Annotated in this window: 103 protein-coding genes and 4 pseudogenes (2 of these 107 only partly in view); 38 read left to right on the top strand and 69 right to left on the bottom strand. The window is 36.1% G+C overall.

The features are described 5' to 3' along the window. On the top strand, positions 1-542 hold the final stretch of the coding sequence (locus tag I8T81_RS08680; RefSeq protein ID WP_198072618.1) for a spinster family MFS transporter. The gene continues 808 nt to the left of window position 1, outside the view; the window shows 542 of its 1350 coding nt (coding positions 809-1350); its start codon lies off the left edge, out of view; the stop codon is at positions 540-542. A gap of 109 nt (positions 543-651) precedes the next feature. After that, positions 652-1908, top strand: a complete 1257-nt coding sequence (locus I8T81_RS08675; protein ID WP_198072617.1) for an OprD family outer membrane porin — start codon at positions 652-654, stop codon at positions 1906-1908. A gap of 33 nt (positions 1909-1941) precedes the next feature. On the opposite strand, the gene I8T81_RS08670 is transcribed toward I8T81_RS08675, so the two are convergent. The 4 genes from I8T81_RS08670 to I8T81_RS08655 are packed head-to-tail and all read right to left on the bottom strand — an operon-like array spanning position 1942 to position 5779. After that, entirely contained in the window at positions 1942-2685 is a 744-nt protein-coding gene (locus I8T81_RS08670; RefSeq protein WP_001140457.1) for an SDR family oxidoreductase, read from the bottom strand. A gap of 15 nt (positions 2686-2700) precedes the next feature. Continuing rightward, positions 2701-3399, bottom strand: a complete 699-nt coding sequence (locus I8T81_RS08665) for a histidine phosphatase family protein (protein ID WP_198072616.1) — start codon at positions 3397-3399, stop codon at positions 2701-2703. Beyond that, complete coding sequence (locus I8T81_RS08660) at positions 3396-4517, bottom strand: phosphotransferase family protein (RefSeq protein ID WP_198072615.1); 1122 nt, start codon at positions 4515-4517, stop codon at positions 3396-3398. Before I8T81_RS08660 ends, I8T81_RS08665 begins: the two co-directional genes overlap by 4 nt. Before the next feature lie 17 nt (positions 4518-4534). Beyond that, positions 4535-5779, bottom strand: a complete 1245-nt coding sequence (locus tag I8T81_RS08655) for an acyl-CoA dehydrogenase family protein (RefSeq protein ID WP_198072614.1) — start codon at positions 5777-5779, stop codon at positions 4535-4537. 88 nt (positions 5780-5867) lie between these two features. On the opposite strand from I8T81_RS08655, the gene I8T81_RS08650 reads away from it, so the two are divergent. Both I8T81_RS08650 and pcaU read left to right on the top strand, forming a co-directional pair. Next, positions 5868-6788 carry a LysR family transcriptional regulator gene (locus I8T81_RS08650; protein ID WP_198072613.1) on the top strand — a complete coding sequence of 307 codons (921 nt, stop codon included), beginning with the start codon at positions 5868-5870 and terminating at the stop codon, positions 6786-6788. A gap of 42 nt (positions 6789-6830) precedes the next feature. After that, complete coding sequence (gene pcaU / locus I8T81_RS08645) at positions 6831-7643, top strand: IclR family transcriptional regulator PcaU (protein WP_198072612.1); 813 nt, start codon at positions 6831-6833, stop codon at positions 7641-7643. A gap of 96 nt (positions 7644-7739) precedes the next feature. Here pcaU and I8T81_RS08640 read toward each other — a convergent pair. Further along, positions 7740-8078: pseudogene (locus tag I8T81_RS08640) on the bottom strand (MBL fold metallo-hydrolase); the annotation flags it as partial. Positions 8079-8415: 337 nt separating this feature from the next. Here I8T81_RS08640 and I8T81_RS18905 point away from each other — a divergent pair. After that, a pseudogene (locus tag I8T81_RS18905) lies at positions 8416-8978 on the top strand (hypothetical protein); the annotation flags it as partial. Between the two features lie 197 nt (positions 8979-9175). Here I8T81_RS18905 and I8T81_RS08635 read toward each other — a convergent pair. Next, on the bottom strand, positions 9176-10429 hold the full coding sequence (locus I8T81_RS08635) for a Zn-dependent hydrolase (RefSeq protein WP_198072611.1): 1254 nt from the start codon (positions 10427-10429) through the stop codon (positions 9176-9178). Between the two features lie 124 nt (positions 10430-10553). Here I8T81_RS08635 and I8T81_RS08630 point away from each other — a divergent pair, with 124 nt between their 5' ends. Continuing rightward, positions 10554-11021 carry an Lrp/AsnC family transcriptional regulator gene (locus I8T81_RS08630; protein ID WP_198072610.1) on the top strand — a complete coding sequence of 156 codons (468 nt, stop codon included), beginning with the start codon at positions 10554-10556 and terminating at the stop codon, positions 11019-11021. A gap of 43 nt (positions 11022-11064) precedes the next feature. Here the strand turns inward: I8T81_RS08630 and I8T81_RS08625 are convergent, their stop codons facing one another. From I8T81_RS08625 to I8T81_RS08610, 4 genes are all read right to left on the bottom strand, one after another. After that, positions 11065-12345: an SLC5/6 family protein gene (locus I8T81_RS08625; protein ID WP_198072609.1), complete on the bottom strand. Its 1281-nt coding sequence runs from the start codon at positions 12343-12345 to the stop codon at positions 11065-11067. Positions 12346-12573: 228 nt separating this feature from the next. Next, positions 12574-13737 carry a M20 aminoacylase family protein gene (locus I8T81_RS08620; protein ID WP_198072608.1) on the bottom strand — a complete coding sequence of 388 codons (1164 nt, stop codon included), beginning with the start codon at positions 13735-13737 and terminating at the stop codon, positions 12574-12576. Positions 13738-13791: 54 nt separating this feature from the next. After that, complete coding sequence (gene dpaL / locus I8T81_RS08615; protein ID WP_198072607.1) at positions 13792-14973, bottom strand: diaminopropionate ammonia-lyase; 1182 nt, start codon at positions 14971-14973, stop codon at positions 13792-13794. 45 nt (positions 14974-15018) lie between these two features. Then, positions 15019-15405 carry a RidA family protein gene (locus tag I8T81_RS08610; protein ID WP_198072606.1) on the bottom strand — a complete coding sequence of 129 codons (387 nt, stop codon included), beginning with the start codon at positions 15403-15405 and terminating at the stop codon, positions 15019-15021. A gap of 1352 nt (positions 15406-16757) precedes the next feature. On the opposite strand from I8T81_RS08610, the gene I8T81_RS08605 reads away from it, so the two are divergent. The 11 genes from I8T81_RS08605 (at position 16758) to I8T81_RS08555 (ending at position 27237) form a co-directional block, all read left to right on the top strand. Continuing rightward, entirely contained in the window at positions 16758-17015 is a 258-nt protein-coding gene (locus I8T81_RS08605) for a DUF2798 domain-containing protein (protein ID WP_198072605.1), read from the top strand. A 17-nt stretch (positions 17016-17032) separates the two neighbouring features. Continuing rightward, positions 17033-17542, top strand: a complete 510-nt coding sequence (locus I8T81_RS08600) for a DUF2938 domain-containing protein (protein ID WP_198072604.1) — start codon at positions 17033-17035, stop codon at positions 17540-17542. A 9-nt stretch (positions 17543-17551) separates the two neighbouring features. Then, on the top strand, positions 17552-18217 hold the full coding sequence (locus tag I8T81_RS08595) for a cupin domain-containing protein (RefSeq protein WP_198072603.1): 666 nt from the start codon (positions 17552-17554) through the stop codon (positions 18215-18217). Next, positions 18218-19315, top strand: coding sequence for a flavin monoamine oxidase family protein (locus I8T81_RS08590; RefSeq protein ID WP_198072602.1), 1098 nt, complete (start codon positions 18218-18220; stop codon positions 19313-19315). Positions 19316-19326: 11 nt separating this feature from the next. Further along, the gene (locus I8T81_RS08585) at positions 19327-20340 is read left to right on the top strand and encodes a zinc-binding dehydrogenase (protein WP_198072601.1); all 1014 of its coding nucleotides are present in this window, start codon (positions 19327-19329) and stop codon (positions 20338-20340) included. Between the two features lie 59 nt (positions 20341-20399). Continuing rightward, positions 20400-21593 (top strand): MFS transporter, encoded by a 1194-nt coding sequence (locus tag I8T81_RS08580; protein ID WP_198072600.1) that lies wholly within the window; start codon positions 20400-20402, stop codon positions 21591-21593. Between the two features lie 121 nt (positions 21594-21714). After that, a complete protein-coding gene (locus I8T81_RS08575) occupies positions 21715-22662 on the top strand; it encodes a LysR family transcriptional regulator (RefSeq protein WP_198072599.1) in 948 nt (315 codons plus the stop codon). A gap of 199 nt (positions 22663-22861) precedes the next feature. Beyond that, on the top strand, positions 22862-24118 hold the full coding sequence (locus tag I8T81_RS08570; protein ID WP_198072598.1) for a MalY/PatB family protein: 1257 nt from the start codon (positions 22862-22864) through the stop codon (positions 24116-24118). Between the two features lie 122 nt (positions 24119-24240). Then, positions 24241-25533: an SLC5/6 family protein gene (locus I8T81_RS08565; protein WP_198072597.1), complete on the top strand. Its 1293-nt coding sequence runs from the start codon at positions 24241-24243 to the stop codon at positions 25531-25533. A gap of 16 nt (positions 25534-25549) precedes the next feature. Next, positions 25550-25939 carry a Rid family detoxifying hydrolase gene (locus I8T81_RS08560; RefSeq protein ID WP_198072596.1) on the top strand — a complete coding sequence of 130 codons (390 nt, stop codon included), beginning with the start codon at positions 25550-25552 and terminating at the stop codon, positions 25937-25939. Between the two features lie 113 nt (positions 25940-26052). Further along, on the top strand, positions 26053-27237 hold the full coding sequence (locus I8T81_RS08555) for an aminotransferase-like domain-containing protein (protein WP_198072595.1): 1185 nt from the start codon (positions 26053-26055) through the stop codon (positions 27235-27237). 36 nt (positions 27238-27273) lie between these two features. Here I8T81_RS08555 and I8T81_RS08550 read toward each other — a convergent pair whose 3' ends face one another. After that, positions 27274-28185, bottom strand: coding sequence for a LysR substrate-binding domain-containing protein (locus I8T81_RS08550; RefSeq protein ID WP_198072752.1), 912 nt, complete (start codon positions 28183-28185; stop codon positions 27274-27276). A gap of 107 nt (positions 28186-28292) precedes the next feature. Between I8T81_RS08550 and I8T81_RS08545 the strand changes: the two genes are divergently transcribed. Continuing rightward, positions 28293-29468 carry a YbfB/YjiJ family MFS transporter gene (locus I8T81_RS08545; protein WP_198072594.1) on the top strand — a complete coding sequence of 392 codons (1176 nt, stop codon included), beginning with the start codon at positions 28293-28295 and terminating at the stop codon, positions 29466-29468. Positions 29469-29518: 50 nt separating this feature from the next. On the opposite strand, the gene I8T81_RS08540 is transcribed toward I8T81_RS08545, so the two are convergent. The 10 genes from I8T81_RS08540 to dapA form a co-directional block, all read right to left on the bottom strand. Then, complete coding sequence (locus tag I8T81_RS08540; protein WP_198072593.1) at positions 29519-29989, bottom strand: PaaI family thioesterase; 471 nt, start codon at positions 29987-29989, stop codon at positions 29519-29521. A 105-nt stretch (positions 29990-30094) separates the two neighbouring features. Beyond that, a complete protein-coding gene (locus I8T81_RS08535; RefSeq protein ID WP_198072592.1) occupies positions 30095-31021 on the bottom strand; it encodes a LysR substrate-binding domain-containing protein in 927 nt (308 codons plus the stop codon). A gap of 217 nt (positions 31022-31238) precedes the next feature. Continuing rightward, the gene (locus tag I8T81_RS08530) at positions 31239-34691 is read right to left on the bottom strand and encodes a pyruvate carboxylase (protein ID WP_320158903.1); all 3453 of its coding nucleotides are present in this window, start codon (positions 34689-34691) and stop codon (positions 31239-31241) included. A 41-nt stretch (positions 34692-34732) separates the two neighbouring features. Then, positions 34733-35902: a hypothetical protein gene (locus tag I8T81_RS08525; RefSeq protein ID WP_198072591.1), complete on the bottom strand. Its 1170-nt coding sequence runs from the start codon at positions 35900-35902 to the stop codon at positions 34733-34735. Between the two features lie 102 nt (positions 35903-36004). Next, complete coding sequence (locus tag I8T81_RS08520) at positions 36005-37519, bottom strand: alanine/glycine:cation symporter family protein (protein ID WP_198072590.1); 1515 nt, start codon at positions 37517-37519, stop codon at positions 36005-36007. 618 nt (positions 37520-38137) lie between these two features. Next, on the bottom strand, positions 38138-38851 hold the full coding sequence (locus I8T81_RS08515) for a GntR family transcriptional regulator (RefSeq protein WP_198072589.1): 714 nt from the start codon (positions 38849-38851) through the stop codon (positions 38138-38140). A gap of 35 nt (positions 38852-38886) precedes the next feature. Then, a complete protein-coding gene (locus I8T81_RS08510; protein ID WP_198072588.1) occupies positions 38887-39909 on the bottom strand; it encodes a proline racemase family protein in 1023 nt (340 codons plus the stop codon). Between the two features lie 12 nt (positions 39910-39921). Beyond that, a complete protein-coding gene (locus tag I8T81_RS08505) occupies positions 39922-41400 on the bottom strand; it encodes an aldehyde dehydrogenase family protein (RefSeq protein ID WP_198072587.1) in 1479 nt (492 codons plus the stop codon). Between the two features lie 27 nt (positions 41401-41427). Further along, entirely contained in the window at positions 41428-42684 is a 1257-nt protein-coding gene (locus tag I8T81_RS08500; RefSeq protein ID WP_198072586.1) for an NAD(P)/FAD-dependent oxidoreductase, read from the bottom strand. A 122-nt stretch (positions 42685-42806) separates the two neighbouring features. Beyond that, the gene (gene dapA / locus I8T81_RS08495) at positions 42807-43682 is read right to left on the bottom strand and encodes a 4-hydroxy-tetrahydrodipicolinate synthase (RefSeq protein ID WP_198072585.1); all 876 of its coding nucleotides are present in this window, start codon (positions 43680-43682) and stop codon (positions 42807-42809) included. A 624-nt stretch (positions 43683-44306) separates the two neighbouring features. Between dapA and I8T81_RS08490 the strand changes: the two genes are divergently transcribed. The 6 genes from I8T81_RS08490 to I8T81_RS08465 all read left to right on the top strand — a co-directional run bounded on the left by I8T81_RS08490 (position 44307) and on the right by I8T81_RS08465 (position 50523). Further along, a complete protein-coding gene (locus tag I8T81_RS08490; RefSeq protein ID WP_198072584.1) occupies positions 44307-45641 on the top strand; it encodes an aspartate aminotransferase family protein in 1335 nt (444 codons plus the stop codon). Between the two features lie 16 nt (positions 45642-45657). Next, entirely contained in the window at positions 45658-47160 is a 1503-nt protein-coding gene (locus tag I8T81_RS08485) for a CoA-acylating methylmalonate-semialdehyde dehydrogenase (protein ID WP_198072583.1), read from the top strand. 98 nt (positions 47161-47258) lie between these two features. Further along, a complete protein-coding gene (locus I8T81_RS08480) occupies positions 47259-48038 on the top strand; it encodes a helix-turn-helix domain-containing protein (protein ID WP_198072582.1) in 780 nt (259 codons plus the stop codon). A gap of 99 nt (positions 48039-48137) precedes the next feature. Continuing rightward, on the top strand, positions 48138-48896 hold the full coding sequence (locus I8T81_RS08475) for an SDR family NAD(P)-dependent oxidoreductase (protein ID WP_198072581.1): 759 nt from the start codon (positions 48138-48140) through the stop codon (positions 48894-48896). A 108-nt stretch (positions 48897-49004) separates the two neighbouring features. Further along, the gene (locus tag I8T81_RS08470; protein WP_174741306.1) at positions 49005-49760 is read left to right on the top strand and encodes an SDR family NAD(P)-dependent oxidoreductase; all 756 of its coding nucleotides are present in this window, start codon (positions 49005-49007) and stop codon (positions 49758-49760) included. Between the two features lie 10 nt (positions 49761-49770). Then, on the top strand, positions 49771-50523 hold the full coding sequence (locus I8T81_RS08465; RefSeq protein ID WP_198072580.1) for an SDR family NAD(P)-dependent oxidoreductase: 753 nt from the start codon (positions 49771-49773) through the stop codon (positions 50521-50523). Positions 50524-50576: 53 nt separating this feature from the next. Here the strand turns inward: I8T81_RS08465 and I8T81_RS08460 are convergent, their stop codons facing one another. Both I8T81_RS08460 and I8T81_RS08455 read right to left on the bottom strand, forming a co-directional pair. Next, positions 50577-51782 (bottom strand): MFS transporter, encoded by a 1206-nt coding sequence (locus I8T81_RS08460; protein ID WP_000729619.1) that lies wholly within the window; start codon positions 51780-51782, stop codon positions 50577-50579. 71 nt (positions 51783-51853) lie between these two features. Beyond that, positions 51854-52558 carry an SDR family oxidoreductase gene (locus I8T81_RS08455; protein ID WP_198072579.1) on the bottom strand — a complete coding sequence of 235 codons (705 nt, stop codon included), beginning with the start codon at positions 52556-52558 and terminating at the stop codon, positions 51854-51856. A 120-nt stretch (positions 52559-52678) separates the two neighbouring features. Here I8T81_RS08455 and gcvA point away from each other — a divergent pair, with 120 nt between their 5' ends. Together gcvA and I8T81_RS08445 are read left to right on the top strand one after the other, a co-directional pair. Continuing rightward, a complete protein-coding gene (gene gcvA, locus I8T81_RS08450; protein ID WP_198072578.1) occupies positions 52679-53563 on the top strand; it encodes a transcriptional regulator GcvA in 885 nt (294 codons plus the stop codon). A 145-nt stretch (positions 53564-53708) separates the two neighbouring features. Further along, positions 53709-54617, top strand: a complete 909-nt coding sequence (locus tag I8T81_RS08445; protein WP_198072577.1) for a LysR family transcriptional regulator — start codon at positions 53709-53711, stop codon at positions 54615-54617. Positions 54618-54790: 173 nt separating this feature from the next. Here I8T81_RS08445 and I8T81_RS08440 read toward each other — a convergent pair whose 3' ends face one another. Next, positions 54791-55015 carry a PrpF domain-containing protein gene (locus tag I8T81_RS08440; protein ID WP_265091525.1) on the bottom strand — a complete coding sequence of 75 codons (225 nt, stop codon included), beginning with the start codon at positions 55013-55015 and terminating at the stop codon, positions 54791-54793. 245 nt (positions 55016-55260) lie between these two features. After that, positions 55261-55473, bottom strand: coding sequence for a helix-turn-helix domain-containing protein (locus tag I8T81_RS08435; protein WP_198072576.1), 213 nt, complete (start codon positions 55471-55473; stop codon positions 55261-55263). Between the two features lie 549 nt (positions 55474-56022). On the opposite strand from I8T81_RS08435, the gene I8T81_RS08430 reads away from it, so the two are divergent. Together I8T81_RS08430 and I8T81_RS08425 are read left to right on the top strand one after the other, a co-directional pair. Next, positions 56023-57471, top strand: coding sequence for an SIR2 family protein (locus tag I8T81_RS08430; RefSeq protein WP_198072575.1), 1449 nt, complete (start codon positions 56023-56025; stop codon positions 57469-57471). 14 nt (positions 57472-57485) lie between these two features. Next, positions 57486-57983, top strand: a complete 498-nt coding sequence (locus I8T81_RS08425; protein ID WP_198072574.1) for a TIR domain-containing protein — start codon at positions 57486-57488, stop codon at positions 57981-57983. Positions 57984-58112: 129 nt separating this feature from the next. Here I8T81_RS08425 and I8T81_RS08420 read toward each other — a convergent pair whose 3' ends face one another. From I8T81_RS08420 to I8T81_RS08405, 4 genes are all read right to left on the bottom strand, one after another. Next, on the bottom strand, positions 58113-58895 hold the full coding sequence (locus tag I8T81_RS08420) for a hypothetical protein (RefSeq protein WP_198072573.1): 783 nt from the start codon (positions 58893-58895) through the stop codon (positions 58113-58115). A gap of 20 nt (positions 58896-58915) precedes the next feature. Continuing rightward, positions 58916-59515: an SLOG domain-containing protein gene (locus tag I8T81_RS08415; RefSeq protein ID WP_198072572.1), complete on the bottom strand. Its 600-nt coding sequence runs from the start codon at positions 59513-59515 to the stop codon at positions 58916-58918. 6 nt (positions 59516-59521) lie between these two features. Further along, positions 59522-60700: a toll/interleukin-1 receptor domain-containing protein gene (locus I8T81_RS08410; protein WP_198072571.1), complete on the bottom strand. Its 1179-nt coding sequence runs from the start codon at positions 60698-60700 to the stop codon at positions 59522-59524. Positions 60701-60817: 117 nt separating this feature from the next. After that, positions 60818-61321, bottom strand: a complete 504-nt coding sequence (locus I8T81_RS08405) for a toll/interleukin-1 receptor domain-containing protein (RefSeq protein WP_198072570.1) — start codon at positions 61319-61321, stop codon at positions 60818-60820. A 691-nt stretch (positions 61322-62012) separates the two neighbouring features. Here I8T81_RS08405 and I8T81_RS08400 point away from each other — a divergent pair. Continuing rightward, positions 62013-62492 (top strand): hypothetical protein, encoded by a 480-nt coding sequence (locus I8T81_RS08400; protein WP_198072569.1) that lies wholly within the window; start codon positions 62013-62015, stop codon positions 62490-62492. Positions 62493-62695: 203 nt separating this feature from the next. Here I8T81_RS08400 and I8T81_RS08395 read toward each other — a convergent pair whose 3' ends face one another. The 25 genes and pseudogenes from I8T81_RS08395 to I8T81_RS08275 all read right to left on the bottom strand — a co-directional run bounded on the left by I8T81_RS08395 (position 62696) and on the right by I8T81_RS08275 (position 90531). Continuing rightward, positions 62696-62866 (bottom strand): hypothetical protein, encoded by a 171-nt coding sequence (locus I8T81_RS08395; RefSeq protein WP_227602157.1) that lies wholly within the window; start codon positions 62864-62866, stop codon positions 62696-62698. Between the two features lie 380 nt (positions 62867-63246). Then, positions 63247-64259: pseudogene (locus I8T81_RS08390) on the bottom strand (integrase core domain-containing protein). Between the two features lie 206 nt (positions 64260-64465). Next, complete coding sequence (gene gmtX / locus I8T81_RS08385; protein WP_198072568.1) at positions 64466-65131, bottom strand: gamma-mobile-trio protein GmtX; 666 nt, start codon at positions 65129-65131, stop codon at positions 64466-64468. 7 nt (positions 65132-65138) lie between these two features. Beyond that, positions 65139-69881 carry a gamma-mobile-trio integrase GmtZ gene (gene gmtZ, locus I8T81_RS08380; RefSeq protein ID WP_198072567.1) on the bottom strand — a complete coding sequence of 1581 codons (4743 nt, stop codon included), beginning with the start codon at positions 69879-69881 and terminating at the stop codon, positions 65139-65141. Positions 69882-69889: 8 nt separating this feature from the next. Then, on the bottom strand, positions 69890-71251 hold the full coding sequence (gmtY, locus tag I8T81_RS08375; protein WP_198072566.1) for a gamma-mobile-trio recombinase GmtY: 1362 nt from the start codon (positions 71249-71251) through the stop codon (positions 69890-69892). 136 nt (positions 71252-71387) lie between these two features. Then, a pseudogene (locus I8T81_RS08370) lies at positions 71388-71918 on the bottom strand (MBL fold metallo-hydrolase); the annotation flags it as partial. Between the two features lie 4 nt (positions 71919-71922). Beyond that, the gene (locus tag I8T81_RS08365) at positions 71923-72336 is read right to left on the bottom strand and encodes a DUF6691 family protein (protein WP_039252260.1); all 414 of its coding nucleotides are present in this window, start codon (positions 72334-72336) and stop codon (positions 71923-71925) included. Between the two features lie 4 nt (positions 72337-72340). Further along, the gene (locus I8T81_RS08360; RefSeq protein WP_151742522.1) at positions 72341-72754 is read right to left on the bottom strand and encodes a YeeE/YedE family protein; all 414 of its coding nucleotides are present in this window, start codon (positions 72752-72754) and stop codon (positions 72341-72343) included. A gap of 133 nt (positions 72755-72887) precedes the next feature. After that, a complete protein-coding gene (locus tag I8T81_RS08355; RefSeq protein ID WP_004701369.1) occupies positions 72888-73355 on the bottom strand; it encodes a DUF6438 domain-containing protein in 468 nt (155 codons plus the stop codon). Positions 73356-73984: 629 nt separating this feature from the next. Next, the gene (locus I8T81_RS08350) at positions 73985-76414 is read right to left on the bottom strand and encodes a glucose/quinate/shikimate family membrane-bound PQQ-dependent dehydrogenase (RefSeq protein WP_198072565.1); all 2430 of its coding nucleotides are present in this window, start codon (positions 76412-76414) and stop codon (positions 73985-73987) included. Between the two features lie 82 nt (positions 76415-76496). Beyond that, a complete protein-coding gene (locus I8T81_RS08345; RefSeq protein WP_198072564.1) occupies positions 76497-77816 on the bottom strand; it encodes a carbohydrate porin in 1320 nt (439 codons plus the stop codon). Positions 77817-77872: 56 nt separating this feature from the next. Further along, positions 77873-79324 carry a NosD domain-containing protein gene (locus tag I8T81_RS08340; RefSeq protein ID WP_198072563.1) on the bottom strand — a complete coding sequence of 484 codons (1452 nt, stop codon included), beginning with the start codon at positions 79322-79324 and terminating at the stop codon, positions 77873-77875. A 19-nt stretch (positions 79325-79343) separates the two neighbouring features. Then, positions 79344-80171, bottom strand: coding sequence for a type I 3-dehydroquinate dehydratase (gene aroD, locus I8T81_RS08335; RefSeq protein ID WP_081400429.1), 828 nt, complete (start codon positions 80169-80171; stop codon positions 79344-79346). Between the two features lie 69 nt (positions 80172-80240). Beyond that, positions 80241-80870: a protocatechuate 3,4-dioxygenase subunit alpha gene (gene pcaG, locus I8T81_RS08330; RefSeq protein WP_019458800.1), complete on the bottom strand. Its 630-nt coding sequence runs from the start codon at positions 80868-80870 to the stop codon at positions 80241-80243. A gap of 14 nt (positions 80871-80884) precedes the next feature. Then, entirely contained in the window at positions 80885-81610 is a 726-nt protein-coding gene (pcaH, locus tag I8T81_RS08325; protein ID WP_000077913.1) for a protocatechuate 3,4-dioxygenase subunit beta, read from the bottom strand. 10 nt (positions 81611-81620) lie between these two features. Continuing rightward, positions 81621-82034, bottom strand: coding sequence for a 4-carboxymuconolactone decarboxylase (pcaC, locus tag I8T81_RS08320; RefSeq protein ID WP_004701356.1), 414 nt, complete (start codon positions 82032-82034; stop codon positions 81621-81623). Between the two features lie 15 nt (positions 82035-82049). Continuing rightward, positions 82050-83405: an MFS transporter gene (locus I8T81_RS08315; protein WP_019458798.1), complete on the bottom strand. Its 1356-nt coding sequence runs from the start codon at positions 83403-83405 to the stop codon at positions 82050-82052. A 42-nt stretch (positions 83406-83447) separates the two neighbouring features. Continuing rightward, the gene (gene pcaD / locus I8T81_RS08310; RefSeq protein WP_198072562.1) at positions 83448-84233 is read right to left on the bottom strand and encodes a 3-oxoadipate enol-lactonase; all 786 of its coding nucleotides are present in this window, start codon (positions 84231-84233) and stop codon (positions 83448-83450) included. Then, the gene (gene pcaB / locus I8T81_RS08305; protein ID WP_198072561.1) at positions 84230-85585 is read right to left on the bottom strand and encodes a 3-carboxy-cis,cis-muconate cycloisomerase; all 1356 of its coding nucleotides are present in this window, start codon (positions 85583-85585) and stop codon (positions 84230-84232) included. The genes pcaD and pcaB overlap by 4 nt, the downstream gene beginning before the upstream one ends. A 2-nt stretch (positions 85586-85587) precedes the next feature. After that, entirely contained in the window at positions 85588-86799 is a 1212-nt protein-coding gene (gene pcaF, locus I8T81_RS08300) for a 3-oxoadipyl-CoA thiolase (protein WP_198072560.1), read from the bottom strand. A 12-nt stretch (positions 86800-86811) separates the two neighbouring features. After that, the gene (locus tag I8T81_RS08295; RefSeq protein WP_004792017.1) at positions 86812-87465 is read right to left on the bottom strand and encodes a 3-oxoacid CoA-transferase subunit B; all 654 of its coding nucleotides are present in this window, start codon (positions 87463-87465) and stop codon (positions 86812-86814) included. 18 nt (positions 87466-87483) lie between these two features. Beyond that, a complete protein-coding gene (locus I8T81_RS08290; RefSeq protein WP_198072559.1) occupies positions 87484-88155 on the bottom strand; it encodes a 3-oxoacid CoA-transferase subunit A in 672 nt (223 codons plus the stop codon). A gap of 344 nt (positions 88156-88499) precedes the next feature. Next, positions 88500-89216, bottom strand: coding sequence for a 2-C-methyl-D-erythritol 4-phosphate cytidylyltransferase (ispD, locus tag I8T81_RS08285; RefSeq protein ID WP_198072558.1), 717 nt, complete (start codon positions 89214-89216; stop codon positions 88500-88502). Next, a complete protein-coding gene (gene ftsB, locus I8T81_RS08280) occupies positions 89182-89571 on the bottom strand; it encodes a cell division protein FtsB (protein WP_004701341.1) in 390 nt (129 codons plus the stop codon). The genes ispD and ftsB overlap by 35 nt, the downstream gene beginning before the upstream one ends. A 231-nt stretch (positions 89572-89802) precedes the next feature. Next, positions 89803-90531 (bottom strand): sulfite exporter TauE/SafE family protein, encoded by a 729-nt coding sequence (locus I8T81_RS08275; RefSeq protein WP_019458791.1) that lies wholly within the window; start codon positions 90529-90531, stop codon positions 89803-89805. A 211-nt stretch (positions 90532-90742) separates the two neighbouring features. Between I8T81_RS08275 and I8T81_RS08270 the strand changes: the two genes are divergently transcribed. Next, entirely contained in the window at positions 90743-91420 is a 678-nt protein-coding gene (locus I8T81_RS08270; protein ID WP_198072557.1) for a DUF421 domain-containing protein, read from the top strand. A 97-nt stretch (positions 91421-91517) separates the two neighbouring features. Here the strand turns inward: I8T81_RS08270 and eno are convergent, their stop codons facing one another. From eno to I8T81_RS08255, 3 genes are read right to left on the bottom strand one after another with little or no spacing between them, the layout of a single operon-like run. Further along, positions 91518-92807: a phosphopyruvate hydratase gene (gene eno, locus I8T81_RS08265; protein ID WP_004701335.1), complete on the bottom strand. Its 1290-nt coding sequence runs from the start codon at positions 92805-92807 to the stop codon at positions 91518-91520. A 45-nt stretch (positions 92808-92852) separates the two neighbouring features. After that, positions 92853-93710, bottom strand: a complete 858-nt coding sequence (gene kdsA / locus I8T81_RS08260; RefSeq protein ID WP_004701333.1) for a 3-deoxy-8-phosphooctulonate synthase — start codon at positions 93708-93710, stop codon at positions 92853-92855. Between the two features lie 29 nt (positions 93711-93739). Beyond that, on the bottom strand, positions 93740-95377 hold the full coding sequence (locus I8T81_RS08255) for a CTP synthase (RefSeq protein ID WP_004701331.1): 1638 nt from the start codon (positions 95375-95377) through the stop codon (positions 93740-93742). A 223-nt stretch (positions 95378-95600) separates the two neighbouring features. Between I8T81_RS08255 and I8T81_RS08250 the strand changes: the two genes are divergently transcribed. Then, entirely contained in the window at positions 95601-96089 is a 489-nt protein-coding gene (locus I8T81_RS08250) for a prolipoprotein diacylglyceryl transferase (RefSeq protein ID WP_004701329.1), read from the top strand. Positions 96090-96321: 232 nt separating this feature from the next. Further along, entirely contained in the window at positions 96322-97167 is an 846-nt protein-coding gene (locus tag I8T81_RS08245) for a metal-dependent hydrolase (RefSeq protein ID WP_198072556.1), read from the top strand. Between the two features lie 54 nt (positions 97168-97221). On the opposite strand, the gene I8T81_RS08240 is transcribed toward I8T81_RS08245, so the two are convergent. The 4 genes from I8T81_RS08240 to I8T81_RS08225 form a co-directional block, all read right to left on the bottom strand. Continuing rightward, positions 97222-98316 (bottom strand): YheT family hydrolase, encoded by a 1095-nt coding sequence (locus I8T81_RS08240; protein ID WP_077166051.1) that lies wholly within the window; start codon positions 98314-98316, stop codon positions 97222-97224. Positions 98317-98335: 19 nt separating this feature from the next. Next, a complete protein-coding gene (locus I8T81_RS08235; RefSeq protein WP_077166052.1) occupies positions 98336-99052 on the bottom strand; it encodes an SGNH/GDSL hydrolase family protein in 717 nt (238 codons plus the stop codon). A gap of 38 nt (positions 99053-99090) precedes the next feature. Then, entirely contained in the window at positions 99091-99498 is a 408-nt protein-coding gene (locus I8T81_RS08230; protein WP_100290111.1) for a nuclear transport factor 2 family protein, read from the bottom strand. 69 nt (positions 99499-99567) lie between these two features. Further along, on the bottom strand, positions 99568-101592 hold the full coding sequence (locus tag I8T81_RS08225) for an NADPH-dependent 2,4-dienoyl-CoA reductase (protein WP_019458783.1): 2025 nt from the start codon (positions 101590-101592) through the stop codon (positions 99568-99570). Positions 101593-101727: 135 nt separating this feature from the next. Between I8T81_RS08225 and I8T81_RS08220 the strand changes: the two genes are divergently transcribed. Both I8T81_RS08220 and I8T81_RS08215 read left to right on the top strand, forming a co-directional pair. Next, positions 101728-102288, top strand: coding sequence for a PadR family transcriptional regulator (locus I8T81_RS08220; protein ID WP_004701316.1), 561 nt, complete (start codon positions 101728-101730; stop codon positions 102286-102288). 2 nt (positions 102289-102290) lie between these two features. After that, a complete protein-coding gene (locus I8T81_RS08215; RefSeq protein ID WP_198072555.1) occupies positions 102291-103208 on the top strand; it encodes an alpha/beta fold hydrolase in 918 nt (305 codons plus the stop codon). A gap of 46 nt (positions 103209-103254) precedes the next feature. Here I8T81_RS08215 and I8T81_RS08210 read toward each other — a convergent pair whose 3' ends face one another. The 6 genes from I8T81_RS08210 to argC all read right to left on the bottom strand — a co-directional run bounded on the left by I8T81_RS08210 (position 103255) and on the right by argC (position 109700). Continuing rightward, entirely contained in the window at positions 103255-104310 is a 1056-nt protein-coding gene (locus I8T81_RS08210; protein ID WP_191011730.1) for a 3-deoxy-7-phosphoheptulonate synthase, read from the bottom strand. Between the two features lie 425 nt (positions 104311-104735). Then, a complete protein-coding gene (locus tag I8T81_RS08205) occupies positions 104736-105098 on the bottom strand; it encodes a YnfA family protein (RefSeq protein WP_004701312.1) in 363 nt (120 codons plus the stop codon). A gap of 3 nt (positions 105099-105101) precedes the next feature. After that, positions 105102-107378: an ATP-dependent Clp protease ATP-binding subunit ClpA gene (gene clpA / locus I8T81_RS08200; RefSeq protein WP_004701310.1), complete on the bottom strand. Its 2277-nt coding sequence runs from the start codon at positions 107376-107378 to the stop codon at positions 105102-105104. Positions 107379-107387: 9 nt separating this feature from the next. Then, positions 107388-107801, bottom strand: coding sequence for an ATP-dependent Clp protease adapter ClpS (gene clpS / locus I8T81_RS08195; protein ID WP_001260033.1), 414 nt, complete (start codon positions 107799-107801; stop codon positions 107388-107390). A gap of 9 nt (positions 107802-107810) precedes the next feature. After that, complete coding sequence (locus I8T81_RS08190) at positions 107811-108569, bottom strand: DUF6776 family protein (protein ID WP_077163309.1); 759 nt, start codon at positions 108567-108569, stop codon at positions 107811-107813. A gap of 75 nt (positions 108570-108644) precedes the next feature. Next, complete coding sequence (gene argC / locus I8T81_RS08185) at positions 108645-109700, bottom strand: N-acetyl-gamma-glutamyl-phosphate reductase (protein ID WP_134263042.1); 1056 nt, start codon at positions 109698-109700, stop codon at positions 108645-108647. 183 nt (positions 109701-109883) lie between these two features. Here argC and I8T81_RS08180 point away from each other — a divergent pair, with 183 nt between their 5' ends. Next, entirely contained in the window at positions 109884-111401 is a 1518-nt protein-coding gene (locus I8T81_RS08180) for a hypothetical protein (protein ID WP_077163311.1), read from the top strand. On the opposite strand, the gene I8T81_RS08175 is transcribed toward I8T81_RS08180, so the two are convergent. Together I8T81_RS08175 and rpiA are read right to left on the bottom strand one after the other, a co-directional pair. Continuing rightward, positions 111398-112078 carry a YgjP family zinc-dependent metalloprotease gene (locus tag I8T81_RS08175; RefSeq protein ID WP_077163312.1) on the bottom strand — a complete coding sequence of 227 codons (681 nt, stop codon included), beginning with the start codon at positions 112076-112078 and terminating at the stop codon, positions 111398-111400. The genes I8T81_RS08180 and I8T81_RS08175 overlap by 4 nt on opposite strands. Then, positions 112078-112749 (bottom strand): ribose-5-phosphate isomerase RpiA, encoded by a 672-nt coding sequence (gene rpiA / locus I8T81_RS08170; protein ID WP_004791976.1) that lies wholly within the window; start codon positions 112747-112749, stop codon positions 112078-112080. Before rpiA ends, I8T81_RS08175 begins: the two co-directional genes overlap by 1 nt. Positions 112750-112850: 101 nt before the next feature. Here rpiA and ilvA point away from each other — a divergent pair, with 101 nt between their 5' ends. The 3 genes from ilvA to I8T81_RS08155 all read left to right on the top strand — a co-directional run. After that, the gene (gene ilvA / locus I8T81_RS08165) at positions 112851-114398 is read left to right on the top strand and encodes a threonine ammonia-lyase, biosynthetic (RefSeq protein WP_171057802.1); all 1548 of its coding nucleotides are present in this window, start codon (positions 112851-112853) and stop codon (positions 114396-114398) included. A gap of 144 nt (positions 114399-114542) precedes the next feature. After that, entirely contained in the window at positions 114543-115193 is a 651-nt protein-coding gene (locus I8T81_RS08160; RefSeq protein WP_198072554.1) for a potassium channel family protein, read from the top strand. 18 nt (positions 115194-115211) lie between these two features. After that, a protein-coding gene (locus I8T81_RS08155; protein ID WP_198072553.1) for a TrkH family potassium uptake protein crosses the window boundary here: on the top strand, positions 115212-115343 show its beginning. It continues 1206 nt past the right edge of the window; the window shows 132 of its 1338 coding nt (coding positions 1-132); the start codon lies at positions 115212-115214; the stop codon falls past the right edge of the window.

Raw genomic sequence — 115343 nt, 5'->3', positions numbered from 1 at the left:
CATTTTATATTCGTAAGTTTCAACTTGCTCCGACAGAAACAGGTTACATGCTCGGTACCATTCTTTTAATTGCAAATACATTAGGGGTGTTTTGCGCAGGTTGGTTAAATGATTGGTTTATCAAAAAAGGACGCCAAGATGCTCCGATGATTACAGGTGTGATTGGTATTGTTGGTCTGATTATTCCAATTTCATTTTTTACCCAAACAGATCAGCTTTGGCTTTCAGTTAGCTTATTGATTCCTGCAATGTTCTTTGCATCTTTCCCTCTAGTAATTTCGGCAACAGCATTACAAATGTTAGCGCCCAACCAATTTAGAGCACGTCTTTCTGCCCTATTCCTTTTGGTGAGTAACTTAATTGGACTCGGTATCGGTACAACATTGGTGGCCATTATTACAGATAAAGTTTTTGGTAGTCCGTTAATGGTGGGTTCTTCTTTATCTATTGTCGGTGGTCTGTCATGTGTACTGGCTCTAATACTGCTTTTTAAAGGCTGCAAATTCTTTAGTGAAAGTATGAAGCTTGAAAAATTAAATTAATAAATCTCACAAATTGCAAAAATGTACTCTCTAACCAAACGCTTAGAGAGTACCGAAATATTCAAAATTACGTAGTGCCGAGGACTGGCATACATCTGGGAAATGGATTATGGAATTATTTCACCGTTTTAAACCACACACTTTAACCGTTGCCACTTTATTACTGATGTGCAGCAACTCATGGGCCGCAAATCCAAACCAGCAAACTGAAGATGAATGGAAATTCACTTTAAAAAATGCCTATATCAACCGTGATTTTGATAATGATGCCTTAAAAGATACTGGCAGTTGGTCTCAGGCAGCGTCTTTATTTTATAAATCAAAAATGCATGACACCCCGTTAGTCATAGCTGACAAGCCAATCACAATTGGGGCCGATGCTTCTGTTCAATACGCCGTTCGCTTAAGTTCAGACAAACATGTCGCAGATACTGTTCTGCCTTTTAATAAAGAAACGCAATCTCAGGCTTCAGACTATTTAAAATACGGCGCGACTTTAAAGCTGGGCTATGACAAAACACTTTTAAGTGTCGGTGAACTCTGGCTAGATTTACCTGTAACGGCTGTCGATGCTAGTCGTCAGCTACTCACTTCATATTGGGGAACCAACTTAAAGTCACAACTTTCAGATCAGCTTTATGCCGAAATTGGACGAGTGGAAAAAGTGTCTCCACGAAACGAAGAAGACTTTAAAAAGTTTTCTTTCACATCCAATGGAATGACTAAAGAATCTGATGGTTTGAACTACATTGACCTGCGCTATCAATTTACGCCGTCTTTAAAGGGCGAATACTACTTCGGTAATTTAGAAGACCTCTACAACAAGCACTATGTAGGACTTGAGCATAATTGGAAACAACCTAACTTTGCGCTTACTTCTAAGTTTAAGTACTTCAATGCAAAAAATGACGGCAATACTTTTGATATCGATGCGCAGAATATTGGGGTACTAGAAACAGTTAAAGTAAAAAACCATACCTTTGGTTTGGGTTACCAACAAATTATTGGTGAATCGGCATACCCTTTACCGGATGGTTTCTTACCAGAAACCTATTTCATTAACTGGAACGCCACCGGATTCTTTAAAAAAGATGAAAAGTCTTATCATGTCATGTATGGCTATGACTTTAAAGATTATGTACCAGGCCTAAACGCGATGGTGAAATATGTTTATGGCCATGACTTTAAAGCAGCCAATGGTGAGAAAAATCATGAAACAGAATCGAATGTGATTTTAAACTATGCGTTTCAGCAACCCTTCTTAAAAGGCGTGGCTCTGCAATATATTCGTATTGATTACAATGTTAAGCACGGCAATGACTTTGGCGAAGACCGTTTTTTTGTTAATTACACCAAAAAGTTCTAATAAACATTACCCCCTAAATTTAGGGGGTATTTTTTATCCTAATTTATTAACTAATCTTAAAGGCAAAACCTTCATGGCAATACTCATTGGTAACCATGGCCACTGTGGTACATACGCTTTCACAGGTTGTTTTTCGATCGCTTTGACTAAAGCTTTACATCCTGTTTTGGCATCTACCTCAAAAGGTAGATGTTTAGCACCTTCATTCATTTCGGTACGGATGTAACCCGGGAAAATGGTTGAGACTTTAATTGGAGTATCTAGTAATTCAGCACGAATACCCTCGGCCAAGTGAGCAACTGCAGCTTTACTTGCCGCATAAGTCGATAAATGTTTTGGTAACCCGCGCATCGCACTCATAGACGACATGACCACCAAATGACCAGCGTTTTGCTCTCTAAAAATTTCAACTGCTGCCTCACACTGTGCTAAAGCAGAAATAAAGTTTGTTTCAGCTGTGGCTCTGTTAATTTCAAAATTACCTTTACCAATACGACGGCCATTTCCGACTCCCGCATTTACAATAATTCGGTCTAAATAGCCAAACTCTTGTTTAAAGGCGCGAAATACTTCAAAAACCTGATCATAATTGGTAACGTCCAGACTTTTTGCAATTACTTTAATACCATACTGATTTTCCAGTTCAGTTTTTAAAGTTTCTAATCTGTCTAAACGGCGTGCACAAATCGCTAAGTTATAGCCTTTGGCTGCAAATTCATGCGCCATACCTGCGCCCAATCCAGAACTTGCACCTGTAATTAAAATTGTCTTTGCCATGCTTTTATCCTTATTTTAAATCCATGTCAGTAAATCTGGACGCTCAGCTTTTATAAAATGATGTTCATTTAAACTTAAAACCTGAGCTTCATTTCCAACCAAACGTAAAGTCGTGAGGCTTGTATTAGCAATTGCCCAATTCAATGCAAAAGTTCGATTAGGACTGAGTTCAAGCAGTTTTCCAATTGCTACAGAAATCACACCACCCGAGGTAAAAACAATTGCATAGCGAGGTTTGGTTTTTGCTAACTCATCACAAAGTTGCTGCAATGCTGTTTCGACTCTTTCTTTAAAATGTGGCCAAGACTCATCATATTCATGATGAAAATCACCATCTGTCCATCGTCCAATTGCACCTTCAAATATTTTGGCAAGATATGCACGTGGGTTCTGTTCTTGTGCTAAATCAGCTTTTAAAAGTTCAGGCTGTTCAAAACGCGGTTCATAGCGTGCAAAAACTTGTTGATGGTTAAACTCATTCCATAAATTATTATGATGAATTACCGCATCTGGAAAGGATTCATTTAGTGTGAGCTTTGCAGTCTGCTCATGACGCTGCATAGTTCCAGCAACCACATAAGGTTGTTCTTTCAATATTTGCTTAAAATAACGACCTAACAAAGTCGCCTGAGCTTCACCATTTTCAGACAGCTCATCATAGTTACTTTTGCCAAACGAGGCCTGTCCGTGTCTTACCAGATAAATTGTGGTCATCTTCTTAAAATACCCTGTATTTTCTGCAGAGATTGCTGAGCAAATTCAGATTCTTGCAATTTTTGCTGTGCGATAAGTTTTAAAGCTCTGATATGTAGTGCATGAATCACGATCCAGAAATCTTTAAATGCAGGATTTCGGGTTTGTTTATGGTAATAACGGTAATATATTTGCTGGGCAATCACTGCTAAACGGAATACACCAAACACTTCATAAAAAGCCCAGTTTTGAGGCTCCAATCCTGTTTTTTGCAAATAATACTCAACGACTTCTTTACGAGAGAACATTCCCTTTAAGTGAGTCGGCTGACGGCGTGTCGACTTAAAAATCATATTGTCCGTAGACTCAACCCAATAGGCTAAGGCACTTCCCAAGTCCATTAATGGATCGCCTAAGGTCGCCATTTCCCAGTCCAGCACACCAATCACTTTAGTTGGATGCTCAGGGTCTAAAATCACATTATCAAATCGCCAATCATTATGAATAATGCAAGTCGTGGAGTCTTGAGGGATATTATCGTTTAGCCATTTTCGAACATATTTAAATGAAGGAACGTTGATTGTACGGACTTTTTCATAACGCTTATCCCAACCTTCAACTTGTCTACGGCAATATCCTGTTCCTTTGCCAAGTTCAGCTAAAGGCGTTTTCTCATAAGGAACTTGATGTAATTCAATCAACTTATCAATAACATTTATGCAAAGCTCATGAACATTTTCTTCATTAAAGCCAAGTTCAGGCGGTAATTTTGCACGAGGAATAATTCCTTCAATGCGTTCCATCACATAAAAATCACAGCCAATGACCGATTCATCCTGACAAAGTGCCACCATTTTAGGAAGCACAGGATAATAAGGTGCAAGATTTTTCTGCACCATATATTCACGGGCCATATCGTGGGCTGACTTCGCTTTTGTGCCTTTAGGAGGACGACGTAAAATTAAATCGGTATTTTCATACTTTAAACGATAAGTCCAATTTGAAGCACCACCTGTATATTGAGTAACGGCTGCCGAGCCGATCAACTCAACACCTTGTTTTTTTAACCAGTTTTCAACTGCCCCAATATCAAGTTCTTCACCTTCACGTACTTCACCGCCTATATCAATTACCGACATCTTCATTTCCTTTAAACTTATACTTTCTTATGACGACCGAAATAACCACGTTTGGCCAACTCTAATTTGGCAATCATGCCTTTATGTACTTCATCTGGTCCATCAGCTAAACGTAAACTACGTGCTTGAGCAAAGAAACCTGTTAATGGTGTATCTCTTGAAACGCCTGCACCGCCATGTAGCTGAATCGCCATGTCGACTACTTTTTCTAAAACACTCGGAGCCACTACTTTAATTGCAGATATTTGTGTTAAAGCAGCCATATTTCCTAAAGTATCCATTTTATAAGCAGCATACAAGGTTAAAAGTCTAGCTTGATCTATGGCTACCCTTGCATCAGCTACGCGTTCAAGGTTCCCACCAAGTTTTAAAATTTCTTTGCCAAACGCCGTTCTAGACATACCTCGATCAATCATAAGTTCTAGCGTTTTTTCAGCAGCTCCAATACAACGCATGCAATGGTGAATACGCCCTGGCCCTAAACGACCTTGTGCAATCTCAAAACCTTGGCCCGCTCCACCAATAAAGTTATCAAGTGGCACTCGAACATTATTAAAGTGAACTTCACCGTGTCCATGCGGTGCATCGTAGTCACCAAACACAGGTAACATACGCTGAATTTCAACACCCGCCGTATCAATTGGCACTAGTACCATAGAGTGTTGATGATGTCGGTCTTTGGTTTCATCTGGAGTATGTGCCATAAAAATAATGATTTTGGCATTTGGATCACCTAAACCAGACGACCACCACTTTTTACCATTTAAAACAATTTCATTACCGTCGATGAGTGCAGTGGCTTGCATATTGGTTGCATCGCTTGACGCGACATCTGGTTCAGTCATACAAAAAACTGAACGGATTTTTCCTTCCAATAAAGGTTCTAACCATTGCTTTTTTTGCTGCTCACTGCCATAGCGCCATAACAATTCCATATTTCCTGTGTCTGGTGCATTACAGTTAAAAACGGTAGGTGCCAATAAGCTACGGCCAGTTAATTCAGCTATGTGCGCATATTCTTGAACAGTTAACCCTGCACCTAGCTTTTCATCTGGTAAAAACATATTCCAAAGACCAGCTTGTTTAGCTTTAGATTTCAGAGTTTCTAAAAGCTCGGGCCACTGCCATTTTTTCCAGTTTCCATCTGGATTTAACTCGTGAACTTCTTCCCAAAATTTTGCTTCGACAGGTTCTATTTCTTCTAAAATAAATTTTTTAGTTCGCTCGGTAAAATCCTGAGCTTTTTTTGAGAGTTCAAACATTCTTTTTCCTTTACATCATTATCTGGTCTTTACATCAACATAACTTGAAACTTAATATGAATGAAATGATTTTATTAAATACCGTCACATGAATAATATTCATAACCTTCACGGTTTAGACTTAAGCTTTTTTCACCGAATTGATATCAATTTATATCCGCTATTTATCGCAATTTATGAGCAAAAAAGTATTTCAAATGCGGCAAGTAGTCTCAATATTACGCAATCGGCAGCAAGTCATGCTTTACAACGATTACGCCAGCAACTTGAAGATGATGTGTTTATACGAGTAGGCAATAAAATGTCTGCAACGCCTTTTGCCGAGCAGATTTACCCAACTGTGAAGCAAGCACTTTTAACGATTCAAAATATTAGCCAACAGAAACATGTCTTTGATCCAACCAGTTTAAAAAGCTTAAAAATCGCCGTTCATGACGAAATTGAGCCAATTATTCTTCCAAGGCTTGCTCAACATTTTCAAAATCTTAATTTAGATTTGCAGTTTGTCAGTATGAAGCTAGATCGAAAACATATTATGGCGGACTTGGCGACGCAGCAGCTCGATTTCGTGATTGACCTAGAACAATACTTGTCTCCTAAAATTACCTTTGATCATTTGGTCACAGACGAGTTCGTCATTTGTAGTCAATTTAAAGAAGTCGATTTATCTCTTTATATTAATGGACGACACATTGGTGTTTCATCACGCCGTACAGGTGCTTTACTTGAAGATATTTATTTAAACCAACACCAAAAAATCTCTAGAAATGTATTTATGCGCTGTCAAAACTACTCAACGGCGTTACAAGTTTTGGGAGCTCAAGCCGACGCAATATTGACCATGCCTCGTATGATTTTGCAGCATTTATCTTATAGTCCTAAAATTTGCTCACATTCTCTACCTTTTGAGATAACCAATATTAAAATGGGTATGTTTTGGCACGAAGATTTAAGGGATAATTTAAGACATCAATTTTTGCGACATGAAATTATTAAACTTTTTCAGTAAAGCAAATTGATCTACTAAGCTTCTATCGTACAAGGACCAGTAATGAGTAAAGATGAACGGATAATCCAGAATCAGGACAACAAAAAAACGATTCGTCATGAAGATTACATTGCTGGCATCGGTAAAGGCATGGCGATTTTAGATAGCTTTAGCAGCAATCAACATCGTTTAAACATTTCTATGGCGGCTGAAAAAACTGGACTCACCCGAGCGGCAGCAAGACGTCATTTATTAACTTTAGAATATTTAGGTTATCTTGAGTCAGATGGCCACTATTACTATTTAACTCCGAAAGTTCTTAAATTTTCAGGAGCTTATTTAGGTGCAGCTCGACTTCCAAAAGTGTCTCAGCCTTTATTAAATCTGTTAACTAACCAAACTTCTCTCATTTATTCAGTGATGGTGCTTGATGGTTATGAAGCCATTACCATTGCCCGTAGTGCCGCCCACCAACAAACCGACCGTGTAAATCCATATGGTTTACATTTGGGTAACCGCTTACCAGCTCATGCGACCTCGGCGGGTAAAATTTTACTGGCACATTTAAGCCAAGAAGAACAATTGGACTGGCTTCAAAAATATCCTCTTCAGCGTCTAACCAAATATACGCATGTCGAAAATGATAAATTTTTAGAGTTACTAAAAGAAATTCGAGAGCAAGATTGGTGTTATTCACGTGAAGAACACGAATTAGGTGTTCATGCGCTCGCCGTACCCATTTATGGACAAGACTTTAAAGTGGTTGCAGCTTTAAATATTGTTTCTCCAACTATGAAAACAACTGAAGAATATTTAATCCAACACATTTTGCCTTTATTGCAAGAGACTTCGCGGGATTTAAGACAAGTTCTTTAAATCTTACTTAGGCTATTTCATAAAGTGTCAATTTTATAACTAGCTTAGGCTATTCGGATAGATAAAAAAGATCCAGAATAACTGCTTAGGCTATTTTTAGAAGTAGTTGAAAGGTATTTTCAAATAACGGATGCCATTTGATTCTGGTTCCGGAAAGTTTCCACCGTTCATATTAATTTGAATGGAAGGCAGAATTAATTTTGGCATTGCCAAAGTAGCATCTCTTTCTTGACGCATTTTTATAAATGAGTCTTTGGAAACTCTTTGGTTTAAATGAATATTGCTTTGCTTTTGAGTTCTAATATCTGTTTGACAGACATATTCATTACGGCCTTCGGGTTTATAGTCATGGCATAAAAACATGCGCATGTTGTCAGGAAGTGTATAAAGCTTTTGTACCGAATCATAAAGTGCTGCCGCACTTCCTTTAGGAAACCATATTCCCTCCATAGTTTATACAAACAAACCATAACTATTTGTTTTTAAATTAAATAAAACTAATATTTTTATTGTAATATACAGTATCAATCTACAATTATGATAACTTGATCCAAGACTACCATCTTATTAAATATTTTCGATATTCAAAACATTGATAAACTCAAAAATTTTAATTAAATTGAATAGCCACAATATAATTTGAACTTTTACCTTATTGTTTATTGTTTATTGTTTATTGTTTATTGTTTATTGTTTATTGTTTATTGTTTATTGTTTATCAATACAGTTATTGGATCATTACAACCTATTTTAGTTTATTAGGATAATACATATTGATATTAAAGCTAACTTTAAAGTTATAGTAATCCTTCAGACAGAAGTTAAAGTTTCAAAAGGTGGTTATTATGATCGCTTTAGAATGAATCCTGATTTAGATGACGTTGCGAAAGATCACGCAGCTAGGAATATAGATTTTTTCCGTAGCATTCCTAAAAAATTAGTTGAATCAAGAGTTGGAAGAGCTGATTAACTCGATTCGTAAATGTTATTTTTATGTGCATCTATTAGCTTTACTCTTCAACACATAAATAGTCCGTGTGCATGGAGTGTATGGTTATCAACTCTCAAAATGGTTGGCTGAAATTAATGTAATAACTAATAAGAAAAAGTTGAAGCAACACTTTTAACTTACAACAAATTAGATATCAGCCTAACAACCGAAACTTTGTTATTAAAAGAGTTAATTCTGAATCACGCATGAGTAAAGCCATAATGTTGCATTTAGTCGATGGTGAATGGTATCAAACTTTAGTGCAAGGTAATATTCTATCTTTCGGTGAAAAACTTTTTCCATGTAAAGTGAAAGTGACACACCATGGAAGTTATTTTAGCCAGCACATAGTCCATTGTTAATTTTTAAATCGCTTTTCTGGTCATTTTACTGCTCTGGGGTCTTAAAAAATTGATTCTTTTAATATACCTAAAAAAACAGATACTTTAGATTTATAGTGCTGAATTAATGGGTCATACTTCTCATCGAGAATAGTAAGTAATATGATCTATACCCTTTTGAGATATAGATCATTGGATATTTAAACTAAATTTTGAATTACTTCTAGTAATACATTCGCACCATTTATAAGCTGATTTGGCTCTGTAAACTCGCGAGGATTATGGCTCACTCCCCCTTTACTTGGCACAAAGATCATAGCTGTAGGAGCAATTCTCGCAATCATTTGAGCATCATGACCCGCCCCAGAAGTCATACGGCGATAACTATAACCTAATTTTTTCGCCGAACTTTCTATTAGCTGAACAATTTGTTCATTAAAATGAACTGGCTCAAATCGAGCTAATTGCTTTTGTTCAACCTGAACACCTTCTTGTTCTTCCAATAATTTTAAAAAATTATTTAATTTATTCTCAGCATTTTTCAGCTTACTTTCATCTGGATCACGCAAATCAACCGTAAATTCAACCATTCTTGGTATGACATTAATTAAATTAGGATGAAACTTTACACTTCCAACGGTTGCCAAAGTTGTCTTGGCTTCTACAGCTAACTCTCTTAAAAATGTATTTACTGAAGCTGCTGCAAAACCTGCATCATGTCTCATTTGAGTTGGAGTAGTACCTGCATGATTTGCCTTTCCTTTAATAATAATCTGTTGCCAAGAAATTCCCTGTAAATTTTCTACAGCACCTATTTCTATATTTTCTTTTTCTAAGATCGGACCTTGTTCAATATGGAGTTCAATATATTCTTGGGGAACAATTGTTCCAACCTTTAAATGACCGGCATAGCCAATTCTAATTAATTCATCACCAAGACGTGTTCCATCCGTACCAATTACATTGAGCGCTTCCTGGACTGGCATTCCACCGGCATATACTAATGATCCCATCATATCTGGTTGGTATCGAACGCCCTCTTCATTCGTAAAAGCAGCAACAGTGATTGGACGTAATGGAAGAATTCCAGCTTCACGATAAGCCCTTACAATTGATAAACCAGCTAATACACCATAACAACCATCTAGTGCACCAGCATTTTGTACAGTATCTATGTGTGACCCTATCATTAGTACATTTTTATGACAATTTCCATTACTAGATGGTAAGGTCCCGAAAATATTACCGATCTCATCGATTTCTATCTTTAGAACAAGTTCGCTCATCCACTTAACAATTAAGTCACGGCCTTTTTTTTCGTCATCAGTTAAAGCAATACGTGTGCGACCACCAATTTCTGAATCAGCACCTATTTCACCTAATTCATTAATTTGTTTAATAAGAAGCTCACCATCAATTGAAAGTTTCTCTTGCAATGACTTAACATCTTCCATTTCAAAATATCCATAATATTTACCGATAATTGATATAATATTTCTTTAACTTGATTTTTTTTTGATAAAATATGGACTAATATGAAATTTTATTGCATATTCACCTAAATTAGCTGAGCAAATTATGTCACAAATTCAACTTGATCAATTTGATCTAAAAATCCTTAAGATTATTCAAGAAGATGCCCGAATTGCTCAAAAAGATTTAGGTGACCGAGTAAATTTATCTACAGCTGCAGTAAATAGACGATTAAAAAAATTAAGCGATGAGGGTGTAATTAAATCCTATACAGCCAACATTGAACCAGCTTTTATAGGTCTTCCCATTACTATTATTACTATGGTTGAAATTTTAAGTGAACAGCATGAACATTTGGATATTACAAGAAAGCTATTTTTAAACTGCGAATACATTCAACAATCATATTATGTCGCTGGTGAATGGGATTTTGTACTAATATTTCAAGTCAAAGACATGGATCAATACACTGATATTTCTGAAAAATTATTTATAAAAAATAATAATGTAAAACGCTTTAAAACCCTTGTCGCCATGAAAAAAGATAAAGCTTCTCTTTCAATTCCTATTTAAACAACAAAAAGGCAAGGTTTTAATTTACCTTGCCTTTTAAATATTAAACTAAACCATAAAAAATTGCAGATACAGTAATTACTCCAATCAGTGTAACAAAAATATTGCTAACTTTATTCCGATATGGTGCAAGTGAAGGAATTTTATGTATAGCATACATAGGTAGTAATAAAACTAATATTGCTCCAGTAGGTCCACTAATACTCACAATAATGTCAAGAATACTTGGATTCTTATAAGCAATAAACCAACAGCTAAGAATCATAAATATAAAGATAATTTTATCTACAGCGCCTTTACTGAGATTAATTTCCTTTCTTTGACATTGATCAGTAATAATATCTGTTAGTGTCTCATGCGCACCAATGTAATGTCCTAGAAAAGATTTCATAATTGCAATGAAAGCGATCAAAGGAGCAGCCCATGCGATCACAGGTGTGTCAAAATGATTAGCAAGATAAGAAAGAATCGAAATGTTTTGTTCTTTCGCAGATGCTAGGTCTTGTGGAGATAAACTTAATATACAACTATAGACAAAAAACATGACAACACACACCATCAAGATATAGCCATACCTCTGAATCTGTGCACATTTTTTATCCACCTCTATCTCACCATATGTTTTACGTTGCTTGACTACAAAAGGTGAAATAATCGGATAATGATTAAATGAAAGGACTAAAACTGGAAATGTCATCCATAACGTCATCCATATATTATTATGATTACTTGAAGTTAAAGTAAAATTTTCAAATATGGCAGTATTCCAGTGAGGAATTAGCCAAATAGCCATAAAAATTAATGAGATAATAAATGGGTAAACCAGTATACTCATTACCTTTACTGTAATATCTTGGCCAAAACGGACAATGAACAACAAAATACAAATTAATATAAATGACAATAAAGCACGTGGTGGTGCAACTAAATGCAATTGGTGAATTAAAAAAGATTCAACTGTATTTGTTACTGCTACTGCATACACTAATAGGATAGTATAAATAGCCCAAAAATAAATTAAATTAAAAATACGACTAGCTGTAGTTCCCCAATATTCTAAGATTACTCCAGTAATACCGCTCTCTGGTTTACTTGAGGATAAAATAAATCGAGCAAAAGCACGGTGGGCAAAAAAAGTAATTGGGTATGCTAAAAGTGTAGTAATTAACAATGGAATTAGACCACCAATTCCTGCATTAATTGGTAAGAATAAAACACCAGCTCCAATTGCTGTTCCAAACAACCCTAGCATCCATGTAGTATCTTGCGAATTCCATTTATTACTATCCAAAAATCCTTTCGTCTGATTTAAAATCTTTGACATAATTCTTGCCTCTGAAACTTATTTAGGTTTTCGAGGAATGGAAATGCCTTAGAATGCAGAATGGTTAAATATCTCATTATAAAAATTGAATATAGTTCCCCATGGAGTAAATTTATGAAATTTACTCCTCATTTATAATTCAATTTATTTAACGTTGTTCTGCATTAAATGGACATAACAGTTCCTTCTGTTAAATCATTAGAAATACACTTTTTGTATTTCTTCCTTTTATAAAGGCAAACGTGTTCTGATTATCTCAGCAAAATATTGGGCACCAACGCTTAATATATCGTCATTAATGTCGTAATTAGAGTTATGAAGAGGAATAAATCCCTTTCCTTCTTCTTCAACACCATTCCCAATAAAAGCGAAACAACCTGGTACTTTCTCTATAAATGCTCCAAAGTCTTCTGAAGCCATCATAGCTTGGACATTTGGATCTACTTTTGATTCACCCACAATATTAATTGCCGCGTTAACAGCAGTATTTACACAAGTTGCATGATTGACAGTTGGGGAAAATTCATGTGTATATTCGAATTCACATTCGGCGTCATGCATTTTGCAAATGCTTTCACAAATGGTACGCATTCTATTTTCTAACATTGCCTGTACATCTGGAGAGTAACTACGCGTATCTCCTGTAATAACAACATTGCTAGGAATTGCGTTACGAATACCATCGGTATGAATTTCTGTACAAGAAATCACGGCAGGAACACTTGGATCAAGGTTGCGTGAAATAATAGTCTGGAGAGCTAAGATAATCTCAGCTGCAATCACTAAAGGGTCTTTGCCCATATGAGGTCGAGCTGCATGTGTTCCTTTGCCTTTAATTTTAATAGTGAAATTATCTTCACTTGCCATAATTCCACCCACTCGTGTACAGATACTTCCCGCTGGTAAGCCTGGCCAATTATGGACACCATAAAATTCATCAATTGGAAAACGCTCTAATAACCCCTCACTCATCATAGCTTTCGCGCCACGTCCATGTTCTTCTGCGGGCTGAAAAACGAATCTAACCGTTCCATTAAAATTACGATTTTCAGTTAGTAATTTAGCAGCTCCTAACAACATGCTCATATGACCATCGTGACCACAAGCATGCATTTTTCCATGATTTTTAGAGCAATAAGATTTACCGGTAGTTTCAGTTATATTCAACGCATCCATATCAGCACGTAAACCAATAACAGTGGGATTATTCCCGACTGTTAAGCTCGCAATGATACCTGTTCCACCAATTCCAGTATGAACATCCAAACCCATGTTTTTTAGTTGTTGAGCAATATATTCCGCTGTAGTAATTTCTTCAAAACCCGTTTCAGGATTAGAGTGAAGTTCGTGTCTCCAACGGTGTAACTGTTCTTCAAAACTTATTAAACTCATCTAAATTCCTTATCTATCCAGACTATCTCTATATTTGATTAAATAACCTTGTAGCTAGTAGGGATAACATCCTTCCCATACCACTTTTCTATAAAGATCGGTATTTGTATCGCCTTCCGTACTAAAAATCAGTACAATTGATTCTTCATTTAAACCTAGACTTTCTTTTAAACATGCCTGATCTGGGCTGCTACTAAGTGCGTAAAGTAAACCTAGATTAATTGCACCAGATGGACCACTCGTTATTGGTTCATCACCATCTAACGGATTACCTAAAACTCTCATTCCAGTCGCAGCTATAGAATCTTCGACTTTGGCAAAAGCAAAAGTACAATCTTTTAAGATCGGCCATGTAATTGGATTGACCTCGCCACAAGCCAAACCAGCCATAATTGAATTTAAGTCGCCATCGACTGCAATAAGCTGTCCAGATTTATCTTGTGCAGATTGATAAACACAATCGGCAGTAACAGGTTCAGAAACAATGGCTTTAAAATTTTGGATACCAAGTGCATCAACCAAATATCCTAAAACTCCACCAGCCATCGCCCCGACACCTGCTTGAAGCATAATATGGGTAGGTACTAAATCTTTAAATTCATTGAGTTGCTCTACAGCCTCATCAGCCATAGTCATATAACCTTGAGAAATCCATGTCGGAATCGTCTCATAACCATCCCATGCCGTGTCCTGCACAAGAAGCCATCCTTTTTCATGGGCTGTCTTGTTAGCTAAACGAACTGTGTCATCATAATTTACATCTGTGACGATACAATCTGCACCTAACGCTTTGATTCTTTCTACACTGGTATTAGCAGCACCTTTAGGCATAAACACAACTGCTTTTTGCCCCATTTCTCTCGCAGCCCAAGCAACGCCTGTCCCATGATTTCCGGCTGTAGCGGTCGTAAATACAACGGGTTCTTTCAGCAAAGTTTTAATATTTTTTAAATCAAACTGATTCATGTCAATATTTAACTTTTCAGCAAGTAATTTAGCTAGCGCATATGAACCACCAAGAACTTTAAATGCATTTAAACCAAAGCGTCGTGATTCATCTTTAACTAAAATTTTTTTTAAGCCTAACTTTTTAGCTAAATATTCTAATGAGATTAAAGGTGTGGGTTGATAACCTTCTATTTTACGATGCAAATTACGAACTTTGCTGGCAATCTCCTTATTAAAAAGTGGGCTACTCTTTCCTGAATACAATTCGTTATTACTAATACTAAACATGCTCTATTTTGCTCTTTAAATCATGTGAAAAAATGGCCCATAACCCTATTCAGGTTTAAAAGCGATAACTTCAATTTCAACAAGTGCATCTTTAGGTAATCGAGCAGCTTCAACACATGAGCGTGCAGGTGGATTATTTGTTCCAAAAAACTCCAGATACACTTCATTGAACTCGGCAAAATCTTTCATATTTTCTAAAAAGCATGTTGTTTTTATTACATATTCAAGCGAAGAACCTTGAGCTTCTAATATGCTTTTAACATTTAGTAATGATTGATATGTTTGCTCGCGAATACCGCCTTCAGGAAATTGCATTGTTTCCGGAATTAGAGGTAACTGACCTGAGGTAAAGATTAAATTTTGAAATTTAATACCTTGTGAATATGGACCAATTGCTTCTGGTGCATTCTTCGTGCATATAATCTGTTTCATTTTAATCCTCATTGGACTACATCATAACTTTAAATATACGAACTAACTTACAATCATTTAATTCGCGATATTTAAAGTTATTATTAATGATGGTGAATATAACTGTAAATTTAAAATTCATTTTCCCTACAGCTTAAATCTAGCTATTGAAATAGCATTTCAAAAACATTTAGGCTTTATTTACTTAATTACTAGATATTTACATGATTCAATAATAACTAAATATCGAGTCAATAAAATAAAAACTATAAATATGGAAAATAAAATAATATATTTATGCATAATCTTAATATTCTAGTAATATTTATTACTAAGAAGTTATTTAAGAAATATACATAACAACACAACAACTTAATTATTTGTTGTAGACCTAGAATGTAATGAGTAATCAATAAAGTCAAAGAACTTGAATGAGATTTACTTAAATACATTTTTTTTATGTTTTTTGGGCCTTTTTAATGAATTAAATTTACTTTTAAACTCATTTAGAGGAATTAAATTTCTTATAGATTTATCAATTTCAACATATGACTATTGAGAAAATATTGATAGTAATTATAGTTCTGCTCCAATTTACCAATTGGGTTTTATAAAAATTAATAAAAAAAGTCAAAGAGATATGATAGAAAATTTATCTTCTGAACAAACGCACCAACGTTCATTGGGTTTATAACTCTTGCTTTACATGTTCAACAAAGCCATTTCTAATCATAACTTCTCGCAAATTTTTGGGGATAAATATCCTTCGATGAAATCAATTCACTACCCTATCTTGCGCCACCTGAGCATCCTACTTGGTTCAATTTATTAAGACATATGCATGACTCCTACCTCTTAAACTTCGCAATAATCAATAAAAAATTAGTTCCTAAATTATTTATAAATTCCGCTAAAAGCAACTAGACTCTGTGATAATACATCTTTAATTATTACTATATCTTCAACTATTTAGTGGAATAGCTGGGATAACGATCTATCAGGATATGACCATTCAGGAAAGACTTTTTCGAACTTTTATAAGCTTGAAAATATTGATGACTCAATCAATTAGTTTTCTCTAGACTTTAATTTTTTCTGAGATCCTTTCTACATTCTGCCATATATGAATAGTTCTTTTAAGGCATTTTATGAAAAGCATCCTCCAATAAAGATTTTCTTTCAACCCATAAAAGTTAATCTGATTTGTTAAGTAATAAAAAAAACTCAAAAATAAAATATATGAATGTTCTAAATTTCATTTGTTTTACTAACAAGGATCTCCCTTTATGATTTTCTTAACGATTACATTAAAAATTCATATATTTAATCAATCTGAAGTAGCTCCTGATATTCATATCTATCTGGTGGCTTAAATGAATAAACAAAATTCTTTCAGTATTCCCAAACTGCCTCCCAAAGCATTAAACATACTGATACCTTTTTTCTTAACTTTCATTATGAGTGGTGTCATATCAGTCATTAGCGTTATCAAAAGTATAGGAATAAATACAGCACTAATCGACATATGGTTACCGACTTGGCTGTATTCCTGGACGGTAGCATTTCCAACAGCTTTGATTGTATTACCTTTGGCTAAAAAATTTAGCCTGCTCTTTGTGAAGAAACCTTAGAACCAGAGTACCAAAAGATGTCTCCAATATCTGAAACAGTATACTTAATCTATAAAACTCTATTTGTTGGTATAAGTACTACATTCATCTTGGATTTATGGGCTTTACTCCTAAATAGGTTATTTCATATACCTATCACTAATTGGGCAATGGTTGGTCGATGGTTAGGTCATTTACCCTCTGGTCAATTTGTACAAAAAAGATTAGAAAATGCTCGTCCAATTACTCATGAAAAAGCTCTGGGTTGGTTAGCTCATTACATTATAGGCATGGGTTACGTTGTACTACTCATAAGTATTGAGGGAACGTATTGGTTTACGCAACCGACAATTCTTCCTCCTCTTTTAATCTCATGGATACTATTAATTGCACCCTTCTTTGTGATGATGCCTGGTATGGGAGCAGGAATAGCAGGATCAAATACTCCTCATCCAACAAAAACCAGATTTTTTAGTTTTATTGGACATTCTGTCTTTGGGCTAGGCATGTTTATCAGTGCGTTTCTTTCGAATATTCATATTAGTTGAGCAGTTACAATGTTAATTAATGCTGATTTCTCACAAATCTCTATTATCCGATCACAAGATTATCATTGGGTAAAATCTCCAGGTGGTGAGGTTGAACGAGTTATGCTTGACCGCATTGGTGATGAAATCGCCCGAGCAACAAGTTTAGTGCGATATGCTCCACAAACAACTTTTCCAGAACATCAACACCCCCAAGGTGAAGAAATTTTGGTGTTGTCAGGTACATTTACGGAAAACTCTCATCAAGATTATCCATCAGGTTGGTATTTACGTAATCCGCATGGTTCATTTCATACTTCTTCAAGCGGTCAAAATGGTGCATTAATTTTTGTTAAGTTAATGCAGATGCCTGCATCAGAAAAAGAACCCTTACGTATCAATACAAATGATCCTGAACAATGGAAAGTAATTAATAATCGTTTGATTTGTCCATTAGTTACCTCAATTTACGAGCATACTTATTTAGAAAGGCTACATATCAAGCAACTCTTTGAAGCTAAATCTGAAAAGGGATTCGAGATCCTAGTTATTAATGGTCAATTATGTCATGAACATCTGGTCTATGAAGCTGGTAGTTGGATACGACTCCCACCTAAAACTCATCTCAACTTCCATGCAGGTTTTGCTGGTGCCACACTATATATAAAAAAAGAGCATTTGGGAGGTGATCTTTAAATGATTAAATCCAAAATTATTATTATTGGCGGTGGCTTGAGCGGTTTATATGCTGCCTATTTATTGGAACAGGCAAACTTTGTTGATTATCTTTTATTAGAAGCAAGAGATCGTTTAGGAGGTCGCATCTTTAGCTCACATGGCTTTGATTTAGGAGCAACATGGATTTGGCCAGAAATGAACTCCCAATTAATACAATTGGTGAATGAATTAAATCTACCTTTTTTTGAACAAGATGAAAATGGTGATTTACTTATTGAGCAAAGCCGCGAAGCACCACTAATCCGTCTCCCCAATAATGCTCGGACTACTCCTTCAATTCGGCTTAAAGGTGGAATGAATCATCTTATTTATGCTTTAAAGCAAAAAATTCCAGCCAATAAAATCATCATGGGGCAAGAAGTTACTGATCTCATTTGCCACAAAAAACATGAGATTGAAGTGATCACTCAAGATCATACTGGGTTAAAAACTACTTATCAAACATACTCTATTTTATTAGCTATTCCACCACGTTTGGCTAGCCATAAAATAAAATTCACACCTGCACTCCCTTTATCCATTTCACAGCAATGGCAGGAAACTGCAACGTGGATGGCACCACATGCCAAATATATTGCGATTTACCCCGAACCATTTTGGAAGCAAGATGGTCTATCTGGTCAGGTTCGTAGCAATCTTGGACCTTTGGTTGAAATTCATGATGCATCCATACCCAATGATCAAGCTGCATTATTTGGCTTCTTAGGTATTCCATCCGTAACACGGCACAAAATTGATAAAAAAGATCTTTTTACTGATTGCCAAGCACAACTCGTTCGACTATTTGGAAATAAAGCCAAAAATCCACAACTAACGTTTCTTAAAGATTGGTCAACAGATTTATTCACGTCAACAAAAGCAGACTGGATGAACTCAACTTCAACATACTCTTTTTCACCAGATATCACATCTACTACTTCCCTCTGGGATGACCAAATAATCGGAATTGCAAGTGAATGGTCAAAACAGTATTCAGGCTACCTTGCTGGCGCAATAGATGCTGCAATTGTAGGTGTTTTGCATCATTTAAAAAACAATCGAAATATTTTCAAATAAGGATTAAAAAATTGAAGACAACATATAAAGCATTTCAAGTGAATCAAACTGGTTTACTTGAAATGGTTGAACGTAAAATTCCAGTACCACAAACAGGTGAAGTTTTACTCGCTCTAGAAGCCTGCGGCATTTGTGGTGCAGACATGATGACTGTAGAAAATAGTAATCCAAATTTCTTTCCACGTGTTCCTGGACATGAGGTTGTTGGTCGTATTATTGCTCTTGCAGATCATACTTTGGGCCCATGGAAAATTGGCCAACGTGTAGGAGTAGGTCGATTAGGTGGACATTGTAATCAATGTCCTGAATGTCGTCAGGGGTTATTTAATTTGTGCAATTACCAGCCTGTTATGGGTAGTACCCATGATGGGGGTTATGCAGAAATGATGATTGCCAAAGAAACTGGTTTAGTCGCCATTCCAGATGAGTTGAGTTCGGTTGATGCAGCTCCCTTACTTTGTGCAGGTATTGCAACCTTCAATGCACTAAAAAAATCAGGGGCACAGGCAGGTGATCTAGTCGCTATATTTGGTATTGGAGGGTTAGGTCATTTAGCTATTCAATATGCAAAAAAAATGGGATTTAGAGTTGTTGCTATTGGACGTGGGCAAGATATTGCTGAGCAATCAGTAAAATTAGGTGCACATATCTACATCAATACCGACCTAGAAAATTCTGTTGAAAGACTACAACAACTAGGTAAAGCACACGTTATTTTATCGACAATTACCAATGGTGAAATAACATCCAACTTATTTGCAGGCCTTGCTCCACATGGAAAATTAATGATTGTTGGCGTAGGTAAAGAGCCTCTCATCATCCCAGCCCCATCCTTAGTTGGAGGAGAACGTACAGTTCAAGGTGCAATCACAGGAACACCTTATGAAATAGAAAAGGCCCTTGATTTCAGTATATTAACTAACACACGTGCCATCATTGAAACTTACCCATTAGAACAAGCTCAAGAAGCCTATTTGAAAATGAAATCTGGTCAGGCCCAATTTCGAGTCGTTCTGACCATGTAGAAGAATGTCAAACAAACCCTCTTTCTTAATCTCAAAATTCAATACTTTACAGGCTTTCTATGCTTCAAAACACCATGCACCGCCAAGTGTTAATTTTGGCGAGCTCCCAATCCCTTTTCCAAACCGTTTCTGTCATGGTCATGACCATTGGCGGTTTGGCTGGGGCAAATATCGCAAATACCCCCACACTTGCAACACTACCCATCGCATCTATGTTTTTGGGTACAGCTTTAATGATGTTCCCAGCTTCAATGTTAATGGCACGTATAGGAAGACGTAGTGGTTTTCTTTGCGGTGCATTCTTAGGTGTGCTCGGTGGCATTATTGGATCAATCGGCATTTTTTATAGTTCACTTGTGCTTCTGGCTTTAGGTACACTATGTGTTGGGGCCTATCAATCCTTTGCCCAGTTTTATCGTTTTGCTGCCAGTGAGGTTGCAAATGATGCTTTCCGCTCACGGGCTATTTCTTGGGTTATGGCAGGTGGAATTGTTGCTGCACTGATTGGCCCGACTTTGGCTCGTTTTGGTGGGCCTTTATTCCAACATTTAGAATATATCGGTTCATTTTTAATTATTAGCATTATCTCATTTGTTGCGATGGGAGTTTTATCTAGCCTACACATTGCCGATACCGTTGAGCAAAAGTCTGACTTTACTGCTGGCCGTCCATGGCAACAGATTGTCTTTCAGCCTACCTATTTAGTTGCTCTGTTTGGTGCAGTAACAGGTTACGGCATCATGATTTTAGGTATGACTGCCACACCCATTGCCATGCGACATTCACACCATGAACTTGGATCGATTACGACAGTCATTCAACTACATGTGCTTGGTATGTTTCTACCATCATTCTTTACTGGAAATTTAATTGCTCGCTTTGGGGTGCTTAAAATCATGTTTGCAGGTCTTTTATTATTTGCCTGTTACATTGGGTTTGCCCTCTCAGGTATTCAGTTCGCCTCTTTTGCTGTCTCTTTAGTTTTATTAGGTGTGGGATGGAACTTCTTATTTATTGGCAGTACCTCTTTATTAACAGGAACTTATACCATAGCTGAAAAAGCCAAAGCACAGGCTATTAACGATATGACTGTTTTTATTGTCGGTTTAATCTGCTCTTTTAGTGCTGGTGCTTTACTCGACTTATTTGGCTGGAAAGCAATGAATATCGCGTTAATACCATGGTTAGTTTTAACAACTCTTTCACTCTTATGGCTACATTCAAAACAGGTTAAACAGCATACAACCATATAAGTAATGTAAAACACCTGACTCATTTCCAATAATTCACAAGCTTAATACATGATTAGTTGTATATTTATAGAAAATAAAACAACTAATCATCAGAAATACCATATACGACAAGGATGTTAATATGATGCTTAGTTCAGCTACCCTTACTCAAATTAATATTTTCGTAAAAATTGCAGAATCAGGAAGTTTATCCGCAGCGGCAAAAGAACTTCACCTCACTCCATCTGCAATAAGTAAAAACCTTTCTCAACTTGAAGAGCGATTAGGTGTACTTCTTATAAAAAGGACAACACGTAGTCTAGTCCTAACAGATATTGGTAAAGCCTTCCTCGAAAAATCTCATGCATTAATTATAGATGCAGAAGATACGATGAATGCTATTCGTCAATTTTCTTTACCAACAGGCTTATTACGTATTAGTTGCCCTGTTTCTTTTGGCTGTAGTCACATTGTTCCACTTATAAATAGTTATCGAAAAAAATATACTGATGTTCAATGTGATATTTTTCTTGATGATCATTGTATTAACTTAAATGAAGAAGATATTGATATTGCCTTTCGAATTACATCCAAATCAGATTGGGCATATGCAGCAAGAAAAATTGCCGATATTAACTGGATTTACTGTGCATCCCCAGAATATATAGCACAACAAAATACTAATCTGAATGATCCAAAAGATCTGAACCAATATGACTGCTTAATTAACCCATCAATGTTGATTGAAGGGGGATGGTCATTTAAGAAAAATGAAGAGCATCAAATTATAAATATTAAAAGTAAAATCGCTTCAAACTCTAGTATTCTTTTAAAAGAAGCAGCAATTGATCATCAAGGTATTGCATGTCTTCCTACTTATATTGCTTACTCAGATATTTGTAGTCACAATTTAGAGCTAGTTTTACCAGAATATAAATGTGGTAAAACTCACACCTTATATGCTATGTACTATCCATCAAAATTTAATAACCCTCTTATTCGTACTTTTATTGATTTTGCTTGTAAACATTTTGGAGATACTCCTTATTGGGACCAATCAATAATAGATAAAAAGATAGTTGATTTTTAATCATTTATAATCCATACGCATTGAAAAAAGAATTTCAACACCCTGACAGATACATTCATTATCTCAATATTTTATATTCTCTTATTTTTGACATTTCGGAAAAAGTGATTTTCCTATTTTTCGTTACTTCTACATCTGGATAAATGCAATATTGAATAAATCCGTAAGTCACGGATTTATTCAATAAGGAATATTATATATGTTTGATATTGACAAGGTTACTAACCAAGGCGATGAATTAGAAACTTATCAGACCGATCCATTTAATTTTGATGAAGTAATTGATCGAGTACATACTGGCTCATTGAAATGGGATTCAACAAATGATTTCTTAAAACCTGAGCACTCAATTCACAACCCTCTGCCAATGTGGGTTGCCGATATGGATTTTAAGGTTGCTCCTGTTATTCAAGAACACATTATAAGAAATGCTCAATTTGGCGTATATGGGTATGGTTATGTACCGGCAAGCTTCAGAGAGGCTGTGATCAACTGGCAGAAAAACAAATTTGGTTGGGAGCCTGAAGCTTCGTGGATGGTACAAACTCCAGGTGTAGTAAATGCCTTAAATATGGCTATTCAAGCTTATACACAACCTGGAGATTCTATCTTGATTCAATCTCCTGTGTATTTCCATTTTCATGCAGATATTGAAGCTAATGGACGTGTTGTTACCAATGCCCCGCTTAAACTAAGTAACAATCGCTATGTCTTTGATGCTAAAGCATTTGAAGCAGCAATTCGCCCAGATACTAAACTATTCATTCTATGTAATCCTCACAATCCAACTGGGAATGTTTGGAGCTATGAAGAACTTACTCTCATGGCAAATATCTGTCTAAAATATGGAATTATCATTATTTCAGATGAAGTTCATCAAGACCTCATTTTTAACCCAAATAAAAAGCATATTCCTCTGCCACTAATCAGCGATGCAATCGCAGATCAAACTATTGTTTGCACCGCACCAAGTAAGACTTTTAATTTAGCTGGACTCCAATGTTCAAATATTTTCATTCAAAATCAGGTTTTACGGGATCAATTTAAACAACAATGTGCAAAAGCTGGCAACAATATGGTCAACACATTTGGAGTAATAGCTTGTGAAGCAGCTTATCGCTATGGACAGCCATGGCTTGATGCATTATTGAAATATCTTAAAAAAAATCGAGACTATTTTAGTGAATCTATTCAAAACAGCGGCTTGCCATTAAAAGTCATAGAAAGTGATTCTTTGTATTTATTATGGATCGATTGTCGCGAACTTAATTTAACTGATGAGCAACTAATTGATCTATTCATAAAAGAAGCGCGTGTTTGGCTAGACCCTGGTATCAAATTCGGATTAGGTGGAAATGGCTTTATGCGTATTAATCTTGCTTGCCCATTATCTGTCATTAAGCACGCGACTAAAGAAATTATTAATACAGTAAATACATTTAAAACAAATACTTAAAACATTTCCAATTACACCTAACTCGCTCCTTTTCATGGATTAAGAAGGAGCAAAAATAATAGGCGGTTTATTCATAAAAAACTCTCTTCCAGTGAATAGGAAGTGATTACAAGGAAATAAAAATGGACTTAGTAAATAGCAATACACATGGCATCATTACTATCAAAAATAAATCTATTCCTTTTACTCGTTACGATATAGGTTGGGTAGTTTTATGCATAGGAATGGCGATTGGTTCAGGTATCGTATTTTTCCCAATCCAAGTTGGTATAAAAGGTGTATGGGTTTTTGCCCTATCGGTTATTGTTGGATATCCAGCAGTATACTATTTGCAGAAGCTTTTCATTCAAACGGTAGTAAGAAGTGATGAAAAAGATTCTTATATCAGTATTATAGCATCGTATTTAGGTGGTAGGTGGGGTATGGTACTTGGTGTCATCTATCTACTCACAATGATGAAATCCTTAGTTGAATATTCAATGGTACTTACCAATGATAGTGCATCATATTTACAAACATTTGGAGTTACTCAAGGTTTAATTTCAACGCATTGGTGGTGGGGCTTAACATTAATTAGCATTTTAGCTTTCATTGCTTCTAAAGGAGAAAAGTTACTTTTTAAAGTTTCTGGTGGAATGGTTATTATTAAAATGCTCATCATTATTAGTATAGCCTTCATTGCCATTCCCTCTTGGAATTTAAATAACATTTCATCAATCCCAGCTATGGGTCCATTACTTCTCGATAGCTTGCTTACCTTACCATTTGCGATATTTTCAATACTTTTTGTACAAATCCTAAACCCAATGAATTTAGCGTATAAACGTCGTGAAGAGAATGTAAATATTGCAACTTATAAAATTTTAAGAGTCCACAAAGTAACTTATACGATTTTAGTGATTGGGGTTTTGCTATATGTCTGCTCCATCACCTTGTCAATTAGTCAAACTGAAGCAATGAGTGCTTATAAACAAAATATTTCTGCATTGGCACTGGCTGCAAAAGTTTTACCCGGAAATACAATTAAAATTATGAGCTTAATTCTTAATGTATTTTCAATTGTTACAGCCTTCTTTGGGATTTTCCTTACAGTTCATGAAGCAGTATTTGGAATTATAAAACACCCCTTTAAAAAATATATTAAAGATAAATCTACTGCTGAGAAGACAATTTCATTAATAGCTATCTTTGTGATTATTCTTATATTGTGGCTATTCATTATGTCTAACATTTCTATCTTCAAAATATTTGTTTTTGGAGCTCCATCCTATGGGTTTATTAGCTGTCTCATTCCTGCATATCTCATACTCTCCCAAGAGAAACTAAAAGACTTACGTGGTCCTGTCACCTATTTTGTACTTATTATTGGCATATTAATGTGCCTAAGCCCATTCGTAACATTCCTTAAATACTAAATTGAGTAACACAGATATGAAGACTGTAACTGCAAAATATGCTCCCACTGCTATTGGACCTTATTCACAAGCAACAATAATAAACAATATATTATATTGCTCAGGTCAAATTCCTATTGATCCTACTACAGGTGAGATTCAAACGAAGGATATTAGTGGGCAAACTGAACAGGTTATTATGAATATACAAGCTATATTAGATGAAGTAGGTATTCATTTTGATTCTGTTTTCAAAACCACATGTTATCTAACTGATATGTGTAATTTCACTGAATTTAACAGAGTATATGAAAAATATTTTATTTCAAAACCTAGTCGATCTTGTATAGCAGTAAATGAACTACCAAGACAAGCATTAATTGAGATAGAAGTTACAGCTTATATTCCTCAGCAACCTTTATTATAAATAAATATTTATCTACCAATTCAGTAAATCATACTTGAGTTATTCGTAGAAATAAATCCGAATATTATTGCTCATGAATAGCTCATCCCACTCTTAAAAAGAGGAACTGCTTAATGTCTATAAATTTTTTGGCAGATCATGTTCAATCTCTAAAGTCTTCAGCAATACGAGAGTTATTACAACATAGCAAAATGCATGATGTTATATCTTTAGGTGGAGGTATTCCTAATCCTGAGTTATTTGATAATGAAGGACTGAATCTTGCGTTAGAGGCGGTTATGAACTCCCAATTTAATGAAGCATTTCAATATGGCTTGAGTGAAGGTTATCCTTTGTTACGTTATACAATCCGTGATTTATGCCAAGAACGAGGGATTTCATGTCAACCTGATGATATTTTAATTACCTCTGGATCTCAGCAGTCTCTTGATCTTTTAGCGCGTACCTTAATTAACCCTAAGGATAAAATTGTAGTTGAACGACCTACTTATTTAGCTGCTTTACAGGTCTTTGAATTAGCCCAAGCAGACATTCATTCTATAGAGACTGATCAAGATGGTATGAAAATAGATGAGTTAGAAGCTCTTTTAGCAACAACTACAATTAAAGCAATCTATATCGTTCCAACATTTAGTAATCCGAGTGGTGTAACATTAAGTGAAAAACGTAGAAAACGATTAGTAGAATTATCTAAAAAATATAATTTTTTAATATTCGAAGATGATCCTTATAGTGAAATTAATTTTACAGATCGCTACTTCAAAACCCTACACGAGTATTCCACAGAATTAGGATGTTCAGAAAACATCATACACACATCAACTTTTTCTAAAATTTTAGCACCAGGCTTAAGGATTGGTTGGTTAATTGCTCCTAAATGGATAAAACAACAAGTGATCAATTTAAAACAAGCTACCGACTTACATAGTAGTTCCTTCTCCCAAGTTCTAATTCACCAATATATTCAAACTGGGCGGCTAGAAAACCAAATTAATTTGATTCGTAAACACTATAAGCAAAAGTGTAATCTACTATGTGAAATATTGGATAAAGAAATGGGTGAACATTTAAGTTTTAATAAGCCTCTCGGAGGAATGTTCCTATGGTCATCTTTTAAATATGATTTCGATACAACGCGTTGGCTCAATAAAGCACTTAAACATGGTGTAGTCTATGTACCTGGGGAATTTTTTTACAATAAAACTCCAGATAAAAAAACACTACGTATATCTTATGTCACTGCAACTGAATCACAAATTGAAATAGCCGTTAAACGGCTTAAAAATGCTTTAATCTAAATAACTATAGATAAAGTATTGTAGTCAGTACTTTATCTAATTCTTTTCTTGAATCAACCATTCTTTAAATGCGATTAACTTAGATAACGTACAACATTCTTCGCGATAAACAATATAATAAGCTAACGGTGAAATACAGGTTATTTCAGGATAAAGACGAACTAATTTACCTTTTTTCAAATCGTCACAAGCTATCACGCTTCTGGCTAATGCAATACCGTGCCCATCTATGGCTAATTGGAGCACCCCAGCTGAATTGTTTATTTTAAAACCTGTTTGATTATATTCCCCCATAATATAATTCGATTTAAGCCATTTATCCCAAGTAATAAAACCAGAATCATTATCCATTGATAAACAATGTATTAAAGGAAGATCTAATAAATTTTTAATATCTTTTAATTGAGATTGATAATTCAGATAAAAACTAGGTGAACAAACAGGAAAAATTTCTTCTTCCATTAATTTTTCTGCAACTAGGCCAGACCAATGTCCCGTCCCATATCTAACTGCAATATCAATGCAGTGACTATTAAAATCAACTGGCTTTAAGTCAGTATCAAAATTAATTTCGATTTCAGGATGCACTTGCTGAAATCGATTAATCCGAGGTAATAGCCACTTACTCGCAAATGTTGGGCTAATAGCTACTGTTAACTTTTGCTCTGTATCAATTATTTTTACCTTATTGACTGCTTTACTTAGATAGTCAAATCCAATTTGAATATCAGGTAAAATTTGTTCTGCAAGAGCCGTTAATTCTAATCTCTTTTTACCACTTGATTGACGATAAAATAAGGTAACCCCTAATAATTCTTCTAATGTACGCACAGACTGACCAACTGCAGCAGAAGTAACATTTAATTCTTGAGCAGCGCCTGAAAAGCTTAGATGTCTAGCACTTGCTTCAAAAGCTTTCAGTGCATTTAAATGTTTAGGAATATCCATTGCATTAAAGATTTTCTTTAGAGAATACCAATTATATATCATTTGATTAATAACCCAAATATATAAAAAATATCTAAAATTTATAAAGAAATGGATATGAGCAGAGTATGCAATCATCTCGAATCAGACTAAGTGTTTTTCTTTGTCTTAGTATGTGCCTAGGTATCGGTATTTTAAGATTTTCATATACAGCTCTCTTACCCTCTACACGAGATGCATTCGGTTGGAGCCAAGATTTTGCGAGCATACTGAGTAGTGCAAACTTATTAGGTTATTTAATTGGTGCTTTTGGAGCAATGCGGCTACCACAAACAAAAATCATGAGTAATATTATTCAAGGTGCAGCTATTTTTGGGGTGATAAGTTTAATCAGTTGTTCTTTTTCAAATTTTGATGAATTATGGTATATCTTCTGGCGCATAATTTCAGGGGTTAGTGGGGGGTTATTGATGATCTTATCTCCAAGTGTTATTGCACAATGTGCCGCACCACAAGATCGCTTTAAAATAAATTTTATTGGCTTTAGTGGAATAGGTATAGGAGTTTTACTAGCAACTCTATTTTTACCTTATTTAGATCGCTTATCTATTCAAACTGCATGGCGCGTACTTAGTACTTTTGCATTTATAATATGTATTGCTCTGAGTTATTTATTACAATTTTTTAAACATCAATTATTTGAGAAAGTACAAATAGATGATAATTCCACAAAAATTGGGACTCCATTTTATAGCTTACTCATTGCATATAGTTCGAGTGCATTTGCATATATACCTCATTCATTGTTCTGGATTGATTATTTAAGCCATAAATTAAAAATAAATTTAATTCTAGTAAATATAAACTGGATTTTATATGGTACAGGAAGTGCACTAGGTGCTTATATCGCCTACCTTCTAGCACGTAAACTTGGAAATTTTATTACACTGAAAATTTTATATAGTTTTTATGTTATAGCTATTTTATTAGCTATATTTAGCTACAATCATATATTTGCTTTTTTATCTTCATTCCTAACTGGATTACTTAATCCAGCTGTTGTATTTTTAACCTCCTACACCATTCTACAATTATATGGACTTTCCTATAAAAAACTTTGGAGTGTAGCCACCTTAAGTTTTGCTTTAATCCAGTTAGTTGGCGGAATTTGTTTTAGTTTCTTACAAAAAATTGGGCTTGAATATAATCAACAATTTATACTCGCATCAATTGTCTTATTAATAGGTACCATACAATTAATATGGTTTACAAGTGTATCAAATACTAGAACTCTTTCTCGATAAAATTTATAGAAATATAAAACAAGCTACTTATAAATAGCTTGTTTTTATTCTTAATTCTCTTTTAATTGAATTGCTAACATCTCACCTGTGGCACATATTATGTCATTTGCTAATAAAGCAAGTTCAACCTTTACTTTTCTATTTTCTATAGAAATTAATTTTGCTGTTATTGTTAATTCACATTCTGTAGGTGTTGGTTTCTTGAAACTAACTGTTAAAGTCCCAGTTACAAATCTAACTAATGGTTCTGACCCATCAAATTTATTACCGATATTTAAACTTTTGAAGGCTGCAGCTGATGCAGCACCATGACAATCTAACAAAGATGCGATGAGCCCACCATAAAGGTGGTCTGGTACACCTCCAGTATAAATATTGGATGGCGTTATTTTAGCAACAGTAAAATTCATATCGTCACTCCAAAAACTTTTTAGCTGATGGCCATATTTATTATTACGACCACATCCAAAACAGTGACTATATTCCTCAGGATAGAGATCCTGAAATGCATTTCCTTGCATAATATGACCTATCGTTAACCAATTTTTAACTATGTTTAATTAATATAAATTTTTTAATATCACATCATATTAATATATAACATTAACTATTTAAACACTATCTCATTAAGTTAATTTACTAAATTTGTAACTTTCTTGAATTATCCAATCTTTAAAAGCTAAAATTCTAGGTAAATGAGAGAATTCATGGCGATAAACGATATAGTACGCTAATGGTGATTGATAACTAATATTTGGAAAAAGTCTGATTAATCTACCAGCATAGATATCATCCTGTGCCATTACACTCCGTGCTAATGCGATCCCATGACCATCTATAGTTGTTTGTAAAACAGCAGCAGAATTATTCATTTGTATATTACGTTTATTATGGAATGACTTAAATCCAGCTGCTTCTAACCATTTTTCCCATGTAGGGAATTTAGAATGAGCCTCCATCGATTGATCATGAATCAGAGTTTCTGTTAATAAATCTTCTAAATAAAATTTTGAATCTCGGTTCAGCAGAAAACTAGGTGAACATACTGGATAAACTTCTTCATCCATAATTTTGATTGCATCTAAATCATCCCAACTCCCCTCTCCATATCTTATCCCTATATCAATTTTATTTGATAAAAAATCTATAGTCTTAAGATTCATATCTAACCGCACATTTAAATCAGGCCATTTATTCTGAAATTGATCTATTCTTGGTAGTAACCATTTCGTAGCAAATGCAGGACTAACTGTAGCAGTTAAAACACCAGTAGAACTACCTAATTTTAGTTTTTCTAATCCAATAGCTAGTTTATCAAAACCAGCCTGTATATCTGATAATGCCATTTCCGCCACTTCAGTGGTAATTAATCTATTTTTTCCTTTTGATTGTCTATAAAATAAAGGAAAACCTAAATAATCTTCTAATGATCTTACTAATTGTCCTACTGCAGCCGGAGTAACATTTAATTCTAGAGCTGCTTCAGAAAAACTTTTATATCTAGCACTTGCTTCAAAAGCTTTTAGAGCATTTAAATAAATCGGTTTATTCATAAAGATAAAGATTTTCTTTTGATTAAGAACATACTATATATTATCTTAATTATTAAAAAGCCTTGTCTATAAATATATTTTTAATTAGTTTTTTCTTTCAATTTTATATAAAAAAGACAACTTGCAAAATGAAAAACAAGTTGTCTAAAATTAGAATTAGACCAATAATTTCAATTATTTATAAAATTTCATACATTAAGGATGAAATATTTTCACTTTAACTTAATATCAAAACCAAATCCATATTTCGAACTTGCTTACCTGCACTCATTAAGACTTCCTGAACCACACAGTCCTGATCAGCTTTAATGGCAAGTTCCATCTTCATCGCTTCAATGGTAAATAAGGTTTCACCTTTCTTGACCGACTGACCCAGTTTCACAGGTACTGTACTAATCATGCCCGGCATCGAAGCACCGATATGTTTCGGATTTGTCGGGTCTGCCTTCGGATGAGCCGTTACTTCTTTTTGGCTTGCCTGTTTAATCTGAACCAGACGCAACTGACCATTCAGCTCTACAAACAGATCAATCACGCCATCTTTGGCTTCTGAACGGCCCAGCAATTTTATTTCCAGTGTCTTACCGCGTTCAAGCTCAATTTCAACAGGACTTTGCTCTTTTAAACCATAAAAGAAGGCTGAAGATGGAATGCTTGATACCGTGCCATATTTCAGTTTGTGCTTCATAAAGTCGGTAAAGACTTTTGGATACATCAAATATGACGCCAGTTCCTGTTCGGTCAGTTGTTTACCGAACATATTTTCAAGCATTGCTTTTTCACCTGCCAAATCGACTGGTGGCATAACTGCTCCTGGGCGATCACTTAACGGGACTGCACCCTTTAACACCTTGTGCTGTAACTCTTTTGGAAAACCATGTGCTGGTGTGCCTAGCTCACCTTTAAATAGCGAAACTACCGATTCAGGGAAATCAATCTCAAGCTTCGGGTTTTCAATATCTTCTGAATTAAGGTTATTCGACACCATATATAAAGCCATATCACCCACCACTTTAGACGTTGGGGTAACTTTCACAATGTCGCCAAACAATAAGTTGACTTGTGCATAGGCATCGGAAACCTCAGACCAACGTTCTTCAATGCCTAAGGAGCGAGCCTGTTCACGTAAGTTGGTATATTGTCCACCCGGCATTTCATGATGATAAACATCGGCCGTACCCGCACGCATATCTGCCTCAAACGGTGCATAGATATGGCGTACACCTTCCCAGTAAGTAGAAAGCTGTTGCAGGTTGTTAGGGTTCAGTCCTGTATCACGATCGGTATTTTGTAAGGCTGCAACCACCGAGCCCATACTCGGTTGTGACGTTAGACCACTCATGGCATCCATGGCGGTATCAACTGCATCAACACCAGCATCGATGGCAGACAAAATGCTGGCCGCAGCAATACCGCTAGTATCATGGGTGTGAAAATGAATCGGCAATCCGGTTTCTTCTTTCAATGCCTTGATCAGCTCACGTGCTGCAGCTGGCTTACAAATACCGGCCATATCCTTAATGGCAAGGATATTAGCCCCTGCTTTTTGCAGTTGCTTTGCCATATCGACATAGTAGTTAAGGTTATATCTGCGGTTGTTATCGAAGATATCGCTGGTATAGCAGATTGCTGTTTCACACAGCATGCCAGACTCTCGAACTGCATCAATGGCAACCCGCATGTTATCGACTGCATTGAGCGAGTCAAATACACGGAACAGGTCGACCCCACCTTGTGCGGCCTGTGCAATAAATTGACGGACGACATTATCTGGATAGTTGGTATAACCCACTGCATTGGATGAGCGAAGCAGCATTTGAAATAGAATGTTTGGCACTGCTTCACGAAGTTGAGCAAGACGCTCCCATGGGTCTTCTTTTAAAAAACGCATCGACACATCAAAGGTTGCCCCGCCCCAACATTCCAGTGAAAACAGCTCACTGGCCATATGGGAATAATAAGGTGCAATCGCCAGCATATCTGCGCTACGCATTCGTGTTGCAAATAAGGACTGATGGGCATCACGCATGGTGGTATCAGTAACCAATACACGCTTTTGATCTAGCATCCAGTTTGAGAAACCCTCTGCACCCAATAATTTAAACTGATCTCGGGTGCCACTCGGAAGAGGCTGGTTTAAGTTAAATGTTGGTAACTGTGCCAGAGCTGGTACAGTTTCAGGAAGTAAACGCCCTTTGAGTTCGTTTTGTCCATTGACGGTAATGTCACCTAAAAACTCCAGTAATTTAGTCGCACGGTCCTGCTTAGGTTTAAGGTTAAATAATTCAGGCGTGGTATCAATAAATCGGGTGGTACAAGTACCTTGTGTAAATAAAGGATGGGTTACCACATTTTCAAGAAATGCCAGATTATTTGAGACACCACGAATACGAAACTCCTGTAACGCTCGCAACATACGGGCATTGGCTTCATCACCACTTGCACCGCGAACCGTGACTTTAGCCAGTAAAGAATCATAATATGGCGTAATGACAGCACCTGTATAGGCCGTGCCACTGTCTACCCGCACCCCAAAACCCGTTGCGCTACGAAATGCAGTGAGACGTCCATAGTCCGGCATAAAGCCATTTTTAGGATCTTCTGTGGTGAGTCGGCATTGCAATGCATGGCCTAATAATTTGATCTGCTCTTGTGGTGGAATAAAACTACTGCCATCTCCGACTGCAGCTCCCTCGGTCACCCGAATTTGTGCCTTAACAATATCAATGCCAGTAATTTCTTCAGTAACCGTATGTTCAACCTGAATGCGCGGGTTAACTTCAATAAAGTAAAAGTCCTCTGTTTCGGCATCCATTAAGAACTCAACCGTACCCGCATGGGTGTAATCTACCGCACGAGCCAGTCTTAAAGCAGCGTCACAGATTTTACTGCGCTGCGTTTCAGACAAATAAGGTGCGGGTGCACGCTCCACGACCTTCTGGTTACGTCGTTGTACAGTACAATCCCGTTCAAACAGATGCACGATATTGCCATGTGTATCACCCAAAATCTGTACTTCGACATGGCGGGCATGGCGAATCAGTTTCTCTAGATAGACTTCATCATTGCCAAATGCAGATTTGGCTTCACGACGTGCAACAGTAATTGCATCTTCGAGTTCATTTTCATTTTCAACCACACGCATGCCACGACCACCACCACCCCAGCTCGCTTTGAGCATGAGTGGATAACCCACTTCAGCGGCCAGTAACTGGCAGTCTTCAATACGTTCCGGTAGTGCCGATGTGGCAGGAACAACAGGCACACATGCAACCATTGCAACGTTACGTGCCATTACCTTGTTGCCTAACTGACGCATTACTTCCGGTTTTGGACCGATAAAACGAATTCCAGCTTTGCTACAGGCCTCGGCAAACTCAGGGTTTTCAGACAAGAAACCATAGCCCGGATGGATGGCATCTACCCCTGCCTCAAGTGCAATACGGATAATATCTTCAATATCCAGATAGGCCGCGATTGGTTTTTTGCCCGCGCCTACCCGATAAGCTTCATCCGACTTAAAACGATGCAGGGCAAATTTATCTTCTTCTGCATAAATTGCGACCGTGCGGATGCCCATTTCTGTGGCTGCACGCATAACTCGAATTGCGATTTCACCACGGTTGGCAATTAGTATTTTTTGAATAGGTTTAATCATCTCTTTAACCATCGAATTTATAAATCTTTCTGAAAATCTTTTTTTGATAACTTTTAGAAGTTATAGAAAAATAAAAGATTCAATAATCTACTCCACCCTTGATCATCCCCTTGGGCAAAAGAGTCTGCATTTCCACCTATAAACGGGTCATTTTTTCCGAGCATATATTCAGCAGCGACAGAAAAATGCCCTTTATCTGCCTGAACACCAAAAATATTTCGGGTAGAAGTTTTAAAATCTTTAGGGTCTTTACGCAAAGCACTGTATGTTGCATAGGGGGTTAGAGACCAACCGTAAAATACATCCTTAAAAACATAATTGATGTCTGCGGTATAGAAATCACCTTCATTCGCTAAGTTATAAGAACTATCAAATGAACCGATTACGGAATAATCACGACCTAAAACATCATGATTAGAAACCTTATTTTTGCCTGCAGTTAGCGTAATATTTGCATTCTTATAATTTATCTTACTAAACAGAGCCCAAGCATTTCGGTGACCAGTTTCAGAGCTATCTTTATTTTCAATGTCTGAATACCAATAAGACGATCCCACATTTAGGTTTAAATCTGGATACGCAGATAAAGGGACTTCTTGTTGAATCCGTACAATAAACATATTTTTTTCTTTTACATATGGATCACTGTCATTATCAGGCTCAACATAGTTAGCCGAATAACGGGAAGAATCTTTAGTATTACCCGTATAATTTCCCGCATCACGTGCAAAAAATGCTGCATCAAGTTTAGTAGTCGTAAAAGGTTTTGTTGAATAGCTGATTCCCAGATTATGTACATCCTCTAAACCAGCATTAATTAAAACACCACCATACCAACTCGTAGACCAGCCACGCCCAGGACCAAAAGGTATTTCCTGAACACCTAACGTAACTCTATTATTTTCATTGAACTTGTATCCTAAATTAGCATCAACAAGTGATGAAAAATCGCATAATTTATCGAATTGATAACAACGATATTCAAAGTTTCCAAATAAATTCTTAGCATCGTATTTAACAGCTATTTTTGCTGCATCAAACTTTAGTTTGTGCTCATTATCAGAATAGTCTTTATCCTGAATATTAGCTCGTAACCAACCGAAAACTGAGACTTCACCAGAATCACTATTTACATCCCCAAATTTTAATGTGTCTGCAAAAAGATGAGGTGAAAGTGTAGATAAAGCTCCGCCAAGAAGAAGATTGATTCTCCATTTTAACATTTCATATTTCCTTTAATATCAAGATTATTCTCTTCTTTAATTTCCTTTTTAAAGAAGAGAGATGGGTGCTTAGACTTATTCAAATCTACATAGGGGAAGCATTTAAGCTATTTTACGACTACTGTTTTTTTTTACAGAAACGGACTTTTCAATAGGAGATGTGATCAGTGAAGCTTTCTTTTGATCAGCATATTCTTCCCAATAAGTCGCATTTTTGATACCTACTTCTCTTGGGTCAAACACAGGATCTTTTCCAGCTTTGCGCTGTCTGTCGTAATCTTTTAATACTTTCAATAATGGTTTGCTTAACAAAATTAAAGCGATGAGATTGACATAGGCCATACTGCCGAAAGTGATATCACCAAGTGCCCACATTGTTTCAGTACTTGAAATACTGCCCATGAACAATGCGGTAAGACTAGCAATTTTAGCAATTGTCTTAAAAATTGGATATTTATTTTGACGATCAAAATAAGCAATACCGGACTCAGCAATATAGTAATAGGTCATTAATGTTGTGAAAGCAAAAACTAAAATTGCTAGAGAAATTAACCAAGCACCAGCGTCATGAAATACAGTTTGCAGTGCCATAGAGGTCCATTCAGCACCTGCTGCTACCCCTGGTACATGTTCTACTAGCGGTGACGTACTGCCAGGAGGTGTAACGTTATACATTCCGGTAATTAAGATCATTAACCCAGAGCTTGTTAAAATTAATGCGGTTTCAAAGAAAATAGAGAATGCTTGAATTAAGCCTTGTTTTACTGGATGTGAAGTCATCGCAGCAGCTGATGCAAAAGTAGACTCCCCCGCTCCCGCAGCGCTTGCAAAAACGGCACGACGTACGCCCCAATTCACAGCTTGACCAATAATTGCACCAAAAACTGCATCCATTCCAAATGCACTTTTTACAATTAAAGCAAAAGTTTCAGGGATCTGATCATAATGTGCACAGAGCAAAACCACTGTAGCTAAAACATACAAACCAGACATAGTCGGTACAATTTTTTCAGCTGCACGAGCAATACTTTTTACACCACCCCAAATAATTAATCCGATCCCAATAGTCACCACAATACCAGAGATATAGGGAGGGATATGGAATGTAGATTTAAATGTAGTTGCAATCGTATTCATTTGAATACCAGGCATCATAACCGTATAAGAAATAATTAATACGACTGCGGCTATAGCTGCAAAAGGCTTAAGTTTTAATCCACGATCAATATAGTAGTGGACACCACCATAATATTGATCGCCTTCTTTAAACTTATATAACTGAGCCACTGTGGATTCACTGAAAGCTAATGCGCCGGCAAGAAACCCCATTATAATCATCCAGAAAATTGCACCTGGACCGCCCATACCAACAGCTAAAGCTACCCCTGCAATATTTCCAACACCAATACGTCCAGCTAATGCCATAAATAGTGCTTGTCTTGGCGATATTCCCGAACTATCTTCTTTTTTCTCACGTATTACACGGAACATTTCGCGAAAGTACCGAAATTGAACACCTCGAGTAATAAACGTAAAATAAATGCCAACACCAAGCGCCAAATAAACTAGCGTATCGCTCCATAGATATCCAACTATGGTATGTATTAATTGTTCCATTCCCGTTACCTTATTCCATTTCCTTATACGAATTAAGCAGGGTTCAGTTTTTTTAAAGATGCAAGAACCCTACATAATGCATGTATATGTATATTTGAGCTATATGCCATAACTACTATTTAGTAGAACTAAAATGGCACAATCGAAAACTTCCTTATCTAGTCGCTATATCCTTCTTATTCGTTTTAGCTCCTGAAATACTCTTCTAGATTTAGGCCATGACAAAATAGTCTTAAGACTTTTGCAGTTGTACTTACTTGGTTTGAAAGTAGATTTTGTCTCATAATTATTCCCTTTATGACTAATCCAAGGTTCGTATCTCAAATTGATATGCGTACTTGAATGCATCAAATGCTTTTGAAATTTCACTATTAGATTCATCCCAATAGCTAACTTTCTATAAGTACAAACTTAGTTTTTCATCCATTTTAAGTTGTGTACAATATTGCATACATTAAAAATATAACGAACTTTATTACTTGTCAATGAAAAAAGATAAAAAATAAACAAATAAAAAAACCACTTAAGTTAATGTTTTTTAGACAAAAAAAGCCAATAAAGATCATCGAAAACAATCTTTATTGGCTTTAGTTATTAGATAGATTTGCTGAATATTTTTTAAGTTGCTACGCTTATCTGATCGATTAAGTTTTCTTTCATGTGTTCCATAAAACGATCCCTAAAAAGCAAGGTGTGGGCATGTGCCTCACTTTCAGCTTTATCCAGTTCTTTATTAGCTATCGCTTCTATTAGGCTTAAATGATCACTTTCCAAATTATCAAAACTAGTCGATTTAGCTAGATGATCAAAATGTAAATAGAATAGTCGTTGGCCCTCTTCTAATAGCCGCTCATAGTATTCAATTAAAAATGGATTTCGTCCTGCTTTAGCAATCTCAAGATGTAATTGCTTATTTTGTTCAAGCATTAGTTGATAGTTACCTTCTCTTGCTGCTTGCACATAAACAGTATCAATATCTTTAATTCTTTGTATATCATCATGCGTACAATTGGCTGCTGCCAAACGTGTTACAGCACGCTGTAAAAGATCTAAAGCACTAATATATTTTGAAAAATCTTGTAAATTAAACGGCCGAACAATTGTCGTTCTATTCGGCAATGTCATTGCCAAACCTTCAGCAACAAGACGTGCAAGCGCATCACGAACAGGCGAACGTGAAACCTCAAACCTCTCAGCAAGTGAAATTTCATCAAGTTGAGTATTCGGTCTTAGCTTTAAAGTTAAGATTTCTTCACGGAGTTGATCATAGACATACTTACCATTATGTCTCTTCTTTACCCCGTCTGTTTCTTTTTTTACTAAACTATTCATAGGCTAGGCCTTATCCAATTCTAACTTTAATTTAATTATATACCTTCTCCCCATGTATCACTTACCATAAAACCTTCTGATAATGGGTCTGTTGGGTCAATACCAAGTTGATGAATACCATATAGCCATGCACGGCCAGTAATATTAGGAATAATCGCAGATTTATCGCCAATTTGCACATTACTCGCATACTTCACTTTAAACTGTCCGCCAATAATTGATTGTGAAATTAATTCATCCCCTGGTTGGACAAGTCCACGTTTTGCTAAGGTAGCTAAATTAGCAGAGCTGCCTGTTCCGCAAGGAGAGCGATCTACACGACCAGGTGGTAAAGTTGTACACGTCTGAACTGTTTTTTCATCCAATTGATTTCTAAACATAACGTAAGCAATTTCATTAATATCAGAATAAATAGGATGTTGAACATTAAACTGTTGATTAATGAGTTTTCTAAGCTCGATACCTAGTGTTGCTAATTTACGAGCATTATCAGGTGAAATGGTTAAATTAACTTGATCAACATTAATAAGCGCATAGTAAACACCACCAAAAGCGATATCGAATTTGATTTTCCCGAATGGTTCGACATCTATTTCAGCATCTAACTGTTCTACAAATGCAGGCATCATTTCTAAGGTGACACTTTCACAGCGCCCATCTTTACACTGAGCTTTTGCAGTAACCAATCCGGCTGCTGTATCTAAAACAACATTTGTGACTGGTTCCTGCATTTTTACTATACCCATTTCAAGCAATGCAGTTGTCACACAAATACAATTACTACCAGACATTGGGTGAGTCTTATCTGCTTGAAAAATTGCAAAAGCAGCATCTGCGTTGGGAACTGTAGGAGGTAGCAATAAATTTACAGATATCTGTAAACATCCTCTAGGTTCTTGGATAACAAAGCGGCGTAAACTATCATCCACCTCGTTCAAGTAATTAACTTTTTCAACCATGCTCTTACCTGGGATATTTAATACCCCTCCAGTAATCACTTTTCCAACCTCACCTTCACAGTGAACATCTACAAGTTGAATCGTTTTTTCCCAACGCATATCATCACTTCCTTATTGGATATACCAAGCCCATGGTTCTTGACTGTCGTAACTCGTAATCTGTTTAACTTCTAGATAATTTTCAAGTCCCCAGACTCCTAATTCCCGACCAATACCACTTTGTTTATAACCGCCCCACGGAGCTTCGGTAAAAGTAGGTTGAGAACAATTAATCCAGATAATGCCAGCTCTTAGTTTTCGAGCCACACGATTACATCGCTCTAAATCCTTCGACATTACTGCACCAGCCAATCCAAATATAGAGTTATTAGCAGATTTGATTGCTTCTTCTTCAGTTTTAAATGAACGAATACTCACAACTGGACCAAAAATTTCTTCAGCCCACAATGGGTGATCTTCTGGAACATCAGCAAAAATGGTTGGTTCTATAAAATAACCTTTCGTAAGATCTTTAGGCGGTTTTCCACCACTTAAAAGAGTGATGTTATCTTCAATACCACACTGAATTGCATCCACAACATTTTGATATTGTTTTTGGTTAACGAGTGGACCAAGTTTCACGCCTTCATCAAAACCATTTCCGATTTTAATTTTTTGGCTCTCTTCTACTAATCTTTCCATAAGTTTTGGATAGATGCCCTCTTGTACCAAAACTCGAGATGTCGCTGAACAAACTTGTCCTTGGTTCCAGAAAATACCAAACATGATCCATTCAACGGCAGCTTCAATATCACTATCATCAAATACGATAAATGCAGATTTTCCACCAAGCTCTAAACTAATATTTTTAACATTTGAAGCCGCTGATAGCATAATTTGCTTACCTACCGGTACACTACCTGTAAATGCAACTTTATCAATATCAGGATGTTCTGTTAAATACGGACCAATTTCTCGTCCATATCCAGTCAAAATATTTAAAACACCTTTCGGTAAACCCACCTTTTCAGCAATACGCCCTAATTCAACAGCTGTAAGTGAGGTTGCTTCAGCAGGCTTAAGAATCATAGTACAACCTGCGGCCAATGCAGGTGCTACCTTCCATGCAGCCATTAATAGTGGGTAATTCCATGGAATAATTGCACATGCCACCCCTACTGGTTCTTTTGTTGCTACGCAACTAAAGCGATCATCACTCAGCTCTATTTTCTCTTCACTATTTTCATCCAGTGATTCAGCTAAATTTGCATAAAAATCGAAGCAACCTGCAGCATCACTGATATCCCACTCAGCTTCTGGGTAAGGTTTTCCATTATCTTTAACTTCTAAAGACGAAATTTCTTTTAAATTATCTCGAATTTCTTGAGCAATTGCTCTTAGATAATGCGCTCTCTCTTTACCTGATAACTTCGACCATGAACCATTATCAAATGCTTCTCGCGCTGCACGAACTGCAAGCTCGGCATCTTCCACCGAAGCACATGCAACATTAGCAATAACCTCTTCAGTACTTGGATCGATACTTTGGAAAGTATTTCCTTTTCGTGTCGGAGTCCATTTTCCATCGATATATAATTGATCGTAAGTCATATCTATTTATCCTTATTTGTTCAATAATTAAAATCTATTCGCTTTAAATGGTGTGAGATCCACTTTGGTAGGTTGCTGACATAGCATCTCTGTGACTAAACGTCCTGTAGTCGCACCTAAAGTTAACCCAAGCTGCCCATGACCAAAGGCTAAGGCAACATTTGGTAAACGTGAGCTCATATCAATAATTGGCTTTGTATCAGGCAAAAACGGTCTATAACCAACACCAAATTCCATTCCTTCGGTATTTAATTGAGGTAAAACTTTTTTAGCTTTATCCAAAATAATTTCAGCACGTTTCATATTTGGTTTTGCGCCAGCTGCAGCAAATTCAATCGTTCCACCAATTTGTAGACCTCTGCTCATTGGTGCAAAACAAAAGCCACCTGACGCATAGATAGTTGAATGCTTAATGTCGACTTCAGGTTTAGGCAAAACGACTTGATAACCCGCAATGCCTGCTAAAGGTGGATCTATACCGAGTTGTTTTGAAAATAGTTGTGAACCAACACCTGCAGCAACCACTGCATAGTCAACATCAATAATTTGGTGATTACTTAAAAGAACTTGGTGCAATCTATTATTTTCTTCACGTAATTCGACAACTTCTGCACGTATCCTTTCACCACCCTTTGCAATAAAACTTTCAGTGAGTGCAGCAATAAAACCTTTAGTATCCTTTACAGCGGTCCAATCATTAAATAACAAACCGTGTTTGAATTTACCTGTAAAAACAGGCTCTAAGTCTGAAATTTCTTTTTCATTTAGAATTTGATGTTTGAAACCAAAATTTTGTCTTAACTCTAAATATTTCTTCTCATGTTCAATATCATCAGCACTGTCAAAAAGCTCTAAAATAGGTCGTGTGCCTATTAAGTCTTTGTCTGGGCAGTCTTCCAACAATACTGCATAGTCTTCATAGACATGTTGAGTTAAAGAAGCCAAAGAGCTAGCAATCTCATTTATACGAGACTCTCTTGCACAATTTAAAAAACGTAAAAACCACGGAATAATGCTTGGAAAAGCGGATGGTCTTAATGCTAAAGGTCCCTGTTGATCTAGTAACCAACCAGGAATCTTCATTAAGATCCCTTTTTTTGAAAGTGGAATAATTTCACTCACAGCCATCTGTCCACAGCTCCACTTCGCGGTGCTTTCACCAGCTTCGGATGGGTCAACAACAGTGACTTTAAAACCTTTTTTTTGCAGATAAAGAGCGCAACAGATACCCACTATACCGCCACCAATTACAACAGTATTTTTCAAATTAGATTCTATAGACATTTTTACATTCCATTGATTAATTGAGGTTTTATATTGATGAGATATAATAAAAACCTATCCTACTCTTTTAAAAAAACTTTATTCAACCTATGAGCCTTTTGACTCATAGGCTTCAAATTTACTTACTTATCGATTGCATCAAATGCGCGTTTAAATTCAGCTTTTTCTTCTTCAGTTAAAGGTAATAATGGCATACGTGCATTACCGACTTTAAATCCAGCCAATTCACAACCATATTTAACTTTTTGAACGAATTTACCTGATTCCATAATTGCCATAACTGGGAATAATTGACGCATTACATCCTGAGCACCTTTAATATCACCAGCATTATATTTATCGATAATTTCAACGACTTTGTTTGGGAAACAATTAGCTGGACCACAGATCCAACTTGTTGCACCCCACAAGAAGAAATCCAATGCCTGATCATCTGAACCACATGAAAGCTGGTAGTTATCTTTATACTTTCCACCAATTTCAATAGCACGTAGTAAATTACCACTACTTTCTTTAATACCAATAACACGAGGATGGTCTTTAAAAGCTTCAAGTACTTCGTAACCAACTTCTACATTTGTACGAACAGGATAGTTATATAGAACAATATTAATTTGTGGAAAAGCATCTAAGATCGCATTGTAGTGAGCAATCAACTCTTCTTGAGATGGTAAAGCATAATAAGGAGGCGCAATTAAAAGGTTTGTATAACCAAGATCAACTGTTTGCTGAACCTGTTCTAAAACTTCACGTGTACATGAACCATTTGCACCAGCAATCAAAATACCTCGATCACCTACAGTTTCTTTTACTACTTTAAGAATTTGACGACGCTCTTCATTAGTCAGTGCGTAATACTCACCAGTAGAACCTAATGGTACGAAACCTTTAACACCTGCTTTTAATTGATATTCAATAATATCAACCAACGTTTTATAGTCGACTTGGTTATTTTCATCAAAAGGTGTTACTAGAGCAGGAAGAATACTTTGCAACATTTTAAATTTCTCCATAAAAATTTTTAAATCTGAATTTCCCTATCTCGTACAAAATTAAGAAAATAACTAATGTTATTTCAATAACTTAAAATTGAAGATTTAGTATTCAATTCCAGATTACCACATTGTGTACAATATTGCATACACAAACAATATCTGCAATTTTTTTAGATGTCAATCATTCATGAGAAAATTAATTTACCTATAAAAATAATAGATTTTTCAAAGATATATTTTTTAAGAAAAAAATTTTTTATATTTAACTCATCTTATTTTTAATAAAGATTTAAATTGTGAGATATCTTTTAAATAGAATTATTAGAAATAATTAAGATATTTAAGAGCCAAATAGATTTTTGTTTTAATTGGATATTTCTCTTTTCCAAACTAGATCTTGTCCGAATGTTAGAAATTTAAATAAAAAAATCTTTTTTGAACTGATTGACAGGATAATTTTTATCTCTTAATCTCATTGCATACAATATTGCATACATTTTAAATTCTGCATTTTAATGTATTGAATTTTAGTTATTTAGCTCGTCATGCTCATCAGATGAATAATAGAAATATTGGATTTGCTGAGTTAAAGCGATTACTTCGCTAACCATTTTCATAGGAACGATTATGGATATGTCCTCAATCAGTCATGTATCAACCATCGATAACGATGATGTTTACGCAATGGATCGCAAATACGTATTCCATTCTTGGTCAATCCAAGGCAATTTAAATCCTTTAGTTATTAAATCTGGAAAAGGATCGAAACTGTGGGATTTTGATGGTAATGAATATCTGGATTTTAGCAGCCAATTGGTGAATACAAATATTGGCCATCAACATCCAAAAGTAGTTGAAGCAATTGTTAAACAAGCTCAAGAATTAATGACAATTGCCCCTTCAACTGCAAACTTAGCAAGAAATGAAGCTGCAAAAAGAATTGTAGAATTAGCTCCTGAAGGCTTTAATAAAGTTTTCTTTACAAATGGTGGAGCAGATGCCAACGAAAATGCTATTCGTATGGCTCGACTATATACGGGTAAAACTAAAGTTTTATCTTCGTACCGCTCATATCATGGCAATACAGGTTCAGCAATTGTAGCAACCGGTGATGCTCGCCGTATTCCAAACGAGTATGCACGTGGTCACGTTCACTTTTTTAGCCCATATCTTTATAGATCAGAATTCCATGCATCAAGTGAAGTGGAAGAATGCGAGCGTGCTTTACAACATTTGAGAAGAATTATCGAAAGTGAAGGCCCATCAAGTATTGCTGCAATTTTACTTGAAAGCCTTCCAGGCACCGCTGGAATCTTAGTGCCACCTAAAAATTATATGCAAGGTGTTCGTGAACTCTGTAATGAATTTGGCATCATCATGATTTTTGATGAAGTCATGGCTGGCTTTGGCCGAACTGGCAAATGGTTTGCACTTGAACATTATGGCGTTATTCCAGATTTAATTACCTTTGCTAAAGGCGTAAATTCTGGATATGTGCCAGTAGGTGGAGTGATTATTTCTGAAAAAATTAGCCAGTACTTTGACAGCAATTTCTTCCCTGGAGGTTTGACTTACTCAGGTCATCCTTTAGCAATGGCATCTATTGTAGCGACTATCGATGCTATGAAAGAAGAAAAAGTTCTTGAAAATGTGGAATACATCAGTAATGAAGTTTTAGGACCTGGTCTTAAAAAGCTTGCTGAGAAGCACAATATTATTGGTGAAGTACGCGGTGCTGGTGTTTTCTGGGCAATTGAATTAGTTAGCAATCAAAAAACAAAAGAGCGCGTTTCAGCTCAGACTATGACTGAAATTAAGAATCTTTGTGCACAAAAAGGTCTTTTAACCTTCCTTGCAGATAACCGCATTCATGTTGTGCCTCCATGTATCGTTACTAAAGAAGAAGTTTTAGAAGCTTTAAAAATCTATGACGAAGTTTTAACAGAAATTGGTTGCCATTAATTTTAGGAGATAATAAATGAGCGAGTTGAACGTTGTTGGTCATTTGATCAATGGTAAAAAAATTCACGACACTCAAAGAACACAGGATGTTTTTAACCCATCAACAGGCAAAGTTTCTAAACAAGTTGCATTAGCTTCAAAAGAAACTGTAGAGGAAGCAATCGCTGCTGCTCAGGCCGCTTTTCCAGCCTGGAAAAATACGCCGCCCTTACGTCGTGCACGTATTATGTTTAAGTTTAAAGAGCTACTTGAACAAAATGCTGAAAAAATTGCTCACCTTATTGGTGAAGAGCATGGAAAAATTTTGCATGATGCAAAAGGTGAATTACAACGTGGTATAGAAGTTGTTGAGTATGCATGTGGTGCTCCTGAACTATTAAAAGGTGAATTCACTAAAAATGTAGGACCGAATATTGACTCTTGGAGCGATTTTCATCCTTTAGGTGTGGTAGCAGGCATTACTCCATTTAACTTCCCAACAATGGTGCCGTTATGGATGATTCCAATGGCTCTAGTTTGCGGTAATACATTTGTTTTAAAACCATCAGAACGTGATCCAAGCTCGACCATGTTTCTTGGGGAATTACTGTATCAAGCTGGTTTACCAGAAGGTGTTTTTAACATCGTTAATGGTGATAAAGAAGCTGTAGATGTTTTATTAAGTGATAGTCGTGTACAAGCTGTGAGTTTTGTAGGTTCAACCCCTATTGCTGAGTATATCTATAAGACTGCTGCTGCAAATGGAAAACGATGCCAAGCCTTAGGTGGTGCAAAAAACCATGCGATTGTTATGCCTGATGCTGATCTTGATAATGTTGTTAATTCATTACTTGGTGCTGCATTCGGTTCTTCAGGTGAGCGTTGTATGGCCTTATCTGTTGCTGTAACTGTAGGTAAAGAAATTGGTGATCAACTAATTGAAAATCTTTCTAAAGCTATTGGCTCTTTAAAGTACGGTGCATATTCAGAAAATAGTAACGATTTTGGCCCAGTTATTACTAAAGCCCATAAAGATAAAGTCGTTAGCCATATTACAAGTGCAGAACAGCAAGGTGCAAAAGTTGTCATTGATGGTCGTGGGGCAAAAGTTGCAGGTCACGAAGATGGTTTTTATGTGGGTGCAACCTTAATCGACGACGTTACGCCTGAAATGGACAGCTATAAAGCTGAGATTTTTGGCCCGGTATTACAAGTTATTCGAGTTGATACTATGGAAGAGGCTTTAGAACTCATTAATAAACACGAATATGGCAATGGTACATGTATCTATACTCGCGATGGTGAAGCTGCACGTTACTTCTGCGATAACGTACTTGTAGGTATGGTTGGTGTAAATATTCCTCTTCCTGTCCCAGTTGCTTATCACAGTTTTGGTGGGTGGAAACGCTCCCTATTTGGTGATCTTCATGTTTACGGTCCAGACGGTATTCGTTTCTATACTCGCCGTAAGACAATTACTCAACGTTGGCCATCTTCAAGTATTAGAGAAGGTGCTCAATTCTCAATGCCAACTCTGTAGTTGTTTATAAATATAGCGTTAGAATCAGCCCATTCTGATTTTAACGCTATTTATGTTTTCTAAAATACACAATATCTTACTTATATAGTTATATGTCTATGAACACTTATCTAAACGAACCTAATTTAAGTAATAATGATATAGAAAATATATTTATAAACTACAATGCTTTTGATTGTTCAGAATCAAAAAATGATTTTGGAATTTTCATCTATTATTATTCCAAAAAATCAAATGTCAGTATAGGTTCAACTCTAATTCAAGCCCCTCCCTCATATGGTGTCTGGATACCAAAAAAATATTTAAATGAAAGAATTACTATCAATTCTCAAGAATATTGTGTCATCAGTATCCCCAACGAACTCGCTAATACATTACCACTTGTTATAAGTACAGTGATTTGCAATTCCATAACAGATTCAATTTTGAGGCACTTTAAAGAGAAAACCATTTCATCGATAAGATCTGAAAAAGATAGGCACTTATATCAAGTATTGTTAGATCAAATTACAGATTCAGAATATTCAAATAGTTTTCTTCCTCTCACAAATCATCCAAAGCTCGCGATTATACTCAAATATATAAAGGACCACTCTTCTCAAAACATTAATATATCGACTTTAGCAAAACAATTTGAAGTAAATGAAAGAACCTTAAGTCGACAATGCAATCACGAGTTAGGAATGAGTCTCATAGAATGGAAACAACGATTAAAGATCCTAAATACAATTTCCTTATTAGATAAGAATTCATCAATCGATAGTATTGCTAGAAACTTAGGTTACTCTACAACCTCAGGATTTATAACCATGTTTAAACAGTGGACAGGATTAACACCTAATAAATATAAAAAAGAAATACTATCCAGATTTAACTAAATAAAATTTTATACTTCAATTTAAACAATAAGTTACACATTGAAGCATTCTGCTTAACTTTTAATTTTTACTACTTAATTTAACTTAAGGAAATCTAAAATGAAACTCCCTTTAGAAGGCCAGAATATATTAGTAACTGGTTCAGAAAACGGTATAGGTAGCTCAATTATTAAGAAATTATCAAGTGAGGGGGCTAAAGTTATTATTCAATTTGAAAAGGATAAAAATTCGGCTGAATCTCTACTCAAAGAAATTGATAATAAAGGCTGGACTATTCAAGCTGACTTATCCGCTCTAGATGGGCCATTTATACTATGGGAAAAGGCTCTTATAGCAGCAGGTCAAATACATGCGATAGTTAATAATGCCAGTATTCGAACTGAACTAAGTATAGATTCACCTCCTGAATCTTGGCAGGCAATATGGAGAAAAGAGTTTCAAATAAACTTCTTTGCTGCCGCAGATCTTTGTAAAGAAGCGATTGCCCATTTTAAATTAGCTGGTAAAGGTAGAATTATTAATATTACAAGCCGTGCAGGACAACGAGGTTATGTAGCAGAAGCTTTACCTTATGGTTGCAGTAAAGCAGCTTTGATTAATCTAACAAAATCTATCGCACGTTCTTTCGGAAACGACGGTATCACTGCTGTTGCGATTGCTCCAGGATGGGTTCAGTCTGAACTCGATGAAAACTCAATTTCGAGCAATGCACAGCAATCCGCCTTGGCTGAAATACCTATTGCTGAAATGGTAAAACCTGAAGAATTAGCAGAACTAGTTTCATTTGTTCTTAGACCTTCGCAACTTTCTTTAAATGGTTCAACTATAGATATTAATGGTGGTAGCTATATTCGTTAATTTTCTCTCAATTAAGAATTGACAAATTCAATCATCAAATATAAATTGTATACATATTTGTATGCAAAAAAACATAAAGTATTAAACAACCATTTAAAAGGAAATAAAATGGCTAGATTCATTGGTAAAACAGCTTTAGTAACGGGTGCTGGTGGTGGTATTGGCTCAGCAACTGCTCGTCGTTTAGCAGAAGAAGGTGCTACAGTTATCGTGGCAGATGCCGTATCTGAGACAGCAGAAAAAACTGTGAGTAATATTATTAAACAAGGCGGTAAAGCGGAAACTTTAGTATTTGATTTGACGAATGGGAATGCATGCCGTCAAGCGATTGCAGATGTAGAAGCTAAGTATGGGCATATAGATATATTAGTTAATAATGCTGGTGCAATGCGTCGTGGTGATTTACTGCATACAAGTGAAGCTGATTGGTTATTAAGTTTAGAAGTGAATGTGAATGCCCTCTTTCACTTATGCCAAGCAGTATTACCAAAAATGATTGCTGCTGGTGGTGGAGCAATTGTAAATACAGCTTCTCAATGGGGTTTAACACCTGCTCCAGGTCATATCGCTTACAATGTAAGTAAAGCAGCTGTAGTCGCTTTTACTAAGAGCTTAGCTCGTGATTATGCTCCTCATAAAGTTCGAGTAAATGCAGTTTGTCCTGGTGAAATACATACACCGATGCTTGAAAAAGGGATTGCAGAAAAAGGGAAAACAATTGCGGACTTAGATGCAATGGTTCCATTTGGGCGCATTGGCAAACCAGAAGAAGTTGCAGCGTTAATTGCTTTTTTAGCATCAAATGAAGCAGCATTTACTTGTGGTGCATGTGTAGAAATTACCGGTGCTCAAGCTGTAGCGTAAGGAAATACTAATGACAAATACTGCTCTAGATCTACAAAATAAAATTATTTTAGTTACAGGTAGTTCACGAGGTATAGGCTTGGCTACAGCAAAGCTTCTTCATAAGCGAGGAGCTAAAGTAATTATTCACGCACGTTCTTCGACATCTCATTTAGATGAACTATTAAATCAGTTAGATGAAAATGTTCGTTTAGTATTGGGCGACTTAAGTAGTATAAATGGTGCAGAGAATGTTTGGACCAAAGCCATTAGCTGCTTCGGGAATATAGATGTATTAGTTAATAATGCAGGAGCTTGGTTACCATCTGATATCAATTCTAGCCAAGCTTGGCGTGAGGGATGGGAAAGCAACATTGCTATTAATCTTGCAGCTCCTGCTGAATTATGCCGTTTAGCTTTATTACATTTTAAGGAAAGACATGGCGGCATTATTATCAATATTACCAGTCGTTCAGCGCATCGTGGTGATGATGCAGAGCATTTAGCTTATGGAGCAGCTAAAGGCGGCTTGCTTGCTTTGACAAAAGGTATTGCCAGAGGATATGGTCGTGACAATATTCTTGCTTATGCAATTGCACCAGGATGGGTTGCAACAGATTTAGCAGAGGGCGCAATTGAGCCTTCTGTATTAGAAAATCTGCCTTTGGGTGAAGTTACTCCTGCGAGTGATGTTGCTGAAATGGTAGCCTTTTTAGCTACTGGTCTTTCCCGTCATACGACTGGAGCAACGATCGATATTACAGGAGCAGATTACGTTCGCTAAAATTAAATTATTTGAGTATTGGGTCTTTTCCCCCAATACTCTTCTTCTAAAAATTAGATTATCTGTTGTTTAGTATCTTTAAGAAATAAAAAATATAGAAGAATTATCGATAATAAAGTTATACAACCCATTACTCCATAAAGATTTTGCACGGAAGTAATCGGGATTAATAGACCTGCAATTGGACCAATTAATAATAAAGCGATATCAAAAAAGGCTGTAAATACCCCTAAAGCTACACCTTTGTTTTGATCATTAAACTTTTTCATTGCTTCAACACCCATCGCTGGGAAGACCATAGAGAAACCTGTCCCGACAAGGAATGCTCCCGCATAAGCAATTATTCGGTCACCTGATTGCCAAATTGTTAAGAGGCCAATAGCTTCGACAAGAAATGCGCATAGAGCCACATTCTTACCGCCGAAAACTTGAATAGTATTAGAGAAAATAAATCTAACACCTACAAATCCAATACTGAATAAGCTCAAAGCCAGTGCTGCATTACTCCAACCCTTTTCCAAGAAAAATAAAGCGACAAAGGTAGAAAGTACACCGAAACCAAGAGTACCAACAGCCTGCCCTAAACCGAAAATCCAAACTTTAGAAAGTACTGATAAAATTGGTAGACTTACAGGTCGAACATTCCCAGTCCGTATTGCTGTCTTTCTATATGCAAGAAAAAATCCAACAATAGCTAAAATTATAGTCAAAATGGCAAAGCCGAATTGACCAAACTGCGCATTACAAAAGACTCCTAATGGGGCCCCAATTGCCATAGATAGATATGTTGCTGCGCCATTCCAAGAAATTACCCGTGAAGTTTCTGTAGGACCAGCCAGCTGCATTCCCCAAAGTGTTGCTCCAGTACTGCAGTAGCTTTCACTACTACCCAAAAATAGTCTTGAAATTGCGAGTAAGGAAATACTTACTAGTGGATATGAAACTAACGAAAGTGCTAAAAAAGCGAATACTCCACTTAATCCACAACAACTTAATCCTAAAAGAACTACATATCTGGAGCCCTTTCTATCGACAAGTTGACCAGCACTATGGCGAGTCAATAGCGTTGCTAAATATTGTAAACTGATAATTAAGCCAACCAAAAAAGGTGCAAAATTAAGGTCTTTTACAATAAATTTTGGTAAGACTGCTAATGGCAGCCCTACAGATAAATAAGCAAAAGCTGTAAAAATAACGACTGAAATGATTTTCCTTGTCACGTCTAAATTAGACTGTTTCCCTAGAGTCAATGCTGCCATCTTTTTTACTCACTTAAAAAGCCCCGTAAATTATTTTACGAGGCTTAACCAACTCATTTGATGAAACATATTTAGACAGAGTGAGTGATGCCTCCATCTACACGAATATTTTGTCCCGTAATGTAGGCAGCCCCTTGGGAAGCCAGGAAGCTGATGGTTGCAGCAATTTCTTCACTGGTACCATATCTTTGTAATGGTACAGATTTGCGGCGCTCTTCTGTTTCAGGAAGACTATCTATCCATCCAGGTAAAATATTATTCATTCGAATATTATTCGCTGCATATTTATCAGCGAAAATTTTAGTAAAGGATGCTAAGCCAGCACGAAAAACAGCTGATGTCGGAAACATATCGCTTGGTTCAAATGTCCATGCACTAGAAATATTAATAATTACACCTGAATTTTGCTTCTCCATAATTGGAGTCACTAAACGAGTTGCTCGAATGACATTCATGAGATAAGTATCTAGACCTAAATGCCATTGCTCATCTGTAATCTCTAAAATAGGAGCTCGAGGACCATGTCCCGCACTATTAACTAATACATCAACTCTTCCCCATTTTTGATAAGCTTGATCAACAAGGTTACCTATGTCTTGAGTTGATTGGTTTGTTCCCGTCACACCAATACCATTAAGCTCTTTGGCAATGTCTTCTCCTTTTCCAGAAGAAGAAAGAATACCTACATGATAGCCATCTTTATTTAATTGTCGTGCTGCAGCCGCTCCCATGCCACTACCACCCGCTATAATTAGCGCTACTTTTTCTACAGTCATATATGCTATCCTTTAAAAGTGCTAAAACCATGCACACCTTAATATTTTGAATAGAATATCATGGTGAACTCTTCAGCTGACTTTAACTTTTCTCTCCATTGAATGAAGAAAAACTACAGTATGAATCAAGCTAATCGTCTACCATCATTAAATGCACTTAAAGCTTTTGAGGCAGCAAGTAGACATTTAAATTTTAAACTCGCAGCAGAAGAATTAAATGTTACTCAAAGTGCGATTGCTCAACAAATTCGCAGTCTCGAAGAAGAGCTAAGTTCAAAATTATTCGAGAGACATTCTAAAGGCGTAACTTTAACTCCAAATGGTAGAAGCTACTCTCATAGCATTACTCAAGCTTTTAATTTGATTTTTGAAGCAACTCAGTCATTTCGTCATTCAAACAAACATATTACTATTAGCGTAACCCCAACATTTGCTTCTAAGTGGTTAATTCCTCGGCTCAACCAGTTTACTCAAACTCATCCCGATATTGATTTACAGATTTTAGCTACAGAAAGAATTTCACATTTTCAAAATGATGGAGTCGATTTAGCAATCCGTTATGGTAAACCACCCTTTGGTGCTGGTCTTCATACAGAGTTACTCTTACAAGATTCCTTTATCGCTGTAGCAAGCCCTCACTTAATCTCTTTAAAAGATCGGCCTTTAGAGTTAAATGATTTATATAAATATACATTGCTACATGATGCTAATAATCTTTGGCCCCACTTTTTAGATAAATTAGAAGTAAAAAAAACTAAAAACCTATTTAAAAATATCCGTTTTAATCAAACCTTATTGGCTATTGATGCCGCAGTTGCTGCACAAGGTATTACATTAAGTAATCCCATATTTGTCAGTTCGGACTTGGAAACTGGAAAGCTCATTAAAATTTTTAAGCAAGACTTAAAAATGGAAACTGGATTTTATTTAGTTACTCCTCGATATTCTATAAATGCTGAATCTATAGCTAAAGTTCGTAAATGGTTATTTGATCAATTCAATTGAAAATGAAATTTTTCCTTAAAAATTATTTAATTTATAGTTTTATTCTTAATAAGTACTTTCAAATTAAGTTTTTCTTTTAAAATTATTTCACAATCAACTATATATTTGATAAATTTAGTTTTATATTGTCCAAAAAACCACCAACATGAAGCTCAAACAATTACAGCAAATTAGCAATGCTGATATCAAGCTTTTAAAGATTTTTAAAACAGTTTGTGAATGTGGTAGCTTTACCTCTGCTGAAAGTATGTTGGGTATTGGCCGATCTGCTATTAGCTTACATGTAAGTGATTTAGAGCAAAGAGTGGGGTTCAGATTATGCCAACGAGGTAGATCTGGTTTTGCTCTAACAGAAGAAGGAAAAGAACTATTAGAGTATATTGAGATACTTTTAGTATCTATTGAAGATTTTCGCGTAAAAGTCAACCAAATCCATAATAAGCTCAAAGGTGAATTTAATATTGGCATTATCAATAACTTAGTTACAATGCCAAACTGTAATATAACTAATACATTAAGGCAGTTAAGTAATGAACATCCTGATGTAAAAATAAATATTAGTATGAGTACTCTTTCAGATATTGAGAGTAAAGTATTAGATGGTCGCCTTCATATTGGGGCTATTCCATTTGTTGCTTCCCTATCTGGACTCAATTACCTTGATCTATATGAAGAGAAATCTTATCTTTATTGTGGCGATAAACATCCTGTATTTTCTTCAACCACTTTATTATTAAAAGATGATTTGAAAAATTGGGATGCAGTCATCCCTAACTACAATATAACTGCAGAAGCTATTAATTTACATCAACTTCTTAACTGTAAGGCTACTGCTACAGATAGAGAAGGAATAGCATTTTTAATTTTGACAGGAAACTTCCTTGGATTTCTTCCAGTCCATTATGCTTCTAAATGGGTAGTAGAGCAGACAATGAAACCCGTATTGAATTCAGAAATTAGTTACAACACTAAAATTTGTTTAATTACTAAAAAGAGTAAAGCGAATAATATGATTCTTAATTACTTTTTAGACAAAATTAATATTAAACTTTGATAGCTATTATTAAAAAACATTGAATGAAACATTTTCATTTTCAGTCACCTCTGTATTTAAAATAATAATTGAGAAAAATTAGAAAATAAATAACCTAACATAAGTAAGCTTGTTCCTTAAAAGAAACAATAGATAAGTAGTAACCTAATTTTCATTGATTACTACTGATTTTATTATTTGCCTGTAACTTTAATATTTTGCCAAACACTTGATGGAATCATCACTAATCCATACATAATAGGTCTAGCAGTACGTATAAAACCATATTTAGTAAATTCATATTGTGAATTGCGCTCTAACAATACAGTAAAACGGCCCGAAGAATGTTCAATATCTAGACGTTGCTGAAGCTCATACGTTGTTACAGCAATATCGTTAGCAACAGTTCCCTTGATCAAGCATGCTGTTGCAACACTCGTAGCTCCAAAAAAACATAGGACGAATACGTAGTGCCAATAACCCTTTGCGTCCTTGAGCTTCCTGTACTGTAGCCACGCCATAAGTAGCTAGGTTTTTTATATCTTCAGGATCTGCTCACTTAATATTTCGAACAACTACTCCTTTTCTTCCTAAAAGACTCATGGGCTAATCGGAATGTCATGTGGGATTAATTCGACTATTTTCAAAATAGAACTATCTTGTATTAATCTTTCGGCAACAAAATTTGCGGTTCAACTTTAAGAATATACGCAATTTCATAGAGCTTAAGAACTGTGATATTGACTTCGCCACGTTCAATTCTTCCAAGATAACTACGATCAATATTACATAGTAATGCTAATTTTTCTTGAGTAATTTTCTGATCAACTCTACATATGCGAATTGCATGTCCAATTTTTTTTGCTAAATCGTTCATAAGTTCTATTCCGATAAAGAATAGAACTATTCATTTTTGAGGATTAAGTATCCACGGCTTATAATCCTCATTAGCTATATACTTATAAATATACTCCCATTAAAACAGCAATGATCTTAAATTCATTAGATATAACACACCAGACATAGTAATTTTCTATAGTATGTTTAGGCGTAATTGAATAAAAAGTAGTGTAATTTTCTCAGGTGTAAGAGCAAAAGGATGGTCGATTAGATCCATAGATCAATCTAACAGAATCAAATGACAGACATACTCTATTAAAAAATATTTAGAAGAATTTGGATATGTAAGAAAATAAGGTAAGTTAGCTTATTTATAATATACAGAAAAAGATAAATTTAGGTTTATTTACTATAAGTAAGAGAAAGTATAAAATACTAACATAAAAGTTTTAATATATTTTAGTGTATGTTCTTATCTCTTTTAGAGTAACCTTCAAAAGAATAAAATGTGCAATAAGACATCAGTAGGGATTGAAAAAAAAGAAAAACCTCAAATATTCCAAAAATTAATTATGTCGAGAAGCTAATGTTTGAACATGAACAAAAAATTATGATCGATCGTATTGTAAAAGAATTAGAAGAAAATAATTTTGCAATATTTGCAGGGGCTGGCCTATCTGCTCCAGCGGGATATGTAAATTGGAAAGAACTATTACGTCCATTATCTATTGAGTTAAACTTAGATATTGATAAAGAAACTGATTTAGTTTCCTTAGCTCAGTATTATGTTAATGAAAATCATGGTCGTAATAGATTAACTGAAAGATTAATTGATGAGGTTGGGGTAGCTCGTGATCCTACGCCAAATCACAAAATTTTAGCTAAATTGCCAATATCAACATATTGGACAACCAATTATGATGATTTAATTGAAAAAGCTTTAGATAATGAGGGAAAAATAGCGGATAAAAAATTTACTAAAAATCATTTATCTCAAACTAAAAAAGGACGATCTGCAGTTGTTTACAAAATGCATGGTGATGCTAGCTTACCGGATCAAGCAATTATTACTAAAGATCAATACGAATCCTACCCCCTACATTTTGCACCATTCGTAACAGCTCTATCAGGAGATTTGGTTTCAAAAACATTTTTATTTCTAGGTTTTAGTTTTAACGATCCAAATTTAGATTATATTCTTAGCAGAATAAGAATTCATTTTGAACAAAATCAAAGACAACATTATTGCATTTTTAGAAAAGTTAATCGTGCTGACTACAGTAATGATGAAGATTTCTCATATAATTTTTTGAAGCAACAGTTTGTTATTAAAGACCTTGCTCGTTTTAGTATCAAAGTTGTATTAATTGATTCGTGGAATGATCTCTCTCGTATATTAGAAGAAATTACAAAAAAATTTCGATGCAAAAATGTATTCTTGTCAGGGAGTGCCCATGAATTTAGTCCATGGGAGCAAGCCGAAACAGAATTGTTTCTATCCAAACTAGGGGAAGTTTTAATCCAAGAAGGTTTTAAAATTACATCAGGTTTAGGTCTGGGTATTGGTAATGCATTTATTAGTGGTGCAATTAAAGAAATCTATAATAGAAAATATACAAAAATTGATGACTATTTAACAATGAAGGTATTTCCTCAATTCGTAGCTGATCCTACAGAAAGAAAGAACATTTGGACAGTATGGAGAAAAGATTTATTGAGTCAGACAGGAATTGCTCTTTTCTTTATGGGAAATAAAATTATTAAAGATCCTGAATCTGGCAAACAAACTATTGTGTTGGCAGATGGTATGGATGAAGAGTTTCAAATAGCACACCAGTTAGGTTTAAATCTAATACCAATTGGTGCAAGTGGATATAAAGCTAAAGAGTTATTTGATCGTATAATGTCTGATTTTGATCAATATTACCCCAATGCTACAACAAAATTTCGTGAGGCTTTTGAAAAATTAAATGAAGAAGTCGATGAGCCAATTAAACTTTTATCAAAAGTTCACGATGTTATTAAATTAATTTAACTTGGAGAAAATTTATGGCTAGAAAAGTTTTTTTTAGTTTTCATTATCAACCAGATAATTGGAGAGTATCGCAAGTAAGAAATATTGGTGTAATTGAGGGCAATCAACCAGCAAAAGATAATGATTGGGAAACAGTTGTAGATGGTGGCGATACCCAAATTAAACAATGGATTTCTAGTCAAATGGATGGGCGGACTTGTACGGTTATCCTTGCTGGTCAGGACACAGCTAACAGAAAGTGGATTAATCATGAGATTGTGCAGTCTTGGGACAAGGGAAAAGGTGTTGTTGTAATTTACATTCATAATCTAAAGAACTCACAAGGTGTACAATCAAATAAAGGACAAAATCCTTTGGATTATGTAACACATGGTCTTACAGGAAAAAAACTATCCGAAATTGCAAAAGCTTATGATCCACCGTACTCAACTAGTCAATTTGTTTATGAATATATTCAAGATAATATTGATAGTTGGATTGAAGAAGCCATTAAAATTAGGAATGCAAATTAATACTCAATAGTTTAAAGATTATTTTTATCATGGTTAATGGAACACCATTTTAGGAATATAAATGGTGTTCTTTCAGTTCCAAATTCAATATTTCTATATATCTGTATTTAGAATATTGATTTTTAATAATTAGCGATATGAAATAGCTTTATACAGAGCATCTAAAGGATGAATGTTCCGATTTGTAGAGGGGTCTTGATAGTTTTCAATCCAGCTTTTCATTTTTTGGTTTTTTAAAGTAGCATCTGTCATTGGAATTGAATAAGCAAAATCTATTGCACTATCATAAATAACTGTTTCTGATAATTTTATGTCTCTCGTTCCAGATGATGTTTGTCTCGGTTTGCTTCTACGAACTAATTTTGCAAATTGAAGTTCTGAGTAAATCCAAGGTGAAGAAAGATATTTTTTATCTTCAAATGTATCAGTTATTGAAATTGAATTATCTGTGCCTAAAAATAGAAAGGTTTCACAATTATCAATAACTCTATGTAATGCAGAATTGAGAATCATAAATACATTGGACATTGTATGATTTCGTATCTGATAATTAAATGTATCTCCATTCAAGCTATATTTATTATCAAGTTTTCTTAGAAGTTTAAAAGCATCCCCCCAAATACAAGAGTCTATAAATACACTTAAATTTAGTTCTTGTTCTATTAATATGGCTAAGCGTATTACATCATCTTCATCAGCATGTGAATGGGAGAGAAATATATGAGGTTCAACATCTACAAATAATTTTTTATATATTTTTTCGACACTTAATGTGTTTTTTTTATTAAGTAAGTAATCTTCAATATTGATTAAAGTATTTTTATTTCTCTCTTTATATTTATGCACTTTTTGATCACTAATATGTGGAAATATCGAGAAATCAAAATCTTCAATCTGAATGCTCTTATACATTATTAGCTACTACTCTAAAATTAATGGTTTAAATCTTTATTAAAAATTCTACGAAAAAGACTAGAATAAGTATAGTCATTTTCAAATCTCGGATCTAATTGAAACCTAGGTTTTAGTTTATTATATTCATTATCATAAACAATTTTTGCTGCTGCACCTGTAGATGCTAAAGGAATTACTTTCGCATGCGGATGATATTCTAAAAAAATTTCTAATTCTTCTATTACACCTTCCATCCCACCAATTAATACTATTGCATCAAATTTTTGACTTTGTATCATAGCTTGTCGCATTACATTAAGGCTTTCTTCACGCTCTTCGGGATTGCCATCTATTAAGGTTAAATCTATAAAATCATAAACACTTTTTGGAAAGTCTGGCTTAAAAATATTAGATTGATAAATAGAAATAAAATTTCTGTCTTTTTTACTATTTTTGGTAGCCATAGCTAATAAAGGAGTAATAGCTGGATGTCCTCCACAAACAATACGACCATTAGGTATAACTACTTCAACGAGTGAACGAATAGCTTCTTTAATAGCAAGGACATCAGCAGTTTCGTAGAAGCATTTTTTTCGATCAGAGAGAGGAATGCTTGCTGATAGGAAAATATTTAACATTTTTTATCACATATTTTCTAATAATAAAGGGGCTTTAGTCATATTTACTGCTTTAATTGGAAGATGTTCATCCAACCAATCTAAATGATCTAACCATTGCTTTAAAATTCCTCGATTATCATAAATGATCCATTTTTCACTGTTTTTGAATTTTGAGTTTGATACAGCATTATAAATATCATTGATTCTATCTGCTGTAGGGACACCTATAGCTGGTATTACAGCTAATCCATTGTCTTTCCAATCAGCTATAGAAATCCATTGATCTATTTGTACATTTGGATTGTATCCTGCATCTCTAGCAGCATCACAAAAGTTATCAACGAGATATTTATATCTAAGAGAAATTGCTCTTGCCCTTAGCTGTTCAGTCTTTATTACAATATTTCTAAGAGTTTTTTTTGTAATATTTTTTCCTGTATGTGGAATGCCTCTTCTACCAAGGCTTTTCATTTTAAAGTCTTTCGAGGTTAGCTTAATGAACTGGTTAAAAGAAGCAATACCTTCTTCCTTTTGCTGAGGCCATAGTACATGCAAAATGTGAATGTTATTTTCGTTAGCGAACATTAATTCTTCTTTGGTCCACCTACTTGTTCTAAACCGTGGAGTATCTAATAAAATTATTGCATCTGAGTCAGTCATACGATGCCATAACTGATCTTGGAAATTATGTGCAGGCGGTACTGATCGAGTATCTAGAAATACATCAAAACCGTTTGCATCTAGGATGTCATAGAGCTTGTCAGCTGTACCTTGTGAATCTATACGTCTATAACTAAGAAAAACTTTTCTTTCTTTTCTTAGGAATCTAAAATTTTCTAATATAATTGAAACTAAACGTTCAGTGTTATCATTTGTAATATTAATTGGTAAAGCATTTATATGGCTAATTATTTCTGGCAATTCTTTAGGAACTAGTTCATTACTTTGGACTATAGGAATAATGACTATTGAGTCTTCAATAAGATTTGATAAGTGTAAGATGTCTGATTTATCGCCACCAAAATAAATTGCAATTGTTGGGTATTTAGGATCTCTAGACGAATAATTATCACTACGAATAAATTTGATAAAATGTTGATTAATTTTCAGATCAATAAATCTATCAGTAAGACTTTTTTGAATACTTGTAAGTCGTTCATCAACTTTTCCAAGTAATATAATTTGATAGTAATTTTCAGACATAATTATTTCCCCATTTGATTCGCAGCATTTTCGATCCATGAAAATAATGAAAATCTTCCATTATTATCTATAAAGTCATACATCTTGAAAACTCTTAATAGTTGAATTACCGAATTTTTATAGTGATGACATGTATCTACCACTAGTAGTAGTGTTCGGTTTCCAAAATGCTAAAGGACCTTGTTGAGACTCCTCAATTCTCTGATATATCTGTAGATATTCATTTCCATAATAAAAACCATAACGGTCTTGTGTGGGAATTACAAAAATAGACTCATATTCTTTTACCCCATCTGCATAGCCAATTTCCCAAGGACACCATCTTGATTTAACAGAGTTTGGTGTTGCGAGAAAAAAGAAATAATCAGCTTCTTGAATTTTCTGTTGAATTTTAACTGCTGTTTCTCGATTGGGACTATCAGGCATAGAGCTATCTAGCCAATCAACATATACATTAATGTTTTCATCTTTTAGTAACTGAATAAATCCTTTGACATATTGAGTATCAATATGGCTATGGCATAAAAAGGCCGTTCTAGACCTCTGATTAAGATTGTAGCTATTAGCACTCCTACTAAAACGTGTAGAATTATTGGACAGTTTATCTAGAGAGATAGCCATATAGTTTCTTTACAATTAAAATTAATTACAATAAAGGAAAAATAAAAAAAATCAATAATATGAAAGTATTATGCGACATAATTCGACGCCAAATTTGTCTGATAAATCTTTAGCATCCATTTTTTAAGCAGTAATAAGATCATATAGCTTTTCTATGATGATATAAGCTTCACCTCTTTCATTTCGTCCTAATGATAGCTACGGCTTATATCATAGATTGAAGCTAATTTTTTCTTACTAATTTCTTTTCTGAACCTACCATTGTGTATTAACTGACCAACTACTATTTATAAAATTCACATGCGATTTCATTTGTTCAAATATCAGGAATATTGCTAGTTGAGGACTACTTATTAGAGGATTATAATCCCCATCCATTCTTTTTGCCATGGAGCGAAAAATTTTCATCCTAAAGTGACTAGAAGGCATTATTTCAAATAATGCTTATTTCATACCACAAGCTCCAGATATGATGTCTCGCATATTAACACCGCATCAAAATATTCGAGGCATTAATTATTATTTACAGAATTCAGAGACAACTAAACATGCTTAAACAATCTGTCAAAGTTAAGTTAGAACAGCTTAAACTCAAAGGTTTTCATCGTTCAGCAGAAAGCCAACTTGATCAAATTTGTACTAAAGCCAAAATTATCCCAAAATGAGATAAATAGTATTAAGGCTAATAGTTATGGATAGAAAACAAGTACTTGAGATAATTTTTTTAAGTTTTATAAAGGAGAATAGATTTATAGATCAAGACTTTAAATCAATTTGGGATGCTTTTGTAGAAAAAAGGAAACGTTCTGATAACGAAGTTAATTTTAATCTCGCTTACTTTTACTTTAGAAATACTCTTGAAGCTGAATATTTTTTTGTTGATCGATCTACAGTTCCTTTTAGATATACATCTATTTTTCAATTTAAAGATCCGTCTAACTCGTGCAATCTTAATGAAGCCTATAGAAAGATCTGCAAAGCAATAGAAACTCTCACAGATGATTTCACAAGAAATAAAATTGAACTTTCTGTACTAAATACATACTTAGTGGAGTTTCCATTAATTTATGATAAGTTAGATCATTTAATTTTTAAGAGAAAGCAATTGGAAGTCGAAATTCAATCGAAGATTAACGTTCTCAATGACTTATTGAAGGAATTAGCTACTTAAAATAAACATATAATTTTACTTATAAGAAAGGTTTTGAAGTTCATCTTTATGCTTTTGGATTACTCACTTAAAAATATGTTTAATGGCCTAATCATTACTTAAAGTCTATATAAAGCTGACATGATCTACTGGTACGAATTTCTCTATTTTCAATTTTACTTTACAGTCTAAAAAGACGTTTAAAGATAAATAAAACTTTCATGTTATTCATTAAGTCTATTTTTAAGAGTTAAGTCAACATCAATTTCAGTTACTATAGTTATTTTAGCTGCATTGTTATTAAGCATATCTTCTATACCTTGTAAAATTTCAGCTCCAATATCTCTATTTGCTTCAAATTTCTCAAACTCTTCATCAGTCATTAAAGTAGTCATATATCTTACCCATTAAAACTCCAAGAATCATTAATCAATTTGATTACGCTCTTTTTACTATAGATCTTAACTAGCTAAATTGCATTCTCTATTTGTGGTTGATTAAGATTACAGAGTTAAAATATCGGTTACTTGAAAGTAAAATTTACCATAGTTAAGTCTATTCAGAGGGGGTATTTACATGAAAAGTATAGCCCTAATCATAAGCTAATATAAAGAATACTTTAGTCAAAATTCTTGACTATCGCCCTTATCTCTCCAAAGTCAGCACAACATTCACTGACAGTCTATTCTAGGCTGGTTAAACCCATATTATAAATCTTGACAGATGTGCTTAAAGCGGTAATCTTCCCATAAATAACTGAAGTTAAAAGTAGAGGTTAAACAGCCATCAAAGGTGGTTTGCCTCCGTTGGCTTGATGTGGTCGCTCATGGTTATAGAACCACAGCCATTCTGTTGCAGAATTTTGTACTTTACCCAACGTGTCAAACAAATGTTTCCCCAACCAATATAGTCTGCTGTTCGATTATAACGTTCAATATACGCATTCTGCTGTGGTTTTCCTGGTTGAATATATTCAATACGAATATCACGTTCATTTGCCCAATGTATAAATTCATGACTGATAAATTCTGGGCCATTGTCGCATCGAATAATGAGAAACCTGCTTCAATGGCTAGACCTTCGCGACGTTAATCATCAATTACATTCAATAGAAGAAAATTTCGACCATCGATCAGCTGATCATGCATAAAATCCAGTGACCAGACTTGATTCGCACGGATTGGTTCTTTCAGTGGTTCTGGTGCATGCTTTCTCAGTCTTCTTCTTCTTGGCTTATACGCAGATTCAGTGCAAGCTCACAGTAAATGCGGTAAACACGCATATGATTCCAACCATAATTTTCAACATGGCGTATATAAGATAAGCTTACCCCAAAGCCCCAATCAGTGTTTTCCTCGATGAGTTGAATGAGCTGTTACGTAATAAGTGCATTGTCATCACTTAGTTTAGCCTGATAACGATAGCAGGTTTCACTAATACTAAATACTTTGCAGACCAACCGAATGCTGACGGCATGATCGATAATGGCTTGTTGCGCAATCTGACGACAACAAGATGGCTTTACCACTTTTTTTGATATGGCTTCCTGAATGATTTCGGCTTTTAGCCGTTCTTCTGCATACATCTTTTTTAGCCTAGCATCTTCTGCTTCAAGTTCTCCCAATCGAACAATTAATGAGCATCCATACTGCCATATTTGGCATGCCACTTGTAGAAAGTCCCATTACTCATGCCATGTTCACGGCAAAGGCTAGCAACAGGTGTACCAGACTCTGCCTGTTTCAAAATAAGCATGATCTGACTGTCAGTAAATTTAGATGTTTTTATGAAGAATCTCCTGCTTCTATCTTAAGAGAAAATTCTACTATTAGTCTCTATTATTTTTAGAGGATTACCAAGCAACTTCAAAGTGAAGTTGTCTGTAGCTACAATATTAATGGATAGCAGTCCATATAGCTTAATAACTGATAGATTGTTGCAAAATTGAATTTTATCAACGTTGTTTATAAAAAATTAAATATTTAGGGCTAGTTCTAAGTATGACTTAAAAAGTCTAACAATTTTTTCAAAGCCAAAATATATCCAGATTTATATATTTGCTCGCCATTTAAATCCTTGACTAGACCAGACTCATCTATATACCAATATTTTCTGATTAAATTTGTTTCATTATTTATAGCATCTTTCAAAGCATCAACTTCTTGAACTGAAAATGTAAGTTTTAGGTCATTAGACAACTCAACTTGTTTGTTGATTTTTCGTATATCCACCATATATCTTGGTCGCCCATCCACTTTGTCCGTAAATACTTTTAACTTTCTTTCTAAATTATTTTTTTCAACAAGAAGTTGTAATAAAACTAACTGTACAGCTTGATCATGTATTTTATCTCTAATAATTTTTTCGTAAGGACCCAAATGATATTTTTTATTCTTTATGATATTTTTATCTTTACCAACTTTTTCTTTCCACTTATTAATCAATAATTGATAAACAATACCAGTTGAGTTTCTAATACTACTTTCACTTAAAAAATTTTTTTTATTTGTTATTCTGCAGATAGTCGCAATAGAAAAGTCCGTAGAACCAGATAAATAATGCTCATTAAGAATAGAATTAAGCCTATCTAGAGATTTTTGAACACGGCTATGCTTATCCACCTTCAACTCCTCCAAGAATTCTTCAATATTATCAGTCATTTAATCATTAATCCTTTTTTTTAGTATTGATATATTCAATAAGTGAAATAGCTTCTTTTTGTTCATCATTACAATCTAAATTGAACATACTTAAAAGTTTTTTTAAGTTTGTAAATTTATCTGCAATTAATCCATTTTGCTCATTAAAACTTCGGATCAAAGAGTTAATAGCAATAAACTGTTCATCTTTATCAAGATAAAGTAAAAAGGGATCCTTTTTTGAAGAGATCAAAAATTTACTAAAATGTAGAATTAATTTCTCAATAGCGGGAGTTTTATATATCTCATTTCTAATTTCAGGATAAACATTACCATCACTGCACAATAAAAGTAAATGTAACAATTCAGAATTTGTTTCTTCAAAAGCTAAAGATAAATCTGAAATTTCACCCAAAGCCAAGATATTAGATTTATTACCATCTTTTTTAGATTCTATATCAATTATACTTTTTATTATATATAGGGTAGAAAAAGAATCTTTAGCATACTCATCCATTTCAATAAGTTCTCTTTTTTTAAGAGAATATAATTGATTAATTTTTTTGGAGATATCATTATTATTATCTTGTTCATACTGATATAATTTTGATTCAAGTTTATTTATTTCTTCATCATATTTTCGGGAGTTTTCTGCACAGTTAAAAGTCTTATAACTTAAAAAATTAAAGTGAGCAACAAGAGCCGATAGATATCTTGCGTCAGTTATGAACCACCTACACCTCACACAGTTTTCTTTATGATGGGGTACGGGTTTATAACCTAAAATTTTTCCATTCTTTTCGCCTATAATTTTTTCACCACCATTCATACATCCATTTGCTAAACTTTCATTCTCTAAATTTTCAAATGAGTTAGCTGAAGCGAGACATAAACCATAATATCTCGGTTGCCAAGTAACAATATTTTTATTTTTTAAAGCCTCCTTTATAGTATTAAGATCATTATAAGAAGTAAAATTTTCTATATTATCAATTTGTTGGTCTCTAAAAAATACTCGTATATCATCATGAGATTTTGACTGAGCCTCAATGTAAGATTTGTTTAGATGCTCAGTAATTTTGGTATTTGAAGGTTTTATATAATGTAAAGTCATAATTAAACGGCTATGACCAGCAATATATTTAGAAATAAATTCTAGTGGTAAGCCACTATACTCTGAATAAATTGTTAATAATGAAACCCTTAAACAATGCAACGGAAAATTAGTCGTTGTTCTAGATCTTGATTTTAAAAAATAAGTACTGGAATTTACAAATAGTTCATCATTTTCCTTTTTTAATTGTTCTTCCAAATTTTCTAGTAAGAAAAACCAAATCCTATTGACAGAATAATCTGAAATTGGCTTATCTTTTTCAGTTAAATTCTTCGCAGCTGCGTTTCTAAAAAGAAAACATATTTTTCCTAATTTATTCAATTGATAACTAGATATTAGACGTTCCAAATGTTTGGGTTCAAATAAACTACAATCTGTTATTGTATTTAATGGGTTATATTTTTCCTGCCAGTTTCGTAATTTTTCCAACCAATATAAAACATCAATATTATTCCATTGAATTGTGTAACCTAATTCTTTAGTATCATTAAATGTATCTGCAGTTTTGTTAGTAGATATATAAATTGACGTAACCCATTTTTTTATTTCGCTATCATATTGTCTTCTAAATACTCCTCGATTTCTTTTTTTAATTATCAGAGGATTGTGATTGAGATCCCATTGTCCCTTAACGTATCTCCATTCATCAGCTTCCCCACTATCTAGCATTCTTACTTGAAATGTGCGTAATGGAAGATTCAATTTTACCCATAGTGCTACGGCTGCAACAGGAGACCACATAAAAAATTTTTTATCAGTTTGAATCCACACACAATCAGGATCACTTTTATCAATAGTTTTCTCTGAAACCTCAAACCATACAGAAGAAAATAAATTTACGTCACAATAAGATATTGCCCATTTCCAGTCAGAAAAATTGCCTCTAATTTGTGGGCATAAGATTTTTTTTAATCTCGAAATATATTGATATGGTAAAGCAGAGTAAACTGATTCTAAATTTCTAATTCTTTTTGACAAAACTCTTTTAAAAGGGACAGTATAAATAGGTATATCTACACCGAAAGCATTCTTATAATAATATCTTTTATTTATTACCCAACCTAAAAAATTAACGATTACCGATATTTCTTCCGAAAAATCTTTTGCATCGCTAAACTCTTCCAAAGAAAGAATAAGATCATCTGTAGTGAAACTTTCACTTAATTTAAAAAAATTCTCAACATCAGAAAATTTATCATCTAATTTAATTAAAAATCCTTCTAAAAATAAAATAACGGCTTTTAATTTTAAAGCAACATTTGTAACCTGAATTTTCAACCATGCACTTGCTAATGATATCCAGTCTGTATAAAAAATTCCGTACTTTTTAGTAAACCACTTTATTTCAATATCAGTAGTTTTCCCATAGTTTTGAATAGTGTTAATTTTAGTTAATGGATTATTCAAACCAATATGATCTAATTCTGGTAGAATTTTCTTAAAAATATAATCAAAAAATTTATATATATAATTAATTAAAACAACTTCATGCTTTTTACTTCCAGTTTTAAAATATTCCAATAAATTATTTTTAATATCACTATTATATAAAATAAAAAAATTAATCACATTTGCTCTACTTGCATCAAATATTAGAAATTTCTCAAATAAAAATCTAATTGCAGTAAGCTGTCTTTCTGATATTTTAATATATGAATGTAACCATAATTTACAGTAATTTATCCATTGCAACCAAATTGGGCCATATAATTTTTCAATCCAATCAAGACTTCGATCTGAAGCTATATATATCAGTTCTCTCCTTTTATTTCCTAATGGATTAAGTACTCCTTTATAAAACAAATTTTTTAATTTTTCTTGTAAAACCCATGTTGTAAAATACTTCAATGATTGAATCATTATTCCAGCATCAACTGCCTTATGCCCTTTTCTTATCAAAGAATTTTTTATTAAATCTAGATAGTTATTTTCAGTTTTAGTTTTTATAAAAAACAATTCTACTTTACTGTATTCAGTTCCATTTTGTTTTAAAACTTCATTAAAAAAAATAAATATAGGGGTTTCTTTAAAATAAGTTCTCCTATATAAATCAGAATTAGAATTTATCCATTCTTTAGCTAAATTACACCAATTTGTCCACTCACTACCATTTTCATAAATAAATTTATCAAAAATAGTTAAAGAATGTTTTTGCTTATAAATTTTAAATGGATTTAAAATTTTATCTGTATTGAACTTTTTGTTATTATCAATAATAAAATCAAAAAAGTCTCTTATGTGTGCCAAAAAGGAAATTACCATTGAATTACTATAACCATTGTCAATCAAATATTCTTGAAATTTTTCTAATAAATCTTTTCTTAACAAAACATCTTTAATTGTTATATATTCAACATCCATATTTTTAGCTAATAAAAAATTAAATAAATTTGCTTGTGCTTTATTTATTCTTTTTTTAGTTTTCTTATATTCTATAACTTTATTATATTTTCCTACTACCTCAAACCACTCTTTAGAAATTCTCTCTTCACAATAAAAACTCTCTAAAGTATTATTCTGATTACTCTTCAAACTACAACTTTCAAATGGATTAATTAAATTAGTACTATCTCCATAAATTTTTGCTAAGATAAAATCACATAGCCTAGTTACTACAAATTCAAATCTTCTAAGAACGTTATCAGTTTGAATATTACAATGTAATATTAGATATTCTTTATAAATTTTATTAGAAATATAATTTGACCCTTCTCTAAAAAATTTTTTTGGATCTGAAAGATGTTTATAATTAGTAATAATATTAAAGAAGTACTTCAAAGCAGATCTTTTTGTCGCAGCATGATCATAAATCATATAATTTTCAAACCATTCACCTGCATACTCTACCCACTCTTTCCATTCATCTCCATGAACCTCTACTATCCATTGTAGGTTGCTATCACGATAATCCAGCAAGGGATTTATATTAGATTCTGTTCTACCTCCATATCGATTTATTAATACAAACTCTAGAAAGTTATAAATATTATTTTTAGTAGCACTAATTTTTTCATTAAGGAAATTATTCAAGAATTTTATTAAATTATATTTAAAACTATTGTTCTCTCTGGAAAAGAAAAAATTCAGATTAGAATAATTCTCATCTTCTTTCAAAAAGACTATGAAAATTTTAAAATATATTTTAGGTTCCAAATTATTTAATTTTATAAATTTATTTATATACTCAACCCAATGATTCCATTTACTATCAATTTCAAGTATATCTACCACATCATGTATTCGTGCATGTGGTTCGCAATAAATATATAAATATGGATTTTTTAATTTTTTTGATATTCTATAATTAGAAATATAAAAAACATAATCGACAAAGTTTGCAATTACATATATATCTTTCTTAACTAAAGTTTTTTTTTGATTGTTTCTTTTAAGAGTATTTTCTAATATAGCAATATTGTCATTATTTTTATTAATTTCTTCTATAAATTTATCTAAAGAATTTAGTTTTCTTTTACCATTTAGATAAAATATAAAGAATTTTTTTAATGACTTTATTTCTACTATTATTTCATCATAACTTTGTTTTTTACTTCTATATTCGCACCACTTTTCACAATAACTTTTCCATTCCAACCATTCCTTTGCGTCTTCTTCAGCAAACCATGAATCAAATTTCAAATAATACTCTATAAACATATACGTACCTATTTTGCTGATAAATCATTCAGAATTTTTGTAATTTCAATACTTGTTGGTTGCGTATACATTTCTTGTGAAATGAGAGAGGAGTGATGCATAGTTATACGAATTGTTTCATTATCTATGTTATATCTACGCAAGCGTTTTGCATAACTATGCCTATGTGCATGAGGACAATATCCTTCTTCATAACTTTGATTGAGCCCAATTCTTTTTAAATATTTTTTATAGTTATTATTAAAAGTTGATAACTTATATGGTTTGCCTAAATTCCCTTCTTCAAAGTTTACAAAAGCATATGGATGAGTGTCATCAATATTTGCTCTGGAAATTAAATATATCTTCCAAATTTCAGCAAACATCTCTCCATAAAACCAAGGGAAGAAATATATATCGAAATAATTACCTTTATTTCTAAAAGCTCTCGTTTTAAATCCTACTCTATCTTTTCCATGTAGTGTATTTCTTGGTTTTAAATTATATTTTTCACGTAGATAATGCTTTCGCGTATTAAATCCATCTATACTTTTCCATCCATTTGGAGCTCGGCCTTCTTCTGGATGAAAAATTTTTATTTTGGCTACTAATTTATTTTGATTGATTGTATTATTTTGTATATTTTCTTCTACTATTTTTACGTCATGAATCCACAAATGTAGTGCTTCTGATTCTCTTAACCCCGCACCATGTAGTAAAAGTAAAATTAATGTATCCCTTAATTTAACATTTATATTCTTACATTTTCCCACTCCATCTATTAAAAGTTGATTAAATTTTTCATCTGGAAATTCTATTACATTTGTATTTGTTGTTAAAATATTTGGTTTACCCATAATTGTTCTTGCAGCTAAATTATTCAAATCATGATTAGGATGTTTCAGATGTCCTAAAAAAGAATTTTTATTATAGTGAAATAAAGCAGCTATTTTTCTTACATCATTATTATTTATTATTTTTTTAATCGGATTTAGCTGATCAAATCCATATTTTTCAACTATCCAATCTCCAAAACCATTAAGTGATTGCAAATATATGCTTGCCACATTTCTTGATAAAGGAAACCAATATAACAATAAGGGATCATCTAAATTTTCATCAATAGTTCCTGAATATAGAATTTGTACAAATGATTCAAATAAATTTTGTAAATTCTCATATTTATTTTTTGCAACATTAATATACAAGTATAATAATTCAGCTGCTTTAACAAAATTTTTAATAGTTGATTCACTTTTATCGATATTATGCAGATACAACGAATATTCAAATACTGGAATTATTAAATTAAATTTTTCATCAATTAAAATAGGCATAATAAACAATTCATTATTAAGTTTTATTGTTGCATTTATTTTAATTATTTCCATTTTACTTACCTACTTTTTGCAAGTAAAACTAATTGTATATTGTAGATAGAGGTATTAACAAAAGAATTATGGTTACTTTTTGTACAAAAATTATGAATATTTATTTGTTTGTATATTTTTATAAGGAGGTAATAAGAAAATCGCATCTCGCTGAGCCATAATCAGGCATAAATAAAGTATCACCTACAAAAACAGCATCACCCATCACATAGCTTAAGCAAGCGGGTGTATGCCCAGGTGTAGGAATGTTATAGGCATCTAACTCTCCTATTTTGAAATATTCATGATCTTCAAATAAATAATCAAAAGGCTGATTTTCATTGAATTTCTTAAAATCAAAATTATAAATAGCAGAAAATGTTTCTTGGACAATTGAAATCTTTTGACTAATCGCAATTGTACCACCCAATTGAGACTTTAAATATTGAGCCGCGGTCATGTGATCCGCATGTACATGGGTTTCTAAAATCCATTGTACTTTAAAGTTCTGAGCCAAAACATAATCGATAATTAAATCAGCGTTGGTTGTTTTTGTAGTTGCTGAAGCCGCGTCGTAGTCAAGCACACTATCAATAATCGCGCATTGACGAGTCGCTAAATCTGCAACAACATAGCTAAAAGTATTGGTGTTTTCATCAAAAAAATCTTTTACTAGAGGTTGTTGCATAAGTTTAATTTCCTTTATTTAAAACTCGGTAAATAAACATTCCTAATAACATTGCGACAATAAAATAAAGCGCTTCAAAATGTCCTAATCCGATAAGTGTTAAAGCTGGCGCTGGACATATTCCAGCTATTCCCCAGCCTATCCCGAAAATAAAAGCACCAGCAATTAGCCTTTGGTCAATCTGTGTATTCATTGGTAATTGAATTTGTTCATTAAAGATTGTTTTAGGACTTTTTATAGCCTTTTGAAATGGAATAAATGCCACGGCAATCGCACCTAACATCACAAACATTAAGCTAATATCCCACTGCCCAAAGATATCTAAAAAACCTAATACTTTTTCAGGATTAGACATGCCAGAAATCATTAAACCTAACGAGAACAAACTACCAAATATAAAAGCCAAAATGTTTTTCATGACATTACCCCAAAACATGACGAACGATATAAACAGTTAACATGCCAGCGAACATAAAAACTCCTGTTGCTATCATGGAGCGTTTTGACAATCTGCTCATCCCACAAATACCATGACCACTTGTACAACCTGATCCAAGCCGAGTACCAAAACCAACCAATAAACCTGCTAAAATAAGAGCAAACATATTCGCTTTAATTTCAATTTCGGGTTGAAAAAAATAGCCATAAATAAAGGGCGTAATAATTAATCCAGCAACAAACCAGAATGCGGAGCCTTTAAAGATATCTTTAGATGGATTAATGATTTGAGCAAGCAAACCACTAATTCCAGCGATGCGACCGTTTACATATAAATAACCGACTGTTGCAATGCCCAGTAGCAAACCACCTAAGAAGGCATAAACAATATTTGACATGTACTTACCCAAACAATATATGTTTTTATAATATGTATTATACGCTTTTTTATTTAGAAATACTTAAAACAAAACTCTTAAGTCTATAAATATTCTTAACAAGAAAAAGCCCCAAATTATGGGGCTTTTATCGTTAGATTAAATCTTTGATGCCTAATTGTTCAGGTAACTTTTCCATAACTTTATTTAGTCTGTTGTTTGCTGGAGAAATACAACCTGTGTAATGGCTTAATTTTGTTTCCGTGCCATTAGGTTTAATCCAAGTAATGTAATAGCTAGACATGTCAGTTGCAGTTTGCTGGCAACCCGCAGTTTTTGATTGAGTTCCTGTTTGAGGACGATAAGTTTTTAATTCACTGGCAAGTTTTTGATAATCTTTTACGCTACCTTGGATTTCTTTAACACCAAGTGTTTTTGTATATTGTTTACCTTCAAATCGAATTAAACCAGTAGGTGTTACTTCTACAGAGTATATTGGACATGCACCAAAACATGGACTAGAAGCATAACGAATTGTTTCTTGTGTATTAGGTGCTTGCTGAACAGAAGCACAACCCATTAAAGCTAAACCAGATAAAGTTGCAAGAACTAAAAATCTCATTACATCACCTATTATTATCAAGTGGCTTTAATCTAACAAATCATATCTAAATTGTCATTAAAGACTCATTTTTCGTCTCTTTATTTAGTAATGCTTAGGCTATTTTCAGATTTTTATAAAATTAGGATAGAATGCACATAAAAAAAGGCCCATCTTTCGATGAGCCTTAAGCCAATTAAAGCTTAAATTCCTGAAATACAAATTATTACTGGGTAGTAATAACCTGCGCCGATCATTCTAGCGTAATGCAATAAATTATATAAATATAATATAAATATATATTTACGCTCGTTTTTCCAACAAAAAAAACTGGTTTTTGATGATTAAAAACTGAATAATGTTTATTTTTAATTAAAATTCACGATCTTAAGTTAAACAAAACTTAATAAATTTTTAAAGTTTATTTATAGTTAAAACATTATAAAAAATTGCTTAATAGTTAGGCTATGACTAGTGTTCGTGTCGATTCGTTTATAAGAATTTTCTAAGTTTAGTAATAACTTCAAGCACTTTTTTACTATTTGGTAAAGCTATCCAACTAAAAATATAGAATTTCCACAAATACCTTAATATAAAAAAGATATAAAAAAATAAGGGCAAAAGAAAATTTATCCTTTTGCCCTCTTTAATCACTTCTCTAAGCTATATGCGATTACATAATCACCGTGGTCAGGAGACTGACGTGCTCCTCCCGCAGAAACAACCACATACTGTTTACCTGTTTTAGGCGAAACATAGCTGATAGGTGTTCCTTGGCTACCAACAGGCATACGTGACTTCCAAAGTTCTTTACCTGTAGAAGAATCAAAAGCACGTAAATAGTAATCTTGAGTTGCAGCAAAGAATACTAAACCACCCTGAGTTGCCATTGGGCCACCAATAGTCGGCATTCCAATTGGTGCTTTCAAGCCCATCTTAATACCCATAGGTCCCGTGTCTTCAACTGTACCCAATGGTACTTGCCATGCAACTTGACGAGTTTTCATGTCAATTGCCGTCATTGTACCAAATGGTGGTTTTTGACAAGGAATACTTAAAGCAGACATAAAGCGGTTTTTATTCACTTTATAAGGTGTACCTTTCATTGGTACCGCGCCCATACCTGTATTTACTTTTTCACCGCCACTCGCCTGAATCTTAATATCTTCAGGGGTTTGTTTAAGAAGTTGAACCCACAAACCAAGACGCATATCGTTTACAAACATGTAACGATGTGTTGGATCGAAAGCAATACTACCCCAGTTCATACCACCTAAAGAACCTGGGAAACTTAATGAAATATCAGTACCCGGTGCAGTGAATAGACCTTCGTAACGCATTGACTTAAAGTTAATACGACACATAAGTTGGTCAAACGGCGTTGCGCCCCACATATCTGACTCGGTTAAAGTCTGATTACCAATTTGAGGCATTTCAACAGAACGAGGTTGGGTTAAACTGTATTGTTCACCCGGAATATTTGCAGCTTTAACAGGCTGTTCAATCACTTTAGTCAGTGGTTTGCCTGTAACTCGGTCAAGAACAAAGAATTGTCCCGACTTGGTTCCAATCACAACAGCTGGTTTCGTCGTACCATCTTTTAATGGGAAGTCGACTAGACTCGGTTGCATTGGTAAGTCAAAGTCCCATAAGTCGTTGTGAACAGTTTGATATACCCACTTCTCTTTACCAGTTGTTGCATCAAGTGCTAAAACTGAAGTGTTGTACTTGTGGTCTAATGGATTACGGTTACCACCCCAAATATCAACAGATGAACTACCCATAGGTAAAAAGACTGTATTCATTTGCGGGTCATAAGACATAGCAGCCCAAGAGTTTGCCGAGCTACGTTTATACGTTTCACCTGGTTTTAGAACATGATTAGGATCAGGATTACGAGGGTCAAATGCCCAGCGGAGTTTACCTGTAATCACATCATAACCACGGATAACACCACCCGGCATATCCGCTGCTACGTTATCAGCAATACGGCTACCCACCACAATGGTGGTACCTGCAATCGTTGGTGCAGAAGTGACTTCAAAACGTGGAGCTTTTGTTCCATCGCCTAAGCCTTCGAGTAGATTAACTGTTCCATTCACACCAAAGTCTGCACAGCGCTCCCCAGTATCCGCATTCACTGCAATTAAACGAGCATCTGGAGTATTGGTATATATACGGCGTGGACATGGTGTATTGGTCGCAACCGTAGTTACTGCATTCGCACCAGCCAAAGTTGGTTGAACAAGTGGTTTAGTCGAATCAAAGTATGCAACACCACGGCAACGTTCCCATGCATCGGCTTTAGAGTTTACTTCAGCTTTCCAGAGTTGCTTGCCCGAATCAGCATCGATTGCAAAAATGTTGTTATGTGGCGTACATAAAAAGACTTTATTTCCAACTTGTAGTGGGGTCATTTGGTCTTCAGCACCATTACCACTACCCGTTGTAAAATCACCCGTTCTAAAACGCCATGCTTCTTTTAGTTTATGAACGTTATCTCGGTTAATTTGATCGAGAGCAACAAAACGGCTACCACCCGTATCATTTCCATAATTTTCCCAATTCACCTGCTTTTTAGCTGGGTCAACTGGTACCAAAGGTAGCTTTTCACCTGAACTTGCTACTGTTGGGTGCGGCTGGAACATTTGATAGAGCGCAATCAACATACCTACAACAACTAGACCAGCAACACCATACGCTGGAGCTGCCGATCCATTTTGGAATTGATAACGTCGAATTGAAGGTAAGGTAAACAGTAATGCAGCAAAAAGACCAGCAGGAAACATTAAGCGTGAGAATAACGGCCAAAATTCCCAGCCAGCATCAACAAATGACCAGATTACCGTACCAACAAAAACAGCAGCAAAAATCCCAACACCCAGTGCTTTTTTACGGAAAATGCTAATTGCTGAAACCGTTATAAATAATCCTGAAATAAGGAAATACCAAGAACCACCGAGAGATACTAGCTTCCCACCACCTACAATATAAAAAACACCGGTAGCTAATAAAACTAGGCCTAATATAAAACACCATATTTTGAATAAGATATGAAACTTAGAATCTGACTCAGACATAGATCCTACTCCACATATACTGAACACAAATAGTTCAAGCATTTGGGCCAGTTAAACTATGTCTAACCAGCCATCAATATTGTTAAAAATTAACTTTTACACTCAAACCCGCCACCCAAGCATCATCAACTTCTTTTACACCAGCAGGTTGATGGATATATTGAATATTTGGTCGCAGCATGACGGCCGGAGACCATTGATAGGTATAGTTCAATTCAACGTTTAGTTCGTCGTCCTGAATTGGAATATAGTTAGATGCGATCGGATCATAGCTATAGTATCCGCGGCTTTCATTTGTCGCGATCTGCTTATCTTTAGCACGGTCATTAACGACATAATTGGCAATACCAAAACCAATTGAATCATTTGGTCGGCTGTCAAATGGGCCCTTATACCAAAGTGCAAGTTGTTGTGTACTTTGTACAAAGGTCGTTGCTTTATCATTTACAACGCCATTAAAACTTACATATAAACCGCGTTTCGGATCTTGGCCGGCATGGCTAAGTTGTTGCTGCGCATTAATCCAGAAGCTTTGTTTTCCGTCATGAACTTTACCTGCAGTTTTAATATCATTTGCTTCTGCGGTTGAGTAAAGTGCACCTACTTTATATTCACCCGGTAAACCATTGAAAGCAGCAAGTTTTGGTTTCCATGCAAGTTCAACCGGTATAGTAGCGCCCTTGACGTTATTCATATCCAGATTAAAACCATCACTGTTTGATTCGGTTTTAATATTGTCTGGATTGACCTCATAAACACCAACACCTAAAGACCATTCAGGTGCAAACTGATATTTAACATTTGCAGCCCAAACACCAACTGGTGAGTTATACCAAATTGAACCAATTGATTTTCCTAACTGCCCACCACAAAGCAATAAGTTCTGAAACTCACATTGAGAACTATTGAAGTCCTCTGACATTCCCATACGACCAACTTTGACTTGTACGGTATTATCAGCAAAGCCTTTTTTTATCCATGCTTGAGATAAACGCCAGATTTTGCCACGACCATAAATCTCTTGAGCGTTACCAAGTTGGCTAGAGCGTGGGTCTTTAATACGCTCTAAAGTAAGCGCATTACCATCACGTTTAGTAACAACTAAGCTCGCGGTTGTATCTTTCCATCCAGCAATTTTGTCTAAATCGAAAGTTGCACCCAAAGAAAGCTGCGCAGCATTCTCAAAAGTATTGCTGTCGTTATACCCACCATCTAAATTTGTGGCAGCTTGGCTCATGATAGAAGCTGTAAATTTATAACCCTGTTGCTCTAATTGTTGACGCTCACCATTCCAGTCACCCAATAACCATTGGCGGTCTTGTGACCAAGGTTCATTTGCAAGAGCAAATTGGCTACCCATCACAGCAATCGTTAACACACTCAGTTTCATTAAATTTGGCATTTTAAATCCTTTTATCTTTTCTAAATGCGCCCCTGTTTGAGGCGCTTTATTTGTTGTTATTTAACTTGTGTAAAGCCAAGCTCTGAAGTGGCGCCAAAGTGATCTGTTACATTTGCTGTAATTGATGCAACTTTAACACTTGGTTTCCAATTGGCTTTTGCGTTGCCTTGTGTATCTGTAGCAACTGTTATTGTTCCTAAATATTGCTCAGCTTCTTTTGAAGTCGCTTTTTGGTTGCCAAAAAACTCAACTTGATAGCGCTGATTTGGTAAACCATTAACTTCGATATTAACTGAACCATTATTTGCTGTTAACTTAGGTGCTTTAATACCCTGATTAGGTTGAGAGTTACAGCCTTGTTCATTTGGTTGAGTACAAGTTTTTTGTAGCTTAGATGGCTCAATCACTACACCGCCACCACGTGAACCAACAAAACCTTCATGTTCAAGTGCAGGTACACCAAATACAATTGCACCTAAACGCTGATTTGGCACACATGATCCACCAGCTTCGCAGCGTTTAATATCTTTACCGTTGTCCCAAATCAGGTTTTTAGTCAATGTAATTCTTGCATTTGCATCTTTTTCTGAGCGAATGGCAACACCAATACGATTGCCATGCACTTTATTGCTATCAAGAATATTGCCATCACCCGTCATGTTAAAACCAATCGAGTTATTGGTCATTTCGTTGTAGGCAATATAGTTACGCTTACCCCAGTTAATCTGTAAGCCATCCGAATAATTTTCAAACTTGTTTCCAACTACAGCATTGTCATTGCCCCACAAGATTTCAATACCTTGTGATGGCTCTGGATTTACTTTGGTAGAAACAAAATGGTTATTCGCAATTAAGTTAAATGCTGCACCACGTGTCAGTTCTAAACCATCACCATTGTCTTGGAAAATGTTATCTAAAACTTTGTTGTTATTAGTCGTGGTTGCAGTTGGATTGCCTTTACCATCATCGCCCGTGATCATGACCCCAGCTCCACCATAGTTATTACTAATACGGTTATGCTGAATAAGGTTATTGCTTGAACGATTAACCAATACCCCGATACAGAAGCGATGGATATCTAATCCTTTTAAAGTCACGTTATTGACATCACGTAGTACAAAACCCGGTAAAGTCATAGTACGAACATTGGTACCATACTGCTCAGGGTTTGCACCTGGGCATGCTTTTGCTCCTTCGCCTTTAATGTAATTTGATCCATCAATTGCGATGTATTCACCAGTTTTATCCCACTCTGTACCAATAATTTTGACAGGTGCTTTAATTTCAGGAAGTGCGCTATTTAATTTAATCGCATAAGGTGTTTTGCCTACCGCCTGAATCAAAATATCACTTGCTTCACTTGGGTTAGCATTAGCTTGCTCAATTGCCCAGCGTAAAGAACCTTTGTTGCTATCATCTTGATACCGATCAACAACATAAGTTTGTGCTGCGGTTATTCCTGAAACCATTAAACCTAATGCAAGAGTAGTTAAACGTAATGTATTCATTTCATCATATCCTTATGATTTATGGGTTTGTTGGTTGAACGGTTTTTAAAATCTGTTTGAGCTTAGTCACATCGATTTGACCCGGCGCAGAAGCCTGACCAATCATGCCAAAGCTATAACTTCCGCCCATATTGGCAGTCGCAACACGAGAAATCGTACCTAATTGCCCCATCGACATTGTCAATAATGGCTTAGTGGTTTGCTGACTTACTTTTAAAGTGGCATTCATTAAAGTGAAGACGTCTTGTTTAGATTTCGGCATTACCGCAATTTTGAGAATATCTGCACCCATCTGATCTTGTTTTAACAAGCGTTTTTCAATTTCATCTTGGCTTGGTGTTTTTTGGAAGTCATGATTAGACATAACAACCAGCACTTTCTTTTGATGTGCTTTTTGAACAATTTCTGAAACTACTTTTTGATCACGGAACATTTCAACATCTAACCAGTCCATGAACGGATTTTTTAAATAAGCTTGATAAGTCTTCGCATAATCAGCATCGCTAATTTCGAGCTGACCACCTTCATTTTTAGTACGAATGGTGGCGATCATTGGCTTATGACCTAAAATCTTTTTCAATTCATGTCCTAATGCAATCACTTGTTTTGTATCACTTGCAAAACTGAGTAAATCGATACGAAACTCAGCTAAATCAGCATCCGCTGTATTTGCAATGACTTGAGCTTGAGCTAAAGCTTGCTCTTTAGTTTTTGCAGTGATCGGAACAATCGTTTTAACTGTTGTCATAGCAGGTTGTGTCTGGGCAGCCAAAGCAACAGGTTCAGCATTCACCTGTGCTACAAAAAATGGGAGTGTAAGCAAACTTAAGCTTAATAATGTTTTCATTTTCATATCATTCATCCTTAAAAAGGCTACACATATCCATGAATAATCAGGTGTAGCCTTAGGTGTTCCTTAAATATCAAAAAATACAGTTTCGTTATCGCCTTGAATACGAATATCAAAACGGTAAACAACTTCACCATTCTCTTCAAAACGTTTAGCAACAAGAGTTTGGCGACGCGGTGCCCACTCAATGCTATTTAAGATCGGATCATTAGCATTTGCCTCAGCTTCATCGTCAAAATAAACACGTGTATGAAGACCTAAGTTAATACCGCGAGCGAAAATGACTAATGCAATATGTGGTGCCTGAGTTGAACCTTTACGGCCAACTGTCGCGCCTGGTTTAATCGTATTGAAGCTCCAAATGCCTGTTTCAAAGTCTGCACCTGTACGGCCCCAACCTTGAAATGCTGGATCAGCTTTTTGCTCACGTGTATCTGCCTGACTTGGGTAAATACCATTTGCATCAGCCTGCCAAATCTCAATGAGTACATCTCGTAACGGTAGACCTAAACCGTCAAATACTTGACCTTCAAGACGAATACGCTCGCCTTTGGTTTGGTCTTGTACTAGCTGGTTATTAAAGTTGTTTTCGAACACTTCAATATTTGCTTGTTGTGGCAATAACCCAATATGAACGTAAGGACCACCTGTTTGAGATGGAGTTTCTTTTAATTCCTGAAAATTCCAGTTATTCATGCTCGTGCTCCCGATTAAGTCAATTCGTTTTCGAAGTAAGTCGCTCGACGGCCACGTAAAGTGATGTCAAAACGGTAACAACGGCTATCAGCTTCGATAAAGTTGTTTTTATCTTCTAGTGCAATCAAGGCACGACGTTGATCTTCAGAAGGAATCGTTTTTAAGATCGGGCAAGTATCAATGAGCGTATCGCCTTCAAAATAAAACTGCGAAATTAGGCGCTGAGCCCAACCATCAGCAATTAAAGAGAAATGGATATGCGCAGGACGCCATTCATTAATGCGGTTACGCCATGGGTATGGACCCGGTTTAATGGTACGGAAAATATAAAAACCGTTTTCATCAGTTAAGGTGCGACCACAACCACCAAAGTTAGGATCCATTGCACCAATAAACTTGTCGTTTGGATGGCGATAACGACCAGAAGCATTGGCTTGCCATACTTCTAGAAGTGCATTTTTTACAGGACGACCAAATTGGTCACGAACATAGCCATGGACAATGACACGTTCACCAATTGGTAAACCATCTTTGGCATAGTTCAAAATCAAGTCGTTATCTTTTGGACCGAACAAGTTTGAAGAAAAATGCGGCGCAGTAACTTCGGTTAGAGTCTCGTTAATAGAGATCAATGCATTTTTTGGCGAACGCAATACACTTGTTTTATAACCTGGCGTATACGCTGGTGGATGATCATCTGTATTACGTTGGGCGTAAGCACCCCAGCTATGTTGTGACATCTTTATCTCCTTAATCCTGTTCTTTCGCTGCAATTGGGTTTACTTCTATTCCCAACTCTTTAAAGACTTCTTCAGCCATATGCATTGCAGCGTTTGCCGCAGGTAAACCTGCATAGAGTGAACTGTGTAAGATCAACTCTTTTAAATCTTCTTTAGTTACACCATTGTTGAAACAAGCGCGTAAATGCATGCGTAGTTCATCTTCACGGCCAAGCGACAATAAAATTGCGATAGTGACTAAACTACGTGTATGACGCGGTAGGCCCGGACGAGACCACACTTCACCCCATGCGTAACGGCTAATAAAGTTTTGAAAATCTTGGTTAAAGTCATTTAAGTTTTGCAAAGACCGACCAACATGCTTTTCACCCAAAACTTCCGTCCGCACCTCAATGCCTTGTTTATAGCGTTGTTCATCATTCATCGTGATAGACCTCTATTAAGTTGCATCGGTATGCGCAACAAGTGATTTAACAAATACAGCAACAGCAGCAGCAGACGCCGGAATTAGTAATAAGCTAAGAATGGCAGTAAATGACCAATCATTACCAAGTAATACAGCCCCAATCCAAGCACCAAATACCGCACCGAAACGACCAATACCTGTCATCCAAGACACACCCGTAGCACGGCATTGTGTTGGATAGAAACGAGCACTCAAAGCTGGCATTGAAGATTGTGCACCGTTAATTGCGATACCAGCACAAAGCACCAATACAGCAAGTAATGTTGAGTTTCCTAAGCTTTGACCAACAGCAATCGCAAATAGACCCGCAGCAAAGTAGAAAATGGCAATGACTCGGTTCGGGTTGAATTTGTCCATCGCCCAACCGATGAACAATGCACTTACCACACCACCGAACTGGAACAATCCACCGATAAATGCAGCACGTTCCATTGAAGCACCCGTTTCACGCATCAATGTTGGTAACCAGCTTGTAAGCAAGTAAACAACTACTAAGCCCATGAAATAGGTCAACCAAAGTAAAAGTGTTCCTTTCGCATAAGGTTTAGAAAACATAATCCCAAAGACATTTTTCTTTTGAGCTGTTTCAGTTTTCTCTTCAGGTACATGAAATGCAGTTGCGTCTTGAACCTGAGTTGGTGCTATATGATTTAAAATTTTGCGTACTTTTTCTGGGTTTTTACCTTTAACAATTAAGAAGCGGTAAGACTCAGGTAAAACTAAAACCACCAGAACCATTAAAATTAAAGGTGACCAACCGCCAAGTAAAAATAGACTGTGCCAACCATAGGTCGGAATGAGCCAACTGCTAATAAAGCCACCTGTTGCCATACCTAAGTTGTAACCACAGAACATACATGTCACGAGCAGTGAACGAATGCGAGTTGGACAGTATTCAGAAAACAATGTAGTCGCATTTGGCATCGCTGCACCCAAACCAATACCTGTCAAAAAGCGTAAAACAACAAGGCTATCTAAGTTGGTTGCATAAGCAGAAGCTAAGGTAAAACCACCAAATACAAGCATTGAAATAGCTAGAACAATTTTTCGGCCAAAGCGATCAGCTGTTGGGCCAGAAACCAAAGCTCCAATAATCATTCCACCAAGTGCAGCACTCATGACTGGACCTAACTGAGAGCGATCAACACCCCAGTCCTGAGCCAATGCTGGTGCAATAAAACCCATTGCAGCTGTATCGATACCATCAGTAAAAATAATCAAGAAACAGATAATTGCGATCATCCACTGATACTTACTGAGTGGTGCATCATTAATTAGTGCTTGAGCATCGATACTTTTGTTTGGTGTAGCGTAATCCTGAGACGCCATATTTGCCTCCTTAAGGCCAATTCCTTTTAAACTACTAAGCTATTAGATTTGCTGAATAAACCTAGTCAATTCCTGAGTAAATCTTTGCGGTTGCTCAATATTAGAAAGATGAGATGCTTCCAATTTAGCAAGCTGACTATTCTTAATAGCCTTCTGCATAAACTCAGCATCGAATACTGTAGTTACTGGATCTTCTGTTCCTACAATGAGCAACACTGGAATTTGAATTTCTCCAATTTCATCTCTTAAATCAGCATGTGCTAAAGCACGACACGCATTGGCATAACCTTGTGCTGGTGTGTTTGCCAGACTTTGAATCGTCGTTTGTGCAACTACATTATGTTGATAGTCGAATTTTTCGCTAAACCAACGTGTATGTGTGGTTTTTACCAATTCAGCGAGCCCATTTTGTTCTACTGATTCGGCACGACTTAACCACGCTTCAGCCTGTCCAATTTTGGCTGCCGAGTTCGCAACGGTAATACTTAGAAAGCGCTCTGGATAATGAATACCCAACCAAAGTCCTGTAATTCCGCCCATTGAAATTCCACAAAAATGAGCTTTTTCAATATCTAAGGCATCTAAAATATCAACAACATCTTCAGCTAAATTTTGCAATGTGGTATTGCTAATTACATCGCTTTCACCGTGACCACGTGTGTCGTATGTAATTACATTAAAATGACTTTTAAGCTCATTTACTTGCGGCTGCCACATTCCATGATCTGTTCCTAACGAGTTAGATAACACAAGTGCTTGAGCATCTTTTAGACCATCTGTATAAACTGCTAACTGTTTTCCTTGACGATTACGAATAGTCTGTTTCACTTTGACTCTCCTTGTGCTTCTTGCAGAACAGCATCAATTTGAGCTTGAATGTTGCCCAAATAGTTTTCTGCTTTAAATATTTCCAAAATTTCTGTTTGACTAAAATGTTCTTTTACTTCATCTAACTGACTAACAACCTCAGATAAATGCTTCTTTTGGGCTACGGCTGTTTTACAAGCTGCTTCAACAATATGATGTGCATTTAAACGTCCAATTTTTGGAGCAAGTGCCATCATCACAGCTTCTGCCATAATCAGCCCGTTGGTACACTCAAGGTTCTGCTGCATATGCTCAGTATTAACTTCGAAACCTTGTAAAACTTCACCAGTACGACTTAATGCTCCAGCACAAAGCTGAAAAATTTCAGGAACAGCTAACCATTCTGCATGCCATGCACCTAAGCTACGCTCATGTTCCTGTACCATGCTTTGATAGATACTAGACATAAGTGCTGGTACACGATTTGCTGCTGCAAGTACTGAAGCTGCTGCGACTGGATTACGCTTATGAGGCATGGTTGATGAACCACCACGACCCTTTGCAGTAGGTTCAAACAATTCTGCAATTTCAGTTTGCATCATGAGCGACCAATCACGTGCCATCTTGCCCGTATTCCCAACAATCATGCCAAGCACACTTGCGATTTCTACAATACGGTCACGCTCACCATGCCATGTACTTGTCGGTACAGTCAGATTTAGTTTTTTGGTAAATGCACTGACCACAGATGAACCTTGATCTTGCAAAGAAGCTAAAGAACCCACAGCCCCACCTAACTGAGCAGTAAATACACGTGATTTCATTGCATTTATACGATCTAAATCACGCTTAAATGCAGAAGCCCAACGAGCAAGCTTGTGTCCCAAGGTAATAGGCAAAGCTTGCTGTAACCATGTACGCCCAATCATGACTTGATAGCGATATTGCTTGGCTTGTTCTAATGCAGTCGCATAGCAGTGTTGAAGTTGAGCTTCTACAATATTCAACGCATCACGGCATTGCAAAATACAAGCTGTATCTAAAATATCCTGACTTGTTGCGCCCCAATGCACATAACGTGAAGCATCTTCATCAACATCTTTAACAATTGCCGTTAGTTGTTTTACGAACGGAATTGCAATGTTTCCAGCTAAGCCAGTTGCCACGGCTAAGGCTGAAAAGTCAAACTTTTCTATTGCTTGCTCAGCTACTTGGGTAATGGTGTTAGCCGCATTTTGAGGAATCACGCCAACTTGTGCCTGTGCTTGAGCTAACGCGACTTCAACCTCAATCATATATTTGATTAAAGATGAGTCACTAAAGATGTCGGTGACATCTTTTTGATAAAACAAACTGGCATATAACTGGCTCATGATTAGACTCTCTCAATAATCAAAGCAATACCTTGACCTACACCAATACACATTGAACACAAGGCATAACGACCATCTGTTTGCTCAAGCTGGTTTAAAGCTGTGGTCACAAGACGTGCACCTGATGCACCAAGTGGATGGCCTAAAGCAATCGCACCACCGTTTGGATTTACCTTGTTGCTATCATCTGGCAAACCTAAATCACGGGTCACTGCCAAAGCCTGTGCAGCAAAGGCTTCATTGAGCTCAATCACATCCATCTGCTCTAAAGTCAGGTTGGCTTGTTTAAGTAATTTTTTAATCGCTGGTGCCGGAGCAAAACCCATAATGCGTGGTTCTACACCTACGGCTGTTGAAGCAATGATCTTGGCACGCGGTTTTAAGTTGTAAGCCTGAACTGCATCATCAGAAGCAATCAGTAGAGCTGCTGCGCCATCGTTAATACCTGAAGCATTCCCCGCAGTCACTGAACCATCTGCTTTAACAACAGGTTTAAGTTTACTTAAAGCTTCAAGGGTGGTTGAAGCACGTGGGTGCTCATCGGTATCAATCACAACAGCATCACCCTTACGCTGAGGGATTTCAACTGGCACGATTTCTTTAGAAAAAAAGCCTTTGGCTTGCGCGCTTGCGGTGCGTTGTTGGCTCACCAAGGCAAACTGGTCCTGATCTGCACGATTCACGTTAAACTGTTCAGCCACGTTTTCGGCAGTCTGGGGCATGGTGTCTACACCATACAATTCTTTAAGTTTAGGGTTAATGAAACGCCATCCCATGGTGGTATCTTCAATCTTCTGGCTACGGCCAAAAGCACTGTCAGACTTACCCATCACATAAGGTGCACGGCTCATGCTTTCTACACCACCTGCAATCACCAAGTTCGCTTCACCTGCTTTAATGGCACGGGCAGCAATGGCAATCGCATCGAGTGAAGAACCACACAAACGGTTAATGGTGGTTGCCGGCACCTGATACGGTAAACCAGCAAGCAGTGCTGACATACGGCCGACGTTACGGTTATCTTCACCGGCTTGGTTGGCACAGCCGTAGATCACATCATCGACCTGTTCCCAATCTACATTTGGGTTACGCTGCATGAGCGCTTTAATCGGCACAGCACCAAGGTCATCAGCACGAACGGGAGCTAGGCCACCGGCATAACGGCCAAATGGGGTACGGATGGCATCGATGATATAAGCGTTTTTTAATGTCATTTCCCTACTTCCTTACCCTTGAGTGGCATCAATCAAAGTTGCACCTGTTAAAGCCTGTAACTCATCAAAGCTAAGACCTTCAACTTTCTCAATCACCTTTAAACCATCTTTAGTCACGTCAATCACACACAGGTCAGTGTAAATACGATCAACACAGTGTTTACCCGTAACTGGATAGCTCAGCTCAGCCACAATCTTCGGTTCACCTTGCTTGGTCACATGGTCTGTGGTGATAAATACTTTTTTAGCACCCACAGCTAAATCCATCGCACCACCTACCGCAGGAATTGCATCCGGGGCACCCGTGTGCCAGTTCGCCAAATCACCATTCGCAGCAACCTGAAATGCGCCAAGCACGGCAATATCAAGGTGACCACCACGCATCATCGCAAATGAATCGCCATGGTGGAAAAAGCTGCCACCTTCAAGCATGGTCACAAACTCTTTACCTGCATTAATCAGTTCAGGGTCTTCTTCACCTGCCGCTGGCGGTGGGCCAAAAGCTAATAGGCCATTTTCAGAATGAAGGAAAATATCTTTGTCGTTAGGTAGATAGCTCGCAATTTTGGTTGGTAAACCAATACCCAAGTTCACATAGGCACCATCTGGAATGTCTTGTGCTACACGTTTTGCAATCTGGTCACGGCTGAGTTTCTGATAGCTCATGTTATTTCTCCTTATTGCTTATTGTGCGGGTTGTACTTGTACAACATGCTGTACAAAAATACCTGGGGTGATGATGTGCTCTGGATCTAGGTGGCCTAGCTCAACCACTTCGGAAACCTGAACAATCGTGACATCAGCAGCCATGGCCATAATCGGGCCAAAGTTACGTGCAGATTTACGGTAAACCAGATTGCCCCAGCGATCGCCTTTGTATGCTTTAATCAAGGCAAAGTCAGCTTTAATCGGATATTCGAGTACATAATCTTTACCATCGATCTGACGGGTTTCTTTACCTTCAGCCAAAAGAGTTCCAAAACCTGTTGGGGTAAACACAGCACCTAAACCCATACCAGCAGCTTGAATACGACACGCCAGATTACCTTGTGGAACCACTTCAAGTTCGACCTTTCCGGCACGGTACAGTTCATCAAATACATAAGAGTCTGACTGACGAGGGAAAGAACAAATCACTTTTTTAACTGAACCAGCTTTAAGCAGTTTCGCCAGACCATAATCGCCATTACCGGCGTTATTGCTGACAATGGTTAAATCTTTAATACCCAATTCAATAAGACCGTCAATGAGTTCAGCGGGTTGTCCAGCGGTACCAAAACCACCAATCAGAATGGTTGCACCATCTTTAATTTGCGATAGAACCTCGCTTAGTGAGGACTTACTTTTGTCAATCATTAGACAACTCCATTGTGCTCATTGAAGAAGAGAAAGGTAAGAGAATAGGCACACTGGGGTAATAAGATAGATAAATATTTCACTCAATCCCGAGTGTTTCCCTTAGATTTCCCTTTTGATTATTTTTGATAATTTTCAGATTTTGATCTAGTAAGCTACATACACTTTTGTTCGATTTAGGATTTTTTTGTTCGACTATCGAACATTATCTAATTAAATTACATAATGATGTTATCTACTTCCTCTATAAAAAAATATAAATTATTTTGAATAGATGTGTAGAAATGAAACGTATACTTAGGCTATTTTAAAATAAAATAGCCTGCTATTAAGTATATAAAATATTAAGATTGTGATTGCAGAATCAAACGCGCAAGTTCTAAATCATCGGGATAAGTAATTTTTATATTATCAGCCCGTCCCATAACTACATGTACGCTCTCCCCCATAAACTCAAGCGCGCTTGCCTCATCAGTAATAGTCAAATTATTAATTAGCGCTTGTTCAATCGCCTTTTTAAGTGTCCCAATTTTTGCAATTTGAGGAGTTTGAGCCTGCCACAACAACTCTCGATTTACGGTTTTGTTAATCTGCTGTTCTTTATCTACAAGCTTCAACGTATCGCGCACAGGAATTGCCAAAATAGCACTTTGATTTGAACTTATCGCATGCAAAACAAGAGCATTTAAGCAATCAAGGGTTACACAAGGTCGTGCAGCATCGTGTACCAACACCCAATCATCTTCATCTGTAATTTGTGACAGATAATTTAGCGCATTTAAAACCGAATAGACTCGCTCAGCACCACCATTACAAAAATGTGCCTTATGCTTTTCGCTAAAAGCTAAAGTAGAAGCAAGAGTATCCTGCGCACCAATTGCTAAGACATAGCCAGCTAATGGAAGCTCAGCTAAACGCTTAACAGTATGCTCTAACACTGTCGCATCTTGAATGTATTGATATTGCTTTAATTCAGTTTTGGAAAAACGACTTCCTGAACCAGCAGCAGGAATAACTGCCCATAGTTTAGTCTGGGATATCTGGTGATGGAGGTGTCTCATTAGTTTCCAAATCTACTTTAGCGTTCGGGTCAATATAAATAGGTTTATAATTAGTACTGATCGTACTCATTTGAACAAATGTTTCGTGAGGCTTAACCAAACCAAGATCCAGACGAGCATGTTCTTCTATCGCTTCCGTACCATTTTTTAGGTCGAAAACCTCAGCTGCCAAAATACGGTTTCGCTCTTTAAGCTCATCATTTACTTCAGCTTGTTGTTGAATTTGCTGCATAAGTGCTTGATGAGGAAAATAACCACCCTCACCTAACCAGAACTGATATTGCAATATAGCTACTAAAACAATAACCAGTAGCAAAATAAGTTTGCTTGAAGTGGATCGAAATACTTCTAACATAGCATTAAGAGCTTTAATTAAAAACTTTATTAAGTTTTTGTATTGTATGACAATTTACAAGCGACATGCAACATTCCTGCAACATTCCTGCAAAACTATGAATGGCCATATTACTTTAAATTGACCATTGTGACATGTTTCATTTTGTCAAAATTAAACTCAATTGGAAAGGAAAATAATGTTTATAAACACAACTGTTTATAAATCAATCTATGCATATAAAAGTTAATGTTAAGAATGATTAAAAACTGCCAATATCATCGAAAAACCAGCAACCACCAACATACAATCTAGCAATAAATCAAAAGTTTTCTCAGACATCTTTATTACAAAAGTTTTACCAATATAATTGCCAATAATTAGAGAAAAACCAACAGCAACTCCCGCAATTAAAATATTTTGTTTTAAAACGCCTAGTGCACCAAAAGTTAAGCTTTTTGTTACGTAGATACCAAATGAAGCGGCAGCCTCTGTTGCCAAGAGAGCCCCCTTCGTTAAACCGAAACCATTAAAAACTGGGAGTAATAAGGGGCCTGTCGAAAAAACAACACCTGTGATATAGCCCAGCACTCCCCCAGCAATGACCATTTGCCATGAACTAAATTTAAAACTATGACGTTTGGCGTAATGTCTAATTGGTATTAAACAGAAGAAAAATACACCTATACATAAGTTGGATAACATGGGTGACATCACCCATAATGTATTGGCTCCTAGTATCGTTGCTGGTATGCCCAAACTTGTAAACAAAAGAAATGCTCTAATATTCAACTCTTTACGCCACATTATCACACGTGAAATGTTCCCCATAATTGCAGCAATTGCCATAATAGGTACAGCAAGTTTGGCCCCAAAAATATAAGCAAGAATTGGTAATAAAATAATTGATGATCCAGTTCCAACCACTCCACTAATCAGCCCTGAAAGAACTCCAATAAAAGCAAGTGCCACATAGATCATAGGCCAAACCAAAATAATTATTCTTAAGAGACTACAATAATCTATGTTTTAAAATCGCACTACGAATTTCATTTATTTTTAATTAATACACGATCACACATCTTTTGCACTTTTAACCAATAACCACTTAAAAACTATAGTTTTTTGATTTTTATTTTGCTATGAATTTTAAATCTACCCTATCTGTAAAATTTTAAAAAGCGAGATAAAGATGGATCTTTCTAATATTTTTATAGGTGATACCACATGGGGCTTTGCTTTAGAAATTCTAATAAGATGCACTGTCATGTTCATTATTATCATTAGCTTTTTAAGACTATCTGGTAAACGTGGTATTCGACAACTCTCTTTATTCGAACTGGCTATCATTTTATGTTTAGGATCTGCAGCTGGTGACCCTATGTTTACTAAAGACGTTCCAATTGCACACGCTTTAGTGGTTTTTGTTGCAATCCTCTTTTTATATCGCCTTATCACTTGGGGTATGGTAAAGCACAAAAAAATTGAAACATTGTTAGAAGGAAGAGCTCTTTGCGTCGTCAAAGATGGTCTTTTGGTCTACAAAGATTTTCAGAAACAAACATATTCTCACGATGAATTTTTCTCAGAAATGCGGCAACAGAATGTAGAACATTTAGGTCAAGTCAGAACAGCCTTACTTGAATCCGATGGGATTTTGAGTTTGCTTTATTATGAGGATGAAGACGTTAAATGGGGTCTTCCTTTATTCCCAGATGCCTATCTTAAAGCTGATGTACTTAAAATTAATACTTTTTATTCTTGTATGAAATGTGGCGAGACTAAGGTTTTAAATAAACTCGATCAACAATGTTCTCGTTGTCATCATCATAGTTGGGTTGAATCTTTAAAAACTCGGCGTTTAGGATAAATAAAAAAGTGCTATTTCTAAGAAGTAGAAATAGCACTTTTATTTTAAATATTAATTTTTCATCAATATTTAAATAAGCAAAGCATTATTCAAAAGATTAGTTTAAACCTTTGAACTCAGCTTTACCGCGGTAAGCCGCTTTAGTCATTTCTTCAATACGAAGCAATTGGTTATATTTAGCAACACGGTCAGAACGGCAAAGTGAACCAGTTTTGATTTGACCAGCTGCAGTACCTACTGCCAAATCAGCAATAGTTGAATCTTCTGTTTCACCAGAACGGTGAGAAATAACAGTTGAGTAACCATTTGCTTTAGCAAGGTAGATTGCATCTAAAGTTTCAGTCAATGTACCAATCTGGTTGTATTTGATAAGAATCGAGTTACCAACTTTCTCATCAATACCACGTTGTAAAATCTTAGGATTAGTTACGAATAAATCGTCACCAACCAATTGGATTTTATCGCCAAGGATTGAAGTTAAGTAGCTCCAACCTTCCCAATCAGATTCATCTAAACCATCTTCGATTGAAATAATCGGATATTGATTTACAAGACCAGCTAAGTAGTCTGCAAATTGATGACTTGTAAATGCACGGTTGCCTTCACCTTCTAAAACGTATTGACCGTTTTTGTAGAATTCTGAAGATGCACAGTCAAGTGCAAGCATCATATCTGAACCAGCTTTATAACCAGTTTGTTCAATTGCTTGAAGAATTACAGTAATTGCTTCTTCGTTTGAACGAAGGTTAGGCGCAAAACCACCTTCATCACCCACAGCAGTATTCAAACCTTGTTTCTTTAAAACTGATTTTAAAGAATGGAATACTTCAGCACCGGCACGTAAAGCTTCAGCAAATGAAGTAAAACCTACAGGCTCAATCATAAACTCTTGAATATCAACAGTGTTGTCTGCATGCTCACCACCGTTCAAGATGTTCATCATCGGTACAGGCATTGTCAAAATTGTTTGACCACGAAGATCTGCGATATATTGGAAAAGAGGAAGTTTCTTTTCTTCAGCAGCAGCACGTGCAGCAGCCAATGACACAGCCAAAGTTGCGTTAGCACCTAATTTTTCTTTGTTTTCAGTGCCATCAAGCGCGATCATTGTGTTATCAATGTCTTTTTGCTCAAAAACTGATTTACCCAACAAAGCATCACGAATCAACGTATTAACGTTATTAACTGCTGTACGAACGCCTTTACCTAAGTAACGTGATTTATCACCGTCACGCAGTTCTAAAGCTTCACGAGAACCAGTTGAAGCACCAGACGGTGCACATGCACGACCAACAACGCCAGATTCTAAAATTACGTCTGCTTCGATGGTTGGGTTACCACGAGAGTCCAAAATTTCACGTGCACGAATGTCAACGATTTGGCTCATGAACAATTCCTCTGTTGAATGAATAACGAGATGCAGATTACTGCATCAATGGGTGTCTAACTTTTTGAATCCTTTAACTAAAGTATCCAATTCTTTTATTTGCGCCAAGAATGGCTCAAGTTGTGACATACGTAATGCACAAGGTCCATCGCATTTTGCATGTTCTGGATCTGGATGAGCTTCCAAGAATAGCCCAGCCAAGCCAGTTGCCATTCCAGCACGTGCTAAAGTTGTAATTTGAGCACGACGACCACCTGCCGAATCAGCACGACCACCAGGGGTTTGCAACGCATGTGTCACATCAAAGAAAACTGGCACATTCATTTCTTTCATGATGTCAAAGCCAAGCATATCTACAACAAGATTGTTATAACCAAATGCTGAACCACGTTCACAAAGAATGAGTTTGTCATTTCCTGCTTCTAAACATTTGTGCAGAATATGACGCATTTCATGAGGTGCTAAAAACTGAGCTTTCTTAATATTAATGATGGCTTGTGTTTTTGCCATCGCTTCAACAAGATCAGTCTGACGACTTAAGAAAGCAGGTAACTGAATAATATCGGCTACTTCTGCAACTGGTGCAGCTTGATATGGCTCATGCACATCAGTAATGATTGGAACATTAAAATGCTTTTTAATATCACCTAACCATTCAATACCTTTTTCAAGTCCAGGGCCACGGAATGAATGTAGACTAGAACGATTTGCCTTATCGAAACTCGCTTTAAAAACATAAGGAATTTCTAAACGTTTGCAAATATCTACATACGTTTCTGCAATTTCAAAAGCTAAATCTTTTGATTCAAGTACGTTCATTCCGCCAAATAATACAAATGGCAAATGATTTGCCATTTGTATATCGCCTAAACGTACAACTTCTTGTGGTTTTAATTGTGACATTTAAACTTTCCCAGTTTATTTAAATCGCATTATTTACTTTTTTGATGCTGAGTTTTCGCAGCGTCAATAAAACTAGCAAATAATGGATGTCCATCACGTGGTGAACTTGTAAATTCCGGGTGGAATTGTACAGCAATAAACCAAGGATGTTCAGGAATTTCTACAGTTTCAACCAAATGTTGTGCTGAAGAATAACCAGAAATTTTCATACCAGCTTTTTCAATCGACTCGATGAAACGGTTATTCATTTCATAACGGTGACGATGACGTTCAGTGATCTCAGCTTTTCCGTAGACTTCACGTGTTTTTGTGCCTTCAACCAATTCTGATTTTTGTGCACCTAAACGCATTGTTCCGCCCAAATCAGATTCGAGACTACGTTGTTGTAATTCACCACGCTCATCCAACCACTCAGTAATTAAACCAATAAGTGGATATTTTGTAGAGCGGTTAAATTCTGTAGAAGAAGCTTCTGGCATACCTGCAACATGGCGAGCATATTCAATAACTGCCAATTGCATGCCTAAACAAATTCCTAAGAAAGGAATACGATTTTCACGAGCGTACTGAATAGCTTTCATTTTGCCTTCAGTACCACGTTCACCAAAACCACCCGGAACTAAAATTGCATCAGCTGTACTTAAAATAGATACATCTTGACTCTCAAGCTCTTCAGCATTGACGTAATCAATTTGTACTTTTACGCGATTCTTAATACCAGCATGTAATAATGCTTCATTTACAGACTTATAAGCATCTGGTAATTCAACATATTTACCAACCATAGCTACACGTAAAGTGTATTCAGGGTTCAATAATGCTTCGACTACATTGTCCCAATCTTCTAGATTTGCTTCTGGAAGATCATTAAATCCAAAACGTTCACAGATCAAGTCATCAACGTTTTGTTCATAGAATGTACGTGGAATTTGATAAATTGTTTTCGCATCTTTACATACCACTACAGCACGCGCTTCGACGTTAGTGAACAATGCAATTTTGCGTTTAGTATCAACATCTACATCATATTCAGTACGGCAGATCAGAATATCTGGCTGAATACCAATTGAAAGTAACTCTTTTACAGAGTGCTGAGTTGGTTTAGTTTTTAACTCTGCCGCCGATTTAATATATGGCAACAAGGTTAAATGCATAAGCATGGTGCGTTTATGACCAAGCTCAACCATTAACTGACGAACCGACTCCATGAACGGTAATGATTCGATATCACCTACGGTGCCACCAATTTCTACAATAGCAACATCATAGCCTTCGCCTGCGCGAAGAACACGTTCTTTAATATTATCGGTAATATGAGGAATAACCTGAACTGTACCACCCAAGTAATCACCACGACGCTCTTTATTTAAAACGTCTTGATATACGCGACCACTCGTAAAGTTGTTTAGCTTGGTCATTTTAGCGCGACGTAAGAAACGTTCGTAATAACCCAGATCGAGGTCGGTTTCTGCACCATCTTCGGTAACAAAAACTTCACCATGCTGGAATGGGCTCATTGTCCCTGGATCGACATTAATATAAGGATCCATTTTAACCATTGTGACTTTCAAGCCACGAGCTTCCAAAAGTGCAGCAACAGAAGCAGCAGAAATACCTTTACCTAGTGATGAAACCACACCACCAGTGACAAAAATAAAATGGGTCATTAAGTTTCTCATACAATCAAGCCGAAATCGGCCTACAATGTTTGGCAATTTTACTGTACTCTGCCCCTATAAAGCAAAGTCAAACCGCATCAATTCAAAGAACAATAAACAACTGGTTATTCTAGCAGCATTTTTAATAAAAAATTAGCTCAATCTCACATGATTTTTTCATTGCTATTTACTGTTATAATGCCAATTCCTCAATTAAATGTTGTTTAGGGCAATGGCAAATAAAAAACTTTTAATCTGTGCTGCAATTGCGGCTGGACTATTGTTAACCGCATGCGTTAAAAAAGAGACACCTAAAGAAGAAGAGCAAGACAAGGTTGAAACTGCTGTTTCAGAACCTCAACCAGCGAAACCTGCAAAATTTGAGTCTTTAGAGAGTGTGGATACTCATCAAGAAGCTCAAGTTGAAGCACAACCACAAGTTGAAGTTCATCGTGAAGAAACAAACAACACTACAACTGAAATTCGCCGTGAAACTCGTCCTGCACATTCTGATGAATCTTCACAGACACAAGTTGCTGAACAACCTAAATCTGAGACACCAAAAGTAGAACCTAAACCAGAAAAGAAAACTGAGGCTAAAGCAGAACCTAAAGCTGAAAAAGCTCAGTCAAAACCAGCTAAAGCAACTGAATCTGCTAAGACAGAAGATGATGCAGTGGCTGCTGCAATTGCCGCTGCAACACCAGCGCTTAAGAACTAAGCGTGTGTCGGATAATGCCCAAATTAATTTTTTGATTTGGGCATTTATATAATATTCATAATAAAAATAAATTTAATTTCTTTGCTTTTATCTTCAAAACTTCTCTGCCTATCATTTCGGGACAATCTAGTTTCATCCATTCAAAAATCATTGACTCCAACTCTATCTACTTATACTTTTTATCTACAAGTTCCCTTTTAGAACCTGTATATAAAAAGATTGGAGCAAGAAAATGAAAACAGCTTTAAACCGTGTACCCGCCTCTTTTCCAGTACGTCGCATGGACTACAATTTTGACAATATTCCACGTTATTGGTGCAATCACGAGCCCTCACTCACCCATTATTTCACAGGTCTTTCTACTTTGTTTCCCGAAGGAGAATCATACTTTGTTAGATCTGTTCGCGCTTTACGTGCTAAGGCAAAAGAAAATGAAACTTTAGACAGAGAGATTGGTGCCTTCATTGGCCAAGAAGCAATGCATTCTAAGGAGCATCATGCTTTTCATGTTAGTGCACAGCAGCATGGTTTAAATCCTGAGTCTCTAGAAAAAGCAACAGGGCTTATTATTAAAGGTATTGAAAAAGTTTTTAGCAAAAAATGGAATTTACTTGTAACGGTTGGTTTAGAGCACTACACCGCAGTACTTGTAGTTAGCATGATGCAGTCAGTAAATGAGCTTATGACTGACACAACTATTCGTAACTTATGGCTATGGCACAGCGTAGAAGAAACCGAACACAAAGCTGTTGCATTCGACTTATATCAGCATTTATATGGCAACGGATTAAGTGCTTATATTCCACGTATTTCAGTATTTACTTTTAGTTTAATCTTGATTACCGCTTTTTCGACCATTTACCAAATTGTTTTAATGAAACGCGACAAACAACTGACTAATTTTAAAACTTGGCGCAACTTTTTTGGTTTTGCAAGCACACAATATAAAGCTTTAATTCCAAAGTTTCTTGAATATTATCGTTTTAACTTTCACCCCAACCAGACAGATGAGAAAGCTCTGGTTGCTGCTACCAAAGTAAAACTTGGAATAAATGATAGATCACTACTTTTATCTTAAAAAGTAAAAAATAAAGCCCAAAGTCTGGGCTTTATTTACGCATCTGATGATTGTCTATTTATTACGTTCAATTAAAAAATAATCAGACATGAGACGTGCTGCCCATGAAGTGCTACGCCACCCTTCATAAAATGCACAATGACTCCCTTTTTTAGTTGTCACTACAGCTACAGTACTCATTTGTTGAATTGGCTCTTTATATGGCTCCAAATTTTTAATTGAACAAACTGGGTCATCTTCAGCATTCAGAATCACTAATGGAATTTTAATATTCTCAAAAACATAAATCGGGTTAATAGATTTACAGTAAGTTTCGTAATCTTGAAAACCAGCCATTTCGAAGTATTCTTTTTCAAATTCTTCTAAATTGGTAGTCGATAAAACTTTTTCTAAAGATGCAATTTTGCTCCACGTATTTTGATACGGATAAATAAAATACTTAAAGAGCTTTTTGGTCATCATTTTACTGTAAAAAGGATGAACATTTTTAAAACCAATTTCCGTGTTATAACCTGGACACATCGCAAAGGCAGCTTTAAAAGGCGTATCTTCACCTTGCTCACCCAAATAGCGAACAAGCAAGCCTGTACCTGCCGATGAACCTACCGCATATAAATCTGATGCGGGAAATAAGCTTTGAATATGGTCAAGCTGTTCTTTTAAATCACGAGTTGAACCAAAAAGAGAAATTTGTGGCACAGGCATTGGTAAACCTGCGTGACCACGGCGAAGGCATAATGCAATTCGCCAGCCTGTATATTGATTTAAATCGCGTACCAACTCACGCATACTCTCAGGAGTACCTGTAATGGTATGCATGATTACAACCGTTGGTGTATCTGCTGGTAAATTATAGCCATACCAAGCAATTGCGGTAATACCGCCATCACTCATCGTAAGTTGATCAATCCGGTCATATTCCAATTTTATTGATTGTTTTCTAATAAGATCGAAATAGAGTAAATGAACATGATTATTCGTCAACCAAGGTGTAGGACGATATTTCTGCTTGAGTTGAGGAAGCTTCTCCAACACATCTTTTATTTGCCCTTGAGGATCATAATAAACTTTTGGATGCTCCGCCCCTAATACTAAATCGAACAACTCTGAACCGAAATCTTTAATTTTACTAAAAACAGATATGCCCATATCCAATGACTACCTATGACTATGAGTGAAATGATTGCCGCACTAAAGCTGCAATCTGCCTTCCCCAAATTTCGTAAACTTCCTTACTAGGATGAAAACCATCACTTGCCATTGTCAAATTCATCGCTTGAAAAGTTTCAATATCATATTGAAGAAATTTAAACTGGCTCTGTGGTGCTAACCATTGCTGTAATTTTTGATTCATTTGCTCTGCATATTGCCCAAATAACCAAGCCAATGGATTGGGTAAAGCTGGGAAATGTTGCATTGGAGGCACTCCAGAAACAATGATCAGTTTTGGTTGAAAACGTTTCTGAATATGCTCAAATAATTGTTTTTGTTGTTGGATCCATGATTTGGCAGAAGTCAACTTAGTAACATCATTTACACCAATAGATGTCACAATTACATCATACTTTCGCTCTTCTAAATGCTGTAAAGCATGAAAAACTTGTCGGGTCGTATCACCAGTTTTGGCATGAAGTTTCCACTGGAGGAAAAATTCATTTTGCAGTTCTTGAATAATAGCACCAGACAAAGCATCTTTTTGTGTTTCTACACCCACGCCAGCTGCTGCAGAATCTCCCAAAATAAGCAGAGATAAAGGCTTGCCTTGACCAATGCCACCTTCTCGCTCACCTTTAGGCTCTAATAAACGTGGAGTATTCTTTCGGACTTTATTGCCTTGCACAAATAATATGGGTAATAAAAGCAATGTTGAAAGTTTTAACCACATTTAATATACCTCAAAAAACTTAGGCTATTTAATAAAAACTATTGAGGTTTGAACTGAGTAATTCTTGCACCCATTTGCTCAGCCAATGCAGCTAAACCACTCATTGGACGAATCATTACTTCAAAGTCAATAATTTTACCGTGCTCATTAAAACGGATCATATCAATCCCTTTCAATGATTTGTCACCTACATTCGCACTAAACTCAAGCACTACATTTTCGCCATCTTCTGTGTAGAATTCTCTGTGATAGGTAAAGTTTTCAAATACCTGAATCACGTTAGTAAGAATAAAGAAAACAACTTGTCTTCCCTCATAAGGTTTATAAGCAACCGGTGAACGGAAAACGATATCATCTGCGAGCAAATCATTTAAGTTCGATAAGTCGTTTGATTGAATCATGTGGTGCCATTTTTCTAATGACTGTTTCGTTGTTTCAAGTGTCATTTTTCTTTTCCTTCAAATTGGTTTTAGTAGTGAGCATTCTCTTATTTAAGACAATGCTCACTTAACTTATTAAAGAACCGCTGCTAGTTCAGCACCTTGACGAATAGCACGCTTAGCATCCAACTCACCTGCTTCTTTAGCACCACCAATCAAATGAACATTCTTACCATCTGCTTTTAATTGGTCATACATCGCCGTAAATGATTCTTGGCCCGCGCAAATTACGACATTATCAACTTCAAGCACTGTTTGTTTTCCATCAACAGTAATATAAAGACCTTGATCATCGACTTTGTCGTACTGTACACCCGCCAACATTTTCACATTTCTGTTCTTAAGCCCTGTACGATGAATCCAACCAGTTGTTTTACCTAGTCCCGCACCTACTGAAGAAGCTTTACGCTGTAACAAATAGATTTCTCGTTCAGAAGCTTCAACTTTCGGCTGCTTTAAACCACCAACATGCTCATAGTGAGTATCAATACCCCATTCTTCATAGAACTTTTCAGGATTTAAACTGCCACTTTCACCTTCATGTGTTAGGTACTCAGCTGTATCAAAACCAATACCCCCTGCCCCAATAATGGCAACACGTTGACCTACTGGTACACGCTCTTTAAGTACTTGTAAGTAGCTCAACACTTTTGGATGATCAATACCTTCAAATTGTAATTGACGAGGTGTTACACCAGTTGCAACTACAATTTCATCGAAGCCCGATTGGCTCAACTCTTCATAAGTCGCTTTATGATTTAATACAAGTTCAATATTTGGACGTAGTTCAATTTGACGATTAAAATAACGTAATGTTTCGTAGAACTCTTCTTTACCCGGTACAGTTTTTGCGATATTAAACTGACCACCAATTTGATGGCTTGCTTCAAAAATTTTAACTTGGTGTCCGCGATCTGCCGCATATACAGCAAAACTTAAACCTGCTGGTCCTGCACCAATGACAGCGATATTCTTCTGATTTTGTGCTTCTTTAAAAATCAGTTCTGTTTCATAACATGCGCGAGGGTTAACTAAACATGTTGCGATTTTCATAGAGAAAATATGATCAAGACAGGCTTGGTTACAGCCAATACAGGTATTGATTTCATCACTACGACCTTCACTTGCTTTTAAAACAAACTCAGGATCTGCAAGCATTGGACGTGCCATTGAAACCATATCAGCATGACCCGATGCTAGTACATGCTCAGCCATTTCAGGTGTATTAATACGGTTTGAGGTAATTAATGGAACTGAAACTTCGCCTTTTAATTTTTCGGTGACCCAAGTAAATGCAGCTCTTGGTACTTTTGTGGCAATTGTTGGAATACGGGCTTCATGCCAGCCAATGCCTGTATTAATAATGGTAGCGCCTGCTTTTTCAATCGCTTTAGCAAGCTGAATAACTTCTTCTAAAGTAGAGCCACCTTCAACCAAATCGAGCATTGATAAACGATAAATAATAATAAAGTTTTCACCGACTATTTCACGTGTGCGTTTTACGATCTCGATAGGAAAACGAATGCGGTTTTCATAGCTACCACCCCATTCATCGTCACGATGGTTTGTTCTTGCTGCTATAAACTCATTAATTAAATAACCTTCAGAGCCCATAATTTCAACGCCATCATAACCGGCATATTGCGCAAGTTTCGCACAGTTTGCAAAGTCATCAATGGTTTGTTGAACCTCAGCAGAAGTCATTGCTTTAGGTTTAATTGGGTTAATTGGTGCTTGAATTGCCGAAGGTGCAACAATTTCTGGCTGATAAGAATATCGGCCTGTATGTAATATTTGTAATGCAATTTTTCCACCAGCAGCATGGACGGCTTCGGTAATGACTTTATGTTTTTCAGCTTCTTCTGTGCTATCTAACTTAGAAGCATGAGCAAAAGTTAAACCTGCCTGATTGGGTGCAATACCGCCAGTAACAATGAGTCCAACATCCCCTTTAGCACGCTCTGCATAAAAAGCTGCCATACGTTCGTAACCACCTGGCGCCTCTTCTAGACCAACGTGCATAGATCCCATCAATACGCGATTTTTTAATGTCGTAAAACCTAAATCTAATGGTTTTAATAAATGTGGATATAACGACATAACAACTCCTTGGCTTGCTAATATGCTTGCTTAATGCAACTTGTTGCACAAATTTATAATCAAATTTTGACTTTTATGCAACATGTTGCATAATCTTATGAGTCACACTTTACTTTTGCTTACAAACGGATTGCCATGTCACTTCCCCATGTTTTACTAACCAGCTTACTAGAACGTCCAAGCACTGGCTTTGAACTTGCTCGCCGTTTTGACCGTTCTATGGGCTTTTTTTGGAATGCCACACATCAGCAAATTTATCGTGAACTCAACAACATGCTTAAAAAAGGCTGGGTCTCTACTTTAGAAAATGAGATGGATAGTGGCCGAAAAAAAACTTATCAGGTCGAACAACTTGGGCGTATAGAACTGGCTTCATGGATGACACAGCAAAGTGAACCTGCACAGCTTAGAGATGACTTAATGGTAAGATTGCGTGCAGAAGCACAATTGAGCAATAATCAAATATTGCCCGAACTATTGCGACATCTTGGTTTACACAAAGAAAAGCTTAAGCTTTATCAAAGTATTTATGATAAAGATTTTAAAGACAACGATGACTTGAATAATCGAGTGCTATATATCCACAAAATGATCTTGGAACTCGGTATTACCATGGAAACTGAATGGATCAAATGGTTAGAACAAGTCATTCCTCAATTAAAACTTTTTGCTCAAGATAACGTATCTGGAGAATAAACATGCCTTATTACACCATGCCCGATCAGGAAAGTTTATTTGTACGCCGTGTTGGTCGTGGTGAACCGGTATTAGTATTATCTGGATTGGGTATGCAGAGTTGGCAATGGCTACCTTTTATCTATGCAAATCGTAAAGAATACGAGTTTATTATTCCTGACTGGCGTGGTTTTGGCGGTTCAAAAAATTGTGCCATTCCCGAGCAAGATGCCATTTCTAGTCATTGGCAAGATGTCGCCCATTTAATTGAGCAATTAAAACTTGATAACTTTATTTTAATGGGCTACTCAATGGGCGCTACCACAGCAATGCATGGTATGAAGCATGCTCATCTGGCGCAGCAATTAAAAGCCTATTTACATATTGATCAAACGCCTAAAATATCAGTAGATTCAACGTGGCAATATGGTTTATTTGGTCCGCTACATGTTCAATTTAAACAACTACTCAATGATATTTATCAATTATTAGCAAAACACAAAAATGCTAAATACCTTTATGAATTATCGCTTCCAGACCGTCAGGAACTTGTACGATTATGGGTAGATTTTATTGAATTGCAAAGCAACAATCCATTTAGTCCATTTGTTTTTAAAACGGCTTTAAAACAACCTTTTTTACAGAAGTATCTATTACCCATTCAACGTTTAGACTACTTATTTTGGTATGTCGAAAATTATCTTTTTCACAATGAAGATTATCGTGAGGCGCTTCAACAATTACAGTGCCCTACTACTTTCTTTATTGGTCGTAATTCGACACTTTACCCAGAAACTGGTCAAACACTGATTGCACACAGTGTTGAAAATGCAAAAGCAATTTATTTCGAGCGCTCAGGTCACACGCCATTATTAACCGAACCGAAAAAGTTCGGTCATGAAATCACCACTTTTTTATCCGAACTAAAACATGCTTCTTAAAAAAAGGGATCTGCTAAACAGATCCCTTTTTTAAATCTATAAAATATTAAGCTGAATGAGCTAACTCATTTACCTTTAATTGTTCAGCAACGCTTAACAAAAGCTGCTCCGTTTTATCCCAGCCTAAACAACCATCTGTCACTGACTGCCCATAAGTCATTTCACATGAAATTTTCTGATTACCATCAACTAAATGGCTTTCAATCATGACACCCTTTACTTGCGTTTTTAAGCGCTCAGCAACGATTTGCTGTAAAACCTCTGGTTGATGTAAAGGATCTTTACCACTGTTGCCATGACTACAGTCAATGACTAATGCAGGAAGATTTTGTTTATGTTTTTCACGTATTGCCTGAATTGAAGCTAAATCATAATTAGGGCCATGATTCGCTCCACGCAAAATTAAGTGTGGCAATGGGTTACCAGCACTCTGAATGACCGAAGGTAAACCTTGCTGATTCATACCTAAAAATTGATGCTCATTTTGTGCCGACTGAATAGCATCTAAAGCAATTTGAATTGAGCCATCTGTACCATTCTTGAAACCAATGCTATATGGCATGTGACTTGAGATTTCACGGTGAATTTGAGATTCGCTGGTACGAGCACCAATTGCACCCCAAGCCAACAAATCATCAAAATAGCCTGTTGCCATTGGGCTTAGAATTTCGCTCGCAATCGGCAAACCCTTTTCAATAATTTGTAAATAAAGCTCACGTGATTTTTCTAAACCTAATTGTAGATTAGATGATCCATCAAGATTTGGATCATACATATAACCCTTCCAACCCACAGTTGTACGCGGCTTTTCAATATAAGCACGCATCACGATGAATATTTGATCTTTAACTTTTTCTTGTAATTTTTGCAGTTTTTCTGCGTATTCAAGAACCGCAACTGGGTCATGAATTGAACATGGTCCAGTAATAACCATGAGGCGCTGATCTTTACCAGCAAGAATATTTTGAATAATTTGGCGGTGTTCTGCAATTTGACGTGCGAAGGTCTGCACAAGCGGATATTTAGCTTTTAACTGGACAGGTAAACTAACTGGTGTTTCTTTTGTATTACTTTGAGTTAGTAGAGTATTTAAAGCATTCATTGGTCTTTTCCTTTGGACTGAAACCAAATCAGTCCGATCATTTATTTAAGCGTTTTGGATCTATTCGTTGGCAAAGGTAGGCAAAAGTAAAACCAATAAAAGTTGCTAAAGTATGAATAAGTCATGTTGTTCATTTTGAGTTCCTCGATTTGAAAAAGATAAAGCATAAAAAAACCTGATCGGGGTTGCCGATCAGGTATTAACTGTGATGGGCAACTTTCGTGCCCGAATACGCTCAGGCAACTATCTAAATTGCCAGAAATAAAAGTAAGCGTTAGAATTCACAGATTGATTTAACATCTTTATCTCAAATATTAAAAATGTTCCTTAAATCTAAAATACGCATTGTTGATGAGTTTGACAAGTGTTTTTTGCGAAAATATTTCTTACTTTTTCACTTAAAACTTAACTGACCACTTTCATTTTTAGCGGATTAATCCTTGCGGCTGTAAAATAATCAAACTGGCACCACAAAGTACAATCAACCCTCCTAAAATATCCCATCTCGTTAAAGCAACCTGATCGACAAAACGTAGCCACATCAGCGCGGTAAAAATATAAATACCACCATAGGCCGCATAAATTCGTCCAGAGGCTGCTGGATGTAATGTAAGTAACCAAACAAAGACAGCTAAACTTAAGACTGTCGGCAACCACAACCAAGCGGACTTCCCTTCTTTTAGAATAAGATAAGGAAAGTAACACCCTAAAATCTCAGCGATGGCAGTAATAATAAATAACCCGAACACACTGAGTATTCGGGTTATAGAAAGACTATCAATTAACATAAATTAAGCTGGTTCTGCCGTATGGTGATCTTCAAAAACTTCAAGTTTAAGACCAACTGCTTTGCCATCTTCTTTCTTCACTGATACCGCCACATTACCGCCATGATCTGCAAGTTCACCAAACAGAATCATTTCAGCTAATGGTTTCTTCAAGTGTTCTTGAATGAGACGTTGCATTGGGCGAGCACCCATTAAACGATCATAACCATTGGTTGCCAACCAGTCACGCGCACTTTGATCTACATCTAGAACCACACGCTTTTCATCTAACTGTGCTTGTAATTCTGTTAAGAATTTATCAACTACAGATTCAATCACTGTGGTTGGTAAAGCTTTAAACTGAATAACACTGTCTAAACGGTTACGGAACTCTGGTGAGAATGCACGCTTCATTGCATCTTGGTTATCTAAGCTATGATCTTGCTCTGTAAATCCAATGCTTGCACGTGAAATACTTTCTGCACCAATGTTTGTGGTCAATACAATAATGACATTTCTGAAGTCAGATTTACGGCCATTATTGTCTGTCAAAGCACCATGGTCCATGATTTGCAACAACAGATTAAACACATCAGGATGTGCTTTCTCAATTTCATCAAGCAACAAGACACAATGCGGATTTTTATGGATCGCATCTGTGAGCAAACCACCTTGGTCATAACCTACATAACCCGGAGGAGCACCAATTAAACGAGAAACAGCATGACGCTCCATATACTCTGACATATCGAAACGAACAAGCTCAACGCCTAAAAGTTTTGCTAATTGCTTCGTAACCTCAGTTTTACCAACACCGGTTGGACCAGCAAATACAAAGCTACCCACAGGCTTGTCTGGTGATTTCAAACCAGCACGTGACAACTTGATTGCAGAAGCCAATGCAGTAATTGCCTCATCTTGACCAAATACAACACGTTTTAGGTCACGCTCAAGATTTTCAAGTACTGATTTATCATCTTTAGACACTGTCTTAGGTGGAATACGCGCAATTTTAGAAACGATGTCTTCAATATTTTCAACAGTAATTAAGCTGTCTTCACTTTCTGCTTTCAAGCGACGCTGAGCACCTGCTTCATCAATGACATCAATTGCTTTATCTGGCAAGAAACGATCATTAATAAATTTCGCAGAAAGCTCAACCGCAGAAACCAAAGCTTTGTCGTCATACTGTACGTGGTGGAAATCTTCAAACTTGGTTTTCAAGCCACGTAAAATATCGATAGTTTCAGAAATGCTTGGTTCATTTACGTCAATTTTTTGGAAACGACGAGATAACGCATGATCCTTTTCAAATACCTGACGATATTCTTGGAAAGTCGTTGAACCAATGCAACGTAAAGTACCATTTGCCAAAGCTGGTTTAATGAGATTCGATGCATCCATAGTGCTGCCCATACTTGAGCCTGCACCAATAATCATATGAATTTCATCAATGAATAAAATCGCGTTTGGATTTTTCTTCAAAGCATTCAGCAATTGTTTTAAACGTTTTTCAAAATCACCACGGTATTTTGTACCTGCTACCAATGCGCCAATGTCGAGACTATAGACTTCTGCATTGCTCAATGGTTTTGGTGCTTTACCATTTACGATGAGCCAAGCAAGGCCTTCTGCAATTGAAGTTTTACCCACACCTGGATCACCCACTAGCAATGGGTTGTTTTTACGACGGCGGCAAAGAATTTGCGCTGTACGCTCAATTTCTTTTTCACGGCCAATAAGTGGGTCTGTTTTTCCTTTTTGCGCTTCAACATTTAAATTGAGCGTATAAAGTTCCAATGGCCCTGCATTGCCTGAATTGCTTTCACCCTCAATGTCTTCAACTTCTTCTTCAACTTGAACTTCGTCTTTACGCGTCCCATGAGACAAGTATTGAGTCAAAGTCAAACGATTAATTTGATGACGTTTAAGTAAATAAACAGCAAAAGAATCACGCTCTGAGTACATTGCGACCAAAACATCCGCACCTTCAACAGTACGATCACCACCACTCGATTGAACGTGGAAAATTGCACGTTGCAAAATGCGGTCGAAACTTTCAGTTGGATGTGGAGCTTGCTCGCTATTTTCGCCAAGCTTAGGAGTATGTTGTTCTACATATTCTTCTAATTCTTTACGTAAAGAAACAATATCAGCTCCGCATGCTTTTAATGCATTCACAGCCGAATCGTTATCGAGTAAGGCTAATAGTAAGTGTTCAACTGTAAGAAACTCATGTCTCTTTTGACGAGCCATGCTAACAGCCAAACGTAATGATACTTCTAATTGACGACTGAGCATGTGACCCCCTTATGCTTTAGGCTCAATCTGGCAAAGTAATGGATGACCTTGCGATCGAGCGTAATTATTAACAAGGTTTGCCTTGGTTTCCGCGATGTCTCTTGGATATACCCCGGCAGTACCTTTACCTTCATAGTGTACTGTTAGCATTACTTGAGTTGCTTGGTCAAGATTCATTGCAAAGTATTGTTGTAAAATTTCAATTACAAAGTCCATTGGTGTGTAATCGTCGTTCAATAATACTACTGCATATAAGGGCGGACGCTTGAGTTCGGGAGGTGCTGTTTGAACAACAACCTCTCCATCATGATCTTCGTTTTGCGAATCACTTAAGCGTGGATTGAAGTGCCAATCGACATAGCCAGACTGCTGAAAAGAAGCCTTAATATCTTTTAAATTTGTTTGACGCTTATTTGTTCGCATATGATGTTACTATTGTGAATTTGCTTCAGCTTGAGGAATTTCTGCAACAAAAGCAGAAGGTGTTTCGACAGGTGCACCACGCTGCCAACTAAAACGCTTAATCACAGGTGTATCAGAACCACCCGTTAAACGCACTTCAATAAACTGAGGTGTGAAACCCTTAGGCATGGTCCAACGGCCTGTTAAACGCTCAAAATCAGTGAAGTTAAAGTTCTTATCTTCAAGCGGTACAACCAAAACTTCTGTATCTTTAATCAGTCTAATCTCTACTGAGCCAGAAGCACGGCGTTTACTTGGACTCACTTGTACCAGATCAAGCTGATATTCATAAGCATTTTCTGGTAATGGCTTAATTGCCAAATTTTGAATCGTTAAGCTTAAACCGCCGCGTTGTCTTAAAATTTCTCGGTAGATATTACTCATACCTTCTTGTTGTGTTTTATCAGCATTTGCTTGATTCAGTGCTGTAAACAGATCATTCGCATTTGTAACAGCAACATCACGCTCTTGTACAGCAGCGTTCAAGCTTTTATTGACTGCATCTAACGCTGTTTTTTGCTTTTGCACTACTTCAACCAATTGCTCTGCATCTGCATCGTAACCTACAACAGTTAAACCTTGACGGTGTCCAATTGTATAGCCGAGCGCAAAACAACCACTTACTAAAATAGCGGCACCAATAAACAAAGGTTTATTAGTGTTTAAAAATTTTTTCTTTTGCAACGAACTTTCTACAGAAGTCGTCTGTTCCGAGTTTTGCATCGTCATCTCAGTGTTTAAGATCAGAGTCAAGACACACATTTAAATCGAAATTTAAATGTGTGTGAAGCAAAAAAGAGTTTTTTATGGTAATAAACCAATCCCTTGTAAGCCTTCGTCTTCATTAAAACCAAACATAAGGTTCATATTTTGTACAGCTTGACCAGATGCACCTTTTACAAGGTTATCTTGCGCCGCCAAAATAATGAGTTTATTTGGTTGTGGTTTATACAAAGCAATACGCAACTCGTTTGCTCCACGCACACTACGTGTTTCAGGTGAGCTGTTTGTAGGCATAACATCTACAAATTTTTCATTTGCATAGAAGTTTTCATACAAAGCTTGTAAGTCTGTTTGCTTACCTGTCTCTGTCAAGTCCACGTAAATTGTACTCAACATACCACGAATCATTGGCACCAAATGCGGTACAAATAATAGACCATCAAACCCACCTTTCTGTCCCGCAATATTTTCTAATGCTTCAACAATCTCTGGATGATGGCGATGACCTGCAACACCATAGGCTTTAAAGTTATCGGCATTCTCGCTATAAATCATGCCTAAGCTCGCTTTACGGCCAGCACCTGAAACCCCTGATTTAGCATCAATAATAATGTTTTTAGTTTCAATCAATGCTTGTGCAGATTTTAAAAGTGGAGCCAAACCTAATTGAACAGTTGTTGGATAACAACCTGGATTACCAATGACTTGAGCTTGTTTAATTTTTTCACGATTTAACTCAGTTAAACCATAAACAGAATCTTTTAGTACATCTGGGCACGCATGTTCCATGCCATACCATTTTTCAAACTGTTCAAGATTTTGCAGGCGAAAGTCCGCTGCCAAATCAATAACTTTGGTCCCTGCTTCGATCAAATCTTTTGCATGTTGCATCGCAACACCATGTGGGGTCGCAAAGAATACAACATCACATTCTTTTAATGCATCAATGTTTAAATCTGAAAATTGAAGATCTGTATGCCCACGTAAGTTTGGGAACATATCAGCAACTGGTTTGCCTGCTTCTGTACGTGAAGTCAGAACTCGAACCTGCGCTTTTGGATGTCGTAATAAAATACGTAATAGTTCAACGCCTGTATAACCAGTTCCACCAACAATTCCGACAGAAATCACGTGCATTACCTCAAATATTGAATCTATACTTGCGGTAGTATGACAGGATGTCCAGGCTTACAAAACCATTTCATGCTTGGTAATTTTAATTTTTTTATTTTTTAGCGTTAATTACACAGCACTTGCTGGTCTGTCAGAACCAAACAAATATCAGTAAATAAATACCAGATTCATTTTTGGAGAGCTAGGATGCTTGATCAATCAAAAGAAACAAAGTTGCGCACTTATCTCGGCCTTAGTACTTTAATTTTAAGCGCAGCCCTTGTGGGGTGTGGTGGTGGCAGTAGTAGTAGTTCATCTAGTACAACGACGCCTACTGTGCCAACTCCTGAAGTTACGACAGATTTCACACTTAAAACCCCTGTCGAAATGCGTAATGTTCAACTTAAGGTCTATGACAATACCGATAATAGTATTTTGATTGATACCCAAGTTGCGAGTTTAACAAGTTATAATATTAAACTTCCAAGTACTAAATTGAACCGTCTCTATCGAGTTGAAGTCATAACTCAGGCTTCATCTCAAGTATTTGACCCGATTAATTCTAAATATCAAAGTATTTCTGGTGTTTATCACGCTTTTATTACGCCAAGCTCAATCAGTAATAAAACTCAACTGATTAGTCCAACTTCAGAAGCAATTTATCAACGTGCTGTAATCCGATCAGGGCAACTCCCGCAAGAAACTATAAATCCGACCCTGATTGAAGTATCTCATGCTGACTTGGCTTCTCAAGATGTTTACACAGCGCTTATTAGTGCATTTAAAGATGCAGCTATACCAAGCTTGAGCCCAGCTAGCCCTCTGACTGTTCTAAATTTATTACAGTATTCAATAAAGCAACCCAGTACTTATGTGGACAGCTATCTTAGCTTTGGATATTTACAATATTGGAATACGATCCACGGTAATTTGAATGCTTATCAAGAACTTACAAATAGCCTTGCAACCGATTTAAAAGATGGATATTTAGATGGCAAAAAACTTATTGGTGATAATACAACCATGACACCTATTTTTAGCCCTTCACCAGATAATATTGATCCTGTAAAAAATACACTTTTGGACATTGCAGCTAATCAAAAAGCAACTCGTGATTATTTTGCTACTAATTTAAAAGCTGCCACATTGCAATTGGCAGATTCACAAAGTCAGTCCAGTTTAGACCAAACAGGATATGCTCTTTTGCAGAAAAAACTCTATTCTGGGGTTGTGCCTTCTGGAAATACGACTGACTTTTTCCGTATAGATGGTGCGGGTGATTATCGACGTGCTGTTGGTTTTAGTGGTATTACGGCGACTTGTAATGGTTCGGCTTATCCATGTAAACAAGGTTTGACCAGCATCAATATAGCTGACCCTAAACTACCTGCCACAGACTATTTAGTCGGTCACTATGAAAACAGCGCATCAGGCTGCCAACTTAATTTCCGTGCAAATGGACAAATTGAGTTAATTCAAGGTTCTCAGATTTATCGTTCTGCATTGAGTGCTGATAGTACAGACAACTTACTGCAAACAGATGCTGCAAGTTATAGTTACTTACTTAACTCAAGCTCATCTGAACCAAACAATTCAACGCAGCAATATAATTTTATACAATTACACATTAAAACTAATAAAATCGTTAGCGCACAAGCTGGCCTTGATAGCCGCAAAGCACCAGATGTATTACAAACAAAACAATTGGAATGTAGCTTTAGCTAAGCTGTTATATACCACCAAGCAGGCAATGGATTGGCTTTTAATTGTCTGCGGTTCTGCATATAGTTGGGGTCGAACTTTGCAACTTCGGCCCAAAATGCAGGGCTATGATCGAAGTGTTTAGTGTGTGCTAACTCATGAATACAAACATAACGGGTAATTGGGGCTGGCATAAGAACCAGGCCTGCATGCAACATAATATTATGTTGACTACTACAACTTCCCCAACGTGTTTTAGGACGTCGAATTGCACATTCGGCATAACTCAGCCGAGTTTTTTGGCTAAGCTCTGACAAAAGAAGTGGCAACTCTTGTTTGGCATAAGCAATCACGGCATTTTGTAAAGCTTGATAAGGTTGTTGGTCTTTAATGAATAAATAATTATTTTCCCAATCAAATTGAAAAATACGATGTTGCTTTTGTACAACAACTTGAAAAGGCTGTTCTCTATTGAAAAAAGAAATCTCTGAAGGAATCTCAAAGGATGCTGATTGAACGTGTTGCTGTTTACTCCACGTCTCGATCAACCATTGTTCAGACTGCGCCAAAAACTGCTGAATTTGCTTCTTGCTACAAAATAGCGGGACAGTCAGTCGTATAGAGGCAGGCTCAACACGTAAGCGCAATTTTCTTGCCCTTACGTGACGAACAATTTTAATTTCCGGCATTTCCACAGACATTACTGTGCAGTACGCTCTTCAATACCATTATTTGTCGCAACAATTGCAATAGTTGCAGGGTTTAACGCAAAAATACCATTAGTCACAACACCTGGGATATTATTGATGGTCTTTTCCAAATCAATTGCATTTAAGATATTCAAATTAAATACATCTAAAATAACGTTGCCATTATCTGTCACCACACCTTCGCGGTAAACTGGATCACCACCTAAGCTGACCAATTTACGAGCTACAGCAGAGCGCGCCATTGGAATTACTTCTACTGGTAATGGGAAATCACGACCAAGTTGATCAACCCATTTCGAATCATCAACAATACATACAAATTTTTTAGCAATTGAAGCTACAATTTTTTCACGAGTTAATGCTGCGCCGCCGCCTTTGATCATATGCATATGACGATCAATTTCATCTGCACCATCCACATAGGCATCTAAGCCACCTACATGGTTCATATCAACCACTTCGATACCTAATTTTTTAAGACGATCTGCTGTTGCTTGCGAACTTGCTACCGCTGCTTCTAACTGTAATTCAGGCAATAAATCAATTAGAAAATTTACAGTACTACCGGTTCCTACCCCTAAAATGCCACCTTTGGGTAAGTGTTTTAAAGCAGCTTTCGCAGCAGCTTGTTTCTTTTCATCTTGGGTTGCATATAGGCTCATTACATCACTCAACTATTTTTTGACATTTATGCGCCAATAATCGGCGCAAATGCACAAGGGTTTGCTACAATAATTTCCTATTTTAAACTGTTATAGGGAAGATGAACATGCTGTCTCGTGTGGTACGACAAATTTTACAAGCAACGGTTTATGATGTTGCAATTGAAACACCTCTCGAAGCAGCTCCACGAATTAGTCAAAAATTAAATAATACAATTCGTTTTAAGCGTGAAGATTTACAACCAGTTTTTTCTTTTAAATTACGCGGTGCTTATAACCGTATTAGTCAAATACCGAAAGACCAACTTGAGCGTGGTGTAATCTGTGCATCTGCGGGCAACCATGCGCAAGGCGTGGCATTGTCTGGTCAACGTTTAGGCATTCCAGCAATTATTGTTATGCCAAGCACTACTCCTGATATTAAAGTTCAGGCAGTTAAGCGATTAGGTGGCCAAGTTGTATTGCATGGCGATAGCTTTGATATTGCGAACAAATATGCTCAACAACGTGCCGAAGCAGAAGGATTAGTTTTTATTCCTCCTTATGACGATGAACTGGTTATTGCTGGTCAAGGTACTATTGCGAATGAAATCTTACGCCAATGGCGCGATGTAGAATATGTATTCGTTGCTGTAGGTGGCGGTGGTTTAATTGCTGGTGTAGCAGCCTATCTAGGTGAAGTTGCACCACATGTAAAAATAATTGGTGTTGAATATGAAGAGTCTGCTTGCTTAAAAGCAGCTTTAGAAACCAATGAGCGTGTAGTACTACCACATGTAGGCTTATTTGCAGATGGTACAGCAGTTGCCCAAATTGGTGCTTTGCCGTTTGATATTATTCGTCTTCGCAAGTCAGATAATTCTGGCCCAATTGTTGAACCTGACATTGTTACTGTAAATACAGATGAAATTTGTGCCGCAATTAAAGATACCTTTGATGAAAATCGCAGCATTGTTGAACCATCAGGCGCAATGGCATTAGCTGGTATTAAAAAATATGTAGCTGAGCATAAAATTAGCGGTAAAAACATGGTGTCGATTGTTTGTGGTGCCAACATGAACTTTGACCGTTTACGTTACATTGCAGAGCGTACTGAACTAGGTGAGCAACGCGAGGCAATTTATGCGGTTACGCTTTCTGAAGAAAAAGGCGCATTTTTAGGTTTCTGCCGTGCCCTACAAGGCCGCAATATTACCGAGTTTAACTACCGTGCAAATAACACAGATGAAGCACAAGTGTTTGTGGGTATTAGCTTAAAAGGTGGTGATGCTGAACGTCATGAAATTTTAGAGCAACTCAAACAGCAAAATTATGTTGTCGATGATTTATCTGATGATGAAGTTGCTAAATTGCATATTCGTTACTTGATTGGTGGTCATGCCAATCTTGACGATGAAAGATTGTTCCGTGTTGAGTTCCCTGAGCGTCCAGGTGCATTACTCACCTTCTTAACTCGTTTAGGCCCAACCCACAATATTACCCTTTTCCATTACCGTAACCACGGTGCTGCTGAAGGTCGCGTATTGGTTGGCTTACAAGCAACAGATGCGAAACAAAATCCAGATGGCTTAATCGAAACTCTAGAACAAATTAGCTATCCATATGCAGAAATTACTGACAATGTGGGTTATAAGCGCTTCTTGAAATAATCTTTTATTTTGATAAAAAAGCCGGCAAATTTGTCGGCTTTTTTATGATTTAAGCTCAATATTTTTTATATTTACATTGCTTGTCTTTATCTCAAAGAAAATTTCATTAAAAATAAAGCCCTAATTAAGTATAAAAGGTTATTTATGGCACAGTTCGCGGTCATCGGCTTGGGAAGTTTTGGAGCAACAGTTGCTCAAGAACTCACAAAATTAAATCATGATGTTATTGGCATTGATACAGTCAAAAAAAATGTTGAGAACCTTGCCGATGTTTTAACTCATGCAGTCATTGCCGATGCTACAGACGAACATGTATTAGATGAATTAAACATTCAAAACTGTGATGCAGTCGTGGTTGCAATTGGTGAAGATATTGAAGCCAGTATTTTATGTGTGCTGAATTTAAAAAATCTCGGTATTGATAAAATCTGGGTAAAAGCAAAAACTAAAGCCCACCATACAATTTTGTCTCACCTCAATATCAATAAAATCATTCATCCCGAAGAAGACATGGGTGTACGTGTTGCACAAGCACTCAATTACCCTATGGTGAGCCGCTACATGTCTATAGATGATGATCACTATATTGTGAAAATTGATATTCCCGAGAAATTGAATGGCATTAACTTGTATGGAATTATGCAGCAAGCACCACAGGTTAAAACACTACTTGTAAAAAGACAGCAGCAAATTCTATTTGAAACTGATGAGACTTTTACCTTAAAAATGCATGATATTATTATTTTGGAAGGTCATTTACAGCAACTTAAAAAACTCTCACATTGTTTCTTATAAGAAAACGAACTAGAAAATATGTCTCTTAAACCTAAGCCACACAAAACACTGAATTTAAGTCCTCCATCTTTATTAGCGTTAGGGTTTTTAGCATTTATTATATTCGGCACATTGTTGCTTAAGCTTCCTATTGCCAATAACGGACATGTC

The organism is Acinetobacter seifertii (genome assembly GCF_016064815.1).
GTDB lineage: Bacteria > Pseudomonadota > Gammaproteobacteria > Pseudomonadales > Moraxellaceae > Acinetobacter > Acinetobacter seifertii.
This window is presented reverse-complemented; position numbering and strand designations above follow the sequence as displayed.

Excerpts from the sequence above, each read along its gene's own strand:
- I8T81_RS08415 (WP_198072572.1), bottom strand. The coding sequence starts at position 59,515 with ATGTTAAATATTTTCCTATCAGCAAGCATTCCTCTCTCTGATCGAAAA.
- I8T81_RS08350 (WP_198072565.1), bottom strand. The coding sequence starts at position 76,414 with ATGTCTGAGTCAGATTCTAAGTTTCATATCTTATTCAAAATATGGTGT.
- I8T81_RS08525 (WP_198072591.1), bottom strand. The coding sequence starts at position 35,902 with ATGTTAAAATGGAGAATCAATCTTCTTCTTGGCGGAGCTTTATCTACA.
- I8T81_RS08420 (WP_198072573.1), bottom strand. The coding sequence starts at position 58,895 with ATGTATAAGAGCATTCAGATTGAAGATTTTGATTTCTCGATATTTCCA.
- I8T81_RS08635 (WP_198072611.1), bottom strand. The coding sequence starts at position 10,429 with ATGGAAGATGTTAAGTCATTGCAAGAGAAACTTTCAATTGATGGTGAG.
- I8T81_RS08490 (WP_198072584.1), top strand. The coding sequence starts at position 44,307 with ATGGATATGTCCTCAATCAGTCATGTATCAACCATCGATAACGATGAT.
- I8T81_RS08445 (WP_198072577.1), top strand. The coding sequence starts at position 53,709 with ATGAAGCTCAAACAATTACAGCAAATTAGCAATGCTGATATCAAGCTT.
- I8T81_RS08560 (WP_198072596.1), top strand. The coding sequence starts at position 25,550 with ATGAAGACTGTAACTGCAAAATATGCTCCCACTGCTATTGGACCTTAT.
- I8T81_RS08650 (WP_198072613.1), top strand. The coding sequence starts at position 5,868 with ATGAATAATATTCATAACCTTCACGGTTTAGACTTAAGCTTTTTTCAC.
- I8T81_RS08660 (WP_198072615.1), bottom strand. The coding sequence starts at position 4,517 with ATGTCGGTAATTGATATAGGCGGTGAAGTACGTGAAGGTGAAGAACTT.
- I8T81_RS08625 (WP_198072609.1), bottom strand. The coding sequence starts at position 12,345 with ATGTCAAAGATTTTAAATCAGACGAAAGGATTTTTGGATAGTAATAAA.
- I8T81_RS08355 (WP_004701369.1), bottom strand. The coding sequence starts at position 73,355 with ATGAGATTTTTAGTTCTTGCAACTTTATCTGGTTTAGCTTTAATGGGT.
- pcaB (WP_198072561.1), bottom strand. The coding sequence starts at position 85,585 with ATGAGCCAGTTATATGCCAGTTTGTTTTATCAAAAAGATGTCACCGAC.
- I8T81_RS08475 (WP_198072581.1), top strand. The coding sequence starts at position 48,138 with ATGAAACTCCCTTTAGAAGGCCAGAATATATTAGTAACTGGTTCAGAA.
- I8T81_RS08360 (WP_151742522.1), bottom strand. The coding sequence starts at position 72,754 with ATGTCAAATATTGTTTATGCCTTCTTAGGTGGTTTGCTACTGGGCATT.
- I8T81_RS08270 (WP_198072557.1), top strand. The coding sequence starts at position 90,743 with ATGGATCTTTCTAATATTTTTATAGGTGATACCACATGGGGCTTTGCT.
- I8T81_RS08605 (WP_198072605.1), top strand. The coding sequence starts at position 16,758 with ATGAATAAACAAAATTCTTTCAGTATTCCCAAACTGCCTCCCAAAGCA.
- I8T81_RS08395 (WP_227602157.1), bottom strand. The coding sequence starts at position 62,866 with ATGACTACTTTAATGACTGATGAAGAGTTTGAGAAATTTGAAGCAAAT.
- pcaC (WP_004701356.1), bottom strand. The coding sequence starts at position 82,034 with ATGAATGATGAACAACGCTATAAACAAGGCATTGAGGTGCGGACGGAA.
- I8T81_RS08340 (WP_198072563.1), bottom strand. The coding sequence starts at position 79,324 with ATGAATACATTACGTTTAACTACTCTTGCATTAGGTTTAATGGTTTCA.
- I8T81_RS08210 (WP_191011730.1), bottom strand. The coding sequence starts at position 104,310 with ATGAATGCTTTAAATACTCTACTAACTCAAAGTAATACAAAAGAAACA.
- I8T81_RS08675 (WP_198072617.1), top strand. The coding sequence starts at position 652 with ATGGAATTATTTCACCGTTTTAAACCACACACTTTAACCGTTGCCACT.
- I8T81_RS08480 (WP_198072582.1), top strand. The coding sequence starts at position 47,259 with ATGAACACTTATCTAAACGAACCTAATTTAAGTAATAATGATATAGAA.
- I8T81_RS08205 (WP_004701312.1), bottom strand. The coding sequence starts at position 105,098 with ATGTTAATTGATAGTCTTTCTATAACCCGAATACTCAGTGTGTTCGGG.
- kdsA (WP_004701333.1), bottom strand. The coding sequence starts at position 93,710 with ATGTCACAATTAAAACCACAAGAAGTTGTACGTTTAGGCGATATACAA.
- I8T81_RS08500 (WP_198072586.1), bottom strand. The coding sequence starts at position 42,684 with ATGTCTATAGAATCTAATTTGAAAAATACTGTTGTAATTGGTGGCGGT.
- I8T81_RS08465 (WP_198072580.1), top strand. The coding sequence starts at position 49,771 with ATGACAAATACTGCTCTAGATCTACAAAATAAAATTATTTTAGTTACA.
- I8T81_RS08485 (WP_198072583.1), top strand. The coding sequence starts at position 45,658 with ATGAGCGAGTTGAACGTTGTTGGTCATTTGATCAATGGTAAAAAAATT.
- I8T81_RS08435 (WP_198072576.1), bottom strand. The coding sequence starts at position 55,473 with ATGAACGATTTAGCAAAAAAAATTGGACATGCAATTCGCATATGTAGA.
- eno (WP_004701335.1), bottom strand. The coding sequence starts at position 92,807 with ATGAGCCAAATCGTTGACATTCGTGCACGTGAAATTTTGGACTCTCGT.
- I8T81_RS08290 (WP_198072559.1), bottom strand. The coding sequence starts at position 88,155 with ATGATTGACAAAAGTAAGTCCTCACTAAGCGAGGTTCTATCGCAAATT.
- I8T81_RS08235 (WP_077166052.1), bottom strand. The coding sequence starts at position 99,052 with ATGTGGTTAAAACTTTCAACATTGCTTTTATTACCCATATTATTTGTG.
- gmtZ (WP_198072567.1), bottom strand. The coding sequence starts at position 69,881 with ATGTTTATAGAGTATTATTTGAAATTTGATTCATGGTTTGCTGAAGAA.
- I8T81_RS08365 (WP_039252260.1), bottom strand. The coding sequence starts at position 72,336 with ATGAAAAACATTTTGGCTTTTATATTTGGTAGTTTGTTCTCGTTAGGT.
- I8T81_RS08610 (WP_198072606.1), bottom strand. The coding sequence starts at position 15,405 with ATGAAACAGATTATATGCACGAAGAATGCACCAGAAGCAATTGGTCCA.
- I8T81_RS08470 (WP_174741306.1), top strand. The coding sequence starts at position 49,005 with ATGGCTAGATTCATTGGTAAAACAGCTTTAGTAACGGGTGCTGGTGGT.
- I8T81_RS08540 (WP_198072593.1), bottom strand. The coding sequence starts at position 29,989 with ATGCAAGGAAATGCATTTCAGGATCTCTATCCTGAGGAATATAGTCAC.
- dapA (WP_198072585.1), bottom strand. The coding sequence starts at position 43,682 with ATGTTGCAAAGTATTCTTCCTGCTCTAGTAACACCTTTTGATGAAAAT.
- I8T81_RS08515 (WP_198072589.1), bottom strand. The coding sequence starts at position 38,851 with ATGAATAGTTTAGTAAAAAAAGAAACAGACGGGGTAAAGAAGAGACAT.
- pcaH (WP_000077913.1), bottom strand. The coding sequence starts at position 81,610 with ATGTCACAACATAGCTGGGGTGCTTACGCCCAACGTAATACAGATGAT.
- ilvA (WP_171057802.1), top strand. The coding sequence starts at position 112,851 with ATGAACATGCTGTCTCGTGTGGTACGACAAATTTTACAAGCAACGGTT.
- argC (WP_134263042.1), bottom strand. The coding sequence starts at position 109,700 with ATGCACGTGATTTCTGTCGGAATTGTTGGTGGAACTGGTTATACAGGC.
- I8T81_RS08575 (WP_198072599.1), top strand. The coding sequence starts at position 21,715 with ATGATGCTTAGTTCAGCTACCCTTACTCAAATTAATATTTTCGTAAAA.
- I8T81_RS08670 (WP_001140457.1), bottom strand. The coding sequence starts at position 2,685 with ATGGCAAAGACAATTTTAATTACAGGTGCAAGTTCTGGATTGGGCGCA.
- I8T81_RS08580 (WP_198072600.1), top strand. The coding sequence starts at position 20,400 with ATGCTTCAAAACACCATGCACCGCCAAGTGTTAATTTTGGCGAGCTCC.
- clpS (WP_001260033.1), bottom strand. The coding sequence starts at position 107,801 with ATGCGAACAAATAAGCGTCAAACAAATTTAAAAGATATTAAGGCTTCT.
- I8T81_RS08400 (WP_198072569.1), top strand. The coding sequence starts at position 62,013 with ATGGATAGAAAACAAGTACTTGAGATAATTTTTTTAAGTTTTATAAAG.
- I8T81_RS08535 (WP_198072592.1), bottom strand. The coding sequence starts at position 31,021 with ATGAATAAACCGATTTATTTAAATGCTCTAAAAGCTTTTGAAGCAAGT.
- pcaF (WP_198072560.1), bottom strand. The coding sequence starts at position 86,799 with ATGACATTAAAAAACGCTTATATCATCGATGCCATCCGTACCCCATTT.
- gcvA (WP_198072578.1), top strand. The coding sequence starts at position 52,679 with ATGAATCAAGCTAATCGTCTACCATCATTAAATGCACTTAAAGCTTTT.
- I8T81_RS08555 (WP_198072595.1), top strand. The coding sequence starts at position 26,053 with ATGTCTATAAATTTTTTGGCAGATCATGTTCAATCTCTAAAGTCTTCA.
- rpiA (WP_004791976.1), bottom strand. The coding sequence starts at position 112,749 with ATGAGCCTATATGCAACCCAAGATGAAAAGAAACAAGCTGCTGCGAAA.
- I8T81_RS08245 (WP_198072556.1), top strand. The coding sequence starts at position 96,322 with ATGAAAACAGCTTTAAACCGTGTACCCGCCTCTTTTCCAGTACGTCGC.
- I8T81_RS08565 (WP_198072597.1), top strand. The coding sequence starts at position 24,241 with ATGGACTTAGTAAATAGCAATACACATGGCATCATTACTATCAAAAAT.
- I8T81_RS08410 (WP_198072571.1), bottom strand. The coding sequence starts at position 60,700 with ATGTCTGAAAATTACTATCAAATTATATTACTTGGAAAAGTTGATGAA.
- I8T81_RS08570 (WP_198072598.1), top strand. The coding sequence starts at position 22,862 with ATGTTTGATATTGACAAGGTTACTAACCAAGGCGATGAATTAGAAACT.
- I8T81_RS08595 (WP_198072603.1), top strand. The coding sequence starts at position 17,552 with ATGTTAATTAATGCTGATTTCTCACAAATCTCTATTATCCGATCACAA.
- I8T81_RS08250 (WP_004701329.1), top strand. The coding sequence starts at position 95,601 with ATGGCAAATAAAAAACTTTTAATCTGTGCTGCAATTGCGGCTGGACTA.
- I8T81_RS08460 (WP_000729619.1), bottom strand. The coding sequence starts at position 51,782 with ATGGCAGCATTGACTCTAGGGAAACAGTCTAATTTAGACGTGACAAGG.
- I8T81_RS08160 (WP_198072554.1), top strand. The coding sequence starts at position 114,543 with ATGGCACAGTTCGCGGTCATCGGCTTGGGAAGTTTTGGAGCAACAGTT.
- I8T81_RS08620 (WP_198072608.1), bottom strand. The coding sequence starts at position 13,737 with ATGAGTTTAATAAGTTTTGAAGAACAGTTACACCGTTGGAGACACGAA.
- pcaU (WP_198072612.1), top strand. The coding sequence starts at position 6,831 with ATGAGTAAAGATGAACGGATAATCCAGAATCAGGACAACAAAAAAACG.
- I8T81_RS08240 (WP_077166051.1), bottom strand. The coding sequence starts at position 98,316 with ATGGGCATATCTGTTTTTAGTAAAATTAAAGATTTCGGTTCAGAGTTG.
- I8T81_RS08315 (WP_019458798.1), bottom strand. The coding sequence starts at position 83,405 with ATGGCGTCTCAGGATTACGCTACACCAAACAAAAGTATCGATGCTCAA.
- I8T81_RS08180 (WP_077163311.1), top strand. The coding sequence starts at position 109,884 with ATGCTTGATCAATCAAAAGAAACAAAGTTGCGCACTTATCTCGGCCTT.
- I8T81_RS08295 (WP_004792017.1), bottom strand. The coding sequence starts at position 87,465 with ATGAGCTATCAGAAACTCAGCCGTGACCAGATTGCAAAACGTGTAGCA.
- I8T81_RS08655 (WP_198072614.1), bottom strand. The coding sequence starts at position 5,779 with ATGTTTGAACTCTCAAAAAAAGCTCAGGATTTTACCGAGCGAACTAAA.
- gmtY (WP_198072566.1), bottom strand. The coding sequence starts at position 71,251 with ATGGAAATAATTAAAATAAATGCAACAATAAAACTTAATAATGAATTG.
- I8T81_RS08630 (WP_198072610.1), top strand. The coding sequence starts at position 10,554 with ATGTCACAAATTCAACTTGATCAATTTGATCTAAAAATCCTTAAGATT.
- I8T81_RS08225 (WP_019458783.1), bottom strand. The coding sequence starts at position 101,592 with ATGTCGTTATATCCACATTTATTAAAACCATTAGATTTAGGTTTTACG.
- aroD (WP_081400429.1), bottom strand. The coding sequence starts at position 80,171 with ATGAAAACATTATTAAGCTTAAGTTTGCTTACACTCCCATTTTTTGTA.
- gmtX (WP_198072568.1), bottom strand. The coding sequence starts at position 65,131 with ATGACTGATAATATTGAAGAATTCTTGGAGGAGTTGAAGGTGGATAAG.
- I8T81_RS08275 (WP_019458791.1), bottom strand. The coding sequence starts at position 90,531 with ATGATCTATGTGGCACTTGCTTTTATTGGAGTTCTTTCAGGGCTGATT.
- I8T81_RS08345 (WP_198072564.1), bottom strand. The coding sequence starts at position 77,816 with ATGCCAAATTTAATGAAACTGAGTGTGTTAACGATTGCTGTGATGGGT.
- dpaL (WP_198072607.1), bottom strand. The coding sequence starts at position 14,973 with ATGTTTAGTATTAGTAATAACGAATTGTATTCAGGAAAGAGTAGCCCA.
- I8T81_RS08550 (WP_198072752.1), bottom strand. The coding sequence starts at position 28,185 with ATGGATATTCCTAAACATTTAAATGCACTGAAAGCTTTTGAAGCAAGT.
- clpA (WP_004701310.1), bottom strand. The coding sequence starts at position 107,378 with ATGCTCAGTCGTCAATTAGAAGTATCATTACGTTTGGCTGTTAGCATG.
- I8T81_RS08175 (WP_077163312.1), bottom strand. The coding sequence starts at position 112,078 with ATGTCTGTGGAAATGCCGGAAATTAAAATTGTTCGTCACGTAAGGGCA.
- I8T81_RS08405 (WP_198072570.1), bottom strand. The coding sequence starts at position 61,321 with ATGGCTATCTCTCTAGATAAACTGTCCAATAATTCTACACGTTTTAGT.
- I8T81_RS08430 (WP_198072575.1), top strand. The coding sequence starts at position 56,023 with ATGTTTGAACATGAACAAAAAATTATGATCGATCGTATTGTAAAAGAA.
- I8T81_RS08510 (WP_198072588.1), bottom strand. The coding sequence starts at position 39,909 with ATGCGTTGGGAAAAAACGATTCAACTTGTAGATGTTCACTGTGAAGGT.
- I8T81_RS08600 (WP_198072604.1), top strand. The coding sequence starts at position 17,033 with ATGTCTCCAATATCTGAAACAGTATACTTAATCTATAAAACTCTATTT.
- I8T81_RS08230 (WP_100290111.1), bottom strand. The coding sequence starts at position 99,498 with ATGACACTTGAAACAACGAAACAGTCATTAGAAAAATGGCACCACATG.
- I8T81_RS08590 (WP_198072602.1), top strand. The coding sequence starts at position 18,218 with ATGATTAAATCCAAAATTATTATTATTGGCGGTGGCTTGAGCGGTTTA.
- I8T81_RS08505 (WP_198072587.1), bottom strand. The coding sequence starts at position 41,400 with ATGACTTACGATCAATTATATATCGATGGAAAATGGACTCCGACACGA.
- I8T81_RS08520 (WP_198072590.1), bottom strand. The coding sequence starts at position 37,519 with ATGGAACAATTAATACATACCATAGTTGGATATCTATGGAGCGATACG.
- I8T81_RS08425 (WP_198072574.1), top strand. The coding sequence starts at position 57,486 with ATGGCTAGAAAAGTTTTTTTTAGTTTTCATTATCAACCAGATAATTGG.
- I8T81_RS08530 (WP_320158903.1), bottom strand. The coding sequence starts at position 34,691 with ATGGTTAAAGAGATGATTAAACCTATTCAAAAAATACTAATTGCCAAC.
- I8T81_RS08215 (WP_198072555.1), top strand. The coding sequence starts at position 102,291 with ATGCCTTATTACACCATGCCCGATCAGGAAAGTTTATTTGTACGCCGT.
- ftsB (WP_004701341.1), bottom strand. The coding sequence starts at position 89,571 with ATGTTAGAAGTATTTCGATCCACTTCAAGCAAACTTATTTTGCTACTG.
- I8T81_RS08545 (WP_198072594.1), top strand. The coding sequence starts at position 28,293 with ATGCAATCATCTCGAATCAGACTAAGTGTTTTTCTTTGTCTTAGTATG.
- pcaG (WP_019458800.1), bottom strand. The coding sequence starts at position 80,870 with ATGAATAACTGGAATTTTCAGGAATTAAAAGAAACTCCATCTCAAACA.
- ispD (WP_198072558.1), bottom strand. The coding sequence starts at position 89,216 with ATGAGACACCTCCATCACCAGATATCCCAGACTAAACTATGGGCAGTT.
- I8T81_RS08455 (WP_198072579.1), bottom strand. The coding sequence starts at position 52,558 with ATGACTGTAGAAAAAGTAGCGCTAATTATAGCGGGTGGTAGTGGCATG.
- I8T81_RS08665 (WP_198072616.1), bottom strand. The coding sequence starts at position 3,399 with ATGACCACAATTTATCTGGTAAGACACGGACAGGCCTCGTTTGGCAAA.
- I8T81_RS08255 (WP_004701331.1), bottom strand. The coding sequence starts at position 95,377 with ATGACCCATTTTATTTTTGTCACTGGTGGTGTGGTTTCATCACTAGGT.
- I8T81_RS08220 (WP_004701316.1), top strand. The coding sequence starts at position 101,728 with ATGTCACTTCCCCATGTTTTACTAACCAGCTTACTAGAACGTCCAAGC.
- I8T81_RS08190 (WP_077163309.1), bottom strand. The coding sequence starts at position 108,569 with ATGACGATGCAAAACTCGGAACAGACGACTTCTGTAGAAAGTTCGTTG.